Below are 115,343 nucleotides of genomic sequence, written 5' to 3' on the forward strand. Positions count from 1 at the left end.
ACATTATCATGATAAAATTTTTTAAAATAATCGCACTTTTAGAAGGTATTTCTCTTTTATTGTTACTGTTTTTTGCAATGCCAATGAAATATTTTTTTCAACAGCCTGTATTTGTAAAACAAATTGGTATGGCTCATGGATTACTATTCATTGCTTATATTGTTTTAGCAACCGTTTTTAAAATCGAGAAAAAATTTGATTTTAAAACATATATGATAATTTGTTTAGCTTCAATCATTCCTTTTGGGACTTTTTATGTTGAAAAAAAATATTTATAAAGATTAGTTATTAATGAAAATATTCAATTGGGTATATCGCATTTTAAAAGATTTAGATTTTAATGAGAATTTAGCTCAATATATTAATCTATTTTTCAATATATTAATTCTTATACTTGTTGCTTACATATTAGATTATATTTTTAAAAAAATATTAATCATTATTTTAGCTATAATTGCCGCTAAAACTAAATCAACTTTTGATGATTTTCTAGTTGCAAATAAAACAGCAAAATACATTGCACATTTAGTTCCATTAGTTTTTGTTTACAGAACTGTTCCCGTAATTCTTAAAGATTTTACTTCTTGGGATAATTTTTTTGAAAAAGGGATAAAAATATATATCATAATTTTATCTCTTTGGATTATTCGTAGTGTTTTTAACGCTTTGAGAGATTATTTGAAACACAAACCTAGATATAGTGATAAACCTATTGATAGTTATATTCAAGTAATTATGATTCTTTTATGGGGATTTGGTATTTTCTCTTTCATTTCTATTTTGTTTGAAATTAGTAGACCTGTTTTTATTACTGCTTTGGGTTCTATTTCTGCAATTGTAATTCTAATTTTTAGAGATACTATTTTAGGTTTTGTGGCTAGCATATCTGTTTCTGTAAATGATATGGTTCGAATTGGCGATTGGATTACTATGGAAAAATTTGGAGCAGATGGAGATGTTATTGAAATAAACTTAGCAACTGTCAAAGTTAGAAATTTTGATAACACAACAACAACAATACCTACCTATAGTTTAATTTCTGATAGTTTTAAAAACTGGAGAGGGATGTTAAAATCTGATGGTAGAAGGATTAAAAGATATATTTTGATTAAATCAAAATCTGTTCGTTTCATTTCAGACGAGGAAGCAATTAATTTTAAAAAAATACATCACTTAGATCATTATATAGATCATCGTCAAAATGATATTAAAAAACATAATGCTAATAATAACATTGATAAATCACTAATTATTAATGGAAGAAATCTAACTAATCTTGGATTGTTTCGAAAGTATATTGAAAGATATATCCAAAGTCATTCAGGCATTAATAAAGATATGTTGTTAATGGTTAGGCATCTACAGCCTACAGAAAAAGGTATACCAATAGAAATATATTGTTTTTCAAAAGATAAAACATGGGAAAATTATGAGTATATAATGGCAGATATTTTTGACCATGTTATTTCTTCTGTTCGATTTTTTGATTTAGAACTTTTTGAATTAGATGTTGCTATTGCTAGTGAAAAATCTTGATTTAAGAATTTTTTAATCGATCTTCTACATATTCTACTTTTGTTTTGCCATGTGGTTTTGGTGTTCCATTTTCATCTAAATTCACCATAGTTATAGAATCTACCGAAAGTATTTTTTCTTGTGTCATTTTATTTCTAGCTTCACATCTTAAGACGAGTGATGTTTTTCCAAATTTTACCACTTCAATGCCTAATTCTATAATGTCACCTTGTTTAGCAGAGCTCATGAAGTTTATTTCTGTCATGTGTTTTGTTACTACTCTAGGATTTTCCAATTGAATTATGCTATAAAGAGCTGCTTCTTCATCTATCCATGCTAAAAGCTTGCCTCCAAATAAAGACTCATTAGGATTTAAATCTTCTGGTTTTACCCATTTTCTTGTGTTAAAATTCATTATATCTATTTTTATTTTATGAAGCAAAAATAATTAAAATATCCTTTTTTTTTGAACATTAGGAAATTTAAAGTATAGAATTATTATTAATAAATTAACATTTGTCTATCTCTTTCTAAAGACAATTTTTTCTAAATTTATTAAGAATAAATTACTACTTAAAAATGAAAACAAAAGAAGAATTGATATTAGAAGCCAGAGGTGAATTTTTAGGTACAATCAATCAAAATTCAAGTTCTGAAGAAGTTTTTCAAAATAAAACATTACGCCCAATTCTTAAGCTTCAAAACGATTTGTTTATTGAAGTTTTTAGAAATTATGCTATAAAACAGAAGAGTGTTTTTTTTGGGCTTAGTCCAGAAAAAAAAATGAGCTATATTGAAAAGGCTATTCAACGAGACATTAAATTTAGAAATTCTCTTAAAGGAATGATTATTGGCTTATTTACTATTGATGAATATCAAGAATATATTTTAGATTCATCTAATTTAAATAAAAGAATGATGAACTTACTTATAGAAAGAATAAAAAGTCAAATTCAGTTATTTGAACAATAATTTATTTAAGCTTTTAAACTGTTAGCTACATTAAATAATACTTTCTCCATTCAAATCGGTTGTAAGCACTTCACTCATAAAATTAAAGAAAGGTCTCATCGCTTGAAACGTTTTTATAATTTCATCTTTAAAATTAGCAGATAATACTTCTTCATTTGTAAAGTTGCGTGATACTATATATTGTTTTTTTCTTATTAAATCAATATTTGGGTGTGAACTATCAAAATCTCTTGGAGCTGTTTTAAGTTCTTCGCCTTGCAACGTTCCAAAATATTTTTTAAAAGTTGCTTCATTAATTATTGTTCTTAATTCTGACGCATCAAGTTCTAATTCTTTGCGAATTCTCAATAAATCTTCTGAATTTGGCTCCCAAAAACCTCCACCTACAAAACTTGCATTGTTTTCAATATGAAGATAATAACCTCCTCTTAACATTGGTTTTGTTCTAACATAGCCAGAACTAAAATTGGCTTTATAGGGTGATTTATCTTTAGAAAAACGTACATCTCTATAAATTCTGAAAATTTTAATTTTTTCAATGCTATCGGTTTTACCAAGCTCTTCTCCTATTGAATTAAAAAAAAATTTTGTTTCTTTTTGTAATTTGTCAAATCGTTTTTTATTTTCTGCAAACCAATCGCGGTCATTGTTCATCTTTAACTCAGTCAGAAAATCAAATGTCTCTTTATAAATCATTTTAATTAATTTTTTATTTGAGCTATGTCACTTTTTTTAAAAGTTGTATTGTTTTAAAATACATCAACTTGACTATCATTTACTTTATATCATTCTTAACAACTAACATCTTCAAACATAAGCAAGAATAATTATAGATGAAAATATTTTATAATGAGAATGTATTTTTTAGTCTAAAAGACTTTTTTTCAAGATACAAGCTTATTTACATTCACAAAAGTAATGAAAATTGTTTTGAATATTCGTTTGCTTTTCGATTTAGCATTTTAATTATATAAACATTATTTAAAAAGATTTCAACTATTTTATTTTGCTATTTGAAGTTGGTAAATTGTTTCTCCTATCTTTTTTCTACTAGGTAATTCCTCACCCAAATCAATAAAAGTATATTTGCTATATACATCCGGAATTATAAAGGGTTGATTACCTTTGTATTGAGCTTCGTAATATAATTGTTCTTGATTGCTGCCTAAAGCAGAAGCTAGCGTATTACTTAAAGAATTTCCCTCATATAATGCATTCATATTTACTAATGCAAAGTTTTTATCCATTGCTAAATCAAATCGATAAAGGTTATAATTTGATTCGTTTGGATTATCTAAACTGAATTCAAATTCAAATTCGTTTTCTAATTTATCTTCTTTATTCCAAACCTTTACTAAATATTTTCCAGGGAGAATTTGAGTTATCTTTTGTTCTCCAGGATTTATTTTTTCATCTATAGACCATTCATTACTTTGCTCACCATTCTTATTAATTGCTTCGAAAGTAGTCGATTTACTTTCATTACTAGTATTTAACAAGCAAAAAGATTGTCTGTTCCCATCTTGTTGATTTGCAATAGATCCAAGGATAACCCCACCTAGAAATAGTAAGCCTAAAAAAATTAAAATTATTTTTACTACTGTTTTCATAGGTCTATATTTCTAATGAAGCAGTAATTACTGCCTTTATTTTATTTTCTAACATTTTATTTTCTTCTTTATATTTTTTTAATAGGAATGATTTTAATATAGTAGATATAATAACTCCTGGAATAAATGCAATTGCTCCCCCTAAACCTGCAGCTAATTTATATCCAGGTAGAAAATCTAATGGAGCAATGTCATTGGCTCCCATATAAGCACCCGAAAACATGAATGGAAAGCCAATGCCATATAGTAAATAGGTTCCTAATTTTGTAGATTCTGTTATTTCAATATTAATTTGATTATAGTCCTTATCTTTCCAATTAATACCAATGTTTGCGCCTATTTTTGTACCTTTTCTAATTTTAATTTCATTTAACAAATTACCATTATCATCGGATTTATTTGCAATTTCTGAATGTACTAGAAAGGTTGGTTCGAATTCATCAATAATATTCTTTATAATTGTATTTGTAATTTTTTCTAATTCAATAATGGCGTCTGTTGGATTAGTTGCATTTAGCTTGTGTTTCATGATATTTTTTGAAATTATTTTGTGTCTTATTTTTTTAGTCTAATACTCTAAAGGAATTAAATAAAAAAAGCGCTTTCATATGTTTTTATTTTCTATAGCTACCTGTACATAGCTAAATATTAAATAATTGCTTACATATAATTGTCATAATCTGTGTTATGTAAGTTTCATATGACTTATTTTTAATACTGCAAAATTCGATATAGTTTTAAAATAAAAAATCACCTATTTTGGGTGATTTTTAAATTTTTATACTATTTTTTATTTAATTTTTTCTAGTATTAATCGCTTTTTCCTTGTAATTTAAAGACAAAACAACTTTATTCATTGTTTATTCGTTTAAAAATTGTGTGCGTTACACTTGCTTTATTTTCAGTACAACAAGATTCTATTAATTTTACTTTTAAAGTGTTATCATCTAAAAATAATATTTCATATTTATTGTAATCATTGCCTACTGGGCTATTAAATGTAATAAAATTATCTACTTTAGTCCAAGTAGCATTATGATTAGAGTTTACACATTCATAATCAAAACTTACTTCATTGTAGATTCCATTTGCTAAAATTTCTTTATAGTTATGATTTGTATTACAACTATTGTGATAATCATTATAGGCATTTTCATCTTCTATTCCATTTGGAAATGATGCTACTTTATAATACATCCACTTTCCTTCAATTTTTGAAGATGATTCAGTTTGTTTTTCATTCTCATCTTTTGAACAAGCTGTAATATTTAACAAAACAACTGTTAGTAACATCAATTTTAAGGTTTTTTTCATTTATATATAATTTAGTTAAAATAATAATGTGTAATAGATTTATGTATATGGTTTAGATCTATATTTTAATTTTTTATTCTTTTATTATTTGTTTTACCAATATCCCCTTATCTGTTTCCAGGTGAAGAAAATAGAAACCATTGGATAGATTTAAAAGATTAATTGTGTTATTATGAATTTCTTGGGATTTATTTACTAACCTTCGTCCGTTTAGATCTATGATAGAATAGTTTTTAAATAAAAAATCATCATTATTTTTAATATACAGGTTATCTTTTACAGGATTTGGATGTATAATAATTTGTTTTGAGAGTTCAAAGTTGTTTATATTTAATACAGCAGTTAAATCATAATTTCTGACTATACCTCTATTTGAATTATAAAATATTGAACTAGCTGCTAATGTGTTACCATCTGATGATAAACTTAAACCATTTCCGAAATTTTCAAACTGATTACCATTTATATCATTCCCTATTTGGGTCCAATTGTTACTATTTAATTCTCTATATATTTTTATCTGTCCAGAATTGGTTCCGTTACTATCATTATTAGTAGAACTGATTGCTATAATTGTTCCATCATAATTTATAGCTACATTACTTCCGAATTGATCTGTTGCTGTTTGGCCATTTATATTTTGCCCTATTTGGGTCCATGAATTACTGTTTCTTTCAAAAACTTTCACTTGTCCGGCATTTGTGCCATTTTCTCCATTTAAAGGTGCAGAAACGATTACTCTATTACCATTTCCAGATAATGCAATTGTCGATCCAAAAGCATTTCCTTGAGCTGTACCGTCAATATCATTACCAATTTGATTCCAATTATTGGCAACATTCTCAAAAACTCTAACATGCCCTGTTGCACTTCCATTAACGGCATTGTTTCTTCCGCTTACAGCTAATACATTTCCATCTGAGGACAGTGAAAGGCTACTTCCAAAATAATCATTTGAAGCTTCACCGTCTATCTTTTGTCCAATAATTTCCCAATTAGCACCATTTAATGCAAAAACTTTTGCATAACCATTTCCATTTTGGCCACCTGATGCAATTTTTGTCCCATCAGCAGAAATACTAACACTTGTACCAAAAAAATCATTATTAGCTATTCCAGTTACACCATTTCCAATTTGATTCCATACACCTCCTGTATATTCATAAACTTTAATTATTCCTCTTGAAAAATTATTCCCTGGTGATCCAATAACAATTCTTGTCCCATTTGCAGAAATGGCAACTGATGTTCCAGAATAGTCTAGTGTTCCTCCATTGATTGTTGCTCCTAATTGATCCCAAGTAGTTCCGTTTCTTTGAAATATTTTGACTTCACCATTTGCGTTACTTCCACCTGCAATTCTTGAACCTACAACTTGAATACTTCCATTAGCGTTTAAGGCTACGCTTGAACCCAAATAGTTGGTATAGGATGTTCCATTAATTTCTCCAATTGATGATTGAGAAATTATAAAGTGAAAAGACAGTAACAAAATAAAAGTAATTTTTTTTCTCATACTTTTTTTATAAAATTAATAATTAAGTTTTTTGCAAATTTCTGTAATGTATTTAAATAACAAATCACCCTTTTCGGGTGATTTGTTACTATGTTTTATTTTTTTAGTTATTCAATTATTATTTTTTGATTTGTCTTGCCTATGTTTGTTTGAATTTCTAAGTAATAAAACCCTTTCAAAAGGTTGGATGTGTTAATCTTTGTTGAATTTGTATTTAAGATTTCTTGTCCTAAATAATTATAGATAATTACTCTGTTTAGAATTAAATTGTTTTTTAAATCTATTTGAATTTGATCCTTTGCAGGATTTGGATATACTGTTATTTGATGATTTTGTATAAAATTATTAGTATGTAATGTGCTAGGTGTGATTTTTCTTATTCTTTGATTATACCAATCAGAAACGAATAAAACCCCATTTGAGGCAATTGCAATGCCAGTAGGAGCACTAAACTGTGAATTTGTTCCATCTCCATCTTGAAAACCTATACCGTTTCCTGCTATACTTTGCACTGTTCCATACATATCAATTTTTCTAATTCTTGAACTGTATCTATCAGTAACAAAAAGATTTCCAGAATTGTCTATTTCAATATAATTAGGACCATTAAACTTGGCGATGTTAGCTGTTCCGTCTGTTGTGCCTTGTAATCCTGTTCCTGAAAAAGTTAATACATCGCCATTAGGTAGCAATTTTCTAATGGTTTGATTATTATGGTCTGCAATGAATAGATTTCCAGAAATGTCGATATCTAAATCTATTGGATTATCGAATAATGCATTTATTCCATTCCCATTAGCATAGCCACTTATTGTTGGGTTTCCTGCAATGGTTGAAACATCTCTATTTGGAGTTATTTTTCTAATGCAATGGTTATTTCTATCTGCAATGAATAAATTCCCGTTCACATCGATTGCTATTCCTGATGGACTGTTAAATCTTGCACTTGTACCGTTTCCATCTAAATAAGAACCATTAATTTCATTAACTGAATTTCCAGCATATGTGCTCACATCTCCAGAAGGCGTTATTTTTCTAATACAATGATTTCGTCTGTCAGCAACAAAAATATTACCAGTATTATTATCTATAGCTAATCCGTATGGTTCAAAAAATCGAGCTTCTGCAACAGTTCCATTAACATATCCTTGAACTCCACCTGCAATTGTTGTAACGTTTCCATTATTTGTTATTTTTAAAATGCTGTTACTTCCATAATTTGTAATAAACAAATTATCGTTGTCATCTATCGTCATTCCGCAAGGTGAGTTCAAAATTTGACCTGTATCATTTGATACAAAAGTGCTCACATTGTAAGTTTGTGAATAAAAGAGCGTGCTAAAGAGAACCATCAAAATTAAGTAAATATTTTTCATTTTATAAAAGTTTATTTGTTATTACAAATTTCAATAATATGATAAAATTAAAAATCACCCATTTCGGGTGATTTTAATTTAAATAATTGATTTAAATAGCTTATTTTTCTCTTTCTTTCAAAACATTTACCACATCATTTAATTGGAAGCCTTTTGCTTGTAATAAAATTAGATAGTGAAATAATAAATCGGCACTTTCAGATAAGAATAAATCATCGTTACTATCTTTTGCTTCAATGACCACTTCTACTGCTTCCTCTCCTACTTTTTGTGCTATTTTATTCATTCCTTTAGCAAACAAACTGGCTACATAACTTGTCTCTGAATTTGCATTCTCTTTACGTTCTTTAATAGTTTTTTCTAGTTTAGAAATAAATCCAAAATTCTGATTGTTAGCTTCTTGCCAGCATGTATCTAAACCTGTATGACACGTTGGGCCAGCTGGATTAACTTGTAATAAGAGAGTATCATTATCGCAATCATTTTTAATGGAAACTAATTCTAAAAAATTACCACTTTCTTCTCCTTTTGTCCATAATCGATTCTTAGATCGACTAAAAAAAGTTACTTTATTGGTTTCTAAAGTTTTATTTATAGCTTCCTGATTCATATAGCCAAGCATTAATACATTTTTGGTTAGATTGTCTTGTATAATGGCTGGAATTAATCCGTTTTCGTTTTTTGTAAAGTCTATTTTCATATTTTAGTTGCACAAAGATTCACAAAGTTGCTCTAAGTTTTTTTAATTATTTTATAATCTAATTGATATATTTTCATTTTTCAAAAATTTCTTTAAATCTGGGATTTCAATTTCTTGAAAGTGAAACACACTCGCTGCAAGTGCTGCATCTGCTTTTCCGTGTGTAAATGCATCTGCAAAATGTTGCTTATTCCCTGCTCCACCAGAAGCAATAATTGGAATATTAACTAATGCTGATAATTGAGCCAAAGCTTCATTGGCAAAACCATTTTTTGTTCCATCATTATCCATTGAAGTAAATAAAATTTCACCAGCTCCACGTTGCTCAACTTCTTTTGCCCACTCAAATAAATTTAATTGAGTTGGAACTTTTCCACCGACCAAGTGAACCATCCAATTGCCTTCAATTCGTTTCGCATCAATTGCTACAACAATGCATTGGCTACCAAATTTTGAACTTAGCTGATTAATTAAATCTGGATTTTTCACTGCTGATGAATTGATTGAAATTTTATCTGCTCCATTCTTTAATAGAATTGCGACATCTTCTACAGAAGAAATACCGCCTCCAACTGTAAACGGAATATTGATGGTTTGTGCTACTTTTCGAACTAATTCTACTAATGTTTTTCTACGTTCTTCAGTGGCTGAAATATCTAAGAAAACAAGTTCGTCTGCTCCTGTTTCACAATATTTTTTTGCTAATGCTACAGGATCTCCAGCATCTTTCAAATCTATAAAATTGACACCTTTAACGGTGCGTCCGTTTTTTATATCTAAACAAGGTATTATTCGTTTTGTAAGCATCTTTTAATTATTACACAGAGATTCACAAAGTTTTCTCAGAGATACACAAAATTCTTAAAGAATCTTTGTGATTATTTTGCGTGACTTTGCGAAATGATCTATTTATTTAAAATATATTCTTCTAATTGTTTTAATGTAATTCTACCCTCATAAATGGCTTTTCCGATAATGGTTCCTTCACAGCCTAATTCGGCTAATTTGGGTAATTCATCAAAAGTAGAAATGCCACCTGAAGCGATTAGTTTTACATTGGGACATTGATTTAAAATATCTTGATATAATTCAAAACTTGGTCCTTCAAGCATGCCATCTTTTGCAATATCGGTGCAAATTACATAGGATATGCCGTCATTTTGATAGTTTTGTATGAAGGGAATCACTTCTTCTTTACTCTCTTCTAACCAACCTGAAATGGCTATTTTTCTATTGTTTGCATCTGCTCCTAGTATAATTTTTTCAGTTCCATATTGAGCAATCCAATTTTTAAATAATTGGGAATTCTTTACAGCAATACTTCCACCAGTTATTTGATTTGCTCCACATTCAAAAGCAATTCTTAAATCATCATCAGACTTTAAACCACCACCAAAATCAATTTTCAAATTGGTTTTGGTAGCAATTTGTTCTAATACTTTATGGTTTATTATTTTGCTAGATTTTGCTCCGTCTAAATCTACTAAATGTAGGTATTGAATACCATGTTCTTCAAAAGATTTAGCAACCTCAAGCGGATTTTCATTGTATATTTTCTTTGTATCGTAATCGCCTTTCGATAAACGTACACATTTACCATCGATGATGTCTATTGCGGGTATTATTCTCATTTTTTTGAGTAATTAATGATTAGTCGGTAGTTCTAAAAAATTCCTTAAAATTTGTTCCCCGTGGATTCCACTTTTTTCTGGATGAAATTGAACACCATAAAAATTATCTTTTTGTAATGCTGTTGCATATTCTAAACCATAATGCGTATGAGCAATTGCGTTATTGCATTTTGGTGCATAAAAACTATGCACTAAATACATATATTCTTGCTCTTTAATACCTTTAAATAGTGGAGAATTTAAATTAAATATAGTATTCCATCCCATTTGAGGTACTTTCACATTCGTTTTGAATTTAATAATTGCTACATCAAAAATGCCTAAACCTTTAGTATTTCCTTCTTCTGATGAACTACACATTAATTGCATTCCTAAACAAATTCCTAAAACAGGTTGTTTTAAGGTCGGTATTAATACATCAATACCTGTTTCTGTCAATTTTTTCATCGCACTATTGGCTTCTCCAACTCCTGGAAATATTACTTTATCGGCAGATTTAATAGTGTTCCAATTGTTTGTTACTATTGCTTGAAAACCAATTCTTTCTATTGCAAAGAGAATACTTTGAATGTTCCCTGCACCGTAATCTATTATGGCTATTTTCATATATATAGTTTTAAAGTTTAAAGGCGAATTTCTTAAAGTTATTATCCTTTTGACTTTATGACTTTCAATTTTTAAACTTATTTTAAAGCATTCCTTTTGTTGAAGGTAAGATCATCTTCTCTGCATCGCGTTTTACTGCTACTTTAATTGCTTTTGCAAAAGCTTTAAAAATAGCTTCAATTTTATGATGCTCGTTTGTTCCTTCTGCTTTTACATTTAAATTGGCTTTTGCACCATCGGTAAAAGATTTAAAAAAGTGGAAAAACATTTCAGTAGGCATTTCTCCTATTTTTTCACGTTTAAATTCGGCTTCCCAAACCATCCAATTTCGTCCTCCAAAATCAATAGCTACTTGTGCTAAACAATCGTCCATTGGTAAGCAAAAACCATAGCGTTCAATACCTAATTTATTCCCCAATGCTTTAGCAAAAACTTCTCCTAAAGCTATAGCAGTGTCTTCAATAGTGTGGTGCTCATCAACTTCTAAATCGCCTTTCACTTGAATTTCCAAATCCATTTGACCATGACGTGCAATTTGATCTAACATATGATCAAAAAAGGCTAAACCTGTGCTAATATTACTTTTACCTATTCCATCAAGATTTAATGTAATTGCAATATCCGTTTCATTGGTTTTACGAATAATCGAAGCTGTTCTTTCTTCTAATTTTAAAAATTCGTAAATTTTTTGCCAATCATTACTTTCTAAGGCTATAACCGAATCTAATTCTTCTCTTTTGACCGAAATTTCTGCTGTTCCTAAATTGGTGTTGTCATTAATAAAAATAGCCTTAGAACCTAAGTTTTTAGCTAATTCTACATCCGTTAATCGATCACCAATTACAAATGAATTAACTAAATCATATTCTTCTGAGAAATACTGAGTTAATAATCCTGTTCCTGGTTTTCTTGTGTTTGCATTTTCATGTGGAAATGTTCTATCTAAAAATACATTATCAAAAATAACTCCTTCATTTTCATAGGTTTTCATAATGAAATTATGAACTGGCCAAAATGTTTCTTCAGGAAAAGAATTTGTGCCAAGACCATCTTGATTGGTAATCATGACTAATTCAAAATCCAACTCTTTAGCAATTTTGCTTAAATAAGGAATGCATTTAGGATAGAATATCATTTTTTCAAACGAGTCAATTTGTTCATCAATGGTTTCTTTAATTATTGTCCCATCTCTATCGATAAATAATACTTTTTTAGACATTTTTTAATTTTTTAAGTAATTCAATAACTTTTTCGTTTTCTTCTTTTGTTCCAATGGTAATTCTTAAACAGTTTCTACACAATGAATCGTTTGTTCTATTTCTAACTACTATTCCATTTTCTAAAAACTGTTTGTATTGAAAGGCTGCGTTATCTACTCTAAAAAGAATGAAATTAGTTTCTGAAGAAAAAATTTCTGTTACAACATCGCAGCGAACTAAGGCCATCATTACTTTTTTTCTTTCTTGTTTTAGAATTTCAATCTCTTTTAAATATTGATTTGTTTCTAATTTTTCTATTGCTAAATTTTGAGAAACTACATTAACATTATAGGGTGGTTTTATTTTTTCTAAGATGCTTATAATTTCCTTTGATGCATATAATAATCCTAATCGTAATCCAGCCATTCCAAAGGCTTTAGATAATGTTTGCACAATGACTAAATTAGGAAACTCTTCCAATCTTTCTAACCAACTTTCTTTTTCTGAGAAATCAATATAGGCTTCATCAATAACAACTAATCCATTAAAATTAGTAAGAATTTCTAAAACACTCTCACTTGAAAATGAATTTCCAGTTGGATTATTGGGTGAACAAAGGAAAATTATTTTAGTATTATTGTTTACTCTATTTAAAATCGAACTAACATTAGGTTGAAAATCATCGTTTAAAATTATTTTTTTATTTTCGATAGCATTCAAATTAGCTAGAACACTATACATTCCATAGGTTGGTGGTAACGTGATTACATTATCGATATTTGGTTCGCAGAAAGCTCTAAACAATAAATCTAGAATTTCATCACTACCATTACCCACTAAGATATTCTCTGTTGCTATGTTTTTCATTTTAGACAGTACCAATTTCAAATCTCTTTGATGCGGATCTGGATAACGATTTAAACCTGTATTATAAGGGTTTTCGTTAGCATCTAAAAAAATCATATTATCTGTAAGTTCCTTAAATTCATCTCTCGCCGACGAATATGGACTCATTTTCTTAACATTTTCACGTATCAGATTCTCTAAATTCATTTATGCTTTATTTAATTCATTTAATCGTAATGTAACTGCGTTCTTGTGCGCTTGTAAGCCTTCTGCTTCTGCCATTATTTCGATACTTTTTCCAATATTTTGAATTCCTTTTTCAGAAATTTTTTGAAAAGTGATTGCTTTTTGAAAACTATCTAAATTAACACCACTATAACTTTTAGAATAACCATTAGTGGGTAAAGTGTGATTGGTTCCAGAAGCATAATCACCAGCACTTTCGGGTGTATAATTTCCGATAAATACAGAACCTGCATTTTCTATGTTTTCTACAAAATAATTCTCGTTTTTAGCACAAATAATAAAGTGTTCTGGTCCATATTCGTTAATTAAATTTAGTGCTAAAGTAACGTTATCAACAAAAATTAAATTAGAATTTGAAATCGCAACTTGTGCAATCTTTTTACGAGGGAGCTGTTCTAATTGCTTATAAATTTCTGTTTCAACATCATTCAACATATTTTTTGAAGTTGTAACTAAGACAACTTGGCTGTCTTTTCCATGTTCAGCCTGACTCAATAAATCGGAAGCTACAAAGCTTGGATTAGCTGTTTCATCTGCAAAAACAAGTAATTCACTTGGCCCAGCAGGCATATCGATTGCAACCCCTTGTTGTGATGCAAATTGTTTGGCAATGGTTACAAATTGATTACCAGGTCCGAATATTTTATAGACTTTTTCAATTGATGCTGTTCCATAAGTCATTGCCCCTATGGCTTGAATACCTCCAATTTTATAAATTTTAGTCACGCCACATAATTGAGCCGCATATAATATCGCAGGATTAATTTTACCTTCTTTATTTGGAGGTGTGCATAGTATAATATCTTTACAACCTGCTATTTTAGCTGGAATAGCAAGCATTAAAACCGTTGAAAATAATGGAGCAGAACCACCAGGGATGTATAAACCTACTTTAGAAATGGGTCTTTTTTCTTGCCAACATTGCACTCCGTCTGTTGTTTCTATTTCAATTTTAGAAGTCTTTTGCGCGTTGTGAAACTTAAAAATATTGTCTTTAGCAATTGCAATGGCTTCTTTTAATTCATCAGAAACTAAAGTAGTTGCAGCCTCAATTTCTTCATTAGTCACAGTGAAATTATCTAATGTAATTCCGTCAAATAATGACGTGTATTTTATAATAGCTTGATCTCCTTTTTGTTGAATTTCTTTAAAAATTCCTTTCACAGTTTCTTCAATATCATTGAAAGTTTGTGTTGGTCGTTTTAAAATTTCGAACCAGTTTTTTTGTTCAGGGTTGTATATTTTGTTCATTTCTTTAACTTTAATCTTTCTTCTTTCCTCTCTTCTATAAAACCATTTTTTCAATTGGACAAACTAGAATTCCTTCTGCTCCTGCTTCTTTCAATTGATCGATAACTTCCCAAAAAGTATCTTCTTCAATTACAGAGTGAACACTACTCCATCCTTCTTCACTTAACGGCATCACTGTTGGACTTTTTAATACAGGTAAAATGGCACTAATCTCATCAATCTTATTATTTGGTACGTTCATTAGTATATATTTTGATTTTCTGGAACGCAAAACGGCCTGAATTCTAAATTGAAGCTTATTCAACAACACTTTGGCTTCATCTGAAATTTCTGGAGAAACACCAAGGACTGCTTCACTTTTTAAGATTACTTCTACTTCTTTTAAACCATTTTTAAATAAAGTACTTCCACTAGAAACAATATCCACAATAGCATCTGATAGCCCTATGTTTGGAGCAATTTCTACGGAACCAGATATTTGGTGAATATCGACTTCAATTCCCTTTGAACCGAAGTAGTTATTAACAGTGTTAGGATAGGAAGTTGCAATTCTTAATCCGTTTAAGTCTTGAAGTGATGTGAAATTAAATGCTTTTGGAACTGCTACAGAAACTTTACATTTTGAAAAGCCTAAACGCTCAGCAACTGTAATATTTTTTCCTTTTTCGTAAAGCAAATTATCGCCTACAATAGCTACATCTACTACTCCGTCAATAAGATATTGTGGAATATCTGAATTTCTAAGAAAATAAACTTCTAGTGGAAAATTAGACGCGGTTACTTTCAATTGGTCGTTTCCATTGTAAATAGAAATACCAGAATCTTTTAATAATTGGATACTTTCTTCGTAAAGTCTTCCCGATTTTTGAATTGCAATTTTTAAGATACTCATTGGTTGTTTAAATATGTTTGAGTATACCAATTGCAATTTCTAAGTAAGAAAAAACCCGTTTGATATACTCAAACGGGTTCATAATTATTTTGGTGTATTACAAAATCATCATTGCCTAGCTTGAGCTTGGTTTAAATGATGATGATGATGTAATTGATTTGTAAACATTTTTTCTTTGTGTTTTAATAACAGTGCAAATATAATGACATTAATTTGTTAAAAACAAGTGTTTTAGAAAATTTATATTTTGTTTAATGCAATTTACTCTGTTTACTACTTTCTCCAATATCTTCATAAGTACTATTATTACTAGTGTTTTCTCTAATTTCTGTATGACGAATTTCACCACCTGAAGTTCCTACTTCTTTAGACAAAAAAGCAGCAAAAAGAGCTAGTAGAAGCACTAAATATGAAATAAAATTTGCTTTATTATGTTTCCTTTTGCTTAAAATTAGCCCTATGATTGAAAATATGCCTAAGCCATAAAGTACTTTCATAAAACCTTCTGCAATTTCTTCATGTTCATGAATGATAGAATGTGAAATTCCTAATTCTTCTACTATTTCTTCAGCTCCTTCTCCTGTCATCATTGTCGCTTTTCCCATTATCATACAAATGATGAAAATGATATAGGCAGTATTGACCATTATTGTTTCTTTTTTAGCTATTCCATAAACTAAAATTCCGATTCCAAAGAATAAGCCAATAATCGGAAAATGGTTAAAAACCATGTGTAAATGTGCTTTGTTCATATTTATTTTTTAAAAGTTAGTTGTATTGTTGTTCCAATATTTTTTTTGCTTTGTATTGAGATCGTTATTTTTAATAAATCACATAATCGTTTCACAATAGAAAGACCAATTCCTGTGCCTTTAATTTCAGGATGTTCGTGTGTGTTACTTCTATAGAAAGAATTATAAATTTTATCTAAATCTAATTCATTTATTCCGATTCCGTTATCTTTTATTACGCAATTTATTTTATTATTTTCACTTTCCAAAACAATTTGAATTTTTGATTCGTTAGATGAATATTTAATGGCATTAGAAATTAAATTACTCATTATTATTTCTAGAGAATAGTTGTCGGAATTGATATAAAAATTACCTTTAAACTGTGTTTTTATTTCTATTTGCTTCTCTTTAATTTGCAATGAAAAACGAGCTAAAACATCTAAAATTAAACTGTTTAAATAAACATGTTCTTCTTTTAAATTTTGTTTTTGATTTTCAAAACGAGCTAAAAGTAATAATTGGTCAACCAGATGATTTAATCGATCTACTTCGGCTATACAAAAATTTATTTTAGTTTGATATTCATCTTGTGTTCTTGGCTTTCTAATTAAAACTTCCATAGTTCCTTTCATAACAGCCAAAGGTGTTCGTAATTCGTGTGATGCATCGGAAGTGAACTGTTTTTCTCTTTCTATAGCATTTTCTATTCTGTCTAGAAGATTATTAATATTGTCTGAAAGATGAAAAAGTTCATCTTTATTATTTGGTAATGGAATTCTTGTTGTTAAATTATCTTTAGTAATCTGACTGGAAGTTTCTATTATTGTTTGTACAGGTTTTATACTTTTTCCAGCAAAAAAGCGAGCAATAAGAAATAATATAATTAAAATAATTGGGAATGAAATAAGTAAAGTATTTGTTAAGATAGCTACTATTTCAAAATCTTCTAAAGACATGGCAACCACAACATAACCAACAATTTTCCCTTTATTTATAATTGTCGTTTGAATTTGTCGAAGTGGTACATCATTTAACGTTGCATTTACAAATTGATTGTTATAACTGTTTGGAAACAATTCTAAGTTAGAATCATTAAGATTTGGAGATTTGTCAATCAATTGCTTATTGTCATCATAGAATTCTACAAAAACGGGGTTTACTTTGATTGAATTATGTTCTCTAGCTCTCCATTGATCTACCTGAATTAGATAGGTATCATTCTCATCTGTTGTAACATCATCTAAATGTTTGTTTAATTCTTCTTGAATGCCTGCATTAATATGTTCGTTGACACTTAATTTAACAATAAAATGAATGCATACAAAAACAAGAGCAATGAGAATTGAACTACTAATAATGTAATTAAATGCAATTCTATTTTTGAATGAAAATGAGAAAAATTTAGTCATTTGCTATATAGCCTACTCCTCTAATGGTTTTTATTAATTCTTGGTCTTTCGTTAGGTTCAATTTCTTTCGAATAGCATTGATAAAGACATCAATCACACCTGTATCATAATCAAAATGAATGTCCCATACTTCTTCAATAATTTTATTTCTTGTGCAAACAGTACCTTTATTCTTAATTAAATATTGTAAAAGTTCAAATTCTCTTTGTGTTAATATAATTTCATTTTGATCAATGAATACCTGATAAGTGCTAAGATTTAACTTTATATCTCCTAATGTAAGAATTGTAGTTTCATTTTTTAATCTAAAATGTATCTTAATTCGTTCTAAAAGTTCCTCAAAACTAAATGGTTTTTTTATATAATCATTAGCACCCGCTTTGAGACCTTCAATAGTTTCTTGAACAGTGTCTTTTGCAGTTAAAAATAATATTGGAATGGTTTCATTTTTTAATCGTATAGCTTTGCAAACAGCTAATCCAGTCATTTTTGGCATCATCCAATCTAAAAGAATTAAATCTATTGAGGCATTCAATGCTTTTTCTAGACCTTCTTCTCCATTTGTTGCATAAGAAATCATGTAACCTTCTTCCTCTAAACCTTGTTTAAGGAAATTAATAATCCCTATTTCATCTTCTATGATTAAAATATGCATTTTAATAGTTATTGTTGAACAAATTTGATTCCAAAAGATACAATATTAGCAAATAGTCCATCACTTCTCTTATAATGATTATATCTAAAATCGATGTTTTTTAATCCGAATTTCCAAATTTTTCTATCCATAAAAATATCGGTGTATCCAACACCAAAACCATATTGATTGGCATTAAAAGTAGATAAATCATAATCAGAAGTGTAGTATTTTTCAGTTGAAATATGTTGTTCGTGTGAAGCAAAATATTTAGATTGCTGTTGAGTATAATAGCGATACATTGGAAAAACAGTAAACTTATCAGTCAGCTTAATGGGTAATTCAATATTCATTGTATGAGAAGAAATATCCCAATTATCCCAATAATAACGGTAATAAGAACGAATCACTAGGCGTTCATTGACATAATAATTCAATCGCGCACCTACAGGTACTTTAAAACGACTATCTGGTAAGCGTTCAATATCATCTGCTAACTGAAATTCATTAATGAAAGAATCAGCAACGTCTGCAAAATAAATTCTTTGATAAGGAGTTGACAATAATCCTTGTTGTTGCAATATATCTAAAAATAAAGAAAATTGCATTTTTTTAGTTGCTACTTGAGAAAAACTTAAAGAAACGGCATATGAATTTCTGTTTTTATTCTCATGAAAAGAAAACTTATTTGGATTATAAGTAGTGTTTCCAGTGATGGTGAAATTATTAAATATACCACCATTTGTAGTATTACCATAAGAAGCAAAATCTTGCAATTCTTTAGGATAAATTGGACTCCAAGTGTCTAAATATACGTTTGCAGATAAATTAATTTCAGAGTTTTTATCATTAAATAATTTAGTAATTCCTCCACCAAAGCCGATAGATGAATAATCATACTCTACTGAACCAGATAAGTGTGCATTCCAAACAGTATTTCGATCATCAGAACTATGACTATAATTTGCAACTAAACTTGTTAAAGCATCTGAAGCTGAAGCACCAGAAGAAGCTTGCCAAGGACTAGGTGTATTACTATCGAAAGGATTGATATTTCCCGATGAAGCAGAAGAATACGCAGAAATTCCAGCATCAATGGTTAATACAGCATCATCATTTAAAGGTACTGCAACAACGATCGTTGGAGTAATATCTGTTAAATCTTCCATTCCTTTTCCTCCAGAAACAGCAGAATGAATACCATCTTGTTTATAATAACTCGCTAAAAAATCGACTTCTATATCTTCTAATACTCGTTTTTTATATGCTATATTCGTAGTGTCTTTTTCTTGTGCTAAAGAAAATAAACACGATAAAAATAATAATGTTATTGCTATTTTTTTCATTATTGACCTCTTAAAAGTTAATTGCAGCCACAACCACCACCAGTTTTCCCACCATTTGCACCTGCTGCTGCCTCACGATATACTTGAAAATTGGTTTCAAATCTTTCAGATGATTTAGCAGTTAGTTTCATATCGGGATCATTAATATATTGTTTGTCATATTCTTTGACACTATTACATGAATATCCTAAAGAAAGGATTGCTATCATTAAAATTATTTTTCTCATTTTATACTGATTTAAGGTCTATGTTTTTTGAATGATGAATTGTTCCTTCATCATCGATTATAATACATTCAATTCCATTTATTTGATTAATTAAGTCTATTCCTATTTCTACTCCCAAAACAAAAATTCCAGTTGCAATTGCATCTGCTATTTCAGTTTGTTTTGCGAAAACTGATACACTAATAATTCCAGTAGATGGGTATCCGGTTCTTGGATCTATAATATGTGAATATCGTTTGCCGTTGAAAGTAACATACTTTTCATAATTTCCTGAGGTCTCTACGGCACTATCAATAAGCGGAAATGTAGCAAATACTTTATTTTTGTTTAAAGGATTAACTATAGCTACTGTCCAAGGTTTTCCATCTATTTGACTCCCCCATGTATTAATATCTCCAGAAACATTTACTATTCCAGCAATACAACCTTTACTTTTGAGTAATTCTTTTATTCTATCTGCAATATAACCTTGACCTATACCTCCTAATCCCAATTTCATTCCTTCTTCCTTTAGGAAAATTGTTTTTAGTTCGTCATTCAGTATAATTTTTTGATAACCTACTCTTTTAACTGATTTTTTAATAGCTTCTTCTGTAGGCATTTCTTTCATTGTCCCATCGAATTTCCAAATTTTATCCATAGAAGCATAACTAATATCAAATGCTCCATTGGTTAATTTAGAAACTTTTACAGCTCGTTCTATCAAATTGAACACTTCTTCATCTACTCTGATTGGCATAATGCCTGCATTTTGATTTACTTTCGATATTTGAGAAGTAGGAATCCAATCCGAAATTAAATTTTCTATTCTTTTTACTTCGTTTATCGCCATATCACAAAATTCATTACCTTGAATAGTATCTTTGGCAACCACAGTTATTTCAAAAGGACTTCCTAATAAAGATGCTTTTTTTTTGTGTACAACTTGTGCAAGAGAAATTGTTGTTATTAAACTAATTAGAAAATAAGATGTTTGTTTGATCATTATTTTAAAGCATAAATCATTTTAATATATTCTTCTGGAGATACATTTTTGAATCCAATCTTACCTAAAACAGTTCCTTTAGGGTCTAAAAGTATAACTAAAGGGAAACTTCCTTCTCTATTATATCTTTCAGCTAACTCTCTATTATGTTTTGTTTGTTCATCGGATAATTGATTGGCCTTTTTTCTCGGAAAATTTACTTTTACTAAAATCCAATTTTCATTTGCCTCTTTAATAAAAGTTTCAGATTGCCAAATGTTTTTTTCTAAACGAATGCATGGAGCACACCAATCGGATCCAGAAAATACCATGACAATATTTTTATTTTCTGTTTCAGCTTCTTTTTTTGCTGCCTCAAAATTGTATTTCCAATTTTGTGAAAAAACTATAGTCGTAAAGGAAATAAACAAAAGGTTAAAAATCTTTTTCATAGGATTAAAATTTATTGTTACATATTATAACAATGTATTAAATATCTGATTTGTTTGTAATAAGCTTACTATTAATAGCCAACTTTTTACAATTAAATTTAATACAAATTAAAGATTTTTTGAAGTGATTTTTACAATCCTATTCTAAATTAAGTAAAACTTAAGAAAACAATGCTTATTTAATTATCGTTAGTTTTAAAAGAATATCAATAAAAAAAATTAAAAAAGAGACCTATAACATTCCGTTATATTTTCTTGTAAACCATTCTATTGCTAGTAAGAAACATATTAAAATGAGTAACCATTTCCAATCAATTAAAGGTGTTTTTTTTATTACTTCTTTTTGAATTGGAAGGTATTTTGTACTATTATTTAATGAATTTATTAGTGTTTCTAATTGATCTAAATAATAAACCTTACCAGATGTGTTTGTAGCCAGTTGTTCAAGTCTCGTTTTATCAGGGTTAACAAATTGTTTCTCAAAATCGAATTCTAAAATTTCAAAATTCCCAGAAAAAGATGTTTTAGATTCTTTTTCTTTAACTGTGAACGTATAATTTCCTTTATCTAAATCATCAAATTGGACTTTATAATCTAGATTTGATTTTAAAAAGTTATATGATTTTGTTTTTTTTGTTTCAGAATTTGTTAATTGTATTGTTAATTGCGCATTTTCATCTAATTCATAATTTTTATTGAAATATTGAGCAGTTATTTCAATAGTTTCTCCAGAATTATAAAAACTTTCAAAATCAACAGTTAATGTTTTTTTTGAAGAATTTGATGCTAAGAATTGAACAACTTTATCCATAAACAAATCAAAATCATCAAAAGATTTTTTCTTAAGATAGGTTTCCATTCTCCATTTCCAAATATTTTCACCAAATAGATATGTTTTTCTTTGTTTATCTGTTTCAGTAAAACTCATTAATGGATTTCCTGTTGCAATGTTTCGAATGGTTGCTTCTAAAAGATTTGTCGTAGTAACTTTGGTTGTAATTGTTCCAAATGAATTTTCTAATGGTGAAAAATTATCAAAGCCAATATTTTCTTGAGAAAACAAATTATAATTTTGATTATACTTTGCAAAATAATTTTCTTTCTGTCCAGACATTCTAAAACTAAAATCGGATTGATTTTTATTTAAAAAAAGAAAATCTGTATTTGTACCTGTAATTATAAATGTATTTAATTTTGTTGTTTGGTTCAGGTTAAAAACATTTTTAAAAGATGAATTTGGTTGATATAAAATTAAAAAATTATATTTTTTTAAATCATTTATTTCTAAAGGTTTAACTATATCTACTTTACGTTGCTCATTAACTTCTATGCTTCTTTTTAATGCACCTAAATCGGGATGATTAATATCTGAAATTAATGCAATTTCAGTTCTTTGATCAATAATTTCTACAGCAAAGTTTTTGGTATTGTTTACCTTATTTTTTTCTGGATTTGAAGATATAATATTGGCCTTGTATTTTTGAATTCCAATATTTGAAGCATCTAATAGTAATTGAACCGATTTTACTTTTTCTTTAGATGAAAATGAAATCGTTTGTTTATGAACTACTTGATTACCATTTTGTATAGAAAAAGTTGATGTTATTGCTTTATCTCCATTATATTGAAGAAAAACTTCAACAGGGAACTTATTTTTTAAAAAAGCATATTTATTAACATTTATTTGATTAACTTTTAAATCATATACTGTTGCTGTATCACCTAATACAATTGGATAAAGTACTGTATTTTCTTGAAAGCTATAGATATAATCATTTCCTTTTGTTTGATTACCATCTGTAAATAGAATAATAGGATAATTTTCATTTCTATAGATCTGTTTAAGGTTTTTTGCTACATTATCTATATGTGTTTGCTTCCCTGAAAAATCGATTTTTTTTAAGGTTTTTAAATCATCATCAAAACTATATAATTGTATATCAAATTTTTCTTTTAGGTCTTTATTAGTGCTAATTTTAGTATAAAAATCATTCGGCAAATTTGTTTTATTTAACTCTTTAATAGATTGAGAATTATCGATTACAATTGGTAATGGTGTTTTTTTAATTTCTAATGTCTTACGGGTAAAAATTGGATTAATTAGCAATAATAAAACACCAAAAAGCGTTAGAAAACGGATAAAAGCTAAAAATAGATTTAATTTTGATCTATTTTTAGCTTTATAATAATATTGAAAAAATGATAAACCAGCAGCTATAAATACTGATAAAATTAGAAGTAAAATAGTGCTTGTTGTCATAAAGTATATATTTGAGCCAGTTTTTTAGAAACTGTAAACTAGATTTTAAGATAAATTACAATTATGTTAACATTCCACCATCAACATTAATTACTTGTCCAGTAACATAAGCACTCATATCTGATGCTAAAAACACACAAACATTTGCAACATCTTCTGGTGATCCACCTCTTTTTAAGGGAATAGATTCTCTCCAGCCTTTAACTACGTCTTCATTTAATTTTGCTGTCATTTCAGTTTCAATAAAGCCAGGTGCAATAGCATTGCAACGAATATTACGAGAGCCTAATTCTAATGCAATAGATTTTGTAAAGCCAATCATTCCTGCTTTAGAAGCAGCATAATTTGCCTGACCTGCGTTTCCTTTTACTCCTACAACACTACTCATGTTTATAATTGACCCCTTTCTATTTTTAAGCATTGTTTTTTGAACTGCTTTGGTCATATTAAAAACAGATTTCAAGTTAATTTCAATAACTTTATCATAATCTTCTTCACTCATTCTCATCAATAAGTTATCTTTTGTAACTCCAGCATTGTTAATTAAAATATCAACAGTACCAAAATCAGCAAGTACATCTTCTACTAATTTTTGAGATTCATCAAAATTTGCGGCATTAGATTGATAACCTTTAGATTTTACTCCTAAAGCATTTAATTCATTTTCTAATTCCAATGCAGAGGCAGCAGATGAACTATATGTAAAAGCCACATTAGCTCCGTTTTTTGCAAATACTTCTGCTATTCCTTTACCGATTCCACGGCTCGCTCCAGTTATAATAACTACTTTTCCTTCTAATAATTTCATTTTTAGTTTGTCTTTATTGAGAGCCAAATATATTAATAATTTAAAGTTTATAAAATAGATTATTAAAAAGTTATTTATAAATGCTTTTTATATGTTTAGTGTAATTTTTAAAAAAAGATTTAATAGAAAGTTTTAAAGGGTAAAATTAACTGTGTACAAGGATAAAATATGCTAAATTTATTTTTAATAGTTTACATATTTCTAATAATGCAAAGAGGTGCACTATGAAAAGTGCACCTCTTTGAAAATTATACATTTGTTAAATATTTTTTTATTTCAATACGAAACTTGTCTTTGAAACATTTTCTCCATTAGGGCTAAAAATATTTACAAAATATGTTCCTGCTTCAAAATCTTTGCCAGCTAGTTCTTCATTAACTTGAACAGACTTATTTTCGTATTTAACTGTTGTAATAAAACTATAAGTCAAAGTTTGACCGCTTTCTCCCATAGCGATTGTAGCTTTTTCACCTAAAATGTTATTTTTACTATCAATGATTTGAACATAGTATTTTCTATCTCCAGATTTTGCAATTTGATTCTCAGCAATTAAAAAGCTTATTTTTAATTTATCAGCTTTACTAGCTTTTGTTGTTTCTACTTGCTTTCCAGAACTTCTCTCTTTCAATGCTAAAACATTCAAATTTAAAACAGCTAGCTTAGATGCTTTCTCAATAGTTTTGGTCAAATTATTATTCTGAACTAATAAAGTATCAGTAAATCTTTTGTTTTCATCTAAAGCGATATTAGTGCTGTCTAAGCTTGTTGTTAATGAAACATTTTGTTCTTTTAACAATTTGTTCTCAGCAACAAGATTATCCATAACTTTTTTCAAACGGAAATATTCACTTTTATACCTGTTCATTGCAGCTACATCCCCTTTTGATTTTTCAAGTTCTTCTAAAAGAGTTTCCATTTCTTGCTTTTGAGCATCTATTTCGCTTTTTAAAGCGGTATTTTCACTAGACATAATTTCTAATTCTGCAATTCTAGCCTTAATATCATCTTCCAATGAAGCTTTTTCAGTATTAAGTAATGTTAATTGTTCTTTATTATCTGTAGTTAGTTTATAAATGTAACCTACACTACCTAATAACAACAAAGCCAACACTACGATTGCTGCTTTTAAACCTGAGTTATTTTTATTTTCTTCCATAAAGTTTAGTTTGATTGTTTTTAATCCTTTTTAACAAATGTACAATTTCTAAAGTATTTAACAATAGTAACAACGAAAGTTATTTTAAAATAGTATTTTTGACCTTGAATTTTTTAGAAAATGGAGAACATTCGATTATTATCAGTTAAAGATCTTGCTAAAATAACTAATCACCGAAGTGGAGAAATCAAATTTGGTGAAAAAATAATAACCATTCCATCCCATCAAGATGGTTGGGAATTTTTAGCTAATAGCCCCGCAGAATTTGTTGTGTTTGGAATACCAGAAGACATTGGTGTTAAAGCAAATTATGGAAGAACAGGAACTGCTTCTGCCTATGAAAATGCGCTAAAAAGTCTTGTGAATATTCAGCATAACAAACTTTGTAAAGGAAGTAACCTTATTATTCTTGGTGAGTTAAATGTTGAGAATGAAATCAATGAAGCCAAAAATCTTAAAATTCATTTAAAAGAAGATAAAAAGAGGCTTTTTCAATTAGTAGAAAAAATTGACAAGGAAGTATCACATATAGTCCATCAAATAATTAAAACAGGTAAAATTCCTATTATTATTGGCGGAGGACATAATAATGCATATGGAAATATAAAAGGATTAGCATTGGCAAAGGGAAAACCTGTTAATGCTGTAAATTTTGATGCACATACTGATTTTAGAATTTTAGAAGGTAGGCATTCAGGAAATGGTTTTAGCTATGCATTTGAAGAAGGCTTCTTAAAAAAGTATTTCATTTTTGGTTTGCATGAAAATTATATTTCTAAAAGTGTTTATAATACAATAAAGGAATTAGAAAACCGAATTAAATATGTATCTTACGAAGAAATAGAGGTTCGAAAGCAAAAAAAGTTTACTATTGAGCTAGATAATGCACTTCAATTTATTAAACAAGAACCTTTTGGAATTGAATTAGACCTAGATGCTATACCAAATGTATATTCTAGTGCGATGACATTAAGTGGTTTTAGTGTTAATCAAGCTAGAGAATATGTTCATTTTTTTGGAAAACATAAAAATGCTGCCTATTTACATATTTGCGAAGGAGCACCAGAACTAGATCAAACTAACAATAATCATCTGACGGGTAAATTAATAGCCTATTTAATAACCGATTTTATGAAGAGTAAAACGCTCTAAATTAAAATTCAATATATAAAAAATGACATTTAAAGATCTTAAATTAATAAATAATATTCAAGAAGCACTAATAGAATTAGGATATGAAAAACCTACTCCTATTCAAGAACAGGCAATTCCTGAAATACTACAAAAAAAAGATTTGGTTGCATGTGCGCAGACTGGAACAGGAAAAACAGCCGCTTTTGCAATACCAATAATTCAATTAATTCATCAAATAGTTGGATCAGCAAAAAAAACTAAAAAAATTAGAACTTTAGTAATTACTCCAACAAGAGAGTTAGCTATCCAAATTGGTGAAAACTTTGATACTTATGCTAAGTTTACAAATATTAAAACATTAGTCGTTTTTGGTGGTGTTAATCAAGTACCGCAAGTTGACATACTTAAAAAAGGTATAGATGTTTTGGTAGCTACCCCAGGAAGGTTACTTGATTTATACAAACAAGGCTTTATTGATTTAAATTATATGCATCAATTAGTTCTAGATGAAGCAGATCAAATGTTAGATATGGGTTTCATTAATGATGTAAAAAAAATTATTAAGCTTACTCCTGATAACAGACAAACGTTACTTTTTTCTGCAACAATGCCAATAGCAATTAGAGAATTGGCTGACACATTTTTAAAAAAACCGAAATATGTGACCGTTGCACCTGTTTCCAGTACAGCTGAAAAAGTAGCACAAAAGGTCTATTTTGTAGAAAAATCGGAAAAAAGAAATTTGTTATACCATTTAATTAAAAATGATGCGATCACTAATGTTTTAGTTTTTACAAGAACAAAACATGGAGCAGATAATATAGTTAAAGCATTAAAAAAGAAAGGTATAGAAGCTGGAGCAATTCATGGAGATAAATCTCAAAATGCTAGACAAAGGGCTTTAGAGAGCTTCAAAAATCAAGAAATTCCAGTATTAGTAGCTACTGATATTGCAGCAAGAGGTATAGATATTGATAGCTTACCTTTTGTTATAAACTTTGATATTCCAAATATTTCTGAAACTTACGTTCATAGAATTGGGAGAACTGGTAGAGCAGGTAATTCTGGGTTAGCAATATCTTTTTGTGGTAAAGACGAAATCACCTATTGGAAAGATATTGAGAAGTTAATTAGAATGAAGATTAAAGTAATTGAAAACCATCCTTTTGTTTTTAGTAATGAAGAGAAAAAGGAAGGCCAAAAGCCAGATTTAAGAAATAAAAAAAAGAATACTACTCAAAAAAATAGTAGAAAATCAGAAAATTCTAAGAAAAATAAAAAACGTTGGTATTAATATTTTTTAAAACTAACATGCTGGTGTATCATTTGAAATAATTGTTTAGCATCAAAGGGTTTCGAAATTATATCATCTATACCAGCATTTTTTGCTTTTTCTTCAACTTCTTCTTTTTCAAAAGCAGTGACTGCTATGATTGGTAAATTATATTTTTTTTGACGAATTAGCTTTGTTGTTTCAAATCCATTGATTTTAGGCATATTTATATCCATTAAAATAGCATCGAAATTATTTTTTTCTAATAATTCAATCGCCATATAACCATCATCAGCAATTTCACATATAAATTTGTAATTTTCTAATAAACGTTTTGTAACAATTTGATTTATTTTATTATCTTCAACAATCAAAATTCTATAAGTTCTTGATTCAGATAAATCAACTTTTATATTATTAACAAACTCTGTTACCTTATCTTCTCCACTTTCAAAAGGAATAGTAAATGTAAAGGTTGTGCCTTCATTTTCTTTACTTTCTAATTTTATTTCTCCTTTAAAAATTTCAATTAGTTTTTTCACAATAGTTAATCCTAAACCTGTTCCTTGATAATCATCTTCTTTTCTGTTTATTTGAACAAACTTATCAAAAACTTTATCTTGAAATTTTTCAGGAATTCCTATGCCAGTATCTCTAACTTTGAACTCAATATAAAAAAGTTTATTAATTATTTTATTTAGTTTTGCTGATAGTTCTATTTCTCCATTTCGAGTAAATTTTAAAGAATTACTCATTAAATTTATAATTATTTGAGACAATCGTATACTATCTCCTATTATGAATTTTGGAATTTCATCATCTACATTAACGCTAATTTTGTTATTATGCTTTATTGCAAGATTCTCCATAGAGTCTTTAATTACTTCTAATTTATCTTCTAAGTTGAATAAATTGTTAACCAATACAACTTGATTCTCTTCAAACCTATATACTTTTAGGATGTCATTTACTAATGATAGCAAATATTTTGCTGAAAATTTAAGTGCTTTTAAATGTGGACTATTTATTAATTCTTTGTGTTCAATCTCTATAATTTCGGTCATCCCTATAACGCCATATAGTGGTGTTCTCAATTCATGACTAACAGTTGAAACAAATTGAGATTTCAACTTAGAAGTTTCTTCAGCATTTTCTTTAGCAATTAATAGAGCTTCGTTTGCAATTTTCAATTCTTGATTCGCTTTTACTCTAATTTTATTAATTCGAAATTGAGAATATAAGACTAATAAGGTAATTAAGAAAATTAAAAAAATAAGGAGTATAAAAAACTTAATATTTGTTAATTCTTGTTCTTGATTTTTCTTTTCATTCTCAATTTTTATTAATTCTCTTTCAATTTCTTCATATTCAATTTGAGCTCCTAAAAGTTTAATTTTTCGAATATCATTCTGATTACTGTAATTTTGTTTTAGCGAATCTGATATGTAAAGAAATTTATAGGCTTTTTTATAGTTTTCTAATTTGTTATAAAAGGAAGAAAGTTTATCGTTAATCATTATTTGATTATAATAATAAAAATTCTTTGGTTTTGATTTACTTATTTTTAAGGCTTTTATATAGTTTTCTTCTGCCAATTCCATTTTATTTTGATGTTGAAAAAGATCTCCATTTAACGAATAGAAAAGAAAATTTGCTTCTGGTTCATCTTTAAGAACATCTAAGTTTACTTCAACTTCTTTCAAGAATTTTTCTCCTTGATTAAATTTTTTAAAGTCAAAATAGGCACTTATAATATTTAATTTATTATAATTTTGTTCAATTAGACTAATTTTTTTCGCAAATTCTAGAGAAACTAGATAGTGTTTTATTCCTTTTTCATAATCTTTTAAATTATATGAATATAAATTTCCTAGATTATTATTAACCCAACTTTTAATAGTATCATTTTCTGTCTTGTTAGCATATTTAAGACTCTTTTTATAATACTCTATAGCTTTTTCATATTCATTATGTTCAACAAGATTAAGTCCAATAAAATTATAAGATTGTGCAATTCCATCGTTATCTTTCTTTTTTAGAGAAAGACTAAGTGCTTTTTTTGCATTTTCAATTGAAAGATCGGTTTTAAACTCAGTAAGATATTTACTAGCTTTTAAAAGTAGTACTCTAATTTCCTTTTTTGACTTTATACTATCTTGAGAATGAAGCCTTATCGAAAAAACTAAACAGTAAAATAGCAGTAGAGTTTTTAAGATTTTTATCATTTAGTTAGCTTTTATTTGGGGACAATTAATCCAATAGTTTATTTTTTCTATATAAATATACTAATTAGGCTACTAAAAACAGAATAATATTAAAATTATTAATTATATAATTAGATAACTAATCCTTTTTAATATGAAATAACCTCATTTTTAACTAGTTTAGAAAAAAATGAGGTTATGGTATTTTTTTGTAATTAAAAATTAATTTCGAATCAATTTTTTATATTTAATTCTTGTTGGTGTCACTTCTTTACCAAGTCGTTTTTTCTTGTTTTCTTCATATTCAGAGAAACTACCTTCAAAATAATATACTTGAGAATCACCTTCAAAAGCAAGAATATGAGTACATACTCTATCAAGGAACCATCTATCGTGAGATATAATAACTGCACAACCAGCAAAATTTTCTAAACCTTCTTCAAGAGCTCTCAACGTATTAATATCCAAATCGTTTGTTGGCTCATCTAGAAGTAGCACGTTTCCTTCTTCTTTCAAGGTCATTGCTAAATGAAGCCTGTTACGTTCTCCACCAGATAGTGTTGCTACTTTTTTGTTTTGATCACTACCTCCAAAGTTAAAACGTGATAAATAGGCACGAGAATTTACTTGTCTTCCTCCCATCATCATTAGCTCTTGACCATCGCAGAAATTCTCATAAATACTTTTCTCTGGGTTTATATCAGCATGAGATTGATCTACATATGCAATCTTTACAGTATCTCCAATTGAAAATTCACCGCCATCTGGTGTTTCTTCTCCCATAATCATTCTAAAAATGGTTGATTTACCTGCACCGTTAGGTCCAATAATTCCAACTATTCCCGCTTGAGGCAATGTAAAGTTTAAATTGTCATATAATAATTTATCTCCAAAGGCTTTAGCAACATTTTTCGCTTCAATAACATTAGTTCCTAAACGTGGACCATTTGGAATGTATATTTCTAATTTTTCTTCTAAAACTTTTTGATCTTCATTTAAAAGTTTATCATAGTTTTGGAGACGTGCTTTTTGTTTCGTTTGACGTCCTTTTGCTCCTTGACGAACCCAATCTAACTCTCTTTCTAAGGTTTTTCTTCTTTTAGAAGCTACTTTTTCTTCTTGTTCCATACGCTTCGATTTTTGATCTAACCAAGAAGAATAATTTCCTTTCCAAGGAATACCCTCTCCTCTATCTAGTTCTAAAATCCATCCAGCAACATTATCAAGGAAATATCTATCGTGCGTTACAGCAATTACTGTTCCAGCATATTGCTGTAAATGTTGTTCTAACCATAATACTGATTCGGCATCAAGGTGGTTGGTTGGCTCATCTAATAAAAGCACATCTGGCTGTTGCAATAATAATCTACACAAAGCTACTCTTCTTCTCTCTCCACCAGAAAGAACATTAATTGGTGTGTCTGCATCTGGAGTACGGAGAGCATCCATAGCAACTTCTAGTTTATTATCAATTTCCCAAGCTCCTGCTGCATCAATTTTATCTTGTAATTCTGCCTGACGATCCATCAGCTTTTGCATTTTATCTGCATCTTCATAAACCTCTGGAAGTCCAAAACTATCATTAATTTTATTAAACTCCTCTAATAATGCATATATTTCAGCGGCTCCTTCTCTAACAATTTCAATTACTGTTTTAGTTTCATCTAATTGAGGTTCTTGCTCCAAATAACCAACTGTATAACCTGGTGCAAATACTAAATCACCTTGAAAATTTTTATCTAGACCAGCAATAATTTTTAATAATGATGATTTACCCGAACCGTTTAAACCAAGAATACCTATTTTCGCTCCATAAAAGAAACTTAAATATATATCCTTAAGTACTTGTTTGTTTGTACTAGAGTAAATCTTATTTACTTTAGACATTGAAAAGATTACTTTCTTATCGTCTGACATGTTATTTTACTTATTTAAAGTTAGTTTTAGATTTTGATTCATTTTCATGCTTACTAAGTTTTTTTTAAATAAAACTCCTGAAAACACATATTTTGCTTGCAAATATAATCCTAATATTTAAAAAAATCAAAGTCTGATTAGGGTTAATTTAAAGTAAAGAAGGCATCTAATTTTTTATTAGATGCCTAAAAATGAATTAATATAATAATGCTCTTTTACAAAATAATTTGTTCTATTAATTAAACAAAAATTTATTTATCAAGGATTACTTTTTTACTGATAGTTTTTCCATCTTTAAATTTAATTTTTACAATGTAAACCCCATTTTGTTCTTTTGACAAATCTATTTCAAAAGTATTAGATTGGGGATATATTTTTTTCAATTGTTTACCACTTCTAATATCATCAATAACAATATAGTCTATAACATCATTATTATTGTTATATTCAATAGTAAAAATTCCATTCGTAGGATTAGGATATAATTGCACACCATCATTTTCTAAAAAAGCTTCAATATTCTTTTCTTTTAATTCTTCTGGGAAAGGGGCATAATCTAATATTCTTGATTTTGTTGAAATAACATCATTTTCTTCGCTTTGTAAGATGTTATTCTTCATATACCATTTACCAATACAGAAGTCGAAACATTTTGTACATTTCACACCGCTTTTCAAAGTCAATGTCATACAAATTGTATAATTTGCTGGTGTAGCAATATAGCTTACAGGCAATCCGTTATAGACACTTGTTCCATTTTTTATGATATTCATTGTAATAACACCACCAGCAGGAATTGGGTCTGACTGAACAGTTATAGCTGTATTACCAGATGCTTGCTCATTCAATCCAATTTTAAATTTTATATCACAAGGCTCAGGTGTAATATCACAAATGATTAATCTATTAAGTGTCAATTCTATAACTGGCATTGTAGCAGAAAATGGATAAATCCATATGTTATTAAAATTGTTAGTGGCCGTGAAAGTATATGTATAAGAATTGGTACTTGGTGGACTTGTTGCATTCCAATTTTCATTAGCAATAGGCTGATTTGGAGATGGCAACGCAGGAAGTGAAGCACCACCACCTGTAGTTACTGTACCAATTACATCTGTTGGAGTTGCAAAAATTCTAAAATGAGCACTAGGATCTGCTAAACCACCACCTCTAACCACTGTATTGGCTACAAGCGTTATGCAATATTGTCTTCCCGCTACAAAATTGTATGAATGATAATTAATTCCTTCACCTAAACCATTCGCAGACCACATCCAAGCACTTCCTGGACCTACAGAAGGGGAACCATGCGATGATTGCCAATCTGTATTGTTTTGAAATGCAGAATTTGGAGCAAAATCCATATTTGCTGTGACACAATTTCCGTTTTGACATTGAGAAAAACTTATTTGCTGAGCAAATAGGAATAAAATTAAAAATGTAGATACTTTTTTCATTTTTTTATTTATTTGTTTTACCCTACTCTATTGTTTAATTGGTTTTTCGGGATACACCATTAAGATCGATCTATTATCATGTATCCAATTCCAATATTTATTACCTCAAAAAAAATATAAATACTTAATATTTAACAAAATATATAATAAAAACCCATTTCAAAACATTCTATAATAAAAAAAGTCAGTTCCAAAGAACCGACTTTAAAATAAATATTTTTTAAAAAATTATACTCTACCTTTCAAGGCATTAAATACCCAAGCAATAGCAAAAAAACCAATTCCAACCGCACCAAATCCCCATCCAGCAACATCATCATATCTATAGATTCCTAATCCAATAATTAATAGTCCCATTATAATCATTATGAATGTTGCCCAAGCTAATACAGTATTTTTATTCATTCCCATAATATATGTGTTTTTTAGATTTGAGTACTGAAAATTCAGTCTGCAAAGATACGAAATTGAAAATATACTTAAAATTCAATTTCTAATTTAATTTAAGATAGCTTTTTTAACTAAATATTCCAATCATCATTTCTTTTAATAAATCATGTTGAGAAACAGCAGAACCAACCCCCTTACTTTTAACATCAATATCTCTCAATAAGGCTACAATACTACTCACTTTTCTCATTGGATAATTTCGTATTGCAACGTCATAATCTGAAACAAAATAAGGATTAACTTTTAAAACCTTCGCTACATTAGCTTTTGATTTATCTTTTAATCCATGATACTGTAATAGTTGTGAGAAAAAGCCAAAAACAAGACCTGTAGTCACTACAATTGGGTTGTCTTTTGGATTTTGAGCAAAATAATTAATTATCTGATAGGCTTTTAACTGATTTTTTTCGCCAATAGCTTTTCTCAACTCAAAATTATTATAATCTTTACTTATTCCGATATTCTCTTCAATATCTTTCGCAGTAATAGTATGACCTTTAGGTAAAATAATTTTTAATTTATCCAATTCATTACTAATTTTAGACAAATCGGTTCCTAAAAATTCAACTAGCATAGCTGCTGCTTTTGGTTCTATTCCATATTTTTGATTAGTAAGTATTCTTTTTATCCAATCACCTACTTGGTTTTCATATAGTTTTTTACTTTCAAAAACTACACCCGTTTTACCTAATGTTTTGGTTACTTTTTTTCTTTTATCTAAAGTTTTATATTTATATGCAAAAACTAAAACTGTTGTTGGTTGCGGATTTTCGGCATAGGCTTCAAGTTTGTCTATAGTTCGTGATAGTTCTTGTGCTTCTTTCACAATAACAACCTGTCTTTCAGCCATCATTGGATAGCGTTTGGCATTAGAAACAATGTCTTCTATTGTTGTATCTCTACCATATAATACCACTTGATTAAAACCTTTTTCATCTTCGCTTAAAACATTATCTTCAATGTATTCGGTTAGTTTATCAATATAATACGGTTCCTCACCCATAAAAAAATAAATAGGTTTAAAAACTCCGGCTTTAATCTCTTTTATTATAGATATAACTTCATCCATAGTTAATATGCTCTCTTCTTAAATTACTTGACAGTTTGTAATATTTCGTTAAATTTGCATTATGCAACAACTCAATTTCCCTTCCTATCCTTTTCGGTTCAAAAATAGTGAAAATAAACCCCACATCTTCGATGAAATTAGAAAAAAATTCGTAGTGTTAACCCCAGAAGAATGGGTTCGACAGCATGTTGTTTATTTTTTAATTAATGAAAAAAAATACCCTAAGTCATTCATTAATGTTGAAAAATTGGTTAAAGTGAATGGGATTAATAAAAGATATGATATTGTTGTTTTTGATACCAAAGGTGCAATTTTTTTACTTATTGAATGTAAAGCTCCAGAAGTGACAATTTCTCAAAAAACATTTGATCAAATTGCTCAATATAATTTAGTATTAAATGCGTCATATTTAATGGTTACAAATGGACTAAATCATTACTTTTGTGTAATGGATTTTGAAAATGAAAAATATTCGTTTTTAAGAGAATTACCCGATTATAATACTTAAAAAACTTTGGAGGAAATAGATAAAATAACTGGTCGAAATAGCAAAAGAAATCAATCTGAAAAGCAACCATATTTTCACGTTTATTTTGATGTTCATAGCTATGGATTAGATATAGAAGCTAACATAGAAGGTTTGGAAGTGTTCAAAAACGAAATAGTTAAAATTATAGCTAATTGTCCAAAAGATATAGATGAAGAAAATTCAATTTATACCTTAGAAAAAACAAAAGCAATAACTTACAGCGATTATTATTTAGAAAGTATTGAAATAGTAAATAAAATTCCACCCCAAAGAGTAAATGAAGATGACAAAAAATCAGGAATTGATATCGCTTTAATTGGTTGCTTACTATTTGTAGCATTAATAGGAATACTATTTATAGTAGGTTTCATAACATCAATAAAATATATAATTTTTCAATTTTTATAAATGAAAAAAATAGCCGTAGTCATACTAAATTGGAATGGCGTTCCCTTATTAAAACAATTTTTACCAAGTGTAATTCAATTTTCTAAAGAAGCCAATATCTACGTCATTGACAATGCATCTACAGATGATTCAATTTCTGTTTTAAAAAATGAATTTCCAAGTATTCAAATAATTCAAAATAATGGTAATTATGGTTTTGCAAAAGGATATAATGAAGGACTAAAAACAATAAAAGAACCCTATTTAGCGTTAGTTAATAGTGATATAGAGGTTACTGAAAATTGGCTAGAGCCAATAATTGATATTTTTGATCATGAATCAAATACTGTTATTGTTCAACCAAAAATTTTAGATTATAAGAAGAAAAGTTTTTTTGAATATGCTGGAGCAGCTGGTGGCTTTATCGATAAATATGGTTTCCCTTTTTGTAGAGGTCGTGTTTTTGATGCCTTAGAAGAAAATACTGGTCAGTATGATGATACTATAAAAATATTTTGGGCTTCTGGTGCCTGTTTTTTTGTTAGAAATGCAATATTCACAGAATTAAATGGCTTTGATGAAGATTTTTTTGCACATCAGGAAGAAATCGATTTTTGTTGGCGAGCATTTAATAAGGATTATGATATAAAATATTGTGGACTTTCTACAGTTTATCATGTTGGAGGAGCTACCTTAGATTCTGGGAATCCAAAAAAAACATTTTTAAATTTTAGAAACTCATTATTCATGCTAACAAAGAATCTACCTAGTAAAAAGTTATTTTCTGTTCTCTTTATTAGAATGGTTCTTGACGGTATAGCTGGGTTACGTTTTTTAAGTCAAGGGAAAATAAAACACTTTGTGGCTGTTTTAAAAGCACACTATTCTTTTTATAGTGCTTTAAATAAAAACTTAAAGAAAAGAAATAAAAATAGTAAAGAAAATTATTTTAACATAAAATCAATTGTATATCAATACTTTGTTTTAAAGAAAGAAAAATGCTAAAATTAGTTCTACAAAAAATTAACTTTTTTTTAGAATATGGTTCAATTTTTGATAAAGTGTTTTAATGTACATTTGTCTAATTAAAAAAAGGAAAAGATGAAAAAAACCGTTATGTCAATCTCTGTTTTGGCTTTATTAATGACTTCTTGTGTGTCTAAAAAGAAGTTTACAGAATTAGAAAAGAAAAATAAAGAAGTTCAAGATTTATTAAACTCTACTACTGTTAAATTAAATAATTGTTTAACTGAAAAAACAGCTATTACCAGTCAATTAGATTATTTAAAAAAGAACAACTCAGATTTAATTAATAGTTCTAAAGAATTAACAGTATTAACTACTAAAGGAGCAGAAAATTTAGAAAAATCTTTAGAAAGTTTAAAAGAAAAAGATCTGAAAATTTCAAGATTACAAGATGCATTAACTAAAAAAGATAGTGTAACATTGGCTCTTGTTACTAGTTTGAAAAAAGAAGTTGGATTAAATGACCCAGATATTAATGTTAATGTAGAAAAAGGAGTAGTATTTATTTCTATTGCAGATAATTTATTATTTAAATCAGGAAGCTATGAAGTAAGTGATGGTGCTAAAAACGTATTAGCGAAAGTGGCTAAAGTAATCAATAGTAAACCCGATTTTGAATGTATGGTTGAAGGTCATACAGACAATGTGCCAATTAAAAACAATGTATTGTTAGACAACTGGGATTTATCTGTAAAAAGATCCACTTCTATTGTTAGAGTATTGCAAAATGATTTAGGTGTAGATCCAAAACAATTAATTCCTGCAGGTAGAAGTTCATATATTCCTTTAGTAGAGAATGATACTCCTGCAAATAGAGCAAAAAACAGAAGAACTAAAATCATCATATTACCTAAGATTGATCAATTTTATGATATGATTGAAAAAGAAATGAAAACATTAAAGACAGCTAAATAATATTTGATAAAGATTTATTAATTTGTAAATTAATAAAAATCAAGCTTTAAAAAAAAGATTCAATAAAATATTGAATCTTTTTTTATTAATATGATTATTTTTATTTACCTTTATAATTCCCAAATTAATAATCACTATGAGAAAAATTTATTTATTTACTACTATTGTATTATTTATTTCATCAATTTCTTTTTCACAATCACATGTAGAACTAGATGGAATAAAAATTGAAAAATCAATTAAAGTTAAAGACGGCAATGAAAAGACTAAGTTGCAACTTAACGGTTATGGAATTAGAGATAAAATGTGGATTAATCTTTATGTTCAAGCGCTTTATTTAGACAAAAAAACAGATAATCCTGATGAAATTTTAAATTCTAAAGCAACCATAGCAACACGTTTATATATAACTTCTACTTTAGTAACAAGACAAAAATTAATTAAAGCTATTGAAGAAGGTATGGAGAAATCTTATAAAGGTGATTTGGAACCTTTAAGAGAAAGATTAAATAAATTCATGTCTTTTTTTGAAAGTGAATTAAAAACAGAAGGATATGTAGAATTTGTATATTCTCAAAATGATAAAAAGACCTATGTTTTTGCTAATGATGATCTTATTGGTGAAATTGAAGGTGAGGATTTTAGAAAAGCACTGTTTGGTATTTGGCTAGAAGAAAGAGCTGTAGATAGGACTTTAAAAAGACGTTTATTAGGAAAATAAGAGAAAACGCTTCAAATTTTTGAAGCGTTTTTTTATAATTTATAATCAGAAGGTAATAAATCACCTACCTTTCTTTTAGAAATATCTCCAGAAAAAAATATTTTATCATAATTAGTATATAAACCGTAGCTGTCTATTAAAAATGTATTTGTATAAAAGTAAATTTTAGAATGTTCCCGTTTATTATATAGTAAACTAAATTCTGCAATAAAACCTTTCTTTCTTAACGGTCTGTTTTGTTTAATTACTTCAACTTTAAATGAACTGTTAGATTCATTTGGTTTTATTTTAAAATGTTCTCGCGAATTCACCATATAGGCATCTTCAAATAAAGCAAATTCTTCTTTTGACCATTTTTCATTGGCTAAATTTCTAAATAAATGTAAAACAGAACCATTATAGGACTCTTCACGTCTTTCCATAACTTGCTTTGTTGTGTCTGTTTCTTTAAAGTTTGAATAGCCTCCAAAAGTAGTACTCACAACATCTTTTTCTTTTATGCTCAATTTATAAAGTGAGCACTTAAAATCTAAAAGTGTATAATTTACTTTGTAACCAAGATATTGATTGTCAATTTCCAAAGTTTTGTCTGCTTTTGCAGTTAATATAAAATTGTCTGTGTCATAATCAAAAGAAATATCATCTTCATTAATAATATTACATTTCTTACCAGCTTTAGTAGTACCCAAAAAACAATCTTTGAATAAAGCTAACATTTCTTCTCTAGAAAAAATATTTTGACTAAGAATAACTTCTTTCAATTCAGTAATATTAGTTTCAAGCGTAACATTTAAAGTAAAACTCTCTGCCTTTAATTCAGAATAGGCTGTTTTATAGCCAATGTGACTAATAACTATTCCTGCATTGATTTCTTTAGGAATTGTTAAATTATAATCTCCATTAAAATCGGTAATAGTTCCAATTGTTGTACCATTAATATAAACGGAAGCACCTGCTAATGGTTCGTTATTTTCACCTGTTATAGTTCCATTAATAATTATCTGTGCATGAATAGAAATATTGAAAAGAATGAAAACTAAAAATAAAATTTGCTTCATATTTGTCTAAAAAATATCTAAACTTCCTTTACCTTCACGAATAATTTCTGGTTCATGTCCTGATAAATCAATAATTGTTGAAGCAACATTATCTCCATAGCCACCATCAATAACTAAATCTACTTTATTCTGCCATTTTTCAAAAATCAATTCAGGATCAGTAGAATATTCTATTACTTCATCTTCATCATGTATAGAAGTAGAAACTATTGGATTTTCTAGCATTTTAACAATTTGCAAAGCAATATTATTATTTGGCACACGAATTCCTACTGTTTTCTTTTTTCTAAACTCCTTTGGCAAATCGTTATTACCAGGCAAAATAAAAGTATATGGACCAGGTAATGCTCTTTTTAATATTTTAAACGTACTTGTATTAATTTGTTTAATATAGTCTGAAATATTACTCAAATCGCTACAAATAAAAGAAAAATTTGCTTTTTCAAGCTTAACACCTTTAATTTTAGCAATCCTTTCTAATGCTTTTGTATTAGTAATATCGCAACCTAAACCATAAACAGTATCGGTAGGATAAATTATTAAACCTCCATTTTTTAACACATCGACTACTTTTTTTATAGCAGCTTCGCTAGGTTTGTCTTCATATATTTTAATAAATTCTGCCATGTTGATGTTTATTGTTTTTTTTGTAATTTTATAGAATGCCAAATTTGGTAAAATGTGTTCAAAGATAAAAAATAGCTATGAGAATCAATAACTTATTTTATAGTTTACAAATTCTATTAATTTTATGCTTTATTTCTTGTTCAACCACCGAAGAAGCAAGTGTAACAAGAGAGGAAACGTTGTTTAATATTAGTTATGGTTCACATCCAGACCAAGTTTTTGATTTATACCTTCCTGAAAACAGAAATAATGCTACAAAAACATTGATTTTAGTTCATGGAGGTGCTTGGGTTGAAGGAGATAAACAAGATATGAATTATTTAATTCCTATTATCAAACAACATTTTCCTAATTATGCCATTGCTAATATTAACTATAGATTAGCTACAACAAACAATTATGCTTTTCCAATGCAGATTGATGATCTTGGAACAATTATTAATAAATTAAAATCTTCTAATTATAGTATTTCAGATAATTTTGGTTTTATTGGTATAAGTGCAGGTGGACAATTATCATTACTTTATAGTTATGCTTATGATACAAATCATAATATAAAGATGGTTTGTAGCATAGTTGGACCGACAAACTTTACAGACACCAACTATACAAGTAACCCTTTTTGGTTAGCTAGTTTTTTTTCTTTAACTGGCGTGAACTATTTTGGTAATGAATCCTACTACGAAAGCCTAAGTCCGTTGCATCGTGCAACAGTAACTTCTCCACCAACGCTATTATTATATGGTAATGCAGATCCTTTAATCCCTATAACACAAGGGCAAGACATGCATAGTAAATTAAATTCATTAGGAGTCTATAATGAATTTAATCTTTATAATGGAGGTCATGGAAATTGGTCACAGCCCGATTTATTAGATGCAAACTTAAAAATGATTAATTTTATTAGCAATCATTTTTAAAACTACTTTTTCTTTTTCGATTTTAAACTCCCTTTTATAGAAAATTCAATTCCGTATTCAAGGATTTGAAATAAGGCGCTATCATTTTTAAAAGCTTCTTCATCTACAAATAGAAATCCTTTCATTGTCTTTCCTGTAAAATTCATTGGTTTATAATGATTTTCTTCTAGGAGTTTTTCATAATGAATGTCTAAAACTCTTAGCATGATTTGATTATTAATGACACCGAAACACATTTTATCTTTAAGCATAAAAGCAACACCGCCAAACATTTTTTTATCTTCAAAAATAATATTTTTAAGTATTAGAAGTTTTTTTATTCTCAAATAGATGTCTTCATTATATGGCATACTAATTATCCTATTACATCTAATTTAGCGAATTTTAAAAGTAATTTTTTCAATCCGCCAACATCAAATTTAATTTCTGCTTTTCTATCTGCTCCTACTCCTTCAATACTAATAATTTGTCCTCTTCCAAAACGTTCGTGCATTACAATATTTCCTATAGCTAATTTACTTGCTGAGACGTCATTCCCTTGAGATTTAATTCCAGAAACAGGTTTTAGTTTTCTAATATTAGAAATATTATTTGCTTGCGTATTTAAATGTGCTGGAGGTTTACTCGAAATAGGCTTTGATAATCTCAATTTTGATTTATCAATATCTCCAAAAACATCAATATTCATTAATGGTTTATACCTATAATTACTAGTATCTATTGGATTTAAATAGTCTAAATATTTATCATCTATTTCTTCTATAAATCGAGAAGGTTCACTATCTACTAATTTACCCCATCTGTAACGAGATTGTGCATAAGTCAAATAAGCTTGATGTTCTGCTCTTGTGAGTGCTACATAAAATAAACGACGTTCCTCCTCCAATTCACTTCGAGTACTCAAACTCATTGCACTTGGAAAAAGGTCTTCTTCTAATCCTACAATAAAAACGTGTTGAAACTCTAATCCCTTTGCTAAGTGAATAGTCATTAGAGCTACTCTATCATCATCTCCTGTGTCTTTATCCAAATCTGTAGCAAGAGCAACGTCTTCTAAGAATTCTGCTAAAGCTCCTCTTGCTCCATCAATTTCTTTCTGTCCTTCTGTAAAATCTTTAATACCATTTAAAAGTTCTTCAATATTCTCAATACGAGTAATCCCTTCTGGTGTTCCATCTTTTTTTAACTCTTGAATGAGCCCCGTTTTTTTGCTAACATGCTCTGTTAAATAGAACGCGTCTTGATTTTCATTAATGATTTGAAAACTTTTAATCATGGTAACAAAATCTTTTAATTTTGTTTTTGTTCCAGAATTAAGTTTCAAATCAATTTTATCAATATGCTCCATTACTTCAAAAATGGAACGCTTATAATGATTGGCTGTAACAGTTAATTTTTCAATTGTAGTGTTTCCTATACCCCTTGCTGGATAATTGATTACACGTATTAGTGCTTCTTCATCTTTTGGATTAATAACCAAACGCAAATAGGCCAATACATCTTTAATTTCTTTACGTTGATAGAACGATAAACCACCATAAATTCTATAAGGAATATCGCGTTTGCGAAGTGCATCTTCAATAGATCGTGATTGTGCATTGGTGCGATACAGCACTGCAAAACTACTATTTGGTAATTGGTTTTGCATTTTTTGTTCAAAAATGGTAGATGCAACAAAACGGCCTTCTTCTCCATCTGTTAAACTGCGATGTACTTTAATTTTTGGACCATCGTCATTCGCAGTCCAAACAACTTTGTCTAATTTAGTTTTGTTTTTATCGATAACATTATTTGCAGCTTCAACAATATTTCTTGATGAACGATAATTTTGTTCTAATCGATACATTACTACATTATCGTAGTCTTTTTGAAAGTTTAGAATATTATTAATATTGGCTCCACGAAAAGCATAAATACTCTGTGCATCGTCTCCAACCACACAAATATTTTGAAAACGATCCGATAAGGCACGTACAATTAAATACTGAGAATGATTGGTATCTTGGTACTCATCTACTAATATATATCGGAAACGGTCTTGGTATTTAGCTAAAACATCTGGAAAACGGTTTAATAATTCGTTTGTTTTTAGCAATAAATCATCAAAATCCATTGCTCCAGCTTTGAAACAACGCTCCACAAATTGCTGATATATTTCACCCATTCGTGGCTTTTTACTCATAGCATCAGCTTCTTGAAGGTCTGGGTTATTAAAATAGGCCTTAACGGTAATTAAGGAGTTTTTATAGGATGAAATTCTCCCTAAAACTTGTTTTGGTTTATAGATATCTTTATCCAATTGCATTTCTTTAATAATAGAACCTATCAATCGTAAAGAATCTTGCGTATCATATATCGTAAAGTTACTAGGATATCCCAATTTATCGGCTTCAATTCGTAAAATTTTAGCAAATATGGAATGGAATGTTCCCATCCAAAGATTTTTAGCTTCATTATTCCCTACAATATCTGCAATACGCTTTTTCATTTCACGTGCTGCTTTATTGGTAAAGGTTAATGATAGAATATTAAAAGCATCTACACCTTGACTCATTAAGTTAGCAATACGCACTGTTAGTACTCTTGTTTTCCCAGAACCAGCACCTGCAATAACAATCATTGGTCCGTCTTTTTGTAGTACTGGAGCTTGCTGAGCTTCGTTTAATTGTGAAATTATATGTTGCATTTATATTTTATGACAAATGAGTAATCTAATTTACAAAAATACGCTTCTATATCTAGTATTACAAATGAAGTTATCAACTTATTTAGTAGAATATTATTTGCTAGTTGAGGCACTATTACTTTGAATTTTAAAAAAATGGATTTGCATTTTGAAAAAGATTAGTTTTACTTTGCTCTTATTAACATAGCCCTGATAGAACTGATATCCTATTTTGTAGCGATAGCGAAAAAATAGATAAAAGGGATAGCAGGAAAAAGCTTCAAAAAATTATTATGGACGGTACAAAAATCATTGAATTAGCTTCCTATACGCTTCCTGCACTAATTACTGGTGGTGTGGCTTATTTTCTATTTCACTCTTTTTTTAAAAATGAAGAAAATAGAAGACGTTTTGAATTGTTGAAAGAAAATCAAAAACAGGCTTTACCTATACGATTACAAGCCTATGAGCGTATTGTTTTATTATTAGAAAGAATTAATCCACCTCAGTTATTGTTGCGTATTGCCCCACCAAGTAACGATAAACATGATTATGCTACTTTATTAATTCATACTATTCAAACAGAATTTGAACATAATTTGACCCAACAAGTATATCTAACTTCGGCAACCTGGGATATTATTAATAAAGCAAAAAATTCTACCATTCAAATGATTCGTCAAAAATCGGTTGAAGAAAATGTGCCTAATGCTGAAAAATTGAGAGAAGCAATTTTATTAGAGCTAACAGAAACAGAATCACCTAGTAAAATTGCCATTAATTATATTAAAGAAGAACTGAAAACAGTTTTTTAATTGAAATTGTTCTTATAACACAAAACCCAGAAATATTGGCATTTCTGGGTTTTGTGCTATTTTATAGTCTAAACTAGAAATCTCTTATTACATGTGCAACGCCCGAAATATATCTCAATTCTCCAAATGAATCAGTATAATTACCACTAAAGTTAATATCAATATAATCTCCAACAGCACCAAAATGATTTAATGTAAAAGTTATAAATGATGAGCTACTACCTAATTCTCCCATTTGACCACCAATAAAAAAATAATTTTGAATACCTATTTGATTAGATAAGAACATAAAAATAGGACTTTGAGTGGAAGTACTATTTCCTTGTATAGCTATTTTGTTGGTTATTGGATAATAAAATGCATTAATATTGCTTAAATAATAAACTATTGGTTCATTGTCTATTTGATAACTGATGAACTCTGTAACTGTATTACATGTAATTAAATTTCCAACATTGACTAAAGGTGAATTAATTGCGTAGCTATAATTAATTTTATCTGTTTCTTGAAGTGTATCAAAATTAAATCCAGTTAAAAAAAAGTTTAAATTTGGCAAACAATAGGCTGAGTTTATATTGAAACTACCATTTGAATCTGTATCAATAAGTCGTTTATGATTATTTCCATATTCTAACATTACATATCCGTTTGTAACATTAGAATTATTACAATCTTGTAAATGCCCTTTTACGGTTACTTGATTTGCACTTCCATAAGCAGAGCAAACTAATTCCAAATGATTTGTTGATTTAGATGATAAAGTTCCAATGGGTATATATATTGAATTTTCGCAAGGATCTTTAATTACTGCATTTAAGTTTTCATTAGCAGGAACAAGGCCAGCAATCTCTCCATTTTTATTTGTTAAACTACTCATTGATAAAGTATTATCGCTTCTTTGTATACTCACAAAAGTATAAGATAAAGGTTTATTATTATTGTCCTTTATTGATAAGTGTAAAAAGGCACTATCAAAAAACTGATCACAATTCCACCAAGAAAAATGGGAAACATTACCTACATAATGATTTCCTTGTCTAATTGCTTCGCCTTCTTGTTTCCAAAAACCATTTATTTCATCAAAATGCCATAAAGGTATTGAAGAAGATGCGTTATTTAATTGACTTTCATCTATCTTCATTGAGATTTCAGCACTATGTCCGTCGGCTATTTGAATTTTTTGACCGTTATCCCCCATTAAATCAACATGCAACATTCCAAATGTCTCTAAAACTTGTTTAGTCCCATTTTGATCTAATGCAAGCAGCATACCTGGCATAATATCCATTAAATTTTCATTTGAAGTTTCTAAATGATACGCAAAAACATTTATAATTCCAGTGTATGAATCTCCGTTTTCGTTTTTAAAATACCCATCAAACTTAACTGAAGTTCCGTTTTGCAAATCAACTTGACTCGTTTGACCCGAATTGATTGTTGCAATTGGAGTATTTGTAAGCAACATTATTTTAATTTGATTCATCCCATTAGTTGGAACTATAGACCTTGAGCCATCTATATATCCATTTTTATTAGCTTTTATATACGCAAAATTTTCAAAAACTGTTGCATTTTTAATAATGAAAACACCATTAAGATCTGTTTGAACATACTTATTTCCAATTTCAATTGAAACATTCTGTAATGGATTATTGTTTTCATCTACAACTTCTCCCATAAAATCTTTAATAACTTTTTTTCCAAAAATTTCTTCAAATTTATTATCATAATTAGTTCCTTCATCTTCATAAATATTACAACCCATTATAAAGATTAAAAAGAATAAAGACATAATTCTAAGTACTGTGTTTTTCATATTTATTTATTAAGAGAGTGAATATAAGATAACTTAATAATAAGATTACTTTTTATGCTTATGGTTGCGTATTATATAAAAAAAGAGACAATCAATTAAGATTGTCTCTTTGAATTAAATAATTACTAATATACTTTCTAATTATCTCTAATAACGTGAATTACTCACGATATTGATTTTGTAGTGCCAATATCGTATAACTGTCATGAATCAATTTTGCTGCTCAATTATTTACTTTTTATTCTACAACAGGAATTTCCTGGCTGTCGATTTCTCTACTCTTTGCATAATCGTAACCACTTTTCCACCATTTTTTCATTTGCTCTTTATTGAAAACTAGCGAATTAGTAGTTAATAAAGTAGGCGTATAATAGAAATTTATGGTTGCATTTTTAAATTTTGCTTCATATTTTCCAATTTTAATATTTTGATATTCTATTCTGTCCATCATGAATGAAAATAGATTGGTCAAAGCATTAAACGGGCTTGTAGCGGGCATTCTATTGTATAATGATGTTTCGGTGTGAAGAATAATAGCATCTACATGAGTTGCTCCTCTCTTTATTGCTTCTTCAATAGGAACCATGGAAGCAAAACCACCATCGGCATAATCGCAACCATTCTTTCTCACCAAAGACATGAAAGGGATATAATTACAGGAAATCCAAACCCAATCGCAAAAATCGTCATAATCAAATTCATTTATAGATTTATATTCTACAGTATTTAAAGATAAATTTGAAACGGTAACGATTACCTCTTTGTGGCTTTCTTTTAGTATTTTAAATTCTTCGGGAGTGAATACTTTTCTTATTAGTTTTTTTAAATTCTTGCTTTCTCCAAATGTTTTAGAACCTCTGAATAGATTGGTTAATACTTTAAAATGATTTATAGCAATGGTGTCTTCACCAAATTGTTTTTTAACAACAAAAGGGCAATGACTAAAAATACTATTTTGGTTTACAGAAGTATATATATCTTTTATTTTTTCTACTTTCTCTAATGCTAAATGAGAAACCATTAAACTACCAGTTGAAGTACCTAAATATAAATCATATTTTTTATGCAAATCTTCTATTAAATATTGTGCCACTCCTCCAGCGAAAGCTCCTTTGCTTCCTCCTCCAGATATTACTAATGCTCTCATTATTCTGTCTCTTTTAGAAAATAATTGATTCTTTCTCTTTCTTTTTGCGAAGATTCTTGTTTTAATTGAATGAAACGTTCTCTAAAAATAGTATTTGAAATTAACTTTCTAATATTATCTTTCGCAAACTTAACAAATTGCCATTTGTGATGCATTGATGCTTGAATGAGCTGTTCTAACACATTATCGGTAACAATTCCTAATTCTATAAGGGTTTGCAATGCTGCTTCTCTAACAGAAGACTCATAAGGCAACTGAGTATACGCTTCTAGTGTTGCAATCGCATTTTGTTTTCTTTCTAAATCATCATTTGAACCTACAATTTGAAGGGTTAAATTGGCAATTTTTAAATTATAATTTGTTCCAACCCAGTCTTTAGAAAGATCGATTAATTTTTCTCTATCTTCTTTAAAATTAGTCCATAAACGAAATAATGCAATTTCCTTAGTAATATAGGAAGCATCATTTAAGAGTGTTTCAAATTCTGGTTTAAAAGATAATGGAATGTTTTTTAAAACTTCTGCAACTGTTTGCCTCACTTTAATATTATTTGTTTTCAGAGCTAATGCCATTATTTCCATTTGGTGTGCTTCTGTAAGATTTTGAGATTGAAAAACGATCTCTTGTTTTACATTATAATACAAATCAGAGACAATTCCTTTTTTTAACTTAGCAAACAATTCTTCTTCACTTAATTGTTTGTTAGTTTTGTTAAATGCTATTAATTCGCTTACTGATTTGTTGGTAATGAGATATTTTTCTACCTCATTAAAACGAAACTTAGGACTTTCTAACCAGTTTTTTTTGAAATTTTTCACATCATAACCAGAGGCTTTTCTTATTGACTTTAAAAATTCATCTGTATCAACATTTTTATATTCATATCTATGCAAATAGCATTGTATTGCTTTTTTAAATTTTTCAGAACCAATATCGCTACGCAATGCATGCAACGCCCAAGCTCCTTTTTTGTAGAACGTTAAAGAACTTGCTTTTGGGTTTAAAATTGGAATACTATCTTGCTCACTCGCTTGCTCTAAAATTTGTGCAGATTCATACAACTCATTATAAAAATAATCATCACCAAAAACTTCTTTTTCAGCTAATAATGCAAAATAAGTAGCAAAACCTTCTTGTAACCAGTGATGTTTACCTTCCTTAGCAGTAATTAAATTTCCAAACCATTGATGTGCCAATTCATGTGCATTAACATTCACATAATTCTTATCATTAAATGAAATACTATCTAACACAAATTCTTGCGAAAAAATAGTTGCTGTTGTGTTTTCCATACCTGCATATAAAAAATCATGCACAGGAATTTGTTTGTAAATTCCCCAAGGATACTTCACTCCTATTTCTTCTTCTAAAAATTCAAACATTTGCTTAGAATAACGATAGGTAGATTCAAACTTGTCTGCATCTTTCCTATCCAAATAGAACTCTAAAACGGTTCCCGATTTTGTAATTTCTGTTTGTTTAACAAATCGTCCAATTGCCATCATGACTAAATAGGAAGACATGGGTTTATCCATTGAATAATTCCACTGAATTAAATTACCTTTTTCATTATAGTTTTTAGCTAGAAATGTTCCATTCATAATCACATCAAAATCATTTCTAAAACGACACGATAAGTTGAAAATTACTTTTTCATTCACATCATCAAAACTGGGTAGCCAATGACTTGTGTTTTTCCCTTGTCCTTGTGTCCAGATTTGTAAATCTTCACCTTCTCCACTAAAATAGAGTGTTTGCTTCGGTTTTGCGGTATATTGAAATGAAACAGTGTTTTTACCTTTCTTATAGCCTTCAAAAAGCAACAATTCTTTCCCTGTGTTTTTAAAATGAATGTTATTGTCATTCACTAAAACATTTTCAAAACTCATTGCAACAGCATCAATTCGGATAGTGTCAATTTTAGATTTTACTTCAAAGTCATATACTACTTCTCCAGCAATTGTCTTCTCTATATGATTTGGAGCAACAAGTGCTTTACAAACTTTAAAATCAACTTTTTTTGTTTGCTGAGAAAATAATGAAAGAGAAATGAATAAAAATAAAAACGGTTTCATAATTATATATAAAGTTATACTTAATAGCTAAGTTGTTCCAAATTTACAAAGCTTCATTAAATAATCATCCTAATTTTGTAAGTTTACACTTCAAATCAATAAAAAATCATTTCAAATTGAAGAAAAAAGCCATATTCAACTGGAGCAGCGGTAAAGATTCTGCTTTAGCACTCTATAAAATCCAACAAGAAAATGACTATGAAATAATTTCACTTTTAACCAGTGTGAACCAGCAATTTCAAAGAATTTCGATGCATGGTGTTCGGGTTGAACTTCTTGAGAAGCAAGCCGAAAGTCTTGGTTTGCCATTAACCAAAATGATAGTTCCAGAAATGCCTACTATGGAAATTTATGATGATTTAATGAAAAAAACACTTTTAGAATTTAAAGAAAAACAAATAGAATATTCAATTTTTGGAGATATTTTTCTAGAAGACCTTAGAAAATATAGAGAAGATAAATTAGCTCTTGCTAATTTTAAAGGAGTATTTCCTTTATGGAAAAAAGACACAAAAGCACTAATAGAAGAGTTCTTATCATTAGGTTTTAAAACTATTGTTGTTTGTGTTAACGAAAAGTATCTAGGAAAAGAATTTGTGGGGAGAGTTATAGATGAAGATTTCATTAAAGAATTGCCAAACAACGTAGATGTTTGTGGAGAAAATGGAGAATTTCATACTTTTACTTTCGATGGACCAAATTTTTCTAAACCAATTGATTTTGAAATAGGAGAAATTGTTTATCGAAAATATGAAAGACCAAAAACGACAACTACAAACACCGCTTGCGATACAGACGATACTGCTTTGAATTATGGCTTTTGGTATTGTGATTTAATATAAAGAGAATGAAGCATCAAACTACTGAAAAAATACTATCATTCCTAAATGCAATCGGAATTGCAACATTTGAAAGAGTGTTACCCGATGATACTTTTTTGCCTGGATTATCACTCACTAGTAAAGGAATAGACATTGATTTTGATAAATTATTATATCCAGGTGATATTTTGCATGAAGCAGGGCATTTAGCAGTTACCACAACAAACGATAGAAAAAAAATTGGCACACCAGAAATGCCAAGCGATTGGCCCACACAAGGCGATGAAATTGGGGCAATGTTATGGTCTTTTGCAGCAGCACATTATTTGAAAATTCCAATAGAAGTTGTTTTTCATTCTAATGGTTATAAAGGAAGTGCTAATTGGATCATTGATTCCTACAAACAAGGTAATTTCATTGGCTTGCCATTTCTTGAATGGTGCGGATTAACACTGTCTAATGAGAAAGCATTAAATGCTAATGAAAAAGCATTTCCACACATGATAAAATGGTTAAGAGACTAATATGGAATTAATTAGATACATACAATTTCCTCTAAAATTTGATATTCAAAAACTTCAAAAAGATCTGCAGATCATTTTGAACAAAAATTGGATAAACCACTATAATGCTAATGATTACACTGGCGATTGGTCGTCTATTGCATTGATGTCTGAAGGAGGAAAAGCAGAGAATATAAAAGCTTTTCCAATGGGAAAAGAACCTGTGGTCTATACGGATGTAATAGAAAAGTGCCCTTATTTTAAAGAAATTATAGCCCATTTTTTGTTTGAAAAAACAACCGTAAGATTACTCCGATTAGCTGCTGGAGCTGTCATAAAACCACATGTTGATAATTGTTTAGGCTATGAAGATGGTTTTTTTAGACTACATATCCCTGTCATTACAAATGAAAATGTAGAATTTATTTTAGATAATGAACGATTAGTAATGCATGAAGGGGAATGTTGGTATATCAATGCCAATTTCACTCATTCTGTAGCTAACAAAGGAGCTAAAGATAGAATTCACTTGGTTATAGACGGAATTCGCAATGAATGGACAGATGCTTTATTTTTTAGAGAAGCCAACGAAGCACATTTCATAAAACCTGAACCTCAAATTTCTAATGAGGAAAAAACACTTATTATCAAACAGTTAGAATTGATGAATACCGAGACTTCTATGCAATTGATAGCAGACCTAAAAAAATCGATGCAAGAATAAAAATTATGCAATTAACTTTGTTTTTGGCATGGAAAAACTATTCCAAAGCGAACCAAACAAAATAGATCCCATTCCAAATATTACTAGCCATTCTTGTGTAATAAATATAAATTTAGCCAATAACATTATTGAAAATCCAACGACACTAAAAAGAAAAGGGCCATAACCCTTTTGAGGCACTTTTTTATATAGTAGCCATAAATGAAAAACTAAAAAAACTAAAAAAACAGGTAAAAGCCAGCCCATATAAGGAATTTCTGCAATACCAAAACTTCCTAACATGCTCATATATACTGCCCAACATATGGGACACTTAGGAAAAAACGCAACAACAACACTCAAAAAAATTGAAGGAACAGATTGCGCTGTTTTTTTTAAAAGCAACTTATTGCTGCTGTTGTTCGAACAATTTTCCGAATTGCAATTACAAGATTTTTTTTTACGTTTCATATAACACCCATTAGATTAATCACATTTTTGTTTTATAGCATCCTAGCAATTAGTATAAAAATAGTAAACCTATTGTTCTTAAAAATGAGTAGTTTTACCTGTTTTGGTTTTTATTACTATTTTTAATTTTTTAAATTAAACAGTATCTTCGCTTAGTTGAAAATATATACATGAATCTACTAGAAACACCTATCGAATATCTTAAAGGAGTTGGCCCTAACCGTGGGGAACTACTACGTAAAGAATTGGCTATTCATAAATATGGTGATTTGCTAAATCTATTTCCTAACAGATATATTGATAGAACCCGTTATTTTAAAATAAATCAACTTCAAAACAACAATTCTGAAGTACAAATCATTGGTAAAATAATCAATATCAAAACGGTAGAACAAAAACGAGGCAAACGTTTAGTCGCTACTTTCATAGATGACACTGGAGAAATGGAACTTGTATGGTTTCAAGGTCATAAATGGATTAGAGAAGGATTAAAAATCAATGAAGTATATGTAATATTTGGAAAAGTGAGTCAATTTGGAAGTACTTTTAATATGGCTCATCCCGATATGGAACTATTAGCAGAACACAAAGCGAGTCTTCGTTCTGCCATGCAACCAGTATATCCTAGTACAGAAAAATTAGCAAACAAAGGCATTTCTAACAGGGTAATAAACAAATTAATGCAACAGCTTTTTTTAGAAACGCATACTTTGTTTTCTGAAACACTCCCAACCTACTTAATAGAAGAATTAAAGTTCATTTCAAAAAAAGATGCCCTTTTAAATATTCATTTCCCAAAAAATCAGGACCTACTTTCAAAAGCACAATTCCGATTAAAGTTTGAGGAATTATTTTTTATACAGTTACAATTAATTACAAAAAATCTCATTCGTAAGCATAAAATTAAAGGGCATCCTTTTGAAATTATTGGAGAAAATTTCACAAATTTCTATAACAATCACCTCCCTTTTGAGTTAACGAATGCTCAAAAAAGAGTAATTAAAGAGATTCGAAATGACTTAGGCAGTCATGCGCAAATGAACCGATTATTACAAGGCGATGTGGGGTCTGGAAAAACAATTGTTGCTTTACTTTGCATGTTGATTGCAAAAGATAATGACTTTCAGAGTTGCTTAATGGCACCCACAGAAATCTTGGCAACCCAGCATTTTAATGGCATTTCAGAATTAGCTAAAGACCTGGATATTAAGATAGCACTACTCACAGGTTCAACCAAAACTGCAGCTAGAAGAAAAATTCATGAAGCCTTAGAAAATGGAGAATTAGACATTCTAATTGGCACACATGCTTTATTAGAAGATAAGGTTAAATTCAGAAATTTAGGCTTTGCAATTATAGACGAACAACATCGTTTTGGTGTAGAGCAGCGTAGTAAATTATGGAAGAAAGGTAGCCTTCCTCAATCCTTCCAAAGGAAGGAAGTAGAAAAAGTGCTTCAAAAATACAAAACGGATCAGCCATCAACTTATGCATTATTAAAAGAATTAAAAAATTCTAATAAAAAAAACAATACCCAAGCCGAATCCATTTTATGGGAACAGTTAAGAAATGAGAAACTGAACTATAAATTTAGAAGACAGTATATCATTGATATGTTCATTGTCGATTTTGTTAACCTAGAAAAAAAACTTGTTATTGAAGTTGATGATGGTTATCATTATACACATGAGCAAAAAGAAGCAGATGAATTGCGAACAATAATCCTAAATGAAATTGGTTTTAAAGTAATTAGATTTACTAATGAAGAAGTAATCGAAAATGCAACTGCTGTATTAAATAAAATTGAAGCAACCTTGGAAAGCCTCCCTTCTGGGGAGGTTGGTGGGGCTCCTCTTCCTCCTCATGTACTCGTTATGACAGCAACCCCAATTCCGAGAACATTAGCCATGAGTTTATACGGCGATTTAGATATTTCTGTTATCGATGAATTACCCGCAGGAAGAAAACCCATCCAAACTGTTCACAGATATGATAGTAATCGTTTAAAAGTTTGGAAGTTTTTAAAAGATGAAATTGCAAAAGGCAGACAAGTTTACATTGTTTATCCGTTAATTCAAGAATCTGAAAAAATGGATTATAAAGACTTGATGGATGGCTATGAAAGCATTTCGAGAGATTTCCCACTACCCGACTATTCCATCTCTATTGTGCACGGACAAATGAAACCCGCTGAAAAAGAAGCCGAAATGCAACGTTTTGCAGCTGGAAAAACCAATATAATGGTAGCCACAACCGTTATTGAAGTTGGCGTTAATGTACCTAATGCTTCTGTAATGGTTATAGAAAGTGCAGAACGCTTTGGACTCTCTCAGCTTCACCAATTAAGAGGACGTGTAGGTCGTGGTGCAGAGCAAAGTTATTGCATATTAATGACAGGATTTAAATTAAGTGAAGATAGCAAGATTAGAATGGAAACCATGGTGCGAACCAATGACGGATTCGAAATATCTGAAGTCGATTTAAAATTGCGTGGTCCAGGAGACATTATGGGAAAACAACAAAGTGGCGTTTTAAATCTTCAAATAGCAGATATTGTTAAAGATAAAGACATTTTACAATTAGCAAGACATTATGCAGTAAAACTCTTAAAAGACGATGCCCCTATGGAAAAACCTGAGCATAAAAAATTACGAGAAGTATTTTTAGAAATTAGTAAAAAACAAACCATTTGGAACTATATTAGCTAAAAACAAACAAACAAACAAACAAACAATATGAAAAGAGAAATCTTCAAGAAAAGAAATCCAATTGGTAAAGGAATACAACACTTTTTACTTTTTTTAATTGTTTTTACCTCATGTAATGGACAAAAAAAAGAAAAGCTAATTACTGAAAAAACGATTCCTAACAAAGAAAAAATTAAAATACTAGCAGATAGTATTAGCATTCCTGCTGAAAACCTACCCGAATTTAAAACCGATCCACATATAAAAGAATCTGAAGGAAATCAAATAAGTGGTGTTGTGCGCACCATGCTGCAAGATAAAAACAAAAATTTTTGGTTTGGCACTCAAAACGGACTATGTCGATATGATGGTCAAAGATTAGTCTATTTTGATATTAAAAATTTAAATGGACAAAAAATTACAGTAAAATCTATTGCAGAAGACAAAAGTGGAAATTTATGGATTGGTCATTCTGGTGGCATAACAAAATTTGATGGTACCTATTTCATTAATTATACCGAAAATGATGGTTTAATTGACAATGATGTTTGGTGCATTACAACCGATAGGAATGGAACCGTTTGGATAGCAACACTTCAAGGTGCTTGTTCCTTTGATGGTGAGAAATTCACAGCAGTAGCATTACCTAAAGCCAAACCAGATCCAACTAAAGGGGTAACAAGCGATAAAATGGTACATCATATTATGGAAGATCATAAAGGACAAATTTGGTTTAGTACTAACGGAGGAGCTTATCGTTATGATGGAACAACAATTACTGGATTATCTGAAAAAAATGGACTTTGCAATGATTTTGTGAATCAAATACTAGAAGATTCAAAAGGGAACATTTGGTTTGCAACCGAGCACAACGGACTTTGCTATTATAATGGTAATGAATATATTCCAGTAAACATTAATCTTTTTAATAACGACAGTAGTATTGGTAGTCTCCTAGAAGATAATAAAGGATACATTTGGTTCAATGCAGACAGACGAAATTTGTATCGCTATAATGGTAAAGAACTCACCAAATATACTATTGAAAACGGAAATGCTAGCCCTGGAACATTTCAAATCTATGAAGATCAACAACAACGATTATGGTTTGTTGGGTTCAAAGGAGCCTATCGTTTAGATGGAAATTCATTTGTTAATATTACAAGAAATGGTCCTTGGTAACAATTATAAAAAATGAAAAAAATAGCGGCTATTCTCTTTGCAATTCTATTAATCAGTTGCAATAATCAATCGAAAAAGAAGATAACTACTCCATTACACCTTTTTCCAACACTTTCAAAAGACAGTCTAAAAATAACTATTCCAGAAGACCTTCAAACGCAAGATTTTTCAAAAGAAAAACTAATACCACTAGCCTATCAAGAATATTTTTTACCATTAAAAACCTTCGATTGGACAGCAAACACTTCATTATATACTGTTGGAAAAATACAAATCAAACCAAACGAGTACCTACTCATTGTTAGTGAGCAATATGATTACGGAATGCGCACTTTTGGAATATTATATGATGAAATAGCAAATAAAACGACAGATACACTAACATTAGCCTCTACATTTCAAGATGCAGAAACTACACAAACAATTAGTAGCACCATAAAGAATACCATCATTACACAAAAAACAGAAACCTGTTTTGCAACAATAGATTGGTTAGCAGAACCTATAGAAATAATTAGCTCAACCTGTAATGATAGCACTAAAACAATTAAAATTTCTGAAAAAAGAAGCTTTATTAGAGAATAACAGTTACTTTAATAGATTTCAAACATCAGTCTAAAAACTTGAAAACCTTAAAGAAATAAATTGGCTAAAAATATATTGTTTTAAACTATATTCGAAACTCATAAACAAACTAATTTCATTAGTAAAACAGTTCATTCAAAATGGCAATAGAAAACATCCCAGAAAGTTATTTTAAAGAAAGAAGAGAAAATCTCGACTTGTATGTCTATGATTTTAAAATGACTAGCGATGTTGTAAAGAGTAAAGTTAATTTAGGAATGAACATGTTTAGCTTTTTACAAGTGGGAAAAAAACAAGTTCATTTTGCAGGAACAGCTGTAGCTGTAAACAATGAACAATCCTTAATTCTAAAAAAAGGAAACTGGCTTTGGACAGAATTATTAGATACAGATGCCGTCTATTATTGCAAACTCTTTTTCTTTTCTGAAAAAATACTCCAGCGTTTTTTAGAAAAGCATGCAAAAAACAAACCCATAATAGAAAACAAATCGCCCTATTTCATCATTAAAAACGATACCTATATTGCGTCCTATATTAATTCCTTAGCCGTAATTGGTGAAACTCCAATGGCACAATTGGAACAACTGCTCTCTATAAAATTTGAAGAAATAATGCTCTATCTCCTCAATAAATATGGAAACACCTTTGAAGCCTATCTATATTCCCTAATAGGTACAGAAATTACAACATTTAAAAAAATCATAGAAAGCAAAGTATATTCCAATTTAAAACTAGAAGAGATAGCTTTTCTGTGCAATATGAGTTTGTCAACTTTTAAACGACATTTCGTTAATGAATATAAAATGTCTCCAGGCAAATGGCTAAAAAACAAGCGTCTGGAAAAAGCCAAAGCAACACTTGAGCAAGGAGAAATAAAACCCACTGAGGTCTATTTACAATTTGGTTATAATAACCTATCCAATTTTAGCATAGCCTTCAAAAACAAGTTTGGCATTAGCCCGAGTGAAATTAAGTCAAAAATCTAAGCTCTAAAAACAACAAATTGACCTGTTTTCATAAGTAAATGAACTTTTTTAGTAACGATTGAAAGTAGCAATCGCAATACATTTGTGCTACTTAATTAAAATTACAAAAAAATGAACATCAATTTAGAACAAGCAGAAAAAGTAATTGCAATCGCAAAGCAAAAATCTATTGAAATTAACACAAAAATGAACATTGCAATAGTAGATTCTGGAGCAAATTTAGTTGCATTTGCACGCATGGACGGTGCATGGTTAGGCTCCTTAGATATTGCAATAAAAAAAGCAAAAACAGCTCGTTTTTTCGATATGAACACAGGAATAATTGGCGAATTATCTCAACCAGGTGGAGCATTATATAATATTGAACATTCTAATAACGGTCTAATTACTTTCCCTGGAGGAGTGCCAATTAAAAATAAGGCAGGTGAAATTATTGGAGCCATTGGCGTTAGCGGAAGTACCGTAGAAAATGACCACATTGTTGCCGAAGCAGGAGCATTAGCAATCTAAAAAAACATAACATTTTTAAAAAGAGGATCATTAATCATTTAATGGTCCTCTTTTTAATTCAAAAAGAGAGAATTCAAATTGAATAAACATAATAATATCATTCATCACTTGAGTTTATTCTATTTTTTAGGTATTAAATATCACTTTTTAGATATTTAATACTAATTTTTAGGTATTTAATATCATTTTTTTAGGTATTTAATACTAATTTTTAGGTATTTAATACTAATTTTTAGGTATTTAATACTAATTTTTAGGTATTTAATACTAATTTTTAGGTATTTAATACTAATTTTTAGGTATTTAATACTAATTTTTAGGTATTTAATACTAATTTTTGGGTATTTAATATCACTTTTTAGATATTTAATATCACTTTTTGGGTATTTTATATCATTTTTTAGGTATTTAATATCACTTTTTAGGTATAAAATAACAATTATTGTATATTTATTACCCAAAAAAACGAATAGAATATGGAAAAAACGATAGACATAAGTAAAATTTTAAATGCTTACTTTTTAAAAAACAGAATTAGAAAAGCTGCACTAGCTAGAAAACTCAATAAAAAAAGTACTTATATTGGCTATCTGCAAAAACGTCCGAGCATACAAACTCAAACTTTGTTGGATTTATGCCATGCATTGCAATACAACTTTTTTCAAGACCTCGCTTTATTACTACCCAAGTCCTACGCTACTGCAACTGCTCTTGAATGTGACTCAAAAGATCAAACCATTGCGCAATTGCAAGAAGAAATTAAAATTTTAAAAGCAGAAAAACAAGTCTTATTGCAGGTTCTAAAAAAATAGTCCCTTGTGTCCTTTATTGCATAATAATAATTTATTTGTTTTTACTCTTTCAATTATTTTAGTACTAAAAAAAACACACTAACTTAGGCAAGGATTTATAGCGATGCAATAATGGACAACACACTAGAAAAAATACAATATGAAATTTACACGAAATGTAATCTACAAATTACAAATTTTGAAGCTGAGAAAGAAAGTAAAGAATATGATGCCTCTAGATTCCAACTCAACAATTTAAATATTATTTATAGAAATGCGAAAACAACACCAACAAAAAGAGGACAGTTTGTAACATTCTGGAAAAGAAACAATAAGGGAACTATAGAACCCCTACATGAACATGATTTAATCGATTTTTATGTAATAACTGTTCAATCAGAAAATAAAATGGGGCAATTTGTTTTTCCAAAAACAATACTCCTAGAAAAAGGAATCATTTCAACAGATAGAAAAGAAGGAAAAAGAGCCTTTAGAGTCTATCCCAATTGGGATATTACTAACAATAAACAAGCAGAAAAATCACAAAAATGGCAACTGAATTATTTTTATAAAATTAAACCATCAACCGATTTAAAGAAAGCGAGTGCGTTGTATGCAAAAATTGAAAAATAGTCAATCATTTGATAACTGAAAATGACTTTGAAAATACTTTCGAAAAAATAATTATTTAAATGAACTCATGAAATATCTTAAAATAACTTTTGTTAGAATCTGTATTAGCTTTGTTGCTTCAAATATGCTAATTTCTTTACTCTTAAAAGAAGGCAGTCCAGATAAAGCTCCACTGCTTTATAGACTAATTTTAGCAGTAGTTTTATACTACGGATTAACAGGCTATGTAAACAACAGAAAAGATAGGATATAAAAAAACAATGAATTTTTAAAAAAAACACATGCTAAGAAAAACAAGAACAATAAATAAAATAACTATTATACTTTTTCTCATTTCTCTACATGTAGCATCACAGAAAAAATTAAACTTAGATTACTCAATTTCGGAAATTGACAGTTTAAGCAAAAAAGAAAGTTGTTTAATTATTCATGATCTTGGTGGAATTATTAAAGCCGAAAAAAGAATAGCATCTAATAATATAAAAGAAACAAAAATTATTGTAGGCGATGGCTATGGAGGCATAAAAGTACATTCTTATTTTATCGATAGTTTAGGATATGCATCTTTATCAAGAAATGAAAAGAAATATTATGATAATAAGAAAACTTGTAAATTCATACGAGCTGATTATAATGCTATAATAAATTTTGAAGATGGAACATTTAATAAGAGGAGTACTTATTTTTATTATGATAAAAATGAATTGTTTTACATTGAATACAATGAATCCGATTTTGATGATAATAAGTTAGTAAAAACACACTATTCCTTATTTGTTTTTGAATTTGATGACAAACTAAAAGATAATCAAAATTTAAAAAATTGGATTTTAGAAAAAAACAAAGAAATTGTTAAAGCCGTTTTCTATTAACACTTAATATAAAAAAAGATAAGATATAAAAAATCCCTCGTTTTTTAGAGGGATTCATTGGTATTATAATTTTCTTCTAGCTCTTTCTTTCTTAATTAAGTCAAGCTCTCTACTCGTTTGTCCGGCAACAGAAGTATTTTCTTCAGCTCTACGAATCAAATACGGCATTACATCTCTAACTGGGCCAAAAGGAAGGTATTTAGCAACGTTATATCCAGCAGCAGCCAAATTATAACTAATATTATCACTCATTCCGAATAATTGCCCAAAGAAAATGCGAGAATCATTTTTAGCAATTCCCTTTTCCGCCATTAATTCCATCAAACGATACGAACTATTTTCATTGTGTGTTCCAGCAAAAATGGCCATTCTCTCAATATTATCAACCATATAAACAACAGCAGCATCATAATTTTCATCGGTAGCTTGTTTGCTAGCACAAATTGGTGTAGGGTAACCTTTTTCCTCTGCTCTATTATTTTCTTTTTCCATATAGGCACCACGAACCAGCTTCATTCCAATATAGAAACCTTCTGCTTTTGCCAATGCATGCAACTTCTTTAAATACTCTAATCTATCCCAACGATACATTTGTAGTGTGTTGAAAACGATAGCTTTCTCTTTGTTATATTTGCGCATCATGTCGGCAACTAAATCATCTGCAGCATCTTGCATCCAACTTTCTTCACCATCGATTAATAATGCTACATCTTTATCATGAGCAATTTGACATACTTTATCAAAACGTGCCACTACTCTATCCCATTCTAATTGTTCTTCTGCTGTGAAGGATTTTCCTTCTCCAATTTTTTGATACAACGCAAAACGACCAAAACCCGTTGGTTTAAAAACTGCAAAAGGAATAGCTAAACGTTCCTTTGCAAATTCAATCGTTTTAATAGTCATTTCTAATGCTGCATCAAACTGACTTTCTTCTTCTTTTCCTTCAACAGAATAATCTAAAACAGAAGAAACTCCTTTGGTAAACATATTATCTACCACACGTAAACAATCATTTTCACTTACTCCTCCACAAAAATGATCAAAAACGGTACTTCTTATTAAACCTTCAACGGGTAAGTGTGCTTTCAAAGCGAAATTTGTAACGGCTGTACCAATTCGCACAAGTGGCTGACTTTCAATCATTTTAAACAAAAAATAAGCCCTTTCTAATTGTGTATCGCTTTTTAACGCAAAAGCAACTTGTGTGTTGTTAAATATTTTCTCCATTTGTAGTTAATAAATTTGTAGTGCAAATATACTTTAGACCTTTGTAATTTTAAATAAAAAATGCCTTATTTTGCAATAAATTGAAAACAATTACAATGCAAACCATACAAGCAACCAACTACAACGTATTTTTTAACGAAAACGGTTATCACTATTTATCAGAAATTTTACTCCCTGAAAACTATTCTAAAATCTTTATTATTGTAGATGAAAACACTTCAAGTCATTGCTTGCCTCGATTTTTATCTTTAATTGCAACAGAAATAGAAATAGAAATTATAGAATTAGAAGCAGGTGAAGAAAATAAAAACATTGAAACGTGCTTACAAGTTTGGCATTCATTGACAGAATTGGGTGGCGACAGAAAAAGTATTGTTCTAAATTTAGGTGGTGGTGTGATTACAGATTTGGGCGGGTTCATTGCTTGCACTTTTAAAAGAGGAATCGATTTTATTAATATTCCTACTACCCTTCTTTCTATGGTTGATGCATCAATTGGAGGAAAAAACGGTGTCGATTTAGGCAATCTAAAAAATCAAATAGGTATTATTAGAGAACCAAAGGCAGTAATTATAGATACCCAATATTTAGAAACATTAGAAGGCAATCAAATGCGTTCAGGTTTTGCAGAAATGTTAAAACATGGACTAATCTATGACAAAAAATACTGGAATAAACTAAAAGACATAACTAGCTTAAATACAAACGATTTAGATATTCTAATTCATGAATCAGTTGAAATAAAAAACAAGATTGTTTCGGAAGATATTACAGAGAATGGCATTCGAAAAGCTTTGAATTTTGGACACACTTTAGGGCATGCAATTGAAAGTTACTATCTTGAAAATCCTGAAAAAACAAGCTTACTACACGGAGAAGCAATAGCTATTGGAATGATTTTAGAAGGCTATATTTCAAAAGAAAAAGGATTTCTAACCAACGAAGAATATCAAGAAATAAAATATGTCATTAGCGATATTTATGACATGGTAGATTTTGACGAAACTGATATTAAAAACTGTATTGATTTACTCATTTATGATAAAAAAAATGAGTTTGGAACAATCCAATTTGCACTATTGGGAAGCATTGGAAGCATAAAAATCAATCAACAATCCGATAACGAACTGATATATAAGGCTTTCAACGACTATAAATCTTAAAAATATTTTAATTAGTAAATTTAAAATAGCTTAAAATTATTTTTACATTTGCATTAGAATGAGAGACAATATAATTACAATACAATTGGATAAAAAAAGCAGTAGAAGAACCCAAAAGGCATCTTCAACCTTTGGTATAAAACATTCTCACAATACTCTTTTTATTCATTTATTTGAACTTTTAAAAGCTTTTAACGAGAAACTATTAATAGTGTTCGCAAATATTAGGCTTTGAAAAATTAAAAAAACAGCACAATTACTTTTTTTTTAATTTTAAAACCTATTATTCAAAATGAATACAAAATATTCAGATTTAATCAATCAAACTTTTTATTTTCCACAAGAAGAATTCACATTACAAAAAGATAATCTACAATTTCATGGTATAGATTTAATGAAATTAGTAGAAGAATATGGTACTCCATTAAAATTCACTTACTTACCAAAAATTTCTAAGAACATCAAGAGAGCAAAAACTTGGTTTAGAAATTCGATGGAAAAACATGATTATGATGCGAAGTATTTTTACTGTTACTGTACTAAAAGTTCTCATTTTGAATTCGTTTTAAATGAAGCTTTAAAGAATAACATTCACATTGAAACTTCTTCAGCTTTTGATATTAATATAGTAGAAAAATTAATAGAAGAAGGAAAAATAAACAAAAACACCTTTGTAATTTGTAATGGTTTTAAACGCGATCAATATATTGAAAACATTGCACGTTTAATTAATAACGGTCATAAAAACACCATTCCTATCATTGATAATTATGAAGAATTAGAACTTCTCCAAGAACAAATTAAAAGCAAAATCAAAATTGGTATTAGAATTGCTGCCGAAGAAGAACCAAAATTCGAATTCTATACTTCTCGTTTAGGAATAGGATATAAAAACATTCTTCCATTCTACAGAAAACAAATACAAGAAAATAAAAAAGTGGAATTAAAAATGCTTCACTTCTTTATTAATACAGGAATTAGAGATACGGCCTATTATTGGAACGAGCTTTTAAAATGTATGAAAGTTTACATCGCATTAAAAAAAGAATGTCCAACATTAGATAGTTTAAATATTGGTGGAGGTTTTCCAATCAAAAATTCATTAGCCTTTGAATATGATTACCAATACATGATTGATGAAATTCTAAACCAAATTAAAATAGCTTGTGATGAGGCTGATATTCCTGTACCACATATCTATACAGAATTTGGATCATTTACAGTAGGTGAATCAGGAGGAGCTGTATATGAAGTTTTGTATCAAAAACAACAAAATGATAGAGAAAACTGGAACATGATTGATTCTTCATTCATTACAACCCTTCCAGATACTTGGGCAATTAATAAGCGTTTTGTTATGCTAGCAGTGAATCGTTGGAATGATACATATGAACGTGTGCTATTAGGTGGAATGACTTGTGATAGTGATGACTATTATAATTCTGAACAACACATGAATGCAGTATATCTACCAAAATATAACAAAGAAAAACCATTATATATTGGATTTTTTAATACAGGAGCCTATCAAGAAACAATAGGAGGCTTTGGAGGATTGCATCACTGTTTAATTCCGCAACCAAAACACATTCTAATTGACAGAGACAAAAACGGAATTTTAGCGACAGAAATATTCTCTGAGCAGCAAAATGCCGAAGATGTATTAAATATTTTAGGTTATAATAAAAACAAATAATATCAAAAAAATGGATAAAGGACCAATTAGTCAATTTGTAGAAAAGCATTATTTACATTTTAATGCTGCTGCATTAGTTGATGCTGCAAAAGGATATGAAGAACATTTATTAGATAATGGAAAAATGATGGTTACTCTTGCTGGTGCCATGAGTACAGCAGAGCTTGGAAAGTCGTTAGCCGAAATGATTCGTCAAGATAAAATTCATATTATTTCTTGCACAGGTGCAAACTTAGAGGAAGATATCATGAATTTAGTAGCACACAATTCCTATAAAAGAGTACCAAATTATAGAGACCTTTCTCCTCAAGAAGAATGGGATTTATTAGAAAATCACTACAATAGAGTGACAGATACATGTATTCCTGAAGAAGAAGCATTTAGACGTTTACAATCGCATTTATTCGATATTTGGAACAAAGCAGACAAAGCAGGAGAAAGATACTTTCCACACGAGTTTATGTATCAAATGATTAATTCTGGTGTCTTAGAACAATACTATGAAATTGATCCAAAAGATTCTTGGATGGTTGCTGCAGCAGAAAAAAACTTACCAATTGTTGTTCCAGGATGGGAAGATAGTACAATGGGGAATATTTTTGCTTCCTATTGTATTAAAGGAGAATTTAAAGCTTCTACAACAAAAAGTGGAATTGAATATATGACATGGTTAGCCGATTGGTATCCAAAAAATTGTGCTGGAAAAGGTGTCGGATTTTTCCAAGTTGGTGGTGGTATTGCAGGAGATTTTCCAATTTGCGTTGTTCCAATGCTTTATCAAGACATGGAGATGCACGACATTCCTTTTTGGAGCTATTTTTGCCAAATTTCTGATTCAACAACAAGTTACGGTTCCTATTCTGGGGCAGTTCCAAATGAAAAAATTACTTGGGGAAAGCTAGATATCACTACACCTAAGTTCATTGTAGAGTCAGACGCAACAATAGTTGTTCCCCTAATTTTTGCTTATATTTTAGGTTGGTAATTTTTTTGAAAAAAAAATTAAAAAACTGTTTGATAATTACGTTAAGCGTATTACATTTGATAAAAATACCTGATTAAAAACAACCCAAATGAAAAGAGTAATTGTTGATTACGCAAAATTAACAAACGAAATTTTGACATTATTAGTTGAAAAATTTCCAGAAGGATATGATGAATCTGACATCATTCGTTTTAAAAATGTTAAAAATGAAACAGTTGAAGCTGTTGAAGTACGTACGGAGGATACAATTTTCCTAGTAAAGGTAAGTACTAAACTTGCTGATAGAATTGAAAACTTTGACGAAGATGATGAAGATGATACTGTAGATGATTCATTAGAATCTTTAGGTGATTTAGAAATCGCTGACGAAGCAGATGATGAAGATTAAATTAAATAAAGAAGGGATTGCAATAGTCAATCCCTTTTTTATTATAAATACCTTTCCTCTACCACTAAAATATGATGTTTCTCATGTCCTAAAATAATATATCCCAAAGCTCTAACAGAAACAGCGTTATTAGAAGCAACACCAATTCTCATATATTGTTCCTCTGTAAAACTAGAAAATAAAGAAATAGTTGCTTTTCTTACCGAAATATATTCTTCTATTAAACTTTCAAAGCTTCTACTATTAGCATTTGCGAAGGATACATAATCATTTTCTTCAAATCCAGGTATAGGAGTTAAATCATTTCTAGATATTCGCAATGCTCTATAAGAAAAAATGCGTTCCACATCAATTATATGCAATAGAACATCTTTAATGGTCCATTTTCCTTCAGCATATCTAAAATCCTGTTTTTCTAACGGAATATTTTTCAAAAAAGAAACGATCTCTTCTTCCTGTGTTTTTAAACCTGCTACAATGTCTTTAAAAAACATTGCCTTATTTATATAATTTGCATAAAAGGGTGCAAATTCATTTTGATTGAATTGTATCATAAAAAAAAATCCCGATTAAAAATCGGGAGTAACTATTAAAGTTCTTTAAAAATTGTATGCATTAAACGTTTTTTATCATTGATACTCTCTTCAAGAGAAATCATTGTTTCAGTTCTATACACACCATCAATATCATCAATCATAAAAATAACCTCTTTAGCATGTTTAGTATCTCTTGCTCTAATTTTACAAAAGATATTAAACTTCCCAGTAGTAATGTGAGCCACTGTTACATAAGGAATTTGATTAATTCTTTCTAAAACAAATTTAGTTTGAGAAGTATTATGAAGAAAAACTCCAACATACGCAATGAAGGAATATCCTAATTTTTCATAATCCAAAGTTAAAGATGAACCTTGTATAATCCCTGCATCTTCCATTTTTTTTACCCTAACATGTACAGTACCTGCAGATATTAATAGCTTTTTTGCTATATCTGTAAATGGAACCCTTGTGTTGTCAATCAACATGTCTAAAATTTGATGATCGACTTCATCTAAACGAAACTTACTCATAAAAGTATTTAATAAATTATCTAATACAACGAAAAAATATACCTAAAATTGCTTACCATTTTTAAATTTAACATTTTCACCTAAAATAAAATCGGCTTTATCCCCGACTTTAGGTAAATTAGATATGTTACAATTGTAAACAATATCATTTAAATCAAATTCAACATGTCCGCTATGTTTTTCTAAATCTTCTATTTGAATAATACGAGCATCGAACTCAATACTATTCTGATTTAAAACTTCAGTATATTGAGCTGCAAAGTTAATAGTTTTTTTCTCTGTATTATCAATAAAACTCACATTTTTATAAAGAAAATCGTAAAAACACTTAGAATTTTGAGGAATCTTTAAATAGCGTTCTAGTTCATTGGCAACTATATCGTTTTCGTAACCAAGCTTAAACGATTCTAGGAGCGCACAAAAAATAAATTTTCTAACTTCATCACGCTCATAATCATTCATATAGTGCCCTGCTTCAAAAAGAATTGTAGGTACTCCCCTATAAGTAAAATAATCACCAATGCAATTAACATTAAAAGAATCATCAAACCTTCCAACTTGATTTGGTAGAAACATTTGTAAATTCTCATTCATTTTATTAATGATTTTAATCGCTTCTAAGCGAATATTGTTATATTCCCTTGCCTCATTATAAGCTGGAGCTAAAAAAGAGACTGTAGCAGGTAAATTATAGCCTTCTGTACCAAAAATTGTGCGTTGATCGTGCAAATTATAGCATAAATTAGGTTCGAAAGCTTCAAATATGCTTCTCAAAAGCTTACTTTCTGGTTGCGTGGTTTCGAAAGCATCTCTATTTAAGTCAATTTCATTGGCATTTACTCGTGTGTAAGCCTCAGCACCATCTGGATTTAAAATTGGAATGCAATAAAGCGTATAATTAGCATATATTTCTTGAGATAAATTGGTGTTTGTAGTCAAATAATTAAAAAAATCAAACAATCCTTTAGTAGTAGTAGATTCGTTCCCGTGCATTTGAGACCAAATGAGTACTTTTTTTGACCCAATTCCATATTGTACACTATAAATATCCTTATTTAATACCGATTTTCCGATGTTTTTGACTATAAAGTTCTTTGGTAAGTCTTTAATAATAGGTAAAATATCATCATTTGTAATATATCTTCCTTGTAATTTGCTTTGTAAGTGTTCTGTTGCTAATTGTAAATTATTCATGTCGTAAAATTGTGTTACAAATGTAAACAAGATATTAATTACAATTGTAAACAGGTAAAAATACTGTTTTAGTAACAATTGTAAACTTGTTTATAGGTCCTATTCTTCCTTTTTAGGACTTATTTTACAATATTAACGTGAAAACTAAAATTATATATTTAAAACACTGTAAATCAGTAGTTAAAATAACTTTATTTAATGTAAAATATTAACTTAATAGTGACTATTTTTAATATTATTTGCTATTCTGAAACATATTAATTACATTTGTAAACACGGTGATTTGATATACTTAACTTAAATTAGTTTACAATGGTAAACATTGATGATTTTATTAAAAGACTCGAAAAAATGCTTAATTATTATAATTTATCTGCTTCTGCTTTTGCTGACAGAATAGATGTGCAACGATCTAGCATTTCTCATCTCCTTTCAGGAAGAAACAAACCTAGTCTCGATTTTGTACTTAAAGTGGTTGAAGAATTTCCGGAAGTGGATTTATATTGGATTTTAAACGGTAAGGGAAATTTTCCAAAAGAAGACGAAAAAAAAATTGAAGTAAATAAAAATGTTCCTACTCCAACTCTAGAAAATTTTGAATCGAAATTTTTAAGTAATGAAACAAATGATTTGTTTAGTGATATGGACAACCCTTCCAAAAATCGCGTATTTGAAAATTTTTCCGACCAAGAGTCAAATACGCAAAATTTTGAGCCAAAAAAAAACAACTCGGAAATTGACCGAATTGTCGTTTTTTATAAAAATGGTACGTTTAAAAACTATACCCCTGAATAATTAATCTTTTGGAGTAAAACTTTTTTCTGGAATTTTACCAATTACACCTTTATAATAGGATTTTAAAATTTTCATATCCTTTTCTATTTCTCCTGTGGGATAAAATGGAGGATTATAGACCACCTGTTTTTTACCATAGTCAAATGCTACTGGAATAATTGGAATATTCGCCTTTAATGCCATATAGTAAAAACCTGTTTTCCAATCTTCTACTTTTTTTCTTGTTCCTTCTGGAGCTAAAGCCAATCTGAAAGTATCATGTTCAGCAAAAATTTTTGCAATGGCATCTACTTTGTTTTCTTTTTTAGCTCTATTTAATGGTGCTCCTCCTACCCATTTAAAGAAAAAATTGAAGGGAAAAATGAATAATTCTTTCTTTGCTAAGAAATTAATTTCTTTGTTTAGAATTCCTCTAGAAAAAATACCTAGAAAAAAATCCCACCAACTAGTATGCGGAACAGCAATAATAATACATTTCTTAATATCATTATTAATAGTACCTACTATTTCCCAACCCAAGATTGAGCAAAATATAAAACGATATATTTTTTGTTTCATTAGATTCGATTTGCTGTAAAATTAAAATTATATTTACAATTAGAAAGCATTTTGTATGATTAAAAGAATATTGAGCTATTTATTTCCAATTACAATTTTTGAAAAAAAGTCTGCGATTAGTAAAAACATAGAAGTTACCTGGAATAATGGAAAACTTGTTTTAGATTCTAAAAACACCAACTATTCCTATGGTAGTTTGCAAAGGGTTCTTAAAAAGGGCTTGTTGTATATAGGTTTTGAAAAAATTAAAGCAATGAATCAAATTCTAGTTTTGGGAGTTGCTGGTGGAAGTGTTATAAAAACTTTAGCAAATGAAATAAAAACCAAAGCTGCTATTACAGGTGTTGAAATAGATGAAAGTATTATTGAAATTGCAACAACCTATTTTGGTTTAGATCAAGTTTCTAATTATAAAACACATCTTGCAGATGCGGCAACATTTATAAATGAAACAACGACGACCTATGATTTGATTATTATTGATATTTTTGAAGATGACAACATGCCTACATTTTTATTTAGTGCGAATTTTATAAATGCTATAAAAAAGTGTCTTCATAAAAATGCTTTTGTGTTATTCAACACCATGTTACAAAATGAAACAGAAAAAGAAAGAAATACTAATTTTATGCACCATTTTGATAAGGATTTTTACAATTGTAAAACATTATCTAATGTGGAATACTATAATCAATTGATTGTTATAGAAAAAACAAAATAATTATAAAACACTATAAATCTAACAAATCTAGTTTAGACTGAATTGTAAACTCTTTCATTTCTTTTTCGAGAGTCTTAAAATTTTCTTTTTTTACATTTTTTTGAATGCTACCCTCTTTTAGTACAAAAATTTCATCGCAAGTATCGCTCAATGTTGAAAAAATATGAGATGAAATTAGAACAGTCTTTTCTGCATCTCTTAATCGATGAATTAATTCTGTTATAATAATATTACTTTGAATATCTACTCCATTGAAAGGTTCATCTAAAATATAAAAATTATTTTTCTGAAGTAAAATTCCAGTTAAAGCCAATTTCTTTTTCATTCCTGTAGAATATTTACTGGCATATTCATCTAAAGGAAGGTTAAAAATGTTTTGACTATCAAAATTGATTGTAGGTATTTTGCGAGCCACACATAATAATTGTAAATATTCCCTTCCTGTCATTTTTGAAAAAAAATAAGAATCGGTTTGGAGATAGCCCAATTTTTCTTTTAAAATGTCATAATCACTAGAAATAACACCTTCAAACGATTCTAATCCCGAAATACAATTAAATAACGTAGTTTTTCCTGCTCCATTTTCGCCCACAATTCCATAAACCTTACCTTTTTCAAGCGTAAGATTAATGTTTGATAAAATTATCTTTTTCCCAAATGATTTATTTAAATTTTTAATCACTATCATACTAATATTTCATTTAACTTTTTAATTGACTGAACATATAAATAAGGTAGAATTAAAATCAAAACAGGTGGAAACCAAACCAAGAAAGCCAGCACTACTCCTTCTCTAATAGAAATTGCCTCCGGATAGGCAGCATATTTTGCCAACATTCCTGTTAGAATGAAAAAATAGCTTAAAAAAAGAATACCAATAATTGTAAAAACCTCATTTGGAAAAAAAAGACACAAACCAACAACTACTGGTAAACACAGTAATGTTGAATACAAAACAATAATTTTGAATTTATATTTTATAAATGCTGTAGGATTCAAGGAATATATCCAGACGTAAAATTTATTTTCTGGTTTTGTATAAAAATTTAAACAATTTAACTGTACCAATAAAATTGAAAAGTAGCCCAAATTCAAATTTTCTGCATCAATCGCCATAAAAGTTAAAAAATAAGAGACTATAAAAACAACAAACGTTTTTCTAAATCCTATACAAAATTCAAACGGATGTTTAAAAAAGGGCGTTTTTATTGTAACATTATAGGATGGTGCGAATTTAATAAAAGCTAAAATGAAACCGAACAACAATAATAATAAGGCTAAAAAGAAATGTTGTTTATAGATAAGAAATAAAACAAAAGGAAAAAGAACAATTCCGTTTTCAATATTCCGAATCTTCAAATAATCAATTTTAGAGAAAGTAATATTTAAAAAATCATTTTTATTTTTATCACCTAGTTTAAAAACAACACTCAATCCCGAAAAAAACAACAAAGGAGCAGCATAATCTGTCCTTAAAAAAAGCTCATTAATACTATAAAAAAAAATAAAGGGAGCAACAACATAAACCAAAAGAGGAGGTACTCCAAATTCAGATAAATGACGATTCATCATTTTAATTTGCAAAATAAAGTACGCTTTCATTGAATGGTTTACATTTGTAATAACCTAATTACTAACAATTTGTCTTGCTTTTTCTAAATCTTCTGGAGTATCAATACCAATACTAGCATGTGTTGTTTCAACCATTTTTATTCGCTTACCATATTCTAAATAGCGCAATTGCTCTAATTTTTCAGAAGCCTCCAATGACAACATAGGTAAACGATAAAAATCTAACAAAGCTTCTTTCCTAAAAGCATAGATACCAATATGTTTCATATAACGAACCCCAACATTTTCTTCTCTTGGGTAAGGAATCACAGATCGAGAAAAATAGAGCGCAAAATTTTGTTGGTCCACAATTACCTTCACATTATTAGGATTTTCAATCTCATTTTTCTCTTTAATTTCATACATTAAAGAAGCCAAATCTACTTTTCTTTCTATATCGTTTTTAAAAATTTCAATTACTTTTTGCAATGGTTCGGTATTAATGAAAGGCTCATCCCCTTGCACGTTAATTACAATATCCACAGCTAAATTTTCAACAGCTTCTGCAATTCTGTCACTTCCACTTTCATGCTCTTTAATACTCATAATTGCTTTACCGTTGTTTGCAATTATCTCATTATAAATAAGTTCAGAATCAGTAACCACAAAAACATCTTCAAATAAATGCGTGTTAACCGCAGCCTCATAGGTTCTTAAAATTACCGTTTTGCCTCCCAAATCTTGCATTAATTTGGCAGGAAATCGAGTTGAAGCATATCGAGCAGGAATAACAGCTATTATTTTCATGTAATCTCTTTTTTAATACTGGTCAAAAATACATTTATTTTTAAAAAAAGAATGTTAAATTTCAAATGAGTCATCTTTAAAACCTATTAAATATAGTTTTTCTTTGGCTCTAGTCATTGCAGTATATAACCACCTCAAATAGTCCTGATCAATTCCATTAGGTAAATAGGGCTGTTCAATAAAAACCGTATTCCATTGTCCACCTTGCGATTTGTGACACGTTATGGCATAGGAAAACTTCACCTGCAGTGCATTAAAATGAGGGTTATTTTTTACTTTTAAGAATTTTTTATACTGTTGCGTTTCCTCTTCATAATCTTTCATAACTTCTTGATATAGTGTGTTCGACTCCTCATAAGTTAAAGAAGGAGATTCACTCGTTAAAGTATCTAAAAGTAAAACGGTTTCAAAAGAAGGTTGGTTGGGATAATCAATCATTCTAACAATTACATTGGCAAATTTAAAACCATAAAATTGTTGGATATTCACAATCTTTAACACTTCAATAATATCACCATTGGCAATAAAACCCGCATCGGATTCTTCTTTTAACCAAAAATAATTATTTTTAACCACCATTAGCAAATCCCCCGTAGAGAGTTCCCCTTCTCTACCCAAAATTTTGGTTCTAATTTGCTCGTTGTATTGATTAGCTCTTTTATTTGAACGCACAATAAAGGCAGTCTCCTCTTCTCCATTTTTTTCAAAAGAATCATGAATTGCATCTTGAATTTCATAGCCATCAATCAAACGAACAATATCTTTAAAAGCATTCAATTGAAATTTAAAAGTGTCAAAGAAATACGATTTTAATAACTCCCGAAGCGCTGTTGCATTAAAAAGAATTCCAGATTCAACCGCTTGTCGCATTACTTCATCGAGTTCAATTTGTTGCACCTCTTTATTAAAATGCAAGGACAACATATCGGCATCTAGAGCAGGACTCACCTCTAAATTTACTGGAGGAAGTTGGGCCGTGTCTCCAATAAAAATCAATTTGCAGTTAGTACCAGCATCTACATAAAAAATTAAATCATCTAAAAGCGAACCGTTTTCATATAGTTTGGTTTCCTGAGCCGTATCTGAAATCATTGAAGATTCATCGACAATAAAAATTGTATTCTTAAATTTATTTGGTTGTAGTTTGAATGAGACAGCACCCGATTTACTTTTTTTAGGAAAATAAATTCGCTTATGTATTGTAAAAGCTGGTTTTTGCGCATAATTACTAATCACTTTTGCAGCGCGACCTGTTGGGGCTAATAGCACATATTTTTTGTTCACCGTTTGAAGGTGATTTACTAATGTAGAAATAATTGTTGTTTTTCCAGTTCCTGCATATCCTTTCAAAATAAAAATCTCATCTTTTTTATCATTTACGACAAAATCGGCTATTTTTTGAAAAAAAATATCTTGTTTTAGAGTTGGATCAAATGGGAAATTTTTGCGTAACGTTTTGTAAAACAGTGCAGAAGTCATTATATTTATAAATTATCTAGGAGAATTTTTCAAATATACAGATGATTTTTTAAAGATTTTCTTTTGAGTAGAAAAAAAAATTGTAGATTTGCGTACCATTTTAACTAAAAAACTAATATAAATGTTACTATTAATCCTTTATGTAATCATAACTTGCCTTGTAGCTATAGGTCTAGTTAAACTTATTGATAAATTTTTGCCTAGTGGTGCTAGAATTGTAGTTTCTATACTTTTGTGGGCAGCAACAGCTTTTATAGCTTTTTTAATTTATAGCTCAATAATGAAGCCTATTGAATTTGAAAAAGAAAAAGACAATAGATACAAAGCTGCTGTTCAAACAATGATAGATCTTAAAAAAGCACAATTAGGGTACAAAACCATTCATGGTGAGTATGCTGATACTTTTGAGAAATTAGTAAATTTTATTGATACTGAAAAATTTGCAATCGTAACAAGAAGAGATACTTCTATTATTGATGTAGCAAAAAATAAAGCTTATAACATTGTAACTGATGCAACAGGTGCAGGTGGTTATTTTAAAGATATAGTGATTAAAGATACTATCGGATATGTTAGCGTTAAAGATTCATTATTTAAAAACAATGATAGATATAAATCTTTAAACGTAGTTAAATATAAAAATGTAGAAGTGCCTGTAGTTATGAAAACAAGTTCTGTTATCAGAAACGAAACTAAATTACCTGTTTTCCAAGCGGTTATAGACAAAAATGCATTACTTGTTGGTTTAGATGAAGAATTATTAGCTCAGGAAAACAAAGTAGAAGATATTAATGAAATTAACGGACCAGAAATTACATTAGGTTCATTAGTTGAAATAACTTTAACAGGAAACTGGCCAAAAAGATATGGTAGTAACGAGTAACGATATTACACAAAAAAATTATAAAAAGTTGTCCATTCAGGTTTCTCTGAATGGACTTTCTTTTTGCGTTTTCGATTTAATTACACAAAAGATAATTGCATTCAACACCGCAAATTTTAGCAGAAGCAAAGTGATTGAAGAACAATTATGGAAAATATTCCTAGACAATACTATCCTTACTAATACTTATGATGAAATTGTAGTATTACACGATAATAATCTAAACACATTTGTGCCCAATTCCTTATTTGATCCCGAATTTATAGGAAGCTACCTTCAATATAATGTCAAAGTTTTTAATACCGATCTATTCAATTATGATAAAATAGAAAATTATGCTTTGAATAATGTATATGTTCCCTATGTTAATATTAATAACTTTTTATTAGATCAATTTGGAACTTTTGATTACAAAAATGTAAACACTGTTTTAGTAACCAAAATTTTAGATGAATCCATTGGTAATGATGATAAACAAGTCTTTGTCCATTTTCAAAACAATTATTTTCAAATAGTAGTAGTAAAAAATCAACAGTTGTTACTTTTCAATTCTTTTGAATATGCAACTCCAGAAGATTTTATTTATTATCTATTGTTCACCTATGAGCAATTACAATTAAGTCCAGAAACCATTGCCACACATTTATTAGGCATCATTGAAGAAGAAAGTCCCTATTTTAAAATAGCCTACAAATTCATTAGACATTGTAGTATCTTTGATACCGAAAAATGGACACCCATTTTTGGAAAAACAAGCGTAGCAATACGCCATAATTTTATATTATTTCATTCATGAGAATAATTTCAGGAAAACATAAAGGAAGACGCATTGTAGCACCCAAAAAATTACCTGTTCGTCCAACGACAGATATGGCAAAAGAGGCACTCTTCAATATCATTAATAACCATTTCAATTTCAGCGATTTAAACGTATTGGAACTTTTTGCAGGCACAGGAAATATTGGTTATGAATTTAGCTCAAGAGGAAACACAAGAGTAGTTGCTGTAGATGCCGATTATGGTTGCGTTAGTTTTATAAAAAAAACAGCCGCAGAATTAGAGTTGGACATTACACCTATAAAATCAGATGCTTTTTCCTATTTAGAAAGATGTAATACTTCCTTCGATATTATTTTTGCAGACCCACCTTATGACCTATCACAAGAAAACTTTGAAAAAATTGTAACTCAAGTATTCCAAAATAATATATTAGACGAAGAAGGAATGTTAATCATTGAGCATTCTAAACACACCAAAATGGAACATGTCCTCAATTTTTCATTTTCAAAACATTATGGTGGCACAACTTTCTCTTTTTTTGAGATAGCCATTGAAGAAGATGAAGAAGATGTTGATGATTAAATCCAAACTATTACTCAATAGAAGATCATAGCTTAGATTTATTGGACAAAGAAAAATAAAAACAATTATATATATTTTTTTTGACACGGATTTTTACAAATTAATTATTGACCAATTTGTAAGAACTCGTGTCAAATATTTTAGAACAGAAAAGGAAATACACTAAAAAAGCATATCGTTTAAAACTAGATTTGAAACTAATAAAACCTACAATTATTTCCGCATCAAAATTGCAAAGCTTTCTAAAACAGATTGTTAAACACATCCATTTCGTACCTTAAAAAACTAGATAAAATACTATTTAAATTCACTAACCATTTTTAAAATAGTTTCAATACCTTTTTGTGTTTCTTCGGCATCATTATCAAAAAAAGGTGGATTTGAATAATCAATTTCAGTTGTATCTTCAATATAGTCTGAAATTTTTTGAATCATTTCGGCAGAATCAATCGCTAAAATCTTCTTAATAACATCAATTTTCAATTCTTGTATTTTCATATGTTTAAAATTTAATTTGTTTGCGGTATCACATAAAAAACCTAGCTTTTTAACATTCAAATGTGGTACTAATAATGAATGACTTATTTCAAAAATAGGAATTTTTAAAAAGTAAAGCAATGAAAATTAATTATTTAACCCATAAATAATATTGCTATAAAATGTAGGATAAAAAAATGCAGACCTATAAGCCGGATTCTGTATCGTGCAAGCACGACCCTTATCATTTATCTAGATTTTACATTACTGTAAAACTCAAGCTGCCTACCCTTCAACATCGAACGAGTCGCTCTTATCTAACCGAAGCTAGAATTGTTGATATACTTGACATTTCACCGCATAGAGTTTACCTGGTTTCACTACAGCATTACCTGTACATACTTTCTGTTGCACTTGTCCTCCCTGCCTAAGCAAGTGATGGGCGTTACCCATTATGCTACTCTGTGGTGTCCGGACTTTCCTCCCTTCGCCTAAGCGAACGACGATAAGGCGGTCTGCGGTGCAAATGTAGCCATTTAACATTCCCTGTGCAATAGTATTTATTCTATTTGTATTACTCTTTTAACTCTTTTTTTCTTACTTTTAAATTCTTTTAATGAAAGCTTATGTTCAAAATACTAACTTCTTCTGCGTCTAAATATATTCTTTTGTTAGCAGGTGTTTTTTTCATCTCGGATTTGTTTTTTATCTATAATGAACAAAACAACCTTCGCTTTTTTTCTAAAACTGCCCTACTCCCACTACTGTTACTTTATTATGTTTTAAGTCTGAAAAAAAGTCAAATAAGACCAAATAAAGTTTTTATTATTGGTCTGTTTTTTAGCTGGTTGGGCGATGTTTTTTTACTACTTCCTTCTGGCTTTCTATTCGGTTTGGGGAGCTTTCTATTAGCGCATTGCTGCTATGGACTATGTTTTTACAGGCTTTCCAATAGAACTTTTCGTCTCAATTATCTTCTTTTGTTCCTCATTCTTGTCTATCTCTTTGTGTTTCTTTACTTTCTTTTTCCATATTTAAAGGAACTCAAAATCCCAGTAACCCTCTATGCTCTTGCCATTAGTTCCATGCTTTATTTGGGCTATAACACTAAAAAAGGCATTGCTTACAACGCTTTCAAAAATCTTCTTTTAGGAGCGCTATTATTTGTAATTTCGGATTCTGTTTTGGCCTTGCATTTGTTTGTTTTTCCTTCACTATTTCACGAACTTGTTGTCATGATTACCTATGTATTGGCACAATTTTTTTTAATACAAGCAATGGTTTTAAAGGGAAATATAGCGTTGTAAAGAGTGTTAATGGTTGATGGTTAATGATTGATATTATTTTACAAATTTGTTAGCACAATGCAAACTAATTTGAATTTGTTGTTTCTCAGTTAACAATTTCTATTTGCTCCTATTTAACATAAAATTGTCACTCTGTTAAGGGTCTCATAAGTAGCTCTTAAATGTAAAGCAGCAAATGGGTTGCTTTCAGCATGACAAGATTGGGGATTTGGTTTGGATTTTAAAATTGCACGCTGATTTCGCTGATTTACTATGCATAAAATTGTCACCCTGTTAAGGGTCGCATAAGCCATTAACACACCCTACAATTCCCCTTCTTTGGAGGGGTGTCCGAAGGACGGGGTGGTTAATTAATTGTTGATGGTTAATGATTGATATTATTTTACAAATTTGTTAGCACAATACAAACTAATTTGAATTTGTTATTTCTCAGTTAACAATTTCTATCCGCTCCTATTTAACACAAAATTGTCACCCTGTTGAGGGTCGCATAAGCCATTAACACACCCTACAATTCCCTTCCTTTGGAGGGGTGTCCGAAGGACGGGGTGGTTAATTAATTGTTGATGGATAATGATTGATATTATTTTACAAATTTGTTAGCACAATGCAAACTAATTTGAATTTGTTGTTTCTCAGTTAACAATTTCTATTTGCTCCTATTTAACACAAAATTGTCACCCTGTTAAGGGTCTCATAAGTAGCTCTGAAATGTAGAGCTGCAAATGGGTTGCTTTCAGCATGACAAGATGGTGGGGAAATGAAGTGTTATGTGATAGTTTTTTACCACATAGGAACATAGGAAAAGCGTTTTCGATTTAGATAGTTTTATTTTTTGTGCTTCTTAGGGGTTGTTTTTAGGAAGATTGTGGTGAAGTGAGGTGTTATGAGATTCTTTTTTAACCACATAGGAACATAGGAAAACGCTTCGCTTTAGATAGTTTTATTTTTTGAGCTTCTTATGGGATCCTTTCAGGATGACAAGATTGGGGATTTTGTTTGTGTTTTAAAATTGCACGCTGATTGACGCTGATTTACTATGCATAAAATTGTCACTCTGTTAAGGTCGCATAAGTACCTCTGACAGGTGGAGCTACAAATGGGATGCTTTTAGGAAGATTGTGGTGAAGTGAGGTGTTATGTGATTCGTTTTTTACCACATAGGAACATAGGAAAACGCTTCGCTTTAGATAGTTTTATTTTTTGAGCTTCTTATGGGATGCTTTCAGCATGACAAGATGGTGGATTTGGTTTGGGTTTTATAATTGCACGCTGATTTCGCTGATTGACGCTGATTTACTATGCATAAAATTGTCACTCTGTTAAGGGTCGCATAAGTAGCTCTTAAACGTAGAGCTGCAAATGGGATGCTTTCAGCATGACAAGATTGGGGATTTGGTTTGGGTTTTAAAATTGCACGCTGATTTCGCTGATTGACGCTGATTTACTATGCATAAAATTGTCACTCTGTTAAGGGTCTCATTAGCCATTAACACACCCTACAATTCCCCTCCTTTGGAGGGGTGTCCGAAGGACGGGGTGGTTATACTGTGAAAAAAGCGTAGTGAAACGAAGCACTAAAAATATTAGTGAGTAAAATAAGGGCAGTCGCAACTAAAATATAGAAATATGAAAACAATTAAAAGTTGTGTTTACCCTTCAAAAATAATATTAGAGTTTTAAGTCCTTCGCTCCATCTGGCTACTTCGCTAAAATAGTTCACTGGACTATTTTTAAACGCTCGTCCCTCCTTCAAATCTTTAGATTCACGAACTCCTATAAAAAAGCGTAACGCAGTGAAGCCACTACAAAATCGTGAGTAAAATAAGGGCAGTCGCAACTTTAATTAACAATAACGAATCATTGTCTTAGTTGTGTTTAACCTTCAAATCTTTAGATTCACGAACACTTAAAAGAAGCGCAGTGAAACGAAGCACTAAAAAATCTTAGTGAGTAAAATAAGGGCAGTCGCAACTGAATTACAAAAGCAAGCAAAAGAATTATGTTGTGTTTACCCTTCAAATTAAGGGCAGTCGCAACTAAGGCAGAGTTAAAAGCAACTGCATTCAAGTTGTGTTTACCCTTCAAATAATCATTCACGAACTCCTATAAAAAACAATTATAAAAACTGTGAGTAAAATAAGGGCAGTCGCAACGTTTCTATTGAAGATCCTGCGGATATTTGTGTTGTGTTTACCCTTCAAAATAAGGGCAGTCGCAACTTAGGGGGTAATGGTAAAGGTCTTTCCACAGTTGTGTTTACCCTTCAAATAATCATTCACGAACTCCTATAAAAAAGCGTAACGCAGTGAAGCCACAACAAAATCGTGAGTAAAATAAGGGCAGTCGCAACTAAAATATAGAAATATGAAAACAATTAAAAGTTGTGTTTACCCTTCAAAAATAATATTAGCGTTTTAAGTCCTTCGCTCCATCTGGCTACATCGCTAAAATAGTCCACTGGACTATTTTTAAACGCTCGTCCCTCCTTACAAAATAAGGGCAGTCACAACCTTATCTTCTTTTACTTTGAAAATTCCTAAGTTGTGTTTACCCTTCAAAATAAGGGCAGTCACAACCTCAAGGTAAAAGAGATACAGACGAATATAGTTGTGTTTACCCTTCAAAATAAGGGCAGTCACAACATGGAGGTGTTATACCTTACAATGACAGGTGTTGTGTTTACCCTTCAAAATAAGGGCAGTCACAACTGTTCTCTTGTGATTAAATCAGCTTCTAGCGTTGTGTTTACCCTTCAAAATAAGGGCAGTCACAACTTACCTAACAGATAGGAGCATCATTTCTAGGTTGTGTTTACCCTTCAAAATAAGGGCAGTCACAACAAAACACAAAAAAACCACCACCAAAAGTGAGTTGTGTTTACCCTTCAAAATAAGGGCAGTCACAACCAACAACAAGAACTGGGAGAGAAAAATATAGTTGTGTTTACCCTTCAAAATAAGGGCAGTCACAACGTTTGTTGAATAAATCAGAAGGAAACGAAGGTTGTGTTTACCCTTCAAAATAAGGGCAGTCACAACAAAATAGCAAATTCGGGTTGGAATCGTGAAGTTGTGTTTACCCTTCAAAATAAGGGCAGTCACAACAATTGATCGTGGGATTTATGTGCCAAAGCAGTTGTGTTTACCCTTCAAAATAAGGGCAGTCACAACTAGTGGTCACGATGCCTTATTAATAAAGGTGTAAAGCTCATTTTTTTAGAAGAAAAATGAGCAAATGTCTTCTATCTTATCTCTAAAAATAGTCATTTTTTTAATCCTAATGCAGAATGTCAAGGAACGAAAATATTGAATCTTATAATTTATCTTTTAATATCATAAACAATTTTAAATAATAGTTTGCATAGGTTTGTTCCGTATGTCTAGTTAAAATCTTTGAGCAGAATTGATAACAATCTGAACTTGGTAATTGATTATGTGCAAATTTATTTCGTATAAATATTAGTATTGTAGCTGATTGCTCAATTTCAGAACAATTTTCCAGTGCATTAAAATCAATTTTATCAAAATCAGTTTCTTCATTTAAAATTTTAAAATCTAAAATATTGATGTTTTTTATTTGTTGAAGTAAACCGTACAATATATAATTCTTAAAATTCGGATTCCCTGTCTGTAAAAAAACAGTTTTATTAGTTGCATTATCATAAATAAGCTGCTCTAATTTTTGAACTTCTTTTAATAGTTCATCTCTTCTTATTTTTTCATAATCATCTAATTGCAATTGTATTACATTAATTGGTTTAAGTTTATTTTCCTCTTCTTCTTTCCATTCTCCTGGTAAATAAGGAACCCATTCCGCAATATCATTATAACTTAAAAAAACGTTTACTCTACTGTCATTAACATACTTTCTAAAATTACCTATATCCTTTAATTTTACATTTGGAATTTTCACCTTGTCATTTAATTGTAAATCAATGGTTCTATTCCAAATAAAGTTTTGATTTCGTGTACCATCTAAAGCTTTTAATTGGTTTTTCTTTCTTTCTTCTCTCGTTTGAAAAAGTTCTCTAAGTTTCACATTTTGTAAATCAGTCTTAAAAATATCTTTAAAAATATATTGAACCATTAGCCAAGTTGACCAATCATTTTTCTTTTGATTATATATTTTAGAATCTATTTTCTTTATTTCATTCTTAGATTTATCTTTTGTTTCTAAAGGGTATTTCTTAATGTCATAAAATTTCTGATAATCATTATTTTTTAAGCTTTTAAAATTCACAAACCATGTTGCAAAATGCTCCTCATTTCCTTTGAATGGCATCTTAGGTATTATTGTGGGTTTATCATCTATAAAACCTCTTTCTATAAAAATAGGATTGGAAAGAATTGCACTAATTTTTTCATCAATATTCTTAGAGAGATAATTTTTATTTTTATAGATTTTGAAACAATTATCCAATAATTTTACCTTATTAATGTTTTCATCATTTAGCAATTTGTTCACTGCAACTCCTAAATTTTTGTGATACATTTTCCTTTTTTTCAAATATTCCAAGTAGAATTCTGCCAAAGTGTTTTTTGTAAAGTCTATAAATGGTATCTCTTTTCTATAGTCTAATCCGTTTAAAATAGCTTTAATCTCTTTTTTATTTGTTTCATAATAGGCTAGATTCTTTTGTAGTTCACTATGATAATGTCCTTTCCAATTTTCTTTAAATTCTTTAGGAAAAAATCGTTTCATATCATTTGCTAACCATATCGCCAATTCTCCTTTTTCTGAATTGTATAAAATATGTTTTCTTGCTAGTTTATATTTTTTATCTTTTTTGGTATTATTGTAATGTATTATTTTTTCTTCATGATTTACAATTAACTCATCCAAGAATTGAATTTCAATATTAATATCTTTATAAAGTTTATCTAGATTTAGATTATTGGTATTACTATCATTATGGTTTTTTAAAATTTTTATTGAAGTATCTTTCCTTGAAATTTCTGAAGTTTGCTTATCTATTTGTTTTTTTATCTTATTCTCAATATTTTTCCCATCTAACTTACCCTCCTTTGTTAATGTTTTTTCTGATAAAATAGAAAAAATAATAGCATGAATATCATTCATACTAAGATAGGCTATTGGTTGTCCTATATGTATCGTTGATTTTTCTTTAGTAATTTGATGAACTAAACCCTTTTTATAACTACTAGTTTGTTTGTTTTGATTTTTGATCTCATCATTAATTATTTCTTTACTTTTCCATAAATCTAAATATATACCTATTTTATTTGCGTATTTAAGTTCGTCACTATTTTCCATTGGAAAATGATAATTAGGATTTGGAAACAATTCCCAATTTGTTTCTTCCTCATCTTCCTTAACTTCATTAAAAAAATCACTTTTATATTGGTTGATTTCGCCTAAACGACCAAATACAAATATTTTATTTTTTATTTCTCTTGTTGTTACTACACTTCCTACGTTTTTAGACATAGAATGTTTAATATAATTTCCTAAATGAACCTGAAAGCGCAAAGAAGGAAAATCTACAAATTCGTCTAAAAAACGAATAGCAAAGTAATTAAACTTATCTTCATATCTCTTTCTTATAACAGGGTGAATAACTTTTGAATTTTCTAGATTATCAAGGTTTTCAAAATTATCCTTATAATACTGGTTCCAATCTTCTGTAAACGTATTTTGTAAATCTTCTGAAATATTTTTATAAAGAACGTCTGGAATTTTACTTAATTCATCAATCATTTGCATCAATAGTGTTTCTTTAGTAGCACTCTGTGATGTTCTAATCTTATTTTTTAAGCCTTTATAACACATAACAGAATAAATTCTATGTGTTGCCATAAAACGAATACTATTTTTCTCTAAATCAAGCACATCCCCTTTTATTACTTTTCCTTTATATCCTTTAATATTTGCTTTTAAATCTTCAATCTCTTTTCTATTTAAAAAGCAAGACAATAGAAAAACTATTCCGCTTGAAGAAATAGGTAAATTAAAATCCCCTCCTTTTGCCAATTCATCTTTTTCGTTAAAAGCAGTTTTCTTTTTATTTGATATTTCTACTTTATTTGCATTTTCATAAAGAAAAGGTTTGATAGCATCATTATATATAGAATTTCTTATTTGGTCTTTATCACTACTATATCTAAAAGGTCTTTGTGGTTGTTCTCCATTCTTTATTTGTTCAGCTATTAAAGCATTTACCTCTCTTTTTTTCTCTTCTAATTGGTTAATCTTTAATTCATATAATTTTTCTAATTCTTCTTGTAAGGAGTCTTTTAAAAGTTCTTTTGTTTTATCTGTTTTCAAATACTTCTTTTTAGTTTCTAAAACAGTATTCAATAAAATATTATCTAAAAGATTAAAAAGATGAGTGTCTATAATTATATCATCATGCTTAAAATGCGTATAGTAGCTTCTAAGTTTTTCAATTGCTTTAATAAATAGAAAAAAGTCATTACGAAAATCCGAAACTCTTTCAATTCGTGTTTTTTCTATTATTTTATCATTAAAAGTTTTTTTGTTTTTTTGATCAATTTCTTTAGCAATTGGAAAGTATTCGGAAAGAATAGCAATAAATTTTTCATATTCAACTAATGAAATATTTTCATCAGTATACTTTTCAATTATATTTTTAATCGGTGCATTTTTATTTTTTAACCTTAAATTAATCTCTTCAAATACTTCTTTAATATTATTCTCAGCTAAATTAAAAAAGCCACCAAAATAATGCTTATCAGCTGTCTTAAATGGGTTGTATTTAATTCTTTTTCCTACTTTATTTTTTTCTTGTATGTCTTCCATCTCTTTATTGTTTGTAATTGATTTTTAATCTTCTTTTTTTCTATATGCTGTTTATTTCATTCCTGCTACAATTTAAGGCGATTTCAGAAAATAACATAGTAAACCCTTACAATAATTGGTAAGAAAAAAACAGCTCATGCAACCGCTAAACTAAAAACTTCCTATCAAAATAACTTACGGTTTATCTCATTGCGATTCTTTTTAGCATAAAAAGGCTAAAGTCAAAAAAGAAAAACCTTCTTTATACTCGAAATAGTCGTTTTTTAGGTCTGGAACCTAAACTTTTAGGTAGGTTGACGTAAACTTTTAGGTCTGGAACCTAAACTTTTAGGTTGGTAGACGTAAAATTTTAGGGTAGGTAGCGTAAAATTTTAGGTTGGTGGACGTAAACTTTTAGGTCTCGGACCTAAAAGTTTACCCCTATAGACCTAAAATTTTGGGTTCAGGACCTAAAAAACTAAGAAATTTAACATTTATATTAACATATTGTAGGTTTTTTAGCATTTTTTGGCACGTAAATTGTAAGAGTTTAAGTGTATTAACATGAAAAACATTAAATTATGTCATTAAACAATTTGGGAGTTTACCATATTACTCCGCAACAGAAAGAAGCGATAGACAATGCCTTAAACACCATTGTAGAAAACTTATCGGCAGTAACGCAAAATCTTTCGGCAGAAGACCGTCAGAAATTTGGAAGCGTTAACGAAATCAATAAATTATTAATCAACAAGTGTAGAGAGTTTCAGCAAAACCAAACCACTTTAGCCACTCCCGATGTGGATTGGGTGGAATTTGAAGCCGATTATCAGGATCGTATTTTTGCAGATACACGTTTGGATCGTTTGGCAACCATTACCCGTATGTTGAGCGATTTTAAAATTGTGCACGATTATGATAATTACCAAGATGCACTTACAGATTATGATTACACAAAGTATAAATCATCGACTAAAGTTCCTGGTTATACCGAAAAAGTGGGAGAGTTAAAACAATTCTTCCCAAACTCAGGAAGCACTGCTCCTAGTACTCCAAAACAATAGTTGCTTTAACCGAGATTACAAATGCGTAATTCCTTTTTATCCCAAATGAACTTCATTAGTTGTTTGGGATTTTTTTATGCGTTGTTTTTAAAGGTGGTTGATTGATTATTAATGGTTGATGATTGATGATTGATATTATTTCACAAATTTGTTAGTATAATACAAACTAATTTGAATTTATTGGTTTCTAATTCTTAAATACTTTTTATTTCCATTCTATAATAACACACCCTGCAATTCCCCTCCTCTGGAGGGGTGTCCGAAGGACGGGGTGGTTAATTAATTATTGATAGTTGATTGTTAATGATATTGTTTGGGGCTAAATAGGCACGCTGATTTTGCAGATTTTTGCAGATTTTCTAAACGGGTGAGTTCCATAGGAACGCCCCATTTTGTAGCAACGTGATTTTAATCCGTTGGTATAATAAAGATTCGTTCCAATTTAACACAAAATTGTCACCCTATAAGGGTCGTATAAGTAGCTCCGAAATGTGGAATAACAAATGGGAACCTTTCAGGATGACAAGTTGGTGGGGTTGGTTTGGGTGCTTAAAATTGCATGTTTATTTAGCTTTAAGACTTTAACCCCTTAGCCACTTATTTAGCCCATGGTTTGGGTATTTTTTTATCCCATGCTGCTTTTTGTGAAAGTAGCCAGCTAAAATCGCCCGATAGTTGATTGGCTTGTGTGAATGTTTTTGTTTTTATGTCATAACCGGTATAGATATTGGCACTAGAATGGCAGCCAATGCAGCTTTCTGTACCAAAAACAGTAATATCGCTGGCTGGATTGTCTTCCATTAAATTAGCTGCTGATTGATTGCCTCCTTGAAAGAAGGTTTCCATGGTGATGTTGGTTAGATAGGCGATGTTTGGTTCTCCTCCTGATTTATTGGTGATGGATCCTGCTAATTTATAGCCTTCTTCGGTGTGTGAATTGGGTGCTGCGTTTTGATTTAGGGGGTATTGGGTGTCTATGAGTTGGTAATATTGGAACACGCTATTTTGTGATCTAAAATAGGCTTGCATTTTCTGGTTGATTTGTTGCACTCGCACAGGAATGTCTATCATGCGTTTGGCTTGTGTTTTCATTACATCGGAATTGGCATAGTATTTATCTTTTGCGTCTCCCGAGATGGTCCAATAATTGCCATGTACGCCTGTATTGTGGGTAAAAGTACTTGGGTTTCCATTATATTGAGTTACATCTACATTTACTGGGCAAATTTCGCAGTCTGGATTGGTTAACGAAGGATGTATAACGGTTTTTTTGCTGTCTTTTTCGATTACATTTTGGTCTAAGTTGTCTATTTGTTCGAAAGTGGACCACACCCATTGTTTTCCTGTTGGTGTTTTCTGACTAATATGGAAACCAATCATTCCGAGTTCTTTTTTGATTAATTTTCCGTCTTTGCCTTCAATATAGCCCCAATTGCGGTAGTAGCGTTCTTTAACATCGCTGTCTTCTAATATTTTCCAAGCAAATTTGATTTCTACTGCTCCTAATGCCTTTTTTTGATAGTCGCCTGCTGGAAAATTGGCTATGGCTCCGTTTTTTGTAAAATCGATTTGGCCATTGATGTTGTATAGTTTATTGGCAACTACATAGTCGTATTCTTCTTTGTTCATTAGTACTTCATAGACTACGACGTTTCCGTTTTGATCGTATAATTTTCCTGCAAAAGCTTGGTCGGTTTCGTCGGCTATGTTTTTGGATTTTTTTCTTCCTGTTGGTGTTTCCGATGATAGGAAGATGCGAGCTGTTGTGTCGTTCACCATCTCATTGGTGATATGAAGGAGTCCGCTATTGTTTCTATTGCTGCCCCATGGTGCAGGCACTCCTCCATCTTGGCGATAGACTTGGAAAGCTTCTTTCCAGCCCAGCCAAGTGGCTTTCCCTTTGTCTGTAAAATTGGGTTTTGGATTTCCTTTTTTGTCTGTTGGCCAAAAAATGGCTACAAATGCTTGCCAACTGTATTCGTTGAAGGCTTCATTGAGTTCGTAGATGTTGCCCGATTCTTTTAATTTGGCTTGCAGCTCTGGGTTAACATCTACTGGAATTTCTGCCGACAATTTGATGGGAGCTTCGACTTTTTCATAATTATTGTGGTTTTCTTTTTTATCGCATGAAAAGAATATTGTTGCTAAAATGGGTATGATGAAAATGCTTTTCGCTCTACTCGGTTTTCTTTTGTATGTTTTTAATTTGTTGTTCATTGCTTTTGGTTTTATGTTAGTTTTTGTTTTTGTCTTCTTTTCCAAAATGTATTTTCTTTATAGCGTTGTTCTTGAGCATAGTATTTTGTTTTTTTTGTTTCATACTGGCTGTAGTCTTGCTGCACTATGTGTTCATATTTTCTTAGTCCTACGGGTTCATTGTTTAAATAATCGAGTATGGCAAAGGAGGCAAATTGACTCATTACTAATGATTTGTAGATACCCATTGATGAAATGGGGTCGTAGCTTGAGGCAGCGTCTCCAACTGCTAACCATGCCTCGCCAGTAGTGTTGGTTAAATATTGACTTTGCGCTGCGACCAACTGATTTTCGGAATAGGATGCCTGTTTAGGGATGCGCTTTGCAGTGTAAACCGAAGTGTTCAAGAAGTTTTCGAAGGACGCTTTCGATTTTAAGTTTAATTTCGCTGCAATATCGGCATCGGTCATGTAGCCAATTACTAGTTTGTTGTTGGGTAAAGTAGCACTATACCACCAGCCGTTAGGGTTGGTTTCTACTAAAGTACCTTTTTCTATTGATAGGGTTTTGTGGTTTATGATTGTGTCATAGAAACGATAAATGCCTACTAGGGAGTCGTTAGTAATTTTAGAGATGCCTTGAAGATTTGTGAAAGCTGCTTTTTTACCTGAAGCATCAACAACAAAACGCGCTGAAATTTGTTTTTTATTGGTATTTTCAAAACACGTTAGTTGCCAATCTGAAGTTGTTTTAAATGCTTTTGTGCAGCTTGTTTTAAAAAAGAAATGAACACCTCTTTTTTGGGCTTCATTAATCATGAAACGATCAAAAACACAACGATCTAAGTTCCAACCATAGCCAAAAGGGGAATAAATATATTCGTTGGTGTATAATTCTGAAGATCCCCAAACGGATGATGTGCCATAGGAAGACAAGAAATTGCATGCTAAAAATGCCTCCCAAATGCCTAATTTTTGAAATTGTTTAGAGGCCTGTGGAGGCAATGTTTCTCCTATGCGACGGATAGTATTTTCGCTAGAGCCACGCTCAATAATGGCTATTTTGAGGTGTTTATTTTGATTTTTTAGCGCAATGGCTGTTGCACAACCTGCTACTCCTGCTCCAATTATTACTACGTCGAACATATTCGTTTTTTTTAGTCTTGGTCTTGTTTTACGGCAATCCATTGTGCCACTACTCCTGCTGGTGCGGTAGCTTCTCCATTGGCACCTGTTGGGTGTGGAATGACTCTCACTATAGTGCCAACAAGGGCTGGTCTTTGGTTGACTCCGTTGCCCCAATTGGGTACATAATAGCCCACATAATTATAGATCCACTCGGCTCCACCAACGATTCCTTTTCCTTGAAATTGTAGTGTAAATGGGTTGCCATAACCTATTGATCCGCTTAGTTTTAGTTCCCAACCTGGTCCATAGATTAATCCGTCCATTGCTTGCATGGGTGCGTCGTTAATTTTTATGTTGCCTCTTCCAAACTCTAGAGAGTCAAAATCTGCTGAAAGATCGGGATTGCTTAAAAAGCTTCTGTAGGTCCAGGTGCCTGTTAAAATTTCGGGTACTCCGCTGTTTGTTGTGCTCATTATTTGTTTGTTTTTATGTTACTGTTTTTTAATCTGATTTCTTTTTTTTTGTTTAAAATTCTTTTTGTCTTTTATAGCCCCGATAGTAGCGGCATCCTTTCATTGCGAAGTTGCTGTTGTTCTAACCCAAATTAAGCATTTGAATTCTATTACGAAAAATAGCTGCTTTATATTTGCTTCAGTACTCCCTTTTACGTCCTCAATGTAGCTAATGCTACATTTGTGGGTTAAAACTTCCGTGCTTCGCAACTATTTTGCATCTATTGCTCTCATAACAAAGTCCAATGCTTAATTTGGGTTTAATTTTGCTTTGTTCTTCGCAATGAAAGATAGCGCGAATAGCGGGACTGTTTGCCTACCGAAGGACTGTTTTTGTGCTCCTAAATAGTTTACTATTGTATGCCCTTAATGTTGCCTAAAGTCTTACTTCTTTTTTGAACGTGTTGTGTTTTGATCTAGTATTCTATTACCAGGTTGCACAGGTGCTCCTAGGGCATCGTTGTTTCTTTCTATTTGATAGAATTGTCGGTCATTGTTTTCTCCACTGGCAATTAGAAAGCCTAAATCTTTCCATGCTTGTACCATTTGCAAATCGCCCGCATTATTATCGGGTATTCCAGAAGCCCAATAGACTTGGGATCCATTCAATGTTTCGTTCACAACGATTGGTCGGTGGGCAGGCCACCAAGGGATATTGTAGGCTATTTGCTGTTGCACTGGGTCTCCTGTGGAATCGGGATAGATGTTGTTCCAATTTTCATAGGTAACATCTATATTTTGATCTGTGCATTCATGGAAATCGGCTTGCCAAGGTATTCCTATATATTTGGTTAAATCGCCTGGTTCTAGTCCTTTTTGAAGGTCTGGTGCATTGCTTCCATCTAATACTGCAATGGGTTGTGGGATACTCAAGTTTCCTGGAACGTAACTGGCATGTTTTATTCTGTAGGGTGCGCTATAAATGGCTGGATTTTTCATTATCCAAGTCATTTCGGCTCCTGGACAAAAGGCTCCGCCTACGGCATTGCCCAGTACTCCTCTATCTATTGCTATTCCTGTTTTTGGTGGCTGTGCCCATGGATTGGCACAATTGGTATTGCTTTCGCCCCATTCTTCGCATTCGTTAACAAACTTGCCTGCAGCCCATTGTTTCAAGAAAAACAATTGGGTTGGTCGCATGGCTAGAAACTTATCTGGCGATGTGTTGGTTAGTGGATTGTTGCCACAAAGCATGGGCATTAATCGGGGTTTGTTTGATGATTTATTGTTGCCTTCTACCATGTAGTCATTGGTTTGACTCGTTTTTCTCATGATGCCCATGACTCTTTGTCTTAGCACAAAATTTGGATCTTCTCCGTTTTTTGGTGGTTGAGAAAGCGCTTCTTTGTCTAGGTTTCCTCCTGTTCCTCTATTGTGTGGATCGCCACCATCGCTAGGGTCAAAGACCATGGAAAAAGTGGTTTGCTCGTAGGGTCTTCTGAACATGGGCCAAATGTCTCTATAGAATTTTGGGTAATAGTCTGGATTGAAGCGTGCTGCATTTTTCCAGATTTCGAATTCTTCTGGTGTTTTTGGACTATTATTAGCCAAATCATATGGTGGAACTCCAAAGATTTGAGGATTATAGGCAAAGTTGCGAACAAAAATATCATACATGGTTTCGTCCATTGTTATCATGTCTTCCATTTGGGGTGCATATCGAGGATACCCTACTACTACCCAAGCTGGAATTTGAACATCCATGGTGGCTTTTGTTTTTGTTTTAATTTCTTTATCGCCGTCGTAGGTAATATTGATGAATGTATATTCTATTTTTGCCGTTACAGGACCGTCCGAAATGTCGTCGAACCATCCGTCATTATTGACAAAATTGGTAATGACAGGGGTTTTGGTTGAACCCGAATTTCCGTTACCTCCTAAGACCAATAATCGAATGTTTTTGTTTTGTTCATTCACCATTAAGCTCCCTAAGGTTTCTATACTATTGGGTTGAATATCTGCTGGTGGGAAAGTCTGCGGATAGGCCACTTTTTTGTTTTTGCTATTGTCGTTTTTCTTGCTCTCTGATCCAAATTTTGCAAAGGCTCCTTGATTGTTTTTAAGGTTCACCGTTACTGGCCCTGGATCTATGATTAATTGCCTTCTTAAATCGGGTTGGTTCACTTCTGGATTGCGCAAAGGATGATGGGGTGCATAACCGTGTTGCCCATTGGTTTCTTGAAATTCATACCAAGAGGCTTTTTTGTTTGCTAGGTGCACTGTCCAATCGATATCGGTCACGGTTCCTTCTACTATGCGAGGTGCTGAAACTGCGGTTTGATAGATGAAGTTGTACTTGCCTCCTACTACTATTTCTTTTCCGTTTTCGTCTTTATCATCATCGTAGGCAAAAACTCTAAAGCGTGCAGCTTGTTTTTTAATCTTTGATAGATCGTTGTCTTCTTTAAAATTTGAAACTCTAACGGGATTACCGTTTTTATCTGTTATTTCTTTTCCTGAGGCATCGCAGGCTATTGGCAAAACTCCTGGTTGTTCTGGTGCAATGTAGAATTGGTCGGAATTACCTAGTCTTGCAATTCCGATGCTTGGGTGTATTTTGAATGTTGTATAGGATGTACTCATTTGTTTGTGTTTTTATTTAGTCCATAAAGTTTAGTGAAACACCTTCTATATAAAGGGCATTTTCGGCTGGTTTGCCATCGTTCCCGATTATTACTAATTGAATGGTGATGTTTTTGTCTCCTTGGTTGAGTACTCTTTGCACTGCTGCTGTAGCATCTATTTTATAGTTTCTAGGCTCATGATGATGCAGTGGTCTTCTATCAAAAGTACGCGTGTTATCTAAAGGTAGATTACAATGCCCTGGTCCGCCATAGCAACTGCCACTAAAGGTGGAGAACTGTTCTACAAAATTGTCATTGTTGGCAAGTGGTGTTTCTATAGATGCGTTGGGGGTGTTTAAAAACACACGTATGGTTGCGTTTTGAAGGTTGCCTACTTGCACGCGATGCAGCACTATTTCTGCTTTGCGATGGCTGTCTAATGTGGTTTGCGATACTGTGGCTGGGGCTGCATTGAATTTGGTTATGCCTACTTGATTGGATACTTTGTAAAAAACAGAGTCTCTCATATAGGTATAGCCTAGTTTTTTAACACTCATTGCATCTTTTACCGTTAATGTCCAAGGTGCCATAACCGCATCCATTTCTTCTGGTGTTCCACTATGCAATTCTTGCCATTGTGCCCATATTCTATCTACATTGGAATGATGCCCCCAGAATAGCGGATCGAAAGCTGTGGTTCTATTATCGGTCATCCAACCCGAAACTGGGTTGTCTAAGTTTTGAGGATTGGGTGTTAGGTTTAGTTGTTGGTATATTTTTACCCATTCTGGATTATTATCGGGATAGTTGGGGTTGGATCCTCCTGAAAAATTATGCATTCCGTTGTGCACTTTTTCTAGTGAGCCATAATGATGATCATATGCCGATCCTCCTCCAAATTCTTCGAAGCTATTGATGTCTAAGATTAATTTAATATCATCTTTTGTAGGGTATTGAGATATTCCTGTGGTATGATTCATTGCACCAGGCCAACGGTTTGGAAACCACAAAGGGTTTACTTCTTTTAGCACTGTGTATATAGCATTTATTTTTTCTGTCCAAACTGCTATACCATTTTGGTTGGCTATTTCATAGGAAATATTAGCCGCTTTTAGAAAGCGCAGCCCCGAATTATAAATGCTTCCTTTTTTGGTGATATTGGCTAATGCTGTAATTTCTTTTGCTGATAATAGCGGACTACCATTTATAGCTTTCATGTTTTTTAACTTCTCAAAACCTTTAGCATTCAAATAGCAACCGTAGGCATCTGGCAAGACTCCTAAATCGAATTGCGAATTGTTGAATGAGGTTTTGTTTTTATCGGCATAATCTGTCCAAGACCAATAGGGCAATGCTATATTCTTGTTGTAATCTTGCAGTTTTTGTTCGAAGAAATAAAGATACAATCGGTGCCAAGGCAAAAATTGTTCCCATCCGTGCTGACAGGAGTTGGTGTGTATTCTTGCCCAATAATCGAAACTTCTATCGTCTTGCCAATAATCATTGTATTGATTCATACAATTAATGGCTTCTCTAAAAATTGCTAGTTCTTCCTCCGACAAGGAGCTAATTTCCTTTCTAATGGTTAGTCCTTTGACATCGCTTCGATCGGAATTTGTTGCATTGGTAGAGGCTTGATGGAGCATTTCTCCTCTTGCTAATGAAACTACAGCATTTGTGTTTGTTACTGTGACTAAGTGAGAGCTATTGGTTCTTTCTTCTTCTAGGGTTAGTGGGCAATTAGCATCTATCCAATTGGCTATTACTTGTATTTGAGCTGCTGTTGCTTCATAGGCTGCATCCCATAATAGTTTTGGAAAAATATTACCATCGAAAGGAGCTAATCCTTTGAGACCGATTATGATTCCTGACCGATCGCTTCTTTTCTCTGAAGTATAGTCTGGATTTGCACCTCCAGAACCTCCCGATGGCCAACAATCGGCAACGCTTTTACTTGTTGTGAGTGTTGAAGAAGAGGTTATGCTTTGTTTGGTGTCTTGTGGTACTCCTATTTTTTCTTGTGTTCCACAGCATCCTTCCGTTTTCACAGGACTACTACTTTTTGCTTGCGGTGCACTCTTTTCTTGAGAACCACAACAACTTTTTATGCCATCATTGGGTGTTGTCGTCGCATCTTTTGAAGCAATTAATCGTTGACCGTATAAGGAAGCGTTTAAAAAAACATCTGGATTTAACCAAAATGCATGCAAGCCTTGATAGCTTGGAACGGTATTTCCTTGAAGTGTATTTAGTATCGTGATTACTTGCTCATACAAAGACTTTTCTGGTTTTTTACTAGTCATTTTATTTGCTGTTTAGTGTTTGTAATTATTACATCTCCGAAATAACAAATAAATAATGATTGGTTTACAGGTAGAAATACCTGTTTTGAAATGAACAAGTTAAAATTTAATGGTTTAATCCATTCAAATATTGATATAAATAACCTCTTAAATCAAGTTATTTTTCTTCATATAATATCCAACCGCTATGCCTAGTAAACCAATGAAAAGAAAAAATAGGAACAATATCATTAAAAAGGCTAAACTACGGAGAAAAATCTTTTTGAAACTCAATTGGAAAACCTTTTTGAATCCGTAGGCAAAATAGAAAAACTGCAGAAAAAATGAGATGCTTGTTATGAATAAAAGCAACTTGGTATTGAATGCCGAAACTAACAATATGATTGAACTGAAAATAGATGCCTGAGAAAATAGGTAAAGAACGATTACATAATGCTCTGCCCAGTTATAATCTTTACATTTAGAAAAAAGAAGTTTAGAAAACAACACATAGATTGGTATGAAAAGAATCGTCATGATGTTAGAATATTCTAATGTAAACTTATTAATCTTTTGCCTCAATTCTTGAGCCATTTCACTTTGATTTCCACTGGAAAAATTAATTAATTCATTATAATCTATGAGTCCTTTTTGAACTAGATAAAAATAAATTCCTGCTAGCGTAATTGAAAAACCGAAGTATGAAATTGGATTAAAGTATTTTGTTCGCATTCCTCCTATATAACCCTCAATAACCGTTTGAGGCTGCTTGAAGAGTGTGATGAATGTTTGAAACAATTTGTTATCTATATTAAAAAATTTGTCTAAAATTTCTTCAAATATGTTTTTAAAAGTAATTCGCTTTCTAATAACTTTCCCTCCACATTCTGAGCAAAACTTTTGATTATTAGCCAACTCGCTTGAACAATTGATGCAGTGCATTTTCTTTATTTTTTTTTTTCAAATATATATTAAATTTACTTTTGAATAATCACAAATTGTATCTTATATTTGTATTTCAATTACTGCAATGGAACAATTTATAGTATCAGCTCGAAAATACCGTCCGCAAACGTTTAAAGATGTTGTGGGGCAAAAAGCGATTACCAATACTTTATTGAATGCCATTGATAACAATCACCTTGCACAAGCTTTATTATTTACAGGTCCTAGAGGTGTTGGAAAAACAACCTGTGCACGTATCTTGGCTCGAAAAATTAATCAGGAAGGTTATGATGATCCTTTAGAAGATTTCTCTTTTAATGTATTTGAACTCGATGCTGCTTCTAACAATGGTGTAGATGATATTCGAAGTATTATTGACCAAGTGCGAATACCTCCACAAACTGGAAAATATAAGGTATATATTATTGATGAGGTGCACATGCTTTCTCAGGCTGCTTTTAATGCATTCCTTAAAACATTAGAAGAGCCTCCAAAACATGCTATTTTTATTTTAGCAACAACAGAGAAGCACAAAATTATTCCAACGATTCTTTCGCGTTGTCAAATATTTGATTTTAAAAGAATTACTGTAAATGATGCCAAAGAACATTTAGCAGAAATAGCCAAAGAGCAAGGCGTTTCTTTTGAAGATGATGCGTTGCATGTTATTGCTCAAAAAGCAGATGGTGCCATGCGTGATGCTTTGTCTATTTTTGATCGTGTGGTTTCCTATTGTGGGAACAATTTGACCCGTCAGGCTGTAACAGAAAATTTGAATGTTCTAGATTTTGAATACTATATAAAAATAACGGATTTACTTCTTGAAAATAAAATTCCAGATTTATTAATAGCTTACAATGATATTTTAGCCAAAGGTTTTGATGGTCATCATTTTGTTGCTGGTTTGGCGTCTCATTTTAGGGATTTATTGGTGTGCCAAAATCCGGTAACCCTTAGTTTGTTGGAAGCTGGTGAACATGCTCAAAATTTATATTCTGCGCAATCGAAAAAAGCCACGCAGGATTTCTTAATGCGAGGGATTGAATTGGCAAACGACACCGACTTGAAATACAAAAACAGTCAAAATCAACGCCTTTTAGTAGAACTTTGTTTGATGCAATTGGCCTCTATCACTCTTGATGGAGAAAAAAAAAAGCTAAGTCCTTTATAATTCCTGCTACCTATTTTAGAAATGGAAGTTATTCTATTACAGAAGTAAAACAAGCCCCACCTAAAGCAGAAACAAAACCCACAGAAAACAAGGAAACAGCTGTAGGAGAACAACCTAAAACTGTTGCACCACCCGTTGAAGTGAAACCTGAACCTATTATTCCGCATTTAAAAACTGAAATTGGTTCTAAAAATATGATTTCTGCCCTTTCCTTATCGAGCATTAAGGCAAAAAAAGAGCTGGAAGCCAAGCAAATGAGTCATGTGAGACATCATGATAAACTCCCCACAGAAGCATTTAATGAAACCGACATGCGCTTGGTTTGGGATAAATTTGCACAACGTTTGACCAAACAGAACAAACGATTGATGGCAACCTATATGCAAATGAATGACCCTGTTTTGAACGGTACAACCATTACGCTGGAATTGCCCAACGATAGCACGAAAGAAGAGTTTTTATCTGGTTATAATGAACTATTAGGTTATTTGAGAGGCAAACTACACAATCACGATATTACTATTGAAGTGGTTGTGAATGAAATTACAGAGACTCGATATGCCTTTACTCCTATTGAAAAATATGAACGCCTGAAAAACATTAATCCTAACTTGGAATTATTAAAGAAATTGTTTGATTTGGATGTGTAAGAACATTAGCTTCTCTATTTAAAACTATTCACTAAGTTGTAGGCTAGATAAATGCAACTCCCAAAATATATTTATAAAATTTAATTTTTCTCAAAAAAGATGAGCGAAAGTATTTTACTTCAATTATTAAAAAAATCTAAAGAATCAAAAGAATTGATTTCTATTTGGCAATATAACTCAGATAAAGCCTCTTTAGTAGGTTATGTGGTTGATTTCAACGATGAATTTATTATATTTAATCAGTTTACAAAATTCGGAAAACCAGATGGAAGCGTTATTTTAAATCTCTCTAGCGTAAAAACAATCGATTATAACGATGATTACATGAAAGTTATGGAATGCCTAATTCAATATTCTGATGTAATAGACAAACCTACAGAAACCAACATTCCTATTCAATTTATAGATCAATGGCAATTTGAAACCCTTCAGCATCTAATTACTATGAAAGATCAAATTGCAAGTTTTGAAATTAATGGAGGTGATTTCTATACAGGTTTTGTAAAAAAATTATCTAATGAGGATTTTGTGCTTCAATGCATTGGAAAAAATGGTGAAGATCAAGGAAATGCCTTATATAAAATTGAAGATATTACTGAAATTAGGTTGGATGACATGGACGACAAGAGACGTTTATTATTGTATAAATGGAGAAACGCTATTATATAAAATTAACACCAAAGCAATTTAAGAACATGAAAAATATACTGTTACTTTTTGTTTGTATCATTTCTTTTAAAGGTTTTAATCAAGAGTACCTAGATAAAAAAATAGATGAAGGAATTGCATTCTATAAAGATGGAAAGGTTGACAAAGCGTATAGAATTTGGAAGGAAATCGAAAAAAAAGCCGATAAAAATTCTTCTACCTATGGAACAACTATTGGTAATATTCTTTTTTATTATATTGAAAAAAAAGACGAACCAAATTTCTTAATTTATTATGATAAAATTATAAAATCAGGATTGAACGATAGAGATTTAAATCATGAAATTGGGAAACCATTTAAAAATTATCGTTATCATGCTACCATGCATATTGCAAGTTATTACGGTAAAAATAAAGAATTTCAAAAAGCATTAGAATGTATTGAAAAAGCAGATAATGAAATTATATTTGAAACGACTTCTTTAAGCGCTTATATTTATCAAAAAGTAGATTTAGCTTTTTGGAAATATCGTTTATTGAGAGATTTAGGGCAAAATGATAAAGCAATTTCAAAACTTATTGAACGCGCTTTTGAATATGATTATAAGAATATGTATCCCAATTGGGCTACAGTAAGCCCTGGTACAGATGAAGAAGAATTAGCTGAAACAATTTGTAAAAAATTTTCAGATTTAAATATCTTAAAAACCGAGATTGATGCTGCTATTGAAAATGCAAAATTTGATAAATCTAAAAAGATTATCGAATTCAAACTATTCGAAATTGATTATACCATTAATCTATATACAGATATAGAAAATATTGATATTGCCAAAGAATATCTAAAAAAGTCTTATTTTTATGAGTATCTAAAGGCGAAATAAATAAATGAATGGCATAACCTACATAGAAAACTGCATCGAAAACCCTTCCGAATTATTTCATTTTTTGAAGGACAATGTAACTTGGGACGAAAGAATGCTAGCCCGAAAAACGGCTAGTTATGGCAAAGCCTATGATTATTCTCAAATTCATTATCCTTTTCAAGCATTTCCAGAACAATTACACGATGCTATTAGCAAAATCAAAGCACATTTATCTTTTGAACCTAATAATTGCTTGATTAATTACTATTTAAACGGGAAATCGAAAATGGGTTTTCATTCCGATCAAACTGATAATCTTTTTGAAGGTACTGGTGTTGCCATTATTTCCTTAGGTGAAACAAGAATTTTACGCTTTAGAAATATAAAAAATAAGGATATTGTTATTGATTATGCCTTAGAATCGGGTTCTTTGTTCTATATGACCAGCGAAATTCAAAGTGAATGGCAACATGCTATTCCGAAATCGAATACTGAAAATGGTAGAATGAGTTTAACTTTTAGGAAAATGATATGATATTCTTTAATAAAAAAAGATTTGTTAACAATCTATTATTAGCCAGCTTATTGGTTATAAATATATTGATATACAACAAGTTTAACTTTATAGATTATCTAATATTAACTGCAATTATATTTTTTCCATATACTATTTTCCTTATCAATTTTTATTTATTACCAAAAAAAATCAAAGTTGGTTTTGTAACAAATCAACGAATTTTTAATTATTCAATAATTATATTATTATTACAAGTCGCTTTTAAACTTTATCTTTTTGGTTTATTATTTTTAATTATTTCATTTTTATATTTGGTACTTTTATTAAGAAGTATTGATTCGTTAATAAACAATTGGAAAACATATAATTACAAAAGTAAAATATTTAATTCTATCTTATTAATTTATAACCTGCCTATTTTATTTTTTGCTGTATTTTTAAGTTCAAAAGGTATACCTACAGATAATAAAACCGTAACAATAGAAAAAGAAAAAGTTAGATTTATCAACGCTAAGACAGGTAAAGAAATGGATATCGATAGCATTATGAAACCACATGTTGACAGTATAATAAAGGAGCATAAAAATAGCAAATGAAATTAATTATACTCGATATAGACGAAACTTTACTTCACGCAACCGATACATTGATACATGAAGGTTATGATTTCAAGGTATTTAATTATTTCGTGTATAAAAGACCTTTTTTAGACACATTTCTACTAGAATTGAAAAAACATTTTAAAGTCGCAATTTGGTCGTCGGCTTCAGATGATTATGTGCAAGAAATTGTAGGTCAAATTTTTCCGAAAGAGTACCAACTCGAATTTGTTTGGGGTCGTTCTAAATGTACATTACAAATTGACTCTCAAAGTATCGATGATTATGGTTCGTTTGATTATTTTAATCACATGAATTATAGTAAGCTACTTAAAAAAGTAGCAAAAAAAGGTTTTGCAACATTAGAAGAGATATTAATAATTGATGATACACCTCGAAAATGCAAATACAATTATGGAAATGCTATCTACCCTACTACGTTTTTAGCCAATCCGAATGATACCGAATTAGAATTACTTTTACAGTACCTTATTAGTATTAAAGAGGTTGAAAATGTTAGAAAAATTGAGAAACGAAATTGGAGAGAAATAAAAACTCTAAAATAATATCATTATGAAAAATAATATGTGTTTCTTGTTTTTTCTGTTAAGTAATATGACTTTACACGCTCAGGAAATAATTTACAAGCCTATTTTTATTAACCAATGCACTAACGAGGAAGATAAAACTGTTATTTGGGATGTTATAGACTTAAAACAAAAGAAATCTTTAAAAAAAGAACCTTTTGATAATGAAGTGCAATTACCTAGTCTAGGAGTGTTTCAGTTGGTTTATGACTTTTATGAGCCTGAACCAATTAAAATTGAAAAAACTGGAACTACCACAGATACCGTCTTTTTAGAGAAATTAAAATTATCTGTTGCAATAAGTAATCCTCCTTTTTCAGAATATATAGTTTGTAATACGCTTGCAAATGGTCGTGTTACAGATTATTATTCTAATGGAAAAATAAAAGCAATAGGTACTTTTGAAAATGGACAACTTACTGATACTTTAAAAAAATATGACAAAGAAGGTGTACTAACTAAATTACAAATTCCTAACAAAAAAGGTAATCGATTACTTGATTACTATAAAGATGGAAAAATAAAAGTTGATTTAAACTACAGAAAAAAATACAAGAAATTTTATTATGAATCAGGAAAACTAGCAGCATATGAAACTTGGCAAGGCAAATGGAAATTCGTTTCTTACTTTGAAAATGGTACTCTAAAACGTTTAAAACGTCCTAAAAAGCAAGAAACCTATTCTGAAAAGGAAATTTTGGTTGATAAAATAACCCGAAAAGAAATTTTAAAACTAGAAAGACTCTTCTCATTTAACAGAATAGATCGAAATCATCGTTTTTATGAGTATCATTGGATACATCATGATAAAAAAGGGGCGAAAAAATATGAAATAGTCTATTCCGAATCCAACTATTCTGTGTATGATTTTCCAGATAGTATTCAACAAATTAATCAAACATCATTTGATATGGTTACTTTTTATAAAGAAATTATTCCTTATAAAAAAATAGAAGCTATATATTTAAACGAAGAAAATAATTATTCCAAACAACTTATTGTATATCGAAATGAAAATGAAGACTGGATAGAAGAAAAAAGATACTCCATTGATGCTATTTATTCTCTAATTGAAGAATTTACAGCACATTACTATTTTTCGTTTTAACCCTATGTCAAAGTTCAAAACTTTTACATAGGGTACTAAAACAAAGAAATAGGATATTAAAAGGGCATAATTTTTGATTTAATCCCGAAAACAATAAACAAAACAAAATGAAAAAAACATTCCTTTATATTGCCCTAATGTTCATAACATTAACTACTGCTCAAAACACAGATTACATTGGTCACTATGAGAAAAAAATTAAATCCAACGATGGGTTTGTGCTTGAATATGAATTAAATATTAAAGCAGACAGTACTTTTACTTTTCATTCATTCAGAAATATAGGTCAATTGAATAGCGTCGATGAAAACAGCTATGCAAAAGGTACTTGGAAAATCATTAAAAACATCATCCATTTTTATACCGATAAAGAAACCGATCTTGATGAAAAACACCAATTAAACTTCACTAATAGTCGTGGAAGAATGGATCACAAAGACAAAAAACTTTTCCGTTTTTATCATTCAAATATTTTTTGGGTTAATAAATTAACCCTTACTAAAACAGAATAATATGCAAAAGGAGTATCTAAAATTGCTTAATTTTATTTTAGCATTCATAATTTTAATAGTAAATATAAGTATCTATATCCCACAACTTTTTGATATAATAAAATCAGGCGGTGGCCCCATGGGCTTTGGTTATTTATTCTTTTTCCCTTTAATTTTTTTAATTTTATTTACAATTCCATCTGTTATTACTTTAATAAGAATAAAAAAAATATCGCAAAGTCTTTTTATTATTAATATAATTGGTTTTATAGTGCATCTTTTTACTTTTATTCACTATTATTATTTTTTAAACTTTTACAAACATTAAATGCAGAGTTATAAAATCGCATACTGGCTGTCTCTAATTGGTGGTGTTTTCATACTATTGTTAGGGTATATTATGGACTATTATGAAAGCAGTTCAAGTAGTATCACTTTTTCAAGATCGAATTATGGAGAAGGCACTCTTACTCCTTATGGAGCAAAGATGATAGGATTAATTATATTATTTATTTGTTTTTTATACTTTTTAAGTAATAAAGATTTAGTTAAAACTAAAGCACAACTTGATGAAAAAAAATATAAATATATTTATATTAAAAAAAAGACTAAACGAAAAAAGAAAATGAGAAAATAATAGATTTTTATTCCCGTATTTTTCAATAAAATAAGTGCTAAAAACATCTCTTTTCTTAAAATTGAGTTAACAAATTTTTAAATTCAATAAAAAATAACTTACATTTATCTTCATTAAAAATTGAACTGGGTAGCATTGCTTGTAAAACTGAAAGTTCTATACTCGGGATTATAAAAAATTAAAATTTACATTTATGAATCAAAAACCATCAAATGCATTCGTTGCAGCCTCATGGATTGCTCTTGGAGCAGGCATGGTGGGCTATTTAATTGGACTATTTAGAGCCGAAATGTTATTGAACGAAAAAGGATATTACTTCACAATCCTAATGTTTGGTCTTTTTGCTGTAGTATCGCTGCAAAAAAGTGTTAGAGACAAACTAGAGGATATTCCTGTAACCGATTTATACTATGGCATTTGTTGGTTTGCTACTATTTTGTCTATTGCATTATTAGTTGTTGGTCTTTGGAATGCTACGCTTTTACCAAGTGAAAAAGGCTTCTATGCTTTTTCTTTCCTTCTAGCCATTTTTGGAGCTATTACAGTTCAAAAAAACACAAGAGACAGCCAAATCATTGTAACCAAAAAAGAAAAGAAGGAAGAAGAACATTAAAATTTATCTATGTTGGAGAATACACAAAAATCAGAAATTGGAAACATTGCATTAGCGAGTAGAAAAAGAAGAATTGTTGCCTATCTAATTGATCATTTAGTTATGTCGGTTCTTGCAGTAGGAATTATTTTTTTACTATTGGGTCCCGATTTCATAAATAATGATAACATTGCACAAATTGGACAGCATGTTTTTTCTGTAATGCTCATTACATTACTAATTTATATGGCAAAAGACTGTATAGATGGCGTAAGCATTGGAAAATGGGTCATGGGAATTAGGGTTCGAGATGAAAAAAATGCAAATGAGATTCCTTCTATAGGAAGATTGTTTTTAAGAAATATTTCTGTTATCATTTGGCCTGTTGAATTCCTAATTTTAATATCCAGTACCGACAAAAAACGTTTGGGTGATAAATTTGCAAATACAATAGTTGTTAAAAACCTAAATAAACCATCAAAAACGAAGCGCATTATTCCTTTAGTAGCAGTGGTAATTTGTTGTTTTACATTTTTTGTTTTTTTCTTAAGCTCAGTGATGAAAAATTCGGATGCTTATAAAGTAGCTATACACGAAATTGAACAAAACGATGCCATTCTTAGCGAAGTAGGTAAAATTTCTGGCTATGGCATGATGCCAATGGGAAATATAAACATTAGTAATGGTTATGGAACGGCTCAATTAACAATTGAAGTGCAAGGAACTAAAAAGAATATTACTGTTTTTACTCATTTAACCAAAGAACCTAATGGAGAATGGAAAATGCAAGAAATGAGAAGTTTGCATTAATTATTTTTTGCAGACTGAAGTACTTTTTTTTACGAATTAAACCCAAATTATAGCGTTATTGTAAATCCTTGAAGTTGTCCTAAGAGTAAATAATCAACACCTATTTGTCACTTCGACACAATTAGTCATCTCATAATCAGCGTTATGTGATTTCTCCCTTTGGTCGAAATGAAAGATTACTAACTTTTAGAACAGCTTCTTTTATTCTAAAATTCTATTTTTCACCTCTTTGGCAAAATTTCTACCAATTGGAATAGTATGATTCTTAATTTGAATTCTATTCCCTTCTATAAAATCGACCTTATCTATGGCAATGGTATAGGATTTATGTACTCTAATAAAATTAGATTCTGAAAGTTCTTCCGATAAAGAAGATAATGATTTGTGCGTAATATAGGTTTTATCGCTTGTAATAATCTTAATGTATTCTTTCATTCCTTCGATAAATAAAATCTGATTTAAATTAATTTTAATCATCTTTTTATCAACTTTTACAAAAAAATAAGATTCTGAAACAGGCTCTAATTTTAAATTATTTTTAGCATTCAACTCTAAGAGTAATTTATCAATACACTTTGCAAACCTCGAAAACGGAATTGGTTTTACTAAATAATCCAAAACATTTAGGTCATAACTTTCTGCAGCAAACTCTCTAAATGCACTAGTAATTACAACAAAAGATTTAAATTTCAATAGATTAATCAATTCGAAACCTGTCATAACAGGCATTTTTATATCTACAAATAAGACATCAACATGCTGATTTGCATTTAGAAATGTGAGACTTTCCAAAGCATTGTCAAATTTTCCAACAATTTCAAAATCTGGAAAAGCTTCAAAATATTTTTCTAAAACATTCAAAGCCAGAGGCTCATCGTCAACTATGACGCAATTAATCTTCATACTGTAATGGTATTTGTAATCGAATTATAAAATAATTAAATTTAGTCATTTCTTCTAAAGTGTAGTTAGATTTGTACAATAATTCTAATCTTTTCTTAACGTTAGACAGACCAATACCTCCTTTATTTTTTAAAGGAGTTTCTACTTTAAAATTATTAATAATTTCAAAGTGCAATTGTTCATTTATAATTTTGACATTCAATTTTATAATTAAATCTTTATTATGAATTCCGCCATGTTTAAATGCATTTTCTATAAAAGAAATAAGCAAGAGAGGTGGAATTTGCACTTTTTCAATATCGGATTCAATATTAAAAATAGAAATGGCATCCGAGAAGCGTAATTTTTCAATTTCAATATAATTATTAATATATTCTATTTCCTTTAATAACAAGACCTTTTGAACATCATTAATATCATATAAAACATATTCCATTAGTTTAGAAAGTTTTATAATTACCTCTGGAACTTTTGTAGAAGATTGTAGGGATAATGAATATAAATTATTCAAAGTGTTAAAAAAGAAATGCGGTTGAATTTGATTTCTTAAAAATTCCAATTTAATTTTCAACTGACTTTCTACTAGGGCTTTGTTTCTATTCCTTTCTTTAATCCAAACCATAGTCAGATAGACAGACGTTACAATTGCCAAAACATATAATTCCCCAATTACTACTGCTACTATATAATTAATATTATAGGGCTTGTAATCTTTACTCGATTCTGGCCAAATATCTTCAGTAATTAAATAATAGGTTAAGAACGTCCTAATTATATAGGCTAAAAAAATACTTCCAAAAAGCCACACTAAATATTCTTTATATCGATGACTTAAAATAAATTTTGGTAATAAAAAATACAAATTAAAATAGGCAAAAGGAATATGAATGATGAACTCTAAGATATTTGACTTTAACGAATAACTATAGTCATCAAAATATGCACCCCATCTAAGGAAGTTCATTAAAAAATAGAAAAGCCAAAACCACAAATGATACCGAAATGGAATTTTAGGCTTCTCATATTTATTTTTACTAGAAAAAATAGATTTCAATTGAAAAACATTCATAAATTAGAATACACTTTTATACCTATTATAAAAAATAAAATTAAACTTAAAAAATTATAAGTTATTATTAGAACTCAACAAAAAAATTACACCCGTTTTGATTTTTAATCTATCATTAACTCAAACTATCTAAACAAACAGGAACGTTATTGGATTAATTGATAAAAAACAATACAACAAATTATCTGAAAGAGGCTAATGTTCACAATACAGAAGCAAATATTACTTGCTTTATAATTTTCTAATAAAAAACAAAAAAACAACTTTTTTAACAATTAAAAGAAATATTTTTTATTAATTATAGAAAAAAAATCAAGTATAAATAAAAATACAAAAAATAAAGTATTCCATTTTGAACCAAAAAAAGATCATTTACAAAACATTATTGATAAAAAAATGCCGTTCGTTGAAATTTTGATGTTGTTGGTTTAAATAATTTTTTTTTAACAACAGTAAAAAATACATTTACAATATGACTAACAAAAAAACAAATTATATAATATGAAAAAAGTAATTTTAATTACTCTGCTTTTTTTTACGATGCACAATGTTGTTGCACAAGTAAAGAAAGTAAAAGGACAGGTCACAGACATGTCAGGATTGCCTTTAAACATGGCAAACATCATAATTAAAGGCGAAAAAAAAGGAACAGTCAGCGATTTTGATGGTTACTTTACAATCGATGTAAACCAAGGACAAACACTCGTCATCTCCTACCTTGGTTTTGAAACCAAAGAAATAGTTATACAAAACCAAGAAGAAATCAAAGTACAATTAAACGAATCTATTGTAACAGGATTAAACGAAGTAGTTGTAACCTCATTAGGGATTAAAAAATCCAAAAAGTCATTAACCTACTCCACCCAAGAAGTAAAAAATGAAGAATTAACAAGGGTAAAAGATGCCAATGTAGTAAACACTATTGCAGGAAAAATTGCAGGAGTAGCTGTAACAAGAAGTGCAGGTGGAACAGGAGGTTCAACAAAAGTAGTAATTAGAGGAAATTCCTCATTAGTAAGCAATCAACCATTATATGTAGTAGATGGTATTCCTTTATATAATGCATCACCAAGTCAACCCAATGAAGTTTTTGGAGATACAGGAACAGGAAATAGAGATGGTGGAGATGTGGTTTCATTAATTAATCCAGACGACATCGAAAGTATGTCAGTACTTAAAGGAGCTGCTGCTGCTGCACTATATGGAACACAAGGAGGAAGAGGAGTTATTTTGTTAACCACTAAAAAAGGAGGTCTAGGCAAACCCACTTTGAAAATCACTTCTACATCTATATTCGAACAAGCAGTTGCATTACCAAAATTGCAAAATTCCTATTTAGCACTTTCCGATAGTGCACCAGAATCTTGGGGACCAGCAGGGCAAAGCAAAGAATATGTAAAAGATTTTTTCAATACAGGAATAACACAAACCACTTCGGTAAACTATACCGGTACAAGCCAACTAGGAACATCAATGCTATCGTTTGCAAACACCAGAGCATCGGGAATTATACCAGAAAACACATTGAATAAAAACAATTTTTCGCTTAAACAAAACACCAAGTTTTTTAATGATAAATTAAATATTAGTGCTTTCGTTAGCTATGCAAACCAAAAGATTCATAACAGACCCACAAGTGGATTGTATAATAACCCATTAACGGGATTATATACTATGAATAGAAATAATGATTATAACTATTATAAAAACAATTATGAAGTATATGATGCATTATTAGACATTCCTAGACAAAACTGGAATAATTCTCCTAGTCCAGATGAATTTCAACAAAATCCGTTTTGGATAATAAATAGAAACAGAACCTTAGATACAAACCGTTTTTTAATGGCCTCTTTGAGTTTAGATTATGCCATTAATAATTGGCTAAAAATTGCATCAAGATATAGCTATAACAATGCGACAAACTCATTTGACAAAAAGATGTATGCTACTTCTGCAGCAACACTATCTCATGAAAACGGTAGATATATATTCTACAACTTAGTAAGTACTCAAAATTATGGAGACTTGATTGCTACGATAAACACCGATCTTAATGAAGATTTTAGTTTAACTACAAATATAGGTACCAGTTTATTAAAATACTCTAACACCAAAGGAACTTGGTTAGATTCAGGTATAACAGAAGGATTAGCATCTCCAAACTGGTTTACGTTAGCAAATTTCAATAGCATTAGAGGAAGTAGACAAGTGGACGGAGGAAATAAAGAAATACAATCTGTTTTTGCAACAGCAAATGTGGGCTATAAAAATTATTTATTTTTAGATGTGAGTGGAAGAAAAGACTGGTCTTCTGCATTAGTAAACACCTCAAGTACAAGTTTCTTTTACAAATCTGTAGGTTTATCGAATATCATATCTGATGTTATAGAAATGCCAAAATTTGTTGATTATGGAAAAATTAGAATTTCCTATGCAGAAGTAGGTAACGATGTTTCTCCCTATTTAACAGTACCTAAACACTCCATTGACCCTGTTACAGGAAACCCAACTTTCCCTAATGTAGTACCATTACAAGGTTCAGATTTTAAATCGGAATTAAAATCAGAATTTGAAATTGGTACAGAATGGCGACTTTTTGAAAACCGATTTGGTTTTGAATTATCCTATTATAATTCAAAAACTAAAAACCAATTATTCTACATTCCTGCTCCATCCTCTGGAACACCATCAAATTTCATTGGTGTAAATAGTGGTACAATTAAAAACTCTGGAATTGAACTTATTGCAGATGCTAAAATTATTGATAAAGACAAATTTTCTTGGAAAACTATAGTGAACTATTCACACAATAAAAACACAGTTGAAAATATTCCTGTAGATTTAGGAAATGAAGTAGTTTTAACACCAGCTGGAAACAATGGTTACCAATATTCTTTGATTGAAGGAAGACCTTTTGGAGTTATTCTTGGACGCACCTTAAGAAAAGACGACCAAGGAAGAGCTATATTAGCCGCTGACGGATCTTTACAATACAATAACCAAATGGAAGAAATTGGAAATGCAAACCCAGATTTTATGCTAGGGTTAGCTAACAACTTTAAAATTGGAAATATTAATGTAAATCTACTTATTGATGGTCGATTTGGTGGCGATGTATTAAGTTTAACGGAATCTATCAATGATTTCTATGGTGTTTCTCAAGCTTCTGCAGACGCTAGAAATAATGGAGGAGTTACGCTTCAAACAGTAGATGCCTCTGGAGTTGCAGGAACAACCACTTTTCCAGCAGAAGAATACTACAAATTCGTTGGAGGAAGAAACGGAGTTGCAGGAGAATATATCTATGACGCAACAAACATTACTTTAAGAGAACTTTCTTTAGGCTACACATTCACTCCTAAGAGAGCTGGATTAATAGATGCAGCCTCAATATCTTTAATCGGTAGAAATTTATTTTTTATCTATAAAAAAGCACCATTTGACCCTAATTTATCTTTGAGTACAGGGGAAGGATTACAAGGTGTTGACGTCTATGGAACACCAAGTACTCGAAGTATTGGTTTAAACTTAAATGTAACTTTTTAATCTAAGAAAATGAAAAAACAATTTTTAAAAGTAGCAATTATAGTTGCATTGTTCAACTTATTTAGCTGTACTGACGATTTTGAAAAAATTAACTCAAATTCGAATGACGAATTTACACTTACATTACCCGATTTATTTAAAGGAATATACTCTAATATTGTAATTGCAAAACCTGAATGGCAATACCAATTACAGCAAAATTTAAATGCAGATTTATGGTCGGGTTATATGGCAACACCAACAGGTTTTGCAGGAGGAAGCAACAACAGCACCTATAACTTGATTGATGGTTGGAACGATTTTGCTTGGGCACCAACCTATAAAAATATCATGGCATTTACCGATGCTATTGAGAAAAAAACTAAAAATGTACAAAACGATTTTTATGGTTTATCACTAATATTAAAAGTACAAGCCATGCACCGTGTTACAGATAAATTTGGACCAGCAGTGTATTCTCAATACGGAACAGGTGCTCTACCCGTTTCCTACGATTCGCAAGAAGAAATTTACAATGCTATGTTTGCCGATTTAGAAACTGCGATTACTCATTTAACTAATAAAATTCAAAGCGGAGAACCTTCTAATTTAGGAGGTGTTGACCAAACTGTTTTTGCAGGAAACATGACAAAATGGGTTCAGTTTGCAAACTCACTTCGTTTGAGATTAGCCATGAGAATAACAAAAATAAATCCAACCTTAGCCAAAACGCAAGCCGAAAAATCTCTAAACCACAGCATTGGTGTTATTACAGAAAACAGTGGGATACTATCATTAAATCTCCCTCATCCAGTAGGCATGATTAGTGAATCTTGGAAAGACATTAGAATGTCTGCAGATATGGAGTCTATTTTAGTGGGCTATTCAGATCCTAGAATTAGTAAATACTTCAAAGAATCAGACCAGTTTCCATCAGAATATAAAGGAGTAAGAACAGGAATCAATATCATTTCAAAAAGTGACCATCAGGATTTTTCTGGATTAGCCGATCATATTCTTTCACAAATTACTTTCATGACAGCGGCAGAAGTATATTTCTTAAGAGCTGAAGGAGCATTGAGAGGTTGGAATATGGGAGATACTCCACAAGCATTATATGAAGAAGGTATAAAAAAATCTTTTGAACAACATACAGCAACTGGTGCAATTAGTTATTTGGCAGACAATAGTAGCGTTCCCGCTAATTATGTTGATGCTGCACCAGGTTATGCTGTAAACAATTCAAATGCTGTAAGCACCATTACCATTCAATGGAATGATGCCGACAGTAATGAGTTAAAATTAGAACGAATAATTACTCAAAAATGGATTGCATGTTTCCCTGACGGACAAGAAGCGTGGTCTGAACACAGAAGAACAGGTTATCCAAAATTATTCCCAATAATCAAAAATACAAGTGGTGGAATAATTGACTCCAATTTAGGAGTTCGAAGAATCAATTTCCCAATATCTGAGAGAAATGGAAATGCAGCAGGTGTTGCCACAGGCATTAGCAAATTAAATGGCCCAGACAATGGAGCAACAAGACTTTGGTGGGACACAACAGGTCCAAACTTCTAATCCTTGATAAAAATGAAACTGTCTAAAGAAAACTGTTTTATCCTTACGAATTTATTTCAAAATAGAATAAATGGTACGTTATAGTTTAACAAGACTGTGATTTTTTTTAGACAGCTTCATTTTAAATAAAAAAACGCAAAAAAGAACATATGAAAAATGTTTTAGACATTAAACCAGACATCAGTTACAAAAGTGTTGGACACTTTGAAGAAACTCGATTTGAGAAAATTCATAATGCCATTTTTAAAAATGCAGCAGAAGCCTCTATTGTTGTAGCCCATGAAATTGCAACATTAATCAGAACCAAACAAAAAGAAAACAAAAACTGTGTTTTAGGATTAGCTACAGGATCTTCACCAATAAAAGTATATGAAGAATTGGTTAGAATGCACAAAGAGGAAAACCTTAGCTTTTATAATGTAATTACATTCAATCTGGACGAATATTATCCAATGACAAAGGAGAATAATCAAAGTTATCACTATTTCATGCACGAACACCTGTTCAATCATATAGATATGAATCCAGACAACATCAATATTCCAGATGGAACAGTTCCAATGGATGAAATTAATCAATACTGCATTGATTATGAAATGAACATTAAAGATGTTGGAGGACTAGATTTTCAATTACTAGGAATTGGTAGAACAGGACACATTGGTTTTAACGAACCAGGATCGCATGTAAACTCTGGAACAAGAATTATTACACTAGATCATGTTACTAGAGCCGATGCGTCATCTGCATTTAATGGAATAAGCAATGTTCCTAAAAGAGCAATCACCATGGGAATTGCTACAATTTTAAAATCGAAAAGAATCGTATTATTAGCTTGGGGAGAAAACAAAGCAGAAGTAATTAATACAACCATACAAGGTGATATAAGTTCCGATGTGCCTGCAACATTTTTACAAAATCATAACAATACAACTTTTGTATTAGACATTTTTGCAGCTTCAGCACTCACTCGTTTCAAAACACCGTGGCTAGTTGGCGAATGCAAATGGTCTCAAGAATTAAAAAGAAAAGCTATTGTTTGGTTGTGCCAACAAACCAACCAATCTATTCTTAAACTTACAGATAGAGACTATAATAATCATGGAATGTCCGATCTTTTAGCCTTAGAAGGTTCAGCCTATGATCTAAATATTAATATGTTCAATGTATTGCAGCATACTATTACAGGTTGGCCAGGTGGAAAACCCAACACAGACGATACCCATAGACCAGAAAGAGCATTGCCAGAGAAAAAAAGAGTCATCATTTTTAGTCCACATCCAGATGATGATGTAATATCAATGGGAGGAACGTTCTATAAATTAATTAAACAAGGACACGACGTACATGTTGTGTATCAAACCTCTGGAAATATAGCTGTTACCGATTATGAAGCACTAAAATTTGCAGAAGTGGCACACGATTTTTCAGAACAAAACAACAATGGAATTGATTTTCTTACTGTAATTAATTTTCTAAACAATAAAAAAGAAAATCAAATAGATGCACTAGAAGTCAGAAAATTAAAAGGACTCATTAGAAGAAGAGAATCCTATGCAGCAACAAGATCATTAGGGCTTAAAGATGAAAATGTTCATTTTTTAGATTTACCTTTTTATGAAACAGGACAAATTAAGAAAAACCCTCTAGGTCAAAAAGATGTTGAAATTATTGAAAACATCATTTCAGAAATTAAACCACATCAAGTTTTTGCTGCTGGAGATCTTGCAGATCCGCATGGCACACATGAAATATGCTTAAATGCAATTTTTGCAGCAATGAAAAACCTAAAACCACAAGCTTACATGAATGATTGCTGGTTATGGTTATATAGAGGTGCTTGGCACGAATGGGACACGCATGAAATTGATATGGCAGTTCCATTAAGTCCAGATGAAGTCTTAATAAAAAGAAACGCCATCTTATCGCACCAATCGCAAAAAGACAGAGTCATGTTTCAAGGAAGCGATTCAAGAGAATTTTGGGTAAGAGCGGAAGATCGAAATAAAAATACAGCAAAGCTTTATGACTTCTTAGGTTTACCAGAATATGAAGCCATTGAAGCATTCAAACGATTTGATTATTAATTAAAGTAAATGCCCCCTTATTAAACCAAAAAGGCTGTCTGAAAAAATATTTAGAAAACACTGTTAAAAATGAATAACACTAAGAATGAAAAATATTTAGACAGCCTTTTAATAAAAAAGCCATTATTCAAGTTTCTAAACATTATTACTTCATAATTAAAAATTAGATGAAATATCTATACCTCATACTATTCATTAGTCTAACGACATATGCACAAAACATTACCACACATGATTTAAATTTAATGCCGTGGCCTCAAAACATTAATTTAAATCAAGAAACATTTAAATTAACCAAAGATTTTACTATTAATATTACTGGAAAACCAGATGCCCGAATCTACAATTATGCTACACGTTTTTTAAGACGTTTAGATGGTAGAACAGGAAATTTCTTCACACAAAGTTTTATTACAACTACAAATCAAGAACCCAATGCACAATTACAAATACATTGCAAAGAAGAAGGGAAAATAGATTTAAATCAAGACGAAAGTTATCAATTAAAGATAACTCCAAAAAATATAGCTATCCATGCAAATTCCGATTTGGGAGCCATGCATGCTTTAGAAACCCTATTACAACTTCTTACAGTTCAGCAAGGTCAATTTGTGTTTCCCTCTTTAGAAATAAATGATGCACCACAATTTACATGGAGAGGTTTAATGATCGATGTGGCAAGACATTTTCAGCCAATTGAAGTGATTACCCGAAATCTAGATGCAATGGCAGCTTTGAAACTTAATGTTTTTCATTGGCATTTGACCGATGACCAAGGATGGAGAATAGAAATTAAAAGCTTGCCTCAATTAACAAATTTGGCTTCTGACGGGCTTTTCTATACCCAAGAAGATATTAAATACATTATTAATTATGCAGCCGAAAGAGGCATAATGGTTATTCCAGAAATTGATGTGCCAGGACATGCCACAGCCATTCTTACAGCCATACCAGAAATTGGCAGTTATTACAACAAAGACAATACTCTAAAAACCTATACATTAGAAAGAAATGCAGGCATATTCAACCCAACGTTAGACCCCACTAACCCTAAAACATATACCATTTTAGAACAAATATTTAATGAAGTATGCACATTATTCCCATCTAAATACTTTCACATTGGTGGCGATGAAAATGAAGGCAAAGATTGGGATGCTAATCCCAGAATACAAGCCTTTAAAAAAGAGCATCAATTAAAAACCAACCATGATTTGCAAACCTATTTTAACATGAAACTATTAAAAATTTTGCAAGCCAACAATAAAGAAATCATGGGTTGGGAAGAAATTATGACACCCAACATGAGCAAAAATGCCATTATTCACTCTTGGAGAGGTGTTAATGAAGGATTGCAAGCAGGAGAATCATTAATAAACGCTGCAAAATCGGGCTACAAAACGGTACTATCTAACGGATTCTATATTGATTTAGTATTGAGCATTGAAGAACATTATAAAGTAATGCTCATCGATGAAAAAGCAAACTTAACAACCGAAGAAAAAAAGAGAATACTTGGTGGTGAAGCAACCATGTGGGGAGAGCTTGTTACTCCTGCAACAATAGATTCCCGTTTATGGCCAAGAACAGCTGCCATTGCAGAAAGACTTTGGTCAAATAGCACAGTTAATGATGTAGATTCCATGAGAAAAAGAATCAAGAATGTTTCTTTTAGACTAGAGGAACTTGGTTTGCAACACATTAAAAATAAAGCAGTACTCTTAAGAAACATCGCAAACAATCAAGATATCAGCGCTCTAGAAGTTTTA

General features: G+C 30.3%; 108 protein-coding genes, 1 other RNA gene, 1 pseudogene and 1 CRISPR repeat array (2 of these 111 cut by a window edge). Of the genes and pseudogenes, 52 read left to right on the forward strand and 58 right to left on the reverse strand.

The window, feature by feature from the left end; translation table 11 throughout:
• The 3 genes in view from ACZ49Z_RS16640 to ACZ49Z_RS16650 are tightly spaced (at most 13 nt apart) and all read left to right on the forward strand, a layout consistent with a single transcriptional unit that may run on beyond the window.
• Positions 1-12 carry the 3' portion of a YqaA family protein gene (locus ACZ49Z_RS16640; protein ID WP_464305429.1) on the forward strand. It extends 597 nt beyond the left edge of the window, so 12 of the gene's 609 nt are visible here — the last part of the coding sequence; its start codon lies beyond the left edge, outside the window; the stop codon is at positions 10-12.
• Positions 9-278 (forward strand): DUF3817 domain-containing protein, encoded by a 270-nt coding sequence (locus tag ACZ49Z_RS16645; RefSeq protein ID WP_464305430.1) that lies wholly within the window; start codon positions 9-11, stop codon positions 276-278. Before ACZ49Z_RS16640 ends, ACZ49Z_RS16645 begins: the two co-directional genes overlap by 4 nt.
• A gap of 13 nt (positions 279-291) precedes the next feature.
• Positions 292-1,536, forward strand: coding sequence for a mechanosensitive ion channel family protein (locus tag ACZ49Z_RS16650; protein WP_464305431.1), 1,245 nt, complete (start codon positions 292-294; stop codon positions 1,534-1,536).
• Position 1,537: 1 nt separating this feature from the next.
• Here ACZ49Z_RS16650 and ACZ49Z_RS16655 read toward each other — a convergent pair whose 3' ends face one another.
• Positions 1,538-1,930, reverse strand: a complete 393-nt coding sequence (locus ACZ49Z_RS16655) for an acyl-CoA thioesterase (protein WP_464305432.1) — start codon at positions 1,928-1,930, stop codon at positions 1,538-1,540.
• 164 nt (positions 1,931-2,094) lie between these two features.
• Between ACZ49Z_RS16655 and ACZ49Z_RS16660 the strand changes: the two genes are divergently transcribed.
• The gene (locus ACZ49Z_RS16660) at positions 2,095-2,487 is read left to right on the forward strand and encodes a glyoxalase (protein WP_464305433.1); all 393 of its coding nucleotides are present in this window, start codon (positions 2,095-2,097) and stop codon (positions 2,485-2,487) included.
• Positions 2,488-2,517: 30 nt separating this feature from the next.
• Here the strand turns inward: ACZ49Z_RS16660 and ACZ49Z_RS16665 are convergent, their stop codons facing one another.
• From ACZ49Z_RS16665 to ACZ49Z_RS16780, 24 genes are all read right to left on the reverse strand, one after another.
• The gene (locus ACZ49Z_RS16665) at positions 2,518-3,189 is read right to left on the reverse strand and encodes a DUF2461 domain-containing protein (protein ID WP_464308077.1); all 672 of its coding nucleotides are present in this window, start codon (positions 3,187-3,189) and stop codon (positions 2,518-2,520) included.
• Positions 3,190-3,488: 299 nt separating this feature from the next.
• A complete protein-coding gene (locus ACZ49Z_RS16670) occupies positions 3,489-4,097 on the reverse strand; it encodes a hypothetical protein (RefSeq protein ID WP_464305434.1) in 609 nt (202 codons plus the stop codon).
• Between the two features lie 4 nt (positions 4,098-4,101).
• Positions 4,102-4,626, reverse strand: a complete 525-nt coding sequence (locus ACZ49Z_RS16675) for a hypothetical protein (protein WP_464305435.1) — start codon at positions 4,624-4,626, stop codon at positions 4,102-4,104.
• Between the two features lie 320 nt (positions 4,627-4,946).
• A complete protein-coding gene (locus ACZ49Z_RS16680; RefSeq protein ID WP_464305436.1) occupies positions 4,947-5,411 on the reverse strand; it encodes a hypothetical protein in 465 nt (154 codons plus the stop codon).
• 73 nt (positions 5,412-5,484) lie between these two features.
• Complete coding sequence (locus tag ACZ49Z_RS16685) at positions 5,485-6,927, reverse strand: T9SS type A sorting domain-containing protein (protein ID WP_464305437.1); 1,443 nt, start codon at positions 6,925-6,927, stop codon at positions 5,485-5,487.
• Between the two features lie 107 nt (positions 6,928-7,034).
• Positions 7,035-8,303, reverse strand: a complete 1,269-nt coding sequence (locus tag ACZ49Z_RS16690) for a T9SS type A sorting domain-containing protein (protein ID WP_464305438.1) — start codon at positions 8,301-8,303, stop codon at positions 7,035-7,037.
• Between the two features lie 100 nt (positions 8,304-8,403).
• Positions 8,404-9,003, reverse strand: coding sequence for a bifunctional phosphoribosyl-AMP cyclohydrolase/phosphoribosyl-ATP diphosphatase HisIE (hisIE, locus tag ACZ49Z_RS16695; RefSeq protein WP_464305439.1), 600 nt, complete (start codon positions 9,001-9,003; stop codon positions 8,404-8,406).
• 51 nt (positions 9,004-9,054) lie between these two features.
• Positions 9,055-9,810, reverse strand: a complete 756-nt coding sequence (gene hisF, locus ACZ49Z_RS16700) for an imidazole glycerol phosphate synthase subunit HisF (RefSeq protein ID WP_464305440.1) — start codon at positions 9,808-9,810, stop codon at positions 9,055-9,057.
• A gap of 98 nt (positions 9,811-9,908) precedes the next feature.
• Entirely contained in the window at positions 9,909-10,634 is a 726-nt protein-coding gene (hisA, locus tag ACZ49Z_RS16705; protein WP_464305441.1) for a 1-(5-phosphoribosyl)-5-[(5-phosphoribosylamino)methylideneamino]imidazole-4-carboxamide isomerase, read from the reverse strand.
• A 12-nt stretch (positions 10,635-10,646) separates the two neighbouring features.
• The gene (gene hisH, locus ACZ49Z_RS16710; protein ID WP_464305442.1) at positions 10,647-11,240 is read right to left on the reverse strand and encodes an imidazole glycerol phosphate synthase subunit HisH; all 594 of its coding nucleotides are present in this window, start codon (positions 11,238-11,240) and stop codon (positions 10,647-10,649) included.
• Positions 11,241-11,322: 82 nt separating this feature from the next.
• Entirely contained in the window at positions 11,323-12,459 is a 1,137-nt protein-coding gene (hisB, locus tag ACZ49Z_RS16715; protein WP_464305443.1) for a bifunctional histidinol-phosphatase/imidazoleglycerol-phosphate dehydratase HisB, read from the reverse strand.
• Positions 12,452-13,492, reverse strand: a complete 1,041-nt coding sequence (gene hisC, locus ACZ49Z_RS16720) for a histidinol-phosphate transaminase (RefSeq protein WP_464305444.1) — start codon at positions 13,490-13,492, stop codon at positions 12,452-12,454. The genes hisB and hisC overlap by 8 nt, the downstream gene beginning before the upstream one ends.
• A complete protein-coding gene (hisD, locus tag ACZ49Z_RS16725) occupies positions 13,493-14,782 on the reverse strand; it encodes a histidinol dehydrogenase (protein ID WP_464305445.1) in 1,290 nt (429 codons plus the stop codon).
• A gap of 34 nt (positions 14,783-14,816) precedes the next feature.
• Complete coding sequence (hisG, locus tag ACZ49Z_RS16730) at positions 14,817-15,674, reverse strand: ATP phosphoribosyltransferase (RefSeq protein ID WP_464305446.1); 858 nt, start codon at positions 15,672-15,674, stop codon at positions 14,817-14,819.
• A 251-nt stretch (positions 15,675-15,925) separates the two neighbouring features.
• Positions 15,926-16,426, reverse strand: coding sequence for a hypothetical protein (locus ACZ49Z_RS16735; protein ID WP_464305447.1), 501 nt, complete (start codon positions 16,424-16,426; stop codon positions 15,926-15,928).
• A 2-nt stretch (positions 16,427-16,428) separates the two neighbouring features.
• A complete protein-coding gene (locus tag ACZ49Z_RS16740; protein WP_464305448.1) occupies positions 16,429-17,817 on the reverse strand; it encodes an ATP-binding protein in 1,389 nt (462 codons plus the stop codon).
• Positions 17,810-18,472 carry a response regulator transcription factor gene (locus ACZ49Z_RS16745; protein WP_464305449.1) on the reverse strand — a complete coding sequence of 221 codons (663 nt, stop codon included), beginning with the start codon at positions 18,470-18,472 and terminating at the stop codon, positions 17,810-17,812. Before ACZ49Z_RS16745 ends, ACZ49Z_RS16740 begins: the two co-directional genes overlap by 8 nt.
• An 8-nt stretch (positions 18,473-18,480) precedes the next feature.
• Positions 18,481-19,797, reverse strand: coding sequence for a DUF3570 domain-containing protein (locus tag ACZ49Z_RS16750; RefSeq protein WP_464305450.1), 1,317 nt, complete (start codon positions 19,795-19,797; stop codon positions 18,481-18,483).
• A 17-nt stretch (positions 19,798-19,814) separates the two neighbouring features.
• Positions 19,815-20,024, reverse strand: coding sequence for a DUF4266 domain-containing protein (locus ACZ49Z_RS16755; RefSeq protein ID WP_464305451.1), 210 nt, complete (start codon positions 20,022-20,024; stop codon positions 19,815-19,817).
• Position 20,025: 1 nt separating this feature from the next.
• Positions 20,026-21,009 (reverse strand): FAD:protein FMN transferase, encoded by a 984-nt coding sequence (locus tag ACZ49Z_RS16760; RefSeq protein ID WP_464305452.1) that lies wholly within the window; start codon positions 21,007-21,009, stop codon positions 20,026-20,028.
• Positions 21,009-21,440 (reverse strand): thioredoxin family protein, encoded by a 432-nt coding sequence (locus ACZ49Z_RS16765; RefSeq protein WP_464305453.1) that lies wholly within the window; start codon positions 21,438-21,440, stop codon positions 21,009-21,011. Before ACZ49Z_RS16765 ends, ACZ49Z_RS16760 begins: the two co-directional genes overlap by 1 nt.
• Before the next feature lie 232 nt (positions 21,441-21,672).
• Positions 21,673-23,700: a hypothetical protein gene (locus ACZ49Z_RS16770; RefSeq protein ID WP_464305454.1), complete on the reverse strand. Its 2,028-nt coding sequence runs from the start codon at positions 23,698-23,700 to the stop codon at positions 21,673-21,675.
• 61 nt (positions 23,701-23,761) lie between these two features.
• Entirely contained in the window at positions 23,762-24,508 is a 747-nt protein-coding gene (fabG, locus tag ACZ49Z_RS16775) for a 3-oxoacyl-[acyl-carrier-protein] reductase (RefSeq protein ID WP_464305455.1), read from the reverse strand.
• Positions 24,509-24,779: 271 nt separating this feature from the next.
• Positions 24,780-25,664: a hypothetical protein gene (locus ACZ49Z_RS16780; RefSeq protein ID WP_464305456.1), complete on the reverse strand. Its 885-nt coding sequence runs from the start codon at positions 25,662-25,664 to the stop codon at positions 24,780-24,782.
• A 120-nt stretch (positions 25,665-25,784) separates the two neighbouring features.
• Between ACZ49Z_RS16780 and ACZ49Z_RS16785 the strand changes: the two genes are divergently transcribed.
• Complete coding sequence (locus tag ACZ49Z_RS16785; RefSeq protein ID WP_464305457.1) at positions 25,785-26,816, forward strand: formimidoylglutamase; 1,032 nt, start codon at positions 25,785-25,787, stop codon at positions 26,814-26,816.
• Between the two features lie 22 nt (positions 26,817-26,838).
• Positions 26,839-28,092 (forward strand): DEAD/DEAH box helicase, encoded by a 1,254-nt coding sequence (locus ACZ49Z_RS16790; RefSeq protein ID WP_464305458.1) that lies wholly within the window; start codon positions 26,839-26,841, stop codon positions 28,090-28,092.
• Here the strand turns inward: ACZ49Z_RS16790 and ACZ49Z_RS16795 are convergent.
• From ACZ49Z_RS16795 to holA, 5 genes are all read right to left on the reverse strand, one after another.
• Positions 28,089-30,296, reverse strand: a complete 2,208-nt coding sequence (locus ACZ49Z_RS16795; RefSeq protein ID WP_464305459.1) for a tetratricopeptide repeat-containing hybrid sensor histidine kinase/response regulator — start codon at positions 30,294-30,296, stop codon at positions 28,089-28,091. The genes ACZ49Z_RS16790 and ACZ49Z_RS16795 overlap by 4 nt on opposite strands.
• A 201-nt stretch (positions 30,297-30,497) precedes the next feature.
• Positions 30,498-32,192, reverse strand: a complete 1,695-nt coding sequence (ettA, locus tag ACZ49Z_RS16800) for an energy-dependent translational throttle protein EttA (protein ID WP_464305460.1) — start codon at positions 32,190-32,192, stop codon at positions 30,498-30,500.
• Positions 32,193-32,443: 251 nt separating this feature from the next.
• A complete protein-coding gene (locus tag ACZ49Z_RS16805; protein WP_464305461.1) occupies positions 32,444-33,649 on the reverse strand; it encodes a T9SS type A sorting domain-containing protein in 1,206 nt (401 codons plus the stop codon).
• A gap of 228 nt (positions 33,650-33,877) precedes the next feature.
• Positions 33,878-34,060: a CAL67264 family membrane protein gene (locus ACZ49Z_RS16810; protein ID WP_464305462.1), complete on the reverse strand. Its 183-nt coding sequence runs from the start codon at positions 34,058-34,060 to the stop codon at positions 33,878-33,880.
• A gap of 106 nt (positions 34,061-34,166) precedes the next feature.
• Positions 34,167-35,168, reverse strand: coding sequence for a DNA polymerase III subunit delta (gene holA / locus ACZ49Z_RS16815; RefSeq protein ID WP_464305463.1), 1,002 nt, complete (start codon positions 35,166-35,168; stop codon positions 34,167-34,169).
• Positions 35,169-35,229: 61 nt separating this feature from the next.
• On the opposite strand from holA, the gene ACZ49Z_RS16820 reads away from it, so the two are divergent.
• The 5 genes from ACZ49Z_RS16820 (at position 35,230) to ACZ49Z_RS16840 (ending at position 38,746) form a co-directional block, all read left to right on the forward strand.
• Positions 35,230-35,676, forward strand: a complete 447-nt coding sequence (locus ACZ49Z_RS16820; protein ID WP_464305464.1) for a type I restriction enzyme HsdR N-terminal domain-containing protein — start codon at positions 35,230-35,232, stop codon at positions 35,674-35,676.
• A gap of 6 nt (positions 35,677-35,682) precedes the next feature.
• Positions 35,683-36,105: a hypothetical protein gene (locus ACZ49Z_RS16825; protein ID WP_464305465.1), complete on the forward strand. Its 423-nt coding sequence runs from the start codon at positions 35,683-35,685 to the stop codon at positions 36,103-36,105.
• A complete protein-coding gene (locus tag ACZ49Z_RS16830) occupies positions 36,106-37,089 on the forward strand; it encodes a glycosyltransferase family 2 protein (protein WP_464305466.1) in 984 nt (327 codons plus the stop codon). It abuts the gene before it with no gap.
• A 96-nt stretch (positions 37,090-37,185) separates the two neighbouring features.
• Positions 37,186-38,025 carry an OmpA/MotB family protein gene (locus ACZ49Z_RS16835; RefSeq protein ID WP_464305467.1) on the forward strand — a complete coding sequence of 280 codons (840 nt, stop codon included), beginning with the start codon at positions 37,186-37,188 and terminating at the stop codon, positions 38,023-38,025.
• 136 nt (positions 38,026-38,161) lie between these two features.
• Positions 38,162-38,746, forward strand: coding sequence for a chalcone isomerase family protein (locus ACZ49Z_RS16840; RefSeq protein ID WP_464305468.1), 585 nt, complete (start codon positions 38,162-38,164; stop codon positions 38,744-38,746).
• A gap of 32 nt (positions 38,747-38,778) precedes the next feature.
• On the opposite strand, the gene ACZ49Z_RS16845 is transcribed toward ACZ49Z_RS16840, so the two are convergent.
• Complete coding sequence (locus ACZ49Z_RS16845) at positions 38,779-39,804, reverse strand: carboxypeptidase-like regulatory domain-containing protein (RefSeq protein ID WP_464305469.1); 1,026 nt, start codon at positions 39,802-39,804, stop codon at positions 38,779-38,781.
• Positions 39,805-39,810: 6 nt separating this feature from the next.
• Positions 39,811-40,431: an L-threonylcarbamoyladenylate synthase gene (locus ACZ49Z_RS16850; protein WP_464305470.1), complete on the reverse strand. Its 621-nt coding sequence runs from the start codon at positions 40,429-40,431 to the stop codon at positions 39,811-39,813.
• A 77-nt stretch (positions 40,432-40,508) separates the two neighbouring features.
• Here ACZ49Z_RS16850 and ACZ49Z_RS16855 point away from each other — a divergent pair, with 77 nt between their 5' ends.
• Positions 40,509-41,351, forward strand: a complete 843-nt coding sequence (locus ACZ49Z_RS16855) for an alpha/beta hydrolase fold domain-containing protein (protein ID WP_464305471.1) — start codon at positions 40,509-40,511, stop codon at positions 41,349-41,351.
• 2 nt (positions 41,352-41,353) lie between these two features.
• Here ACZ49Z_RS16855 and ACZ49Z_RS16860 read toward each other — a convergent pair whose 3' ends face one another.
• Together ACZ49Z_RS16860 and ACZ49Z_RS16865 are read right to left on the reverse strand one after the other, a co-directional pair.
• A complete protein-coding gene (locus ACZ49Z_RS16860) occupies positions 41,354-41,701 on the reverse strand; it encodes a TfoX/Sxy family protein (RefSeq protein WP_464305472.1) in 348 nt (115 codons plus the stop codon).
• A 5-nt stretch (positions 41,702-41,706) separates the two neighbouring features.
• Complete coding sequence (locus tag ACZ49Z_RS16865; RefSeq protein ID WP_464305473.1) at positions 41,707-44,037, reverse strand: ATP-dependent helicase; 2,331 nt, start codon at positions 44,035-44,037, stop codon at positions 41,707-41,709.
• A gap of 272 nt (positions 44,038-44,309) precedes the next feature.
• Between ACZ49Z_RS16865 and ACZ49Z_RS16870 the strand changes: the two genes are divergently transcribed.
• Positions 44,310-44,831: a DUF7935 family protein gene (locus ACZ49Z_RS16870; RefSeq protein WP_464305474.1), complete on the forward strand. Its 522-nt coding sequence runs from the start codon at positions 44,310-44,312 to the stop codon at positions 44,829-44,831.
• A 73-nt stretch (positions 44,832-44,904) separates the two neighbouring features.
• Here the strand turns inward: ACZ49Z_RS16870 and ACZ49Z_RS16875 are convergent, their stop codons facing one another.
• The 3 genes from ACZ49Z_RS16875 to ACZ49Z_RS16885 form a co-directional block, all read right to left on the reverse strand.
• The gene (locus ACZ49Z_RS16875) at positions 44,905-46,647 is read right to left on the reverse strand and encodes a hypothetical protein (protein ID WP_464305475.1); all 1,743 of its coding nucleotides are present in this window, start codon (positions 46,645-46,647) and stop codon (positions 44,905-44,907) included.
• A gap of 238 nt (positions 46,648-46,885) precedes the next feature.
• Entirely contained in the window at positions 46,886-47,794 is a 909-nt protein-coding gene (locus ACZ49Z_RS16880; protein WP_464305476.1) for a patatin-like phospholipase family protein, read from the reverse strand.
• Complete coding sequence (locus ACZ49Z_RS16885) at positions 47,794-49,869, reverse strand: M1 family metallopeptidase (protein ID WP_464305477.1); 2,076 nt, start codon at positions 49,867-49,869, stop codon at positions 47,794-47,796. The genes ACZ49Z_RS16880 and ACZ49Z_RS16885 overlap by 1 nt, the downstream gene beginning before the upstream one ends.
• 116 nt (positions 49,870-49,985) lie before the next feature.
• Between ACZ49Z_RS16885 and ACZ49Z_RS16890 the strand changes: the two genes are divergently transcribed.
• From ACZ49Z_RS16890 to ACZ49Z_RS16900, 3 genes are read left to right on the forward strand one after another with little or no spacing between them, the layout of a single operon-like run.
• Positions 49,986-50,711 carry a Dph6-related ATP pyrophosphatase gene (locus ACZ49Z_RS16890; RefSeq protein ID WP_464305478.1) on the forward strand — a complete coding sequence of 242 codons (726 nt, stop codon included), beginning with the start codon at positions 49,986-49,988 and terminating at the stop codon, positions 50,709-50,711.
• Between the two features lie 5 nt (positions 50,712-50,716).
• A complete protein-coding gene (locus tag ACZ49Z_RS16895; RefSeq protein ID WP_464305479.1) occupies positions 50,717-51,214 on the forward strand; it encodes a hypothetical protein in 498 nt (165 codons plus the stop codon).
• Position 51,215: 1 nt separating this feature from the next.
• Entirely contained in the window at positions 51,216-51,917 is a 702-nt protein-coding gene (locus ACZ49Z_RS16900) for an aspartyl/asparaginyl beta-hydroxylase domain-containing protein (protein WP_464305480.1), read from the forward strand.
• Positions 51,918-51,920: 3 nt separating this feature from the next.
• Here ACZ49Z_RS16900 and ACZ49Z_RS16905 read toward each other — a convergent pair whose 3' ends face one another.
• Positions 51,921-52,367, reverse strand: a complete 447-nt coding sequence (locus ACZ49Z_RS16905) for a hypothetical protein (protein WP_464305481.1) — start codon at positions 52,365-52,367, stop codon at positions 51,921-51,923.
• A 170-nt stretch (positions 52,368-52,537) separates the two neighbouring features.
• Here ACZ49Z_RS16905 and ACZ49Z_RS16910 point away from each other — a divergent pair, with 170 nt between their 5' ends.
• The 9 genes from ACZ49Z_RS16910 to ACZ49Z_RS16950 all read left to right on the forward strand — a co-directional run bounded on the left by ACZ49Z_RS16910 (position 52,538) and on the right by ACZ49Z_RS16950 (position 60,613).
• Positions 52,538-55,075 carry a DUF559 domain-containing protein gene (locus ACZ49Z_RS16910; RefSeq protein WP_464305482.1) on the forward strand — a complete coding sequence of 846 codons (2,538 nt, stop codon included), beginning with the start codon at positions 52,538-52,540 and terminating at the stop codon, positions 55,073-55,075.
• 27 nt (positions 55,076-55,102) lie between these two features.
• Entirely contained in the window at positions 55,103-56,236 is a 1,134-nt protein-coding gene (locus ACZ49Z_RS16915; protein WP_464305483.1) for a ligand-binding sensor domain-containing protein, read from the forward strand.
• A 12-nt stretch (positions 56,237-56,248) separates the two neighbouring features.
• Complete coding sequence (locus ACZ49Z_RS16920) at positions 56,249-56,821, forward strand: hypothetical protein (RefSeq protein WP_464305484.1); 573 nt, start codon at positions 56,249-56,251, stop codon at positions 56,819-56,821.
• Positions 56,822-56,961: 140 nt separating this feature from the next.
• Positions 56,962-57,807 (forward strand): helix-turn-helix domain-containing protein, encoded by an 846-nt coding sequence (locus ACZ49Z_RS16925; protein ID WP_464305485.1) that lies wholly within the window; start codon positions 56,962-56,964, stop codon positions 57,805-57,807.
• A gap of 111 nt (positions 57,808-57,918) precedes the next feature.
• Positions 57,919-58,317: a GlcG/HbpS family heme-binding protein gene (locus ACZ49Z_RS16930; RefSeq protein ID WP_464305486.1), complete on the forward strand. Its 399-nt coding sequence runs from the start codon at positions 57,919-57,921 to the stop codon at positions 58,315-58,317.
• Positions 58,318-58,793: 476 nt separating this feature from the next.
• Positions 58,794-59,129: a hypothetical protein gene (locus tag ACZ49Z_RS16935; RefSeq protein ID WP_464305487.1), complete on the forward strand. Its 336-nt coding sequence runs from the start codon at positions 58,794-58,796 to the stop codon at positions 59,127-59,129.
• A gap of 111 nt (positions 59,130-59,240) precedes the next feature.
• Positions 59,241-59,741: a MepB family protein gene (locus ACZ49Z_RS16940; RefSeq protein ID WP_464305488.1), complete on the forward strand. Its 501-nt coding sequence runs from the start codon at positions 59,241-59,243 to the stop codon at positions 59,739-59,741.
• A 67-nt stretch (positions 59,742-59,808) separates the two neighbouring features.
• The gene (locus tag ACZ49Z_RS16945; RefSeq protein ID WP_464305489.1) at positions 59,809-59,994 is read left to right on the forward strand and encodes a hypothetical protein; all 186 of its coding nucleotides are present in this window, start codon (positions 59,809-59,811) and stop codon (positions 59,992-59,994) included.
• A gap of 28 nt (positions 59,995-60,022) precedes the next feature.
• Positions 60,023-60,613: a hypothetical protein gene (locus ACZ49Z_RS16950; protein ID WP_464305490.1), complete on the forward strand. Its 591-nt coding sequence runs from the start codon at positions 60,023-60,025 to the stop codon at positions 60,611-60,613.
• 63 nt (positions 60,614-60,676) lie between these two features.
• Here the strand turns inward: ACZ49Z_RS16950 and ACZ49Z_RS16955 are convergent, their stop codons facing one another.
• Positions 60,677-61,843 (reverse strand): proline dehydrogenase family protein, encoded by a 1,167-nt coding sequence (locus ACZ49Z_RS16955; RefSeq protein WP_464305491.1) that lies wholly within the window; start codon positions 61,841-61,843, stop codon positions 60,677-60,679.
• Between the two features lie 95 nt (positions 61,844-61,938).
• Between ACZ49Z_RS16955 and aroB the strand changes: the two genes are divergently transcribed.
• The 4 genes and pseudogenes from aroB to ACZ49Z_RS16975 form a co-directional block, all read left to right on the forward strand.
• Entirely contained in the window at positions 61,939-63,006 is a 1,068-nt protein-coding gene (aroB, locus tag ACZ49Z_RS16960) for a 3-dehydroquinate synthase (protein WP_464308078.1), read from the forward strand.
• Between the two features lie 292 nt (positions 63,007-63,298).
• Positions 63,299-64,702 carry an arginine decarboxylase gene (locus ACZ49Z_RS16965; RefSeq protein ID WP_464305492.1) on the forward strand — a complete coding sequence of 468 codons (1,404 nt, stop codon included), beginning with the start codon at positions 63,299-63,301 and terminating at the stop codon, positions 64,700-64,702.
• Between the two features lie 10 nt (positions 64,703-64,712).
• The gene (locus ACZ49Z_RS16970) at positions 64,713-65,687 is read left to right on the forward strand and encodes a deoxyhypusine synthase family protein (RefSeq protein WP_464305493.1); all 975 of its coding nucleotides are present in this window, start codon (positions 64,713-64,715) and stop codon (positions 65,685-65,687) included.
• Between the two features lie 88 nt (positions 65,688-65,775).
• Positions 65,776-66,072, forward strand: a pseudogene (locus tag ACZ49Z_RS16975) (hypothetical protein); the annotation flags it as partial.
• Between the two features lie 44 nt (positions 66,073-66,116).
• Here the strand turns inward: ACZ49Z_RS16975 and ACZ49Z_RS16980 are convergent.
• Genes ACZ49Z_RS16980 through ACZ49Z_RS16990 form a run of 3 tightly spaced genes read right to left on the reverse strand, consistent with a single transcriptional unit; the run spans position 66,117 to position 68,338 of the window.
• Positions 66,117-66,629: a DinB family protein gene (locus ACZ49Z_RS16980; RefSeq protein WP_464305494.1), complete on the reverse strand. Its 513-nt coding sequence runs from the start codon at positions 66,627-66,629 to the stop codon at positions 66,117-66,119.
• Between the two features lie 35 nt (positions 66,630-66,664).
• Positions 66,665-67,144, reverse strand: a complete 480-nt coding sequence (locus tag ACZ49Z_RS16985) for an Lrp/AsnC family transcriptional regulator (protein ID WP_045967291.1) — start codon at positions 67,142-67,144, stop codon at positions 66,665-66,667.
• 42 nt (positions 67,145-67,186) lie between these two features.
• Complete coding sequence (locus ACZ49Z_RS16990) at positions 67,187-68,338, reverse strand: M14 family metallopeptidase (RefSeq protein ID WP_464305495.1); 1,152 nt, start codon at positions 68,336-68,338, stop codon at positions 67,187-67,189.
• 312 nt (positions 68,339-68,650) lie between these two features.
• Here ACZ49Z_RS16990 and ACZ49Z_RS16995 point away from each other — a divergent pair, with 312 nt between their 5' ends.
• Complete coding sequence (locus tag ACZ49Z_RS16995) at positions 68,651-69,133, forward strand: helix-turn-helix domain-containing protein (protein ID WP_464305496.1); 483 nt, start codon at positions 68,651-68,653, stop codon at positions 69,131-69,133.
• Here the strand turns inward: ACZ49Z_RS16995 and ACZ49Z_RS17000 are convergent, their stop codons facing one another.
• Positions 69,134-69,691 (reverse strand): 1-acyl-sn-glycerol-3-phosphate acyltransferase, encoded by a 558-nt coding sequence (locus tag ACZ49Z_RS17000; RefSeq protein ID WP_464305497.1) that lies wholly within the window; start codon positions 69,689-69,691, stop codon positions 69,134-69,136.
• Positions 69,692-69,746: 55 nt separating this feature from the next.
• Between ACZ49Z_RS17000 and ACZ49Z_RS17005 the strand changes: the two genes are divergently transcribed.
• Positions 69,747-70,412, forward strand: coding sequence for a spermidine synthase (locus ACZ49Z_RS17005; RefSeq protein ID WP_464305498.1), 666 nt, complete (start codon positions 69,747-69,749; stop codon positions 70,410-70,412).
• Positions 70,413-70,422: 10 nt separating this feature from the next.
• Here ACZ49Z_RS17005 and ACZ49Z_RS17010 read toward each other — a convergent pair whose 3' ends face one another.
• The 4 genes from ACZ49Z_RS17010 to ACZ49Z_RS17025 are packed head-to-tail and all read right to left on the reverse strand — an operon-like array spanning position 70,423 to position 74,249.
• Positions 70,423-71,100 (reverse strand): ABC transporter ATP-binding protein, encoded by a 678-nt coding sequence (locus tag ACZ49Z_RS17010; RefSeq protein ID WP_464305499.1) that lies wholly within the window; start codon positions 71,098-71,100, stop codon positions 70,423-70,425.
• Entirely contained in the window at positions 71,097-72,014 is a 918-nt protein-coding gene (locus ACZ49Z_RS17015; protein ID WP_464305500.1) for an ABC transporter permease, read from the reverse strand. Before ACZ49Z_RS17015 ends, ACZ49Z_RS17010 begins: the two co-directional genes overlap by 4 nt.
• 24 nt (positions 72,015-72,038) lie before the next feature.
• Positions 72,039-72,770: a 3-deoxy-manno-octulosonate cytidylyltransferase gene (kdsB, locus tag ACZ49Z_RS17020; RefSeq protein ID WP_464305501.1), complete on the reverse strand. Its 732-nt coding sequence runs from the start codon at positions 72,768-72,770 to the stop codon at positions 72,039-72,041.
• 54 nt (positions 72,771-72,824) lie between these two features.
• Positions 72,825-74,249, reverse strand: a complete 1,425-nt coding sequence (locus ACZ49Z_RS17025) for an ATP-dependent DNA helicase (RefSeq protein ID WP_464305502.1) — start codon at positions 74,247-74,249, stop codon at positions 72,825-72,827.
• A gap of 121 nt (positions 74,250-74,370) precedes the next feature.
• Here ACZ49Z_RS17025 and ACZ49Z_RS17030 point away from each other — a divergent pair, with 121 nt between their 5' ends.
• Genes ACZ49Z_RS17030 through rsmD form a run of 3 tightly spaced genes read left to right on the forward strand, consistent with a single transcriptional unit; the run spans position 74,371 to position 76,494 of the window.
• Positions 74,371-75,132 carry a hypothetical protein gene (locus tag ACZ49Z_RS17030; RefSeq protein ID WP_464305503.1) on the forward strand — a complete coding sequence of 254 codons (762 nt, stop codon included), beginning with the start codon at positions 74,371-74,373 and terminating at the stop codon, positions 75,130-75,132.
• On the forward strand, positions 75,116-75,928 hold the full coding sequence (locus tag ACZ49Z_RS17035) for a DUF3822 family protein (protein WP_464305504.1): 813 nt from the start codon (positions 75,116-75,118) through the stop codon (positions 75,926-75,928). Before ACZ49Z_RS17030 ends, ACZ49Z_RS17035 begins: the two co-directional genes overlap by 17 nt.
• Positions 75,925-76,494: a 16S rRNA (guanine(966)-N(2))-methyltransferase RsmD gene (gene rsmD / locus ACZ49Z_RS17040; RefSeq protein ID WP_464305505.1), complete on the forward strand. Its 570-nt coding sequence runs from the start codon at positions 75,925-75,927 to the stop codon at positions 76,492-76,494. The genes ACZ49Z_RS17035 and rsmD overlap by 4 nt, the downstream gene beginning before the upstream one ends.
• Before the next feature lie 297 nt (positions 76,495-76,791).
• On the opposite strand, the gene ACZ49Z_RS17045 is transcribed toward rsmD, so the two are convergent.
• Together ACZ49Z_RS17045 and rnpB are read right to left on the reverse strand one after the other, a co-directional pair.
• A complete protein-coding gene (locus ACZ49Z_RS17045; protein ID WP_462679852.1) occupies positions 76,792-76,992 on the reverse strand; it encodes a hypothetical protein in 201 nt (66 codons plus the stop codon).
• Positions 76,993-77,163: 171 nt separating this feature from the next.
• An RNA gene (gene rnpB, locus ACZ49Z_RS17050) (RNase P RNA component class A) lies at positions 77,164-77,493 on the reverse strand.
• A gap of 104 nt (positions 77,494-77,597) precedes the next feature.
• Here rnpB and ACZ49Z_RS17055 point away from each other — a divergent pair.
• A complete protein-coding gene (locus ACZ49Z_RS17055) occupies positions 77,598-78,278 on the forward strand; it encodes a lysoplasmalogenase (protein ID WP_464305506.1) in 681 nt (226 codons plus the stop codon).
• A 2,543-nt stretch (positions 78,279-80,821) separates the two neighbouring features.
• Positions 80,822-81,451: direct repeats of the CRISPR family, unit length 36 nt; unit sequence GTTGTGTTTACCCTTCAAAATAAGGGCAGTCACAAC.
• Between the two features lie 142 nt (positions 81,452-81,593).
• Here the strand turns inward: ACZ49Z_RS17055 and cas13b are convergent.
• Positions 81,594-85,061, reverse strand: coding sequence for a type VI-B CRISPR-associated RNA-guided ribonuclease Cas13b (cas13b, locus tag ACZ49Z_RS17060; protein ID WP_464305507.1), 3,468 nt, complete (start codon positions 85,059-85,061; stop codon positions 81,594-81,596).
• Positions 85,062-85,621: 560 nt separating this feature from the next.
• Here cas13b and ACZ49Z_RS17065 point away from each other — a divergent pair.
• Positions 85,622-86,104, forward strand: coding sequence for a hypothetical protein (locus tag ACZ49Z_RS17065; RefSeq protein WP_464305508.1), 483 nt, complete (start codon positions 85,622-85,624; stop codon positions 86,102-86,104).
• A 597-nt stretch (positions 86,105-86,701) separates the two neighbouring features.
• Here the strand turns inward: ACZ49Z_RS17065 and ACZ49Z_RS17070 are convergent.
• From ACZ49Z_RS17070 to ACZ49Z_RS17095, 6 genes are all read right to left on the reverse strand, one after another.
• Complete coding sequence (locus ACZ49Z_RS17070) at positions 86,702-88,321, reverse strand: hypothetical protein (protein ID WP_464305509.1); 1,620 nt, start codon at positions 88,319-88,321, stop codon at positions 86,702-86,704.
• 11 nt (positions 88,322-88,332) lie between these two features.
• Positions 88,333-89,445 carry an NAD(P)/FAD-dependent oxidoreductase gene (locus tag ACZ49Z_RS17075; protein WP_464305510.1) on the reverse strand — a complete coding sequence of 371 codons (1,113 nt, stop codon included), beginning with the start codon at positions 89,443-89,445 and terminating at the stop codon, positions 88,333-88,335.
• Positions 89,446-89,456: 11 nt separating this feature from the next.
• Positions 89,457-89,900 carry a hypothetical protein gene (locus tag ACZ49Z_RS17080; protein WP_464305511.1) on the reverse strand — a complete coding sequence of 148 codons (444 nt, stop codon included), beginning with the start codon at positions 89,898-89,900 and terminating at the stop codon, positions 89,457-89,459.
• A gap of 423 nt (positions 89,901-90,323) precedes the next feature.
• Positions 90,324-92,522 carry a LodA/GoxA family CTQ-dependent oxidase gene (locus tag ACZ49Z_RS17085; RefSeq protein ID WP_464305512.1) on the reverse strand — a complete coding sequence of 733 codons (2,199 nt, stop codon included), beginning with the start codon at positions 92,520-92,522 and terminating at the stop codon, positions 90,324-90,326.
• Positions 92,523-92,538: 16 nt separating this feature from the next.
• The gene (locus tag ACZ49Z_RS17090; RefSeq protein WP_464305513.1) at positions 92,539-94,806 is read right to left on the reverse strand and encodes a tyrosinase family protein; all 2,268 of its coding nucleotides are present in this window, start codon (positions 94,804-94,806) and stop codon (positions 92,539-92,541) included.
• A 147-nt stretch (positions 94,807-94,953) separates the two neighbouring features.
• Positions 94,954-95,727: a DUF3667 domain-containing protein gene (locus ACZ49Z_RS17095; protein ID WP_464305514.1), complete on the reverse strand. Its 774-nt coding sequence runs from the start codon at positions 95,725-95,727 to the stop codon at positions 94,954-94,956.
• 88 nt (positions 95,728-95,815) lie between these two features.
• On the opposite strand from ACZ49Z_RS17095, the gene dnaX reads away from it, so the two are divergent.
• The 12 genes from dnaX to ACZ49Z_RS17155 all read left to right on the forward strand — a co-directional run bounded on the left by dnaX (position 95,816) and on the right by ACZ49Z_RS17155 (position 104,406).
• On the forward strand, positions 95,816-96,901 hold the full coding sequence (dnaX, locus tag ACZ49Z_RS17100; protein ID WP_464305515.1) for a DNA polymerase III subunit gamma/tau: 1,086 nt from the start codon (positions 95,816-95,818) through the stop codon (positions 96,899-96,901).
• A 140-nt stretch (positions 96,902-97,041) separates the two neighbouring features.
• The gene (locus ACZ49Z_RS17105) at positions 97,042-97,551 is read left to right on the forward strand and encodes a DNA polymerase III subunit gamma/tau (protein ID WP_464305516.1); all 510 of its coding nucleotides are present in this window, start codon (positions 97,042-97,044) and stop codon (positions 97,549-97,551) included.
• A gap of 99 nt (positions 97,552-97,650) precedes the next feature.
• Positions 97,651-98,220, forward strand: coding sequence for a hypothetical protein (locus ACZ49Z_RS17110; RefSeq protein WP_464305517.1), 570 nt, complete (start codon positions 97,651-97,653; stop codon positions 98,218-98,220).
• Between the two features lie 26 nt (positions 98,221-98,246).
• Positions 98,247-99,083 (forward strand): tetratricopeptide repeat protein, encoded by an 837-nt coding sequence (locus ACZ49Z_RS17115; RefSeq protein ID WP_464305518.1) that lies wholly within the window; start codon positions 98,247-98,249, stop codon positions 99,081-99,083.
• A 4-nt stretch (positions 99,084-99,087) separates the two neighbouring features.
• Positions 99,088-99,600: an alpha-ketoglutarate-dependent dioxygenase AlkB gene (locus ACZ49Z_RS17120; protein ID WP_464305519.1), complete on the forward strand. Its 513-nt coding sequence runs from the start codon at positions 99,088-99,090 to the stop codon at positions 99,598-99,600.
• Positions 99,597-100,178 carry a hypothetical protein gene (locus ACZ49Z_RS17125; RefSeq protein ID WP_464305520.1) on the forward strand — a complete coding sequence of 194 codons (582 nt, stop codon included), beginning with the start codon at positions 99,597-99,599 and terminating at the stop codon, positions 100,176-100,178. The genes ACZ49Z_RS17120 and ACZ49Z_RS17125 overlap by 4 nt, the downstream gene beginning before the upstream one ends.
• Positions 100,175-100,747, forward strand: a complete 573-nt coding sequence (locus tag ACZ49Z_RS17130; RefSeq protein ID WP_464305521.1) for an NIF family HAD-type phosphatase — start codon at positions 100,175-100,177, stop codon at positions 100,745-100,747. The genes ACZ49Z_RS17125 and ACZ49Z_RS17130 overlap by 4 nt, the downstream gene beginning before the upstream one ends.
• Positions 100,748-100,754: 7 nt before the next feature.
• Positions 100,755-101,876, forward strand: a complete 1,122-nt coding sequence (locus tag ACZ49Z_RS17135) for a toxin-antitoxin system YwqK family antitoxin (protein ID WP_464305522.1) — start codon at positions 100,755-100,757, stop codon at positions 101,874-101,876.
• Positions 101,877-101,983: 107 nt separating this feature from the next.
• Positions 101,984-102,388, forward strand: a complete 405-nt coding sequence (locus ACZ49Z_RS17140; RefSeq protein ID WP_464305523.1) for a hypothetical protein — start codon at positions 101,984-101,986, stop codon at positions 102,386-102,388.
• Positions 102,389-102,695: 307 nt separating this feature from the next.
• Complete coding sequence (locus ACZ49Z_RS17145) at positions 102,696-103,004, forward strand: hypothetical protein (protein WP_464305524.1); 309 nt, start codon at positions 102,696-102,698, stop codon at positions 103,002-103,004.
• A 193-nt stretch (positions 103,005-103,197) separates the two neighbouring features.
• Complete coding sequence (yiaA, locus tag ACZ49Z_RS17150; protein WP_464305525.1) at positions 103,198-103,617, forward strand: inner membrane protein YiaA; 420 nt, start codon at positions 103,198-103,200, stop codon at positions 103,615-103,617.
• Between the two features lie 9 nt (positions 103,618-103,626).
• On the forward strand, positions 103,627-104,406 hold the full coding sequence (locus tag ACZ49Z_RS17155; RefSeq protein ID WP_464305526.1) for an RDD family protein: 780 nt from the start codon (positions 103,627-103,629) through the stop codon (positions 104,404-104,406).
• 201 nt (positions 104,407-104,607) lie between these two features.
• Here the strand turns inward: ACZ49Z_RS17155 and ACZ49Z_RS17160 are convergent, their stop codons facing one another.
• Complete coding sequence (locus ACZ49Z_RS17160) at positions 104,608-105,309, reverse strand: LytR/AlgR family response regulator transcription factor (RefSeq protein ID WP_464305527.1); 702 nt, start codon at positions 105,307-105,309, stop codon at positions 104,608-104,610.
• Entirely contained in the window at positions 105,299-106,378 is a 1,080-nt protein-coding gene (locus tag ACZ49Z_RS17165; RefSeq protein WP_464305528.1) for a sensor histidine kinase, read from the reverse strand. Before ACZ49Z_RS17165 ends, ACZ49Z_RS17160 begins: the two co-directional genes overlap by 11 nt.
• A gap of 501 nt (positions 106,379-106,879) precedes the next feature.
• On the opposite strand from ACZ49Z_RS17165, the gene ACZ49Z_RS17170 reads away from it, so the two are divergent.
• The 4 genes from ACZ49Z_RS17170 to ACZ49Z_RS17185 all read left to right on the forward strand — a co-directional run.
• Positions 106,880-109,927 carry a SusC/RagA family TonB-linked outer membrane protein gene (locus tag ACZ49Z_RS17170; RefSeq protein WP_464305529.1) on the forward strand — a complete coding sequence of 1,016 codons (3,048 nt, stop codon included), beginning with the start codon at positions 106,880-106,882 and terminating at the stop codon, positions 109,925-109,927.
• Positions 109,928-109,936: 9 nt separating this feature from the next.
• On the forward strand, positions 109,937-111,487 hold the full coding sequence (locus tag ACZ49Z_RS17175; protein WP_464305530.1) for a RagB/SusD family nutrient uptake outer membrane protein: 1,551 nt from the start codon (positions 109,937-109,939) through the stop codon (positions 111,485-111,487).
• 149 nt (positions 111,488-111,636) lie between these two features.
• A complete protein-coding gene (nagB, locus tag ACZ49Z_RS17180; protein WP_464305531.1) occupies positions 111,637-113,574 on the forward strand; it encodes a glucosamine-6-phosphate deaminase in 1,938 nt (645 codons plus the stop codon).
• A 167-nt stretch (positions 113,575-113,741) separates the two neighbouring features.
• Positions 113,742-115,343, forward strand: partial view of a beta-N-acetylhexosaminidase gene (locus ACZ49Z_RS17185; protein ID WP_464305532.1) — the 5' portion only. The gene runs 438 nt beyond the window's last position; the window shows 1,602 of its 2,040 coding nt (coding positions 1-1,602); the start codon lies at positions 113,742-113,744; its stop codon lies off the right edge, out of view.

The sequence above is a fragment of the Flavobacterium sp. KY-23415 genome (assembly GCF_055384985.1).

Bases quoted from the DNA above. Each gene is read 5' to 3' on its own strand.
- ACZ49Z_RS16645 (WP_464305430.1), top strand. From the start codon at position 9: ATGATAAAATTTTTTAAAATAATCGCACTTTTAGAAGGTATTTCTCTT.
- ACZ49Z_RS16650 (WP_464305431.1), top strand. From the start codon at position 292: ATGAAAATATTCAATTGGGTATATCGCATTTTAAAAGATTTAGATTTT.
- ACZ49Z_RS16655 (WP_464305432.1), bottom strand. From the start codon at position 1,930: ATGAATTTTAACACAAGAAAATGGGTAAAACCAGAAGATTTAAATCCT.
- ACZ49Z_RS16660 (WP_464305433.1), top strand. From the start codon at position 2,095: ATGAAAACAAAAGAAGAATTGATATTAGAAGCCAGAGGTGAATTTTTA.
- ACZ49Z_RS16670 (WP_464305434.1), bottom strand. From the start codon at position 4,097: ATGAAAACAGTAGTAAAAATAATTTTAATTTTTTTAGGCTTACTATTT.
- ACZ49Z_RS16675 (WP_464305435.1), bottom strand. From the start codon at position 4,626: ATGAAACACAAGCTAAATGCAACTAATCCAACAGACGCCATTATTGAA.
- ACZ49Z_RS16680 (WP_464305436.1), bottom strand. From the start codon at position 5,411: ATGAAAAAAACCTTAAAATTGATGTTACTAACAGTTGTTTTGTTAAAT.
- ACZ49Z_RS16685 (WP_464305437.1), bottom strand. From the start codon at position 6,927: ATGAGAAAAAAAATTACTTTTATTTTGTTACTGTCTTTTCACTTTATA.
- ACZ49Z_RS16690 (WP_464305438.1), bottom strand. From the start codon at position 8,303: ATGAAAAATATTTACTTAATTTTGATGGTTCTCTTTAGCACGCTCTTT.
- hisIE (WP_464305439.1), bottom strand. From the start codon at position 9,003: ATGAAAATAGACTTTACAAAAAACGAAAACGGATTAATTCCAGCCATT.
- hisF (WP_464305440.1), bottom strand. From the start codon at position 9,810: ATGCTTACAAAACGAATAATACCTTGTTTAGATATAAAAAACGGACGC.
- hisA (WP_464305441.1), bottom strand. From the start codon at position 10,634: ATGAGAATAATACCCGCAATAGACATCATCGATGGTAAATGTGTACGT.
- hisH (WP_464305442.1), bottom strand. From the start codon at position 11,240: ATGAAAATAGCCATAATAGATTACGGTGCAGGGAACATTCAAAGTATT.
- hisB (WP_464305443.1), bottom strand. From the start codon at position 12,459: ATGTCTAAAAAAGTATTATTTATCGATAGAGATGGGACAATAATTAAA.
- hisC (WP_464305444.1), bottom strand. From the start codon at position 13,492: ATGAATTTAGAGAATCTGATACGTGAAAATGTTAAGAAAATGAGTCCA.
- hisD (WP_464305445.1), bottom strand. From the start codon at position 14,782: ATGAACAAAATATACAACCCTGAACAAAAAAACTGGTTCGAAATTTTA.
- hisG (WP_464305446.1), bottom strand. From the start codon at position 15,674: ATGAGTATCTTAAAAATTGCAATTCAAAAATCGGGAAGACTTTACGAA.
- ACZ49Z_RS16735 (WP_464305447.1), bottom strand. From the start codon at position 16,426: ATGAACAAAGCACATTTACACATGGTTTTTAACCATTTTCCGATTATT.
- ACZ49Z_RS16740 (WP_464305448.1), bottom strand. From the start codon at position 17,817: ATGACTAAATTTTTCTCATTTTCATTCAAAAATAGAATTGCATTTAAT.
- ACZ49Z_RS16745 (WP_464305449.1), bottom strand. From the start codon at position 18,472: ATGCATATTTTAATCATAGAAGATGAAATAGGGATTATTAATTTCCTT.
- ACZ49Z_RS16750 (WP_464305450.1), bottom strand. From the start codon at position 19,797: ATGAAAAAAATAGCAATAACATTATTATTTTTATCGTGTTTATTTTCT.
- ACZ49Z_RS16755 (WP_464305451.1), bottom strand. From the start codon at position 20,024: ATGAGAAAAATAATTTTAATGATAGCAATCCTTTCTTTAGGATATTCA.
- ACZ49Z_RS16760 (WP_464305452.1), bottom strand. From the start codon at position 21,009: ATGATCAAACAAACATCTTATTTTCTAATTAGTTTAATAACAACAATT.
- ACZ49Z_RS16765 (WP_464305453.1), bottom strand. From the start codon at position 21,440: ATGAAAAAGATTTTTAACCTTTTGTTTATTTCCTTTACGACTATAGTT.
- ACZ49Z_RS16770 (WP_464305454.1), bottom strand. From the start codon at position 23,700: ATGACAACAAGCACTATTTTACTTCTAATTTTATCAGTATTTATAGCT.
- fabG (WP_464305455.1), bottom strand. From the start codon at position 24,508: ATGAAATTATTAGAAGGAAAAGTAGTTATTATAACTGGAGCGAGCCGT.
- ACZ49Z_RS16780 (WP_464305456.1), bottom strand. From the start codon at position 25,664: ATGGAAGAAAATAAAAATAACTCAGGTTTAAAAGCAGCAATCGTAGTG.
- ACZ49Z_RS16785 (WP_464305457.1), top strand. From the start codon at position 25,785: ATGGAGAACATTCGATTATTATCAGTTAAAGATCTTGCTAAAATAACT.
- ACZ49Z_RS16790 (WP_464305458.1), top strand. From the start codon at position 26,839: ATGACATTTAAAGATCTTAAATTAATAAATAATATTCAAGAAGCACTA.
- ACZ49Z_RS16795 (WP_464305459.1), bottom strand. From the start codon at position 30,296: ATGATAAAAATCTTAAAAACTCTACTGCTATTTTACTGTTTAGTTTTT.
- ettA (WP_464305460.1), bottom strand. From the start codon at position 32,192: ATGTCAGACGATAAGAAAGTAATCTTTTCAATGTCTAAAGTAAATAAG.
- ACZ49Z_RS16805 (WP_464305461.1), bottom strand. From the start codon at position 33,649: ATGAAAAAAGTATCTACATTTTTAATTTTATTCCTATTTGCTCAGCAA.
- ACZ49Z_RS16810 (WP_464305462.1), bottom strand. From the start codon at position 34,060: ATGGGAATGAATAAAAATACTGTATTAGCTTGGGCAACATTCATAATG.
- holA (WP_464305463.1), bottom strand. From the start codon at position 35,168: ATGGATGAAGTTATATCTATAATAAAAGAGATTAAAGCCGGAGTTTTT.
- ACZ49Z_RS16820 (WP_464305464.1), top strand. From the start codon at position 35,230: ATGCAACAACTCAATTTCCCTTCCTATCCTTTTCGGTTCAAAAATAGT.
- ACZ49Z_RS16830 (WP_464305466.1), top strand. From the start codon at position 36,106: ATGAAAAAAATAGCCGTAGTCATACTAAATTGGAATGGCGTTCCCTTA.
- ACZ49Z_RS16835 (WP_464305467.1), top strand. From the start codon at position 37,186: ATGAAAAAAACCGTTATGTCAATCTCTGTTTTGGCTTTATTAATGACT.
- ACZ49Z_RS16840 (WP_464305468.1), top strand. From the start codon at position 38,162: ATGAGAAAAATTTATTTATTTACTACTATTGTATTATTTATTTCATCA.
- ACZ49Z_RS16845 (WP_464305469.1), bottom strand. From the start codon at position 39,804: ATGAAGCAAATTTTATTTTTAGTTTTCATTCTTTTCAATATTTCTATT.
- ACZ49Z_RS16850 (WP_464305470.1), bottom strand. From the start codon at position 40,431: ATGGCAGAATTTATTAAAATATATGAAGACAAACCTAGCGAAGCTGCT.
- ACZ49Z_RS16855 (WP_464305471.1), top strand. From the start codon at position 40,509: ATGAGAATCAATAACTTATTTTATAGTTTACAAATTCTATTAATTTTA.
- ACZ49Z_RS16860 (WP_464305472.1), bottom strand. From the start codon at position 41,701: ATGCCATATAATGAAGACATCTATTTGAGAATAAAAAAACTTCTAATA.
- ACZ49Z_RS16865 (WP_464305473.1), bottom strand. From the start codon at position 44,037: ATGCAACATATAATTTCACAATTAAACGAAGCTCAGCAAGCTCCAGTA.
- ACZ49Z_RS16870 (WP_464305474.1), top strand. From the start codon at position 44,310: ATGGACGGTACAAAAATCATTGAATTAGCTTCCTATACGCTTCCTGCA.
- ACZ49Z_RS16875 (WP_464305475.1), bottom strand. From the start codon at position 46,647: ATGAAAAACACAGTACTTAGAATTATGTCTTTATTCTTTTTAATCTTT.
- ACZ49Z_RS16880 (WP_464305476.1), bottom strand. From the start codon at position 47,794: ATGAGAGCATTAGTAATATCTGGAGGAGGAAGCAAAGGAGCTTTCGCT.
- ACZ49Z_RS16885 (WP_464305477.1), bottom strand. From the start codon at position 49,869: ATGAAACCGTTTTTATTTTTATTCATTTCTCTTTCATTATTTTCTCAG.
- ACZ49Z_RS16895 (WP_464305479.1), top strand. From the start codon at position 50,717: ATGAAGCATCAAACTACTGAAAAAATACTATCATTCCTAAATGCAATC.
- ACZ49Z_RS16900 (WP_464305480.1), top strand. From the start codon at position 51,216: ATGGAATTAATTAGATACATACAATTTCCTCTAAAATTTGATATTCAA.
- ACZ49Z_RS16905 (WP_464305481.1), bottom strand. From the start codon at position 52,367: ATGAAACGTAAAAAAAAATCTTGTAATTGCAATTCGGAAAATTGTTCG.
- ACZ49Z_RS16910 (WP_464305482.1), top strand. From the start codon at position 52,538: ATGAATCTACTAGAAACACCTATCGAATATCTTAAAGGAGTTGGCCCT.
- ACZ49Z_RS16915 (WP_464305483.1), top strand. From the start codon at position 55,103: ATGAAAAGAGAAATCTTCAAGAAAAGAAATCCAATTGGTAAAGGAATA.
- ACZ49Z_RS16920 (WP_464305484.1), top strand. From the start codon at position 56,249: ATGAAAAAAATAGCGGCTATTCTCTTTGCAATTCTATTAATCAGTTGC.
- ACZ49Z_RS16925 (WP_464305485.1), top strand. From the start codon at position 56,962: ATGGCAATAGAAAACATCCCAGAAAGTTATTTTAAAGAAAGAAGAGAA.
- ACZ49Z_RS16930 (WP_464305486.1), top strand. From the start codon at position 57,919: ATGAACATCAATTTAGAACAAGCAGAAAAAGTAATTGCAATCGCAAAG.
- ACZ49Z_RS16935 (WP_464305487.1), top strand. From the start codon at position 58,794: ATGGAAAAAACGATAGACATAAGTAAAATTTTAAATGCTTACTTTTTA.
- ACZ49Z_RS16940 (WP_464305488.1), top strand. From the start codon at position 59,241: ATGGACAACACACTAGAAAAAATACAATATGAAATTTACACGAAATGT.
- ACZ49Z_RS16945 (WP_464305489.1), top strand. From the start codon at position 59,809: ATGAAATATCTTAAAATAACTTTTGTTAGAATCTGTATTAGCTTTGTT.
- ACZ49Z_RS16950 (WP_464305490.1), top strand. From the start codon at position 60,023: ATGCTAAGAAAAACAAGAACAATAAATAAAATAACTATTATACTTTTT.
- ACZ49Z_RS16955 (WP_464305491.1), bottom strand. From the start codon at position 61,843: ATGGAGAAAATATTTAACAACACACAAGTTGCTTTTGCGTTAAAAAGC.
- aroB (WP_464308078.1), top strand. From the start codon at position 61,939: ATGCAAACCATACAAGCAACCAACTACAACGTATTTTTTAACGAAAAC.
- ACZ49Z_RS16965 (WP_464305492.1), top strand. From the start codon at position 63,299: ATGAATACAAAATATTCAGATTTAATCAATCAAACTTTTTATTTTCCA.
- ACZ49Z_RS16970 (WP_464305493.1), top strand. From the start codon at position 64,713: ATGGATAAAGGACCAATTAGTCAATTTGTAGAAAAGCATTATTTACAT.
- ACZ49Z_RS16980 (WP_464305494.1), bottom strand. From the start codon at position 66,629: ATGATACAATTCAATCAAAATGAATTTGCACCCTTTTATGCAAATTAT.
- ACZ49Z_RS16985 (WP_045967291.1), bottom strand. From the start codon at position 67,144: ATGAGTAAGTTTCGTTTAGATGAAGTCGATCATCAAATTTTAGACATG.
- ACZ49Z_RS16990 (WP_464305495.1), bottom strand. From the start codon at position 68,338: ATGAATAATTTACAATTAGCAACAGAACACTTACAAAGCAAATTACAA.
- ACZ49Z_RS16995 (WP_464305496.1), top strand. From the start codon at position 68,651: ATGGTAAACATTGATGATTTTATTAAAAGACTCGAAAAAATGCTTAAT.
- ACZ49Z_RS17000 (WP_464305497.1), bottom strand. From the start codon at position 69,691: ATGAAACAAAAAATATATCGTTTTATATTTTGCTCAATCTTGGGTTGG.
- ACZ49Z_RS17005 (WP_464305498.1), top strand. From the start codon at position 69,747: ATGATTAAAAGAATATTGAGCTATTTATTTCCAATTACAATTTTTGAA.
- ACZ49Z_RS17010 (WP_464305499.1), bottom strand. From the start codon at position 71,100: ATGATAGTGATTAAAAATTTAAATAAATCATTTGGGAAAAAGATAATT.
- ACZ49Z_RS17015 (WP_464305500.1), bottom strand. From the start codon at position 72,014: ATGAAAGCGTACTTTATTTTGCAAATTAAAATGATGAATCGTCATTTA.
- kdsB (WP_464305501.1), bottom strand. From the start codon at position 72,770: ATGAAAATAATAGCTGTTATTCCTGCTCGATATGCTTCAACTCGATTT.
- ACZ49Z_RS17025 (WP_464305502.1), bottom strand. From the start codon at position 74,249: ATGACTTCTGCACTGTTTTACAAAACGTTACGCAAAAATTTCCCATTT.
- ACZ49Z_RS17030 (WP_464305503.1), top strand. From the start codon at position 74,371: ATGTTACTATTAATCCTTTATGTAATCATAACTTGCCTTGTAGCTATA.
- ACZ49Z_RS17035 (WP_464305504.1), top strand. From the start codon at position 75,116: ATGGTAGTAACGAGTAACGATATTACACAAAAAAATTATAAAAAGTTG.
- rsmD (WP_464305505.1), top strand. From the start codon at position 75,925: ATGAGAATAATTTCAGGAAAACATAAAGGAAGACGCATTGTAGCACCC.
- ACZ49Z_RS17045 (WP_462679852.1), bottom strand. From the start codon at position 76,992: ATGAAAATACAAGAATTGAAAATTGATGTTATTAAGAAGATTTTAGCG.
- ACZ49Z_RS17055 (WP_464305506.1), top strand. From the start codon at position 77,598: ATGTTCAAAATACTAACTTCTTCTGCGTCTAAATATATTCTTTTGTTA.
- cas13b (WP_464305507.1), bottom strand. From the start codon at position 85,061: ATGGAAGACATACAAGAAAAAAATAAAGTAGGAAAAAGAATTAAATAC.
- ACZ49Z_RS17065 (WP_464305508.1), top strand. From the start codon at position 85,622: ATGTCATTAAACAATTTGGGAGTTTACCATATTACTCCGCAACAGAAA.
- ACZ49Z_RS17070 (WP_464305509.1), bottom strand. From the start codon at position 88,321: ATGAACAACAAATTAAAAACATACAAAAGAAAACCGAGTAGAGCGAAA.
- ACZ49Z_RS17075 (WP_464305510.1), bottom strand. From the start codon at position 89,445: ATGTTCGACGTAGTAATAATTGGAGCAGGAGTAGCAGGTTGTGCAACA.
- ACZ49Z_RS17080 (WP_464305511.1), bottom strand. From the start codon at position 89,900: ATGAGCACAACAAACAGCGGAGTACCCGAAATTTTAACAGGCACCTGG.
- ACZ49Z_RS17085 (WP_464305512.1), bottom strand. From the start codon at position 92,522: ATGAGTACATCCTATACAACATTCAAAATACACCCAAGCATCGGAATT.
- ACZ49Z_RS17090 (WP_464305513.1), bottom strand. From the start codon at position 94,806: ATGACTAGTAAAAAACCAGAAAAGTCTTTGTATGAGCAAGTAATCACG.
- ACZ49Z_RS17095 (WP_464305514.1), bottom strand. From the start codon at position 95,727: ATGCACTGCATCAATTGTTCAAGCGAGTTGGCTAATAATCAAAAGTTT.
- dnaX (WP_464305515.1), top strand. From the start codon at position 95,816: ATGGAACAATTTATAGTATCAGCTCGAAAATACCGTCCGCAAACGTTT.
- ACZ49Z_RS17110 (WP_464305517.1), top strand. From the start codon at position 97,651: ATGAGCGAAAGTATTTTACTTCAATTATTAAAAAAATCTAAAGAATCA.
- ACZ49Z_RS17115 (WP_464305518.1), top strand. From the start codon at position 98,247: ATGAAAAATATACTGTTACTTTTTGTTTGTATCATTTCTTTTAAAGGT.
- ACZ49Z_RS17120 (WP_464305519.1), top strand. From the start codon at position 99,088: ATGAATGGCATAACCTACATAGAAAACTGCATCGAAAACCCTTCCGAA.
- ACZ49Z_RS17125 (WP_464305520.1), top strand. From the start codon at position 99,597: ATGATATTCTTTAATAAAAAAAGATTTGTTAACAATCTATTATTAGCC.
- ACZ49Z_RS17130 (WP_464305521.1), top strand. From the start codon at position 100,175: ATGAAATTAATTATACTCGATATAGACGAAACTTTACTTCACGCAACC.
- ACZ49Z_RS17135 (WP_464305522.1), top strand. From the start codon at position 100,755: ATGAAAAATAATATGTGTTTCTTGTTTTTTCTGTTAAGTAATATGACT.
- ACZ49Z_RS17140 (WP_464305523.1), top strand. From the start codon at position 101,984: ATGAAAAAAACATTCCTTTATATTGCCCTAATGTTCATAACATTAACT.
- ACZ49Z_RS17145 (WP_464305524.1), top strand. From the start codon at position 102,696: ATGCAGAGTTATAAAATCGCATACTGGCTGTCTCTAATTGGTGGTGTT.
- yiaA (WP_464305525.1), top strand. From the start codon at position 103,198: ATGAATCAAAAACCATCAAATGCATTCGTTGCAGCCTCATGGATTGCT.
- ACZ49Z_RS17155 (WP_464305526.1), top strand. From the start codon at position 103,627: ATGTTGGAGAATACACAAAAATCAGAAATTGGAAACATTGCATTAGCG.
- ACZ49Z_RS17160 (WP_464305527.1), bottom strand. From the start codon at position 105,309: ATGAAGATTAATTGCGTCATAGTTGACGATGAGCCTCTGGCTTTGAAT.
- ACZ49Z_RS17165 (WP_464305528.1), bottom strand. From the start codon at position 106,378: ATGAATGTTTTTCAATTGAAATCTATTTTTTCTAGTAAAAATAAATAT.
- ACZ49Z_RS17170 (WP_464305529.1), top strand. From the start codon at position 106,880: ATGAAAAAAGTAATTTTAATTACTCTGCTTTTTTTTACGATGCACAAT.
- ACZ49Z_RS17175 (WP_464305530.1), top strand. From the start codon at position 109,937: ATGAAAAAACAATTTTTAAAAGTAGCAATTATAGTTGCATTGTTCAAC.
- nagB (WP_464305531.1), top strand. From the start codon at position 111,637: ATGAAAAATGTTTTAGACATTAAACCAGACATCAGTTACAAAAGTGTT.